The 114,521-nt window shown below is 74.2% G+C and carries 101 protein-coding genes and 1 pseudogene (2 of these 102 cut by a window edge); 50 read left to right on the top strand and 52 right to left on the bottom strand.

Annotated elements, in window-relative coordinates:
* Nucleotides 1-729: the 3' portion of an SDR family oxidoreductase gene (locus tag ICW24_RS03330; RefSeq protein ID WP_226344260.1), read on the top strand. Its footprint begins 144 nt before the window's first position; the window shows 729 of its 873 coding nt (coding positions 145-873); its start codon lies off the left edge, out of view; its stop codon occupies nt 727-729.
* Nucleotides 730-812: 83 nt separating this feature from the next.
* Complete coding sequence (locus ICW24_RS03325) at nt 813-1,265, top strand: hypothetical protein (protein ID WP_226344259.1); 453 nt, start codon at nt 813-815, stop codon at nt 1,263-1,265.
* A gap of 138 nt (nt 1,266-1,403) precedes the next feature.
* Here ICW24_RS03325 and ICW24_RS03320 read toward each other — a convergent pair whose 3' ends face one another.
* The gene (locus ICW24_RS03320; RefSeq protein WP_226344258.1) at nt 1,404-2,537 is read right to left on the bottom strand and encodes a glycoside hydrolase family 26 protein; all 1,134 of its coding nucleotides are present in this window, start codon (nt 2,535-2,537) and stop codon (nt 1,404-1,406) included.
* 274 nt (nt 2,538-2,811) lie between these two features.
* Between ICW24_RS03320 and ICW24_RS03315 the strand changes: the two genes are divergently transcribed.
* The 4 genes from ICW24_RS03315 to ICW24_RS03300 all read left to right on the top strand — a co-directional run bounded on the left by ICW24_RS03315 (nt 2,812) and on the right by ICW24_RS03300 (nt 6,188).
* The gene (locus tag ICW24_RS03315) at nt 2,812-3,267 is read left to right on the top strand and encodes an OsmC family protein (protein ID WP_226344257.1); all 456 of its coding nucleotides are present in this window, start codon (nt 2,812-2,814) and stop codon (nt 3,265-3,267) included.
* Nucleotides 3,268-3,442: 175 nt separating this feature from the next.
* Nucleotides 3,443-4,330: a hypothetical protein gene (locus ICW24_RS03310; protein ID WP_226344256.1), complete on the top strand. Its 888-nt coding sequence runs from the start codon at nt 3,443-3,445 to the stop codon at nt 4,328-4,330.
* Nucleotides 4,327-5,457, top strand: a complete 1,131-nt coding sequence (gene menC, locus ICW24_RS03305) for an o-succinylbenzoate synthase (RefSeq protein WP_226344255.1) — start codon at nt 4,327-4,329, stop codon at nt 5,455-5,457. Before ICW24_RS03310 ends, menC begins: the two co-directional genes overlap by 4 nt.
* 104 nt (nt 5,458-5,561) lie before the next feature.
* On the top strand, nt 5,562-6,188 hold the full coding sequence (locus tag ICW24_RS03300) for a hemerythrin domain-containing protein (RefSeq protein WP_226344254.1): 627 nt from the start codon (nt 5,562-5,564) through the stop codon (nt 6,186-6,188).
* A 90-nt stretch (nt 6,189-6,278) separates the two neighbouring features.
* On the opposite strand, the gene ICW24_RS03295 is transcribed toward ICW24_RS03300, so the two are convergent.
* Nucleotides 6,279-7,139 carry an aldo/keto reductase gene (locus ICW24_RS03295; protein ID WP_226344253.1) on the bottom strand — a complete coding sequence of 287 codons (861 nt, stop codon included), beginning with the start codon at nt 7,137-7,139 and terminating at the stop codon, nt 6,279-6,281.
* 74 nt (nt 7,140-7,213) lie between these two features.
* Between ICW24_RS03295 and ICW24_RS03290 the strand changes: the two genes are divergently transcribed.
* Nucleotides 7,214-7,621, top strand: coding sequence for a hypothetical protein (locus tag ICW24_RS03290; RefSeq protein ID WP_226344252.1), 408 nt, complete (start codon nt 7,214-7,216; stop codon nt 7,619-7,621).
* On the opposite strand, the gene ICW24_RS03285 is transcribed toward ICW24_RS03290, so the two are convergent.
* The 3 genes from ICW24_RS03285 to ICW24_RS03275 are packed head-to-tail and all read right to left on the bottom strand — an operon-like array spanning nt 7,602 to nt 9,474.
* A complete protein-coding gene (locus ICW24_RS03285; protein ID WP_226344251.1) occupies nt 7,602-8,255 on the bottom strand; it encodes an alpha-ketoglutarate-dependent dioxygenase AlkB family protein in 654 nt (217 codons plus the stop codon). The two genes, ICW24_RS03290 and ICW24_RS03285, sit on opposite strands and share 20 nt — an antisense overlap.
* Entirely contained in the window at nt 8,252-8,923 is a 672-nt protein-coding gene (locus tag ICW24_RS03280; RefSeq protein WP_226344250.1) for a methylated-DNA--[protein]-cysteine S-methyltransferase, read from the bottom strand. Before ICW24_RS03280 ends, ICW24_RS03285 begins: the two co-directional genes overlap by 4 nt.
* On the bottom strand, nt 8,923-9,474 hold the full coding sequence (locus ICW24_RS03275) for a methylated-DNA--[protein]-cysteine S-methyltransferase (RefSeq protein ID WP_226344249.1): 552 nt from the start codon (nt 9,472-9,474) through the stop codon (nt 8,923-8,925). Before ICW24_RS03275 ends, ICW24_RS03280 begins: the two co-directional genes overlap by 1 nt.
* Nucleotides 9,475-9,574: 100 nt before the next feature.
* Here ICW24_RS03275 and ICW24_RS03270 point away from each other — a divergent pair, with 100 nt between their 5' ends.
* Both ICW24_RS03270 and ICW24_RS19575 read left to right on the top strand, forming a co-directional pair.
* A complete protein-coding gene (locus ICW24_RS03270; RefSeq protein ID WP_226344248.1) occupies nt 9,575-10,969 on the top strand; it encodes an AI-2E family transporter in 1,395 nt (464 codons plus the stop codon).
* Nucleotides 10,966-11,733: a siderophore-interacting protein gene (locus tag ICW24_RS19575; RefSeq protein WP_226344247.1), complete on the top strand. Its 768-nt coding sequence runs from the start codon at nt 10,966-10,968 to the stop codon at nt 11,731-11,733. Before ICW24_RS03270 ends, ICW24_RS19575 begins: the two co-directional genes overlap by 4 nt.
* A gap of 308 nt (nt 11,734-12,041) precedes the next feature.
* Here the strand turns inward: ICW24_RS19575 and ICW24_RS03260 are convergent, their stop codons facing one another.
* On the bottom strand, nt 12,042-12,977 hold the full coding sequence (locus tag ICW24_RS03260; protein ID WP_226344246.1) for an Fpg/Nei family DNA glycosylase: 936 nt from the start codon (nt 12,975-12,977) through the stop codon (nt 12,042-12,044).
* Between the two features lie 676 nt (nt 12,978-13,653).
* On the opposite strand from ICW24_RS03260, the gene ICW24_RS03255 reads away from it, so the two are divergent.
* Together ICW24_RS03255 and ICW24_RS03250 are read left to right on the top strand one after the other, a co-directional pair.
* On the top strand, nt 13,654-15,807 hold the full coding sequence (locus tag ICW24_RS03255; RefSeq protein ID WP_226344245.1) for a phospho-sugar mutase: 2,154 nt from the start codon (nt 13,654-13,656) through the stop codon (nt 15,805-15,807).
* Between the two features lie 444 nt (nt 15,808-16,251).
* Nucleotides 16,252-16,950 (top strand): class I SAM-dependent methyltransferase, encoded by a 699-nt coding sequence (locus ICW24_RS03250; RefSeq protein WP_226344244.1) that lies wholly within the window; start codon nt 16,252-16,254, stop codon nt 16,948-16,950.
* Nucleotides 16,951-17,098: 148 nt separating this feature from the next.
* On the opposite strand, the gene deoC is transcribed toward ICW24_RS03250, so the two are convergent.
* The 7 genes from deoC to ICW24_RS03215 form a co-directional block, all read right to left on the bottom strand.
* Complete coding sequence (deoC, locus tag ICW24_RS03245) at nt 17,099-17,824, bottom strand: deoxyribose-phosphate aldolase (RefSeq protein WP_226344243.1); 726 nt, start codon at nt 17,822-17,824, stop codon at nt 17,099-17,101.
* Nucleotides 17,825-17,911: 87 nt separating this feature from the next.
* On the bottom strand, nt 17,912-19,225 hold the full coding sequence (locus ICW24_RS03240; protein ID WP_226344242.1) for a thymidine phosphorylase: 1,314 nt from the start codon (nt 19,223-19,225) through the stop codon (nt 17,912-17,914).
* A 172-nt stretch (nt 19,226-19,397) separates the two neighbouring features.
* Nucleotides 19,398-20,024, bottom strand: a complete 627-nt coding sequence (locus ICW24_RS03235; protein ID WP_226344241.1) for a response regulator transcription factor — start codon at nt 20,022-20,024, stop codon at nt 19,398-19,400.
* Complete coding sequence (locus ICW24_RS03230; protein WP_226344240.1) at nt 20,021-21,313, bottom strand: sensor histidine kinase; 1,293 nt, start codon at nt 21,311-21,313, stop codon at nt 20,021-20,023. Before ICW24_RS03230 ends, ICW24_RS03235 begins: the two co-directional genes overlap by 4 nt.
* A 53-nt stretch (nt 21,314-21,366) precedes the next feature.
* On the bottom strand, nt 21,367-22,206 hold the full coding sequence (locus ICW24_RS03225) for an ABC transporter permease (RefSeq protein WP_226344239.1): 840 nt from the start codon (nt 22,204-22,206) through the stop codon (nt 21,367-21,369).
* 75 nt (nt 22,207-22,281) lie between these two features.
* Nucleotides 22,282-23,319, bottom strand: coding sequence for an ABC transporter ATP-binding protein (locus ICW24_RS03220; protein WP_226344238.1), 1,038 nt, complete (start codon nt 23,317-23,319; stop codon nt 22,282-22,284).
* Nucleotides 23,320-23,432: 113 nt separating this feature from the next.
* Nucleotides 23,433-23,978 carry a Uma2 family endonuclease gene (locus tag ICW24_RS03215; RefSeq protein WP_226344237.1) on the bottom strand — a complete coding sequence of 182 codons (546 nt, stop codon included), beginning with the start codon at nt 23,976-23,978 and terminating at the stop codon, nt 23,433-23,435.
* A gap of 177 nt (nt 23,979-24,155) precedes the next feature.
* On the opposite strand from ICW24_RS03215, the gene ICW24_RS03210 reads away from it, so the two are divergent.
* From ICW24_RS03210 to ICW24_RS03150, 13 genes are all read left to right on the top strand, one after another.
* Complete coding sequence (locus ICW24_RS03210) at nt 24,156-24,605, top strand: cytidine deaminase (protein ID WP_226344236.1); 450 nt, start codon at nt 24,156-24,158, stop codon at nt 24,603-24,605.
* A 12-nt stretch (nt 24,606-24,617) separates the two neighbouring features.
* On the top strand, nt 24,618-25,835 hold the full coding sequence (locus tag ICW24_RS03205) for a NupC/NupG family nucleoside CNT transporter (RefSeq protein ID WP_226344235.1): 1,218 nt from the start codon (nt 24,618-24,620) through the stop codon (nt 25,833-25,835).
* A gap of 47 nt (nt 25,836-25,882) precedes the next feature.
* Nucleotides 25,883-26,509, top strand: coding sequence for an NYN domain-containing protein (locus ICW24_RS03200; RefSeq protein WP_226344234.1), 627 nt, complete (start codon nt 25,883-25,885; stop codon nt 26,507-26,509).
* A 164-nt stretch (nt 26,510-26,673) separates the two neighbouring features.
* The gene (locus ICW24_RS03195) at nt 26,674-29,631 is read left to right on the top strand and encodes a DUF4040 family protein (RefSeq protein ID WP_226344233.1); all 2,958 of its coding nucleotides are present in this window, start codon (nt 26,674-26,676) and stop codon (nt 29,629-29,631) included.
* The gene (locus tag ICW24_RS03190) at nt 29,628-29,960 is read left to right on the top strand and encodes a sodium:proton antiporter (RefSeq protein ID WP_226344232.1); all 333 of its coding nucleotides are present in this window, start codon (nt 29,628-29,630) and stop codon (nt 29,958-29,960) included. The genes ICW24_RS03195 and ICW24_RS03190 overlap by 4 nt, the downstream gene beginning before the upstream one ends.
* Nucleotides 29,957-31,477: a proton-conducting transporter transmembrane domain-containing protein gene (locus tag ICW24_RS03185; RefSeq protein ID WP_226344231.1), complete on the top strand. Its 1,521-nt coding sequence runs from the start codon at nt 29,957-29,959 to the stop codon at nt 31,475-31,477. Before ICW24_RS03190 ends, ICW24_RS03185 begins: the two co-directional genes overlap by 4 nt.
* Nucleotides 31,474-31,854 (top strand): Na+/H+ antiporter subunit E, encoded by a 381-nt coding sequence (locus ICW24_RS03180; protein WP_226344230.1) that lies wholly within the window; start codon nt 31,474-31,476, stop codon nt 31,852-31,854. The genes ICW24_RS03185 and ICW24_RS03180 overlap by 4 nt, the downstream gene beginning before the upstream one ends.
* Nucleotides 31,851-32,111 (top strand): monovalent cation/H+ antiporter complex subunit F, encoded by a 261-nt coding sequence (locus tag ICW24_RS03175; protein ID WP_226344229.1) that lies wholly within the window; start codon nt 31,851-31,853, stop codon nt 32,109-32,111. Before ICW24_RS03180 ends, ICW24_RS03175 begins: the two co-directional genes overlap by 4 nt.
* Nucleotides 32,111-32,494, top strand: a complete 384-nt coding sequence (locus ICW24_RS03170; RefSeq protein WP_226344228.1) for a monovalent cation/H(+) antiporter subunit G — start codon at nt 32,111-32,113, stop codon at nt 32,492-32,494. The genes ICW24_RS03175 and ICW24_RS03170 overlap by 1 nt, the downstream gene beginning before the upstream one ends.
* Nucleotides 32,495-32,567: 73 nt before the next feature.
* On the top strand, nt 32,568-33,536 hold the full coding sequence (ligD, locus tag ICW24_RS03165; RefSeq protein WP_226344227.1) for a non-homologous end-joining DNA ligase: 969 nt from the start codon (nt 32,568-32,570) through the stop codon (nt 33,534-33,536).
* On the top strand, nt 33,529-34,122 hold the full coding sequence (locus tag ICW24_RS03160; protein ID WP_226344226.1) for a hypothetical protein: 594 nt from the start codon (nt 33,529-33,531) through the stop codon (nt 34,120-34,122). Before ligD ends, ICW24_RS03160 begins: the two co-directional genes overlap by 8 nt.
* Before the next feature lie 160 nt (nt 34,123-34,282).
* Nucleotides 34,283-35,410, top strand: coding sequence for a hypothetical protein (locus tag ICW24_RS03155; RefSeq protein ID WP_226344225.1), 1,128 nt, complete (start codon nt 34,283-34,285; stop codon nt 35,408-35,410).
* Between the two features lie 525 nt (nt 35,411-35,935).
* The gene (locus ICW24_RS03150; protein WP_226344224.1) at nt 35,936-36,574 is read left to right on the top strand and encodes a hypothetical protein; all 639 of its coding nucleotides are present in this window, start codon (nt 35,936-35,938) and stop codon (nt 36,572-36,574) included.
* Between the two features lie 111 nt (nt 36,575-36,685).
* Here the strand turns inward: ICW24_RS03150 and ICW24_RS03145 are convergent, their stop codons facing one another.
* The 4 genes from ICW24_RS03145 to ICW24_RS03130 form a co-directional block, all read right to left on the bottom strand.
* Nucleotides 36,686-37,591: a hypothetical protein gene (locus ICW24_RS03145; RefSeq protein ID WP_226344223.1), complete on the bottom strand. Its 906-nt coding sequence runs from the start codon at nt 37,589-37,591 to the stop codon at nt 36,686-36,688.
* Nucleotides 37,592-38,054: 463 nt separating this feature from the next.
* Nucleotides 38,055-38,984 (bottom strand): alpha/beta hydrolase-fold protein, encoded by a 930-nt coding sequence (locus ICW24_RS03140; protein ID WP_226344222.1) that lies wholly within the window; start codon nt 38,982-38,984, stop codon nt 38,055-38,057.
* A 77-nt stretch (nt 38,985-39,061) separates the two neighbouring features.
* Nucleotides 39,062-39,865 carry an ABC transporter permease gene (locus ICW24_RS03135; RefSeq protein WP_226344221.1) on the bottom strand — a complete coding sequence of 268 codons (804 nt, stop codon included), beginning with the start codon at nt 39,863-39,865 and terminating at the stop codon, nt 39,062-39,064.
* Nucleotides 39,862-40,827: an ABC transporter ATP-binding protein gene (locus ICW24_RS03130; protein WP_226344220.1), complete on the bottom strand. Its 966-nt coding sequence runs from the start codon at nt 40,825-40,827 to the stop codon at nt 39,862-39,864. The genes ICW24_RS03135 and ICW24_RS03130 overlap by 4 nt, the downstream gene beginning before the upstream one ends.
* A gap of 115 nt (nt 40,828-40,942) precedes the next feature.
* On the opposite strand from ICW24_RS03130, the gene ICW24_RS03125 reads away from it, so the two are divergent.
* The 11 genes from ICW24_RS03125 to ICW24_RS03070 all read left to right on the top strand — a co-directional run bounded on the left by ICW24_RS03125 (nt 40,943) and on the right by ICW24_RS03070 (nt 55,679).
* A complete protein-coding gene (locus tag ICW24_RS03125; RefSeq protein ID WP_226344219.1) occupies nt 40,943-41,779 on the top strand; it encodes a TetR/AcrR family transcriptional regulator in 837 nt (278 codons plus the stop codon).
* 93 nt (nt 41,780-41,872) lie between these two features.
* Nucleotides 41,873-43,720, top strand: a complete 1,848-nt coding sequence (locus ICW24_RS19570) for an aminotransferase class I/II-fold pyridoxal phosphate-dependent enzyme (protein ID WP_307781283.1) — start codon at nt 41,873-41,875, stop codon at nt 43,718-43,720.
* A 135-nt stretch (nt 43,721-43,855) separates the two neighbouring features.
* Entirely contained in the window at nt 43,856-44,794 is a 939-nt protein-coding gene (gene metA / locus ICW24_RS03110) for a homoserine O-acetyltransferase MetA (protein WP_226344218.1), read from the top strand.
* Between the two features lie 246 nt (nt 44,795-45,040).
* Nucleotides 45,041-47,539, top strand: a complete 2,499-nt coding sequence (locus ICW24_RS03105; RefSeq protein ID WP_226344217.1) for a phosphoketolase family protein — start codon at nt 45,041-45,043, stop codon at nt 47,537-47,539.
* Between the two features lie 164 nt (nt 47,540-47,703).
* Nucleotides 47,704-48,063 carry an ArsR/SmtB family transcription factor gene (locus ICW24_RS03100; RefSeq protein WP_226344216.1) on the top strand — a complete coding sequence of 120 codons (360 nt, stop codon included), beginning with the start codon at nt 47,704-47,706 and terminating at the stop codon, nt 48,061-48,063.
* Complete coding sequence (locus ICW24_RS03095; RefSeq protein ID WP_264176053.1) at nt 48,060-49,193, top strand: cation diffusion facilitator family transporter; 1,134 nt, start codon at nt 48,060-48,062, stop codon at nt 49,191-49,193. The genes ICW24_RS03100 and ICW24_RS03095 overlap by 4 nt, the downstream gene beginning before the upstream one ends.
* A 151-nt stretch (nt 49,194-49,344) precedes the next feature.
* Nucleotides 49,345-50,901 carry a hemolysin family protein gene (locus ICW24_RS03090; RefSeq protein WP_226344215.1) on the top strand — a complete coding sequence of 519 codons (1,557 nt, stop codon included), beginning with the start codon at nt 49,345-49,347 and terminating at the stop codon, nt 50,899-50,901.
* Nucleotides 50,898-51,944 carry a CNNM domain-containing protein gene (locus ICW24_RS03085; RefSeq protein WP_226344214.1) on the top strand — a complete coding sequence of 349 codons (1,047 nt, stop codon included), beginning with the start codon at nt 50,898-50,900 and terminating at the stop codon, nt 51,942-51,944. Before ICW24_RS03090 ends, ICW24_RS03085 begins: the two co-directional genes overlap by 4 nt.
* 33 nt (nt 51,945-51,977) lie before the next feature.
* A complete protein-coding gene (locus ICW24_RS03080; RefSeq protein WP_226344213.1) occupies nt 51,978-53,162 on the top strand; it encodes an acetate/propionate family kinase in 1,185 nt (394 codons plus the stop codon).
* A 28-nt stretch (nt 53,163-53,190) separates the two neighbouring features.
* Entirely contained in the window at nt 53,191-53,751 is a 561-nt protein-coding gene (locus ICW24_RS03075) for an NUDIX hydrolase (protein ID WP_226344212.1), read from the top strand.
* 122 nt (nt 53,752-53,873) lie between these two features.
* Nucleotides 53,874-55,679, top strand: a complete 1,806-nt coding sequence (locus tag ICW24_RS03070; RefSeq protein WP_226344211.1) for an alpha/beta fold hydrolase — start codon at nt 53,874-53,876, stop codon at nt 55,677-55,679.
* A 126-nt stretch (nt 55,680-55,805) separates the two neighbouring features.
* Here ICW24_RS03070 and ICW24_RS03065 read toward each other — a convergent pair whose 3' ends face one another.
* The 4 genes from ICW24_RS03065 to ICW24_RS03050 form a co-directional block, all read right to left on the bottom strand.
* Nucleotides 55,806-56,162: a VOC family protein gene (locus ICW24_RS03065; RefSeq protein WP_226344210.1), complete on the bottom strand. Its 357-nt coding sequence runs from the start codon at nt 56,160-56,162 to the stop codon at nt 55,806-55,808.
* Between the two features lie 9 nt (nt 56,163-56,171).
* Nucleotides 56,172-56,588 carry a VOC family protein gene (locus ICW24_RS03060; protein WP_226344209.1) on the bottom strand — a complete coding sequence of 139 codons (417 nt, stop codon included), beginning with the start codon at nt 56,586-56,588 and terminating at the stop codon, nt 56,172-56,174.
* A 138-nt stretch (nt 56,589-56,726) separates the two neighbouring features.
* The gene (locus tag ICW24_RS03055) at nt 56,727-58,091 is read right to left on the bottom strand and encodes a class I SAM-dependent methyltransferase (RefSeq protein ID WP_226344208.1); all 1,365 of its coding nucleotides are present in this window, start codon (nt 58,089-58,091) and stop codon (nt 56,727-56,729) included.
* Entirely contained in the window at nt 58,088-59,548 is a 1,461-nt protein-coding gene (locus ICW24_RS03050; RefSeq protein WP_226344207.1) for an FAD-binding oxidoreductase, read from the bottom strand. Before ICW24_RS03050 ends, ICW24_RS03055 begins: the two co-directional genes overlap by 4 nt.
* A gap of 292 nt (nt 59,549-59,840) precedes the next feature.
* Here ICW24_RS03050 and ICW24_RS03045 point away from each other — a divergent pair, with 292 nt between their 5' ends.
* From ICW24_RS03045 to ICW24_RS03030, 4 genes are all read left to right on the top strand, one after another.
* The gene (locus ICW24_RS03045) at nt 59,841-60,029 is read left to right on the top strand and encodes a DUF5302 domain-containing protein (RefSeq protein WP_226344206.1); all 189 of its coding nucleotides are present in this window, start codon (nt 59,841-59,843) and stop codon (nt 60,027-60,029) included.
* Between the two features lie 208 nt (nt 60,030-60,237).
* Nucleotides 60,238-60,948, top strand: coding sequence for an HAD family hydrolase (locus ICW24_RS03040; protein WP_226344205.1), 711 nt, complete (start codon nt 60,238-60,240; stop codon nt 60,946-60,948).
* Complete coding sequence (locus ICW24_RS03035) at nt 60,945-63,461, top strand: glycoside hydrolase family 65 protein (protein WP_226344204.1); 2,517 nt, start codon at nt 60,945-60,947, stop codon at nt 63,459-63,461. The genes ICW24_RS03040 and ICW24_RS03035 overlap by 4 nt, the downstream gene beginning before the upstream one ends.
* A gap of 151 nt (nt 63,462-63,612) precedes the next feature.
* Nucleotides 63,613-65,670 (top strand): PhoX family protein, encoded by a 2,058-nt coding sequence (locus ICW24_RS03030; protein WP_226344203.1) that lies wholly within the window; start codon nt 63,613-63,615, stop codon nt 65,668-65,670.
* Between the two features lie 10 nt (nt 65,671-65,680).
* Here ICW24_RS03030 and ICW24_RS03025 read toward each other — a convergent pair whose 3' ends face one another.
* Nucleotides 65,681-67,153 carry a phytoene desaturase family protein gene (locus ICW24_RS03025; protein ID WP_226344202.1) on the bottom strand — a complete coding sequence of 491 codons (1,473 nt, stop codon included), beginning with the start codon at nt 67,151-67,153 and terminating at the stop codon, nt 65,681-65,683.
* A gap of 215 nt (nt 67,154-67,368) precedes the next feature.
* Here ICW24_RS03025 and ICW24_RS03020 point away from each other — a divergent pair, with 215 nt between their 5' ends.
* Nucleotides 67,369-67,566, top strand: a complete 198-nt coding sequence (locus ICW24_RS03020) for a hypothetical protein (RefSeq protein WP_226344201.1) — start codon at nt 67,369-67,371, stop codon at nt 67,564-67,566.
* A gap of 30 nt (nt 67,567-67,596) precedes the next feature.
* Here the strand turns inward: ICW24_RS03020 and ICW24_RS03015 are convergent, their stop codons facing one another.
* Together ICW24_RS03015 and ICW24_RS03010 are read right to left on the bottom strand one after the other, a co-directional pair.
* Nucleotides 67,597-68,271, bottom strand: coding sequence for an MBL fold metallo-hydrolase (locus ICW24_RS03015; protein WP_226344200.1), 675 nt, complete (start codon nt 68,269-68,271; stop codon nt 67,597-67,599).
* 71 nt (nt 68,272-68,342) lie between these two features.
* Nucleotides 68,343-71,729, bottom strand: coding sequence for a TM0106 family RecB-like putative nuclease (locus ICW24_RS03010; protein ID WP_226344346.1), 3,387 nt, complete (start codon nt 71,727-71,729; stop codon nt 68,343-68,345).
* A gap of 313 nt (nt 71,730-72,042) precedes the next feature.
* On the opposite strand from ICW24_RS03010, the gene ICW24_RS03005 reads away from it, so the two are divergent.
* The 3 genes from ICW24_RS03005 (at nt 72,043) to ICW24_RS02995 (ending at nt 76,044) form a co-directional block, all read left to right on the top strand.
* Nucleotides 72,043-74,640 carry an AMP-binding protein gene (locus ICW24_RS03005; RefSeq protein WP_226344199.1) on the top strand — a complete coding sequence of 866 codons (2,598 nt, stop codon included), beginning with the start codon at nt 72,043-72,045 and terminating at the stop codon, nt 74,638-74,640.
* A gap of 74 nt (nt 74,641-74,714) precedes the next feature.
* Nucleotides 74,715-75,065, top strand: coding sequence for a cytochrome b5 domain-containing protein (locus tag ICW24_RS19565; RefSeq protein WP_226344198.1), 351 nt, complete (start codon nt 74,715-74,717; stop codon nt 75,063-75,065).
* A gap of 37 nt (nt 75,066-75,102) precedes the next feature.
* Entirely contained in the window at nt 75,103-76,044 is a 942-nt protein-coding gene (locus tag ICW24_RS02995; protein WP_226344197.1) for a pirin family protein, read from the top strand.
* Between the two features lie 31 nt (nt 76,045-76,075).
* Here ICW24_RS02995 and ICW24_RS02990 read toward each other — a convergent pair whose 3' ends face one another.
* Both ICW24_RS02990 and ICW24_RS02985 read right to left on the bottom strand, forming a co-directional pair.
* On the bottom strand, nt 76,076-77,314 hold the full coding sequence (locus ICW24_RS02990) for an Nramp family divalent metal transporter (protein WP_226344345.1): 1,239 nt from the start codon (nt 77,312-77,314) through the stop codon (nt 76,076-76,078).
* Between the two features lie 164 nt (nt 77,315-77,478).
* The gene (locus ICW24_RS02985; protein ID WP_226344196.1) at nt 77,479-77,802 is read right to left on the bottom strand and encodes a hypothetical protein; all 324 of its coding nucleotides are present in this window, start codon (nt 77,800-77,802) and stop codon (nt 77,479-77,481) included.
* Nucleotides 77,803-78,290: 488 nt separating this feature from the next.
* Here ICW24_RS02985 and ICW24_RS02980 point away from each other — a divergent pair, with 488 nt between their 5' ends.
* Nucleotides 78,291-78,959: a M20/M25/M40 family metallo-hydrolase gene (locus ICW24_RS02980; protein WP_307781282.1), complete on the top strand. Its 669-nt coding sequence runs from the start codon at nt 78,291-78,293 to the stop codon at nt 78,957-78,959.
* Nucleotides 78,956-80,314, top strand: a complete 1,359-nt coding sequence (locus ICW24_RS02975) for a formimidoylglutamate deiminase (protein WP_226344195.1) — start codon at nt 78,956-78,958, stop codon at nt 80,312-80,314. The genes ICW24_RS02980 and ICW24_RS02975 overlap by 4 nt, the downstream gene beginning before the upstream one ends.
* Nucleotides 80,315-80,417: 103 nt before the next feature.
* Here ICW24_RS02975 and ICW24_RS02970 read toward each other — a convergent pair whose 3' ends face one another.
* The 3 genes from ICW24_RS02970 to ICW24_RS02960 are packed head-to-tail and all read right to left on the bottom strand — an operon-like array spanning nt 80,418 to nt 83,772.
* Complete coding sequence (locus ICW24_RS02970) at nt 80,418-81,374, bottom strand: Clp protease N-terminal domain-containing protein (RefSeq protein WP_226344194.1); 957 nt, start codon at nt 81,372-81,374, stop codon at nt 80,418-80,420.
* Nucleotides 81,375-81,376: 2 nt separating this feature from the next.
* The gene (locus ICW24_RS02965) at nt 81,377-82,612 is read right to left on the bottom strand and encodes a glycosyltransferase family 4 protein (protein WP_226344344.1); all 1,236 of its coding nucleotides are present in this window, start codon (nt 82,610-82,612) and stop codon (nt 81,377-81,379) included.
* Between the two features lie 8 nt (nt 82,613-82,620).
* The gene (locus ICW24_RS02960; protein ID WP_307781281.1) at nt 82,621-83,772 is read right to left on the bottom strand and encodes an alpha/beta fold hydrolase; all 1,152 of its coding nucleotides are present in this window, start codon (nt 83,770-83,772) and stop codon (nt 82,621-82,623) included.
* Between the two features lie 209 nt (nt 83,773-83,981).
* Here ICW24_RS02960 and ICW24_RS02955 point away from each other — a divergent pair, with 209 nt between their 5' ends.
* Both ICW24_RS02955 and ICW24_RS02950 read left to right on the top strand, forming a co-directional pair.
* Nucleotides 83,982-85,106 (top strand): N-acetylmuramoyl-L-alanine amidase, encoded by a 1,125-nt coding sequence (locus tag ICW24_RS02955; protein ID WP_226344193.1) that lies wholly within the window; start codon nt 83,982-83,984, stop codon nt 85,104-85,106.
* A 67-nt stretch (nt 85,107-85,173) separates the two neighbouring features.
* Complete coding sequence (locus ICW24_RS02950) at nt 85,174-85,692, top strand: gamma carbonic anhydrase family protein (protein WP_226344192.1); 519 nt, start codon at nt 85,174-85,176, stop codon at nt 85,690-85,692.
* Between the two features lie 40 nt (nt 85,693-85,732).
* On the opposite strand, the gene ICW24_RS02945 is transcribed toward ICW24_RS02950, so the two are convergent.
* From ICW24_RS02945 to ICW24_RS02905, 9 genes are all read right to left on the bottom strand, one after another.
* Nucleotides 85,733-85,987: a hypothetical protein gene (locus tag ICW24_RS02945; RefSeq protein ID WP_226344191.1), complete on the bottom strand. Its 255-nt coding sequence runs from the start codon at nt 85,985-85,987 to the stop codon at nt 85,733-85,735.
* 158 nt (nt 85,988-86,145) lie between these two features.
* The gene (locus tag ICW24_RS02940; protein WP_226344190.1) at nt 86,146-86,847 is read right to left on the bottom strand and encodes an HAD family hydrolase; all 702 of its coding nucleotides are present in this window, start codon (nt 86,845-86,847) and stop codon (nt 86,146-86,148) included.
* 132 nt (nt 86,848-86,979) lie between these two features.
* Complete coding sequence (locus ICW24_RS02935) at nt 86,980-87,783, bottom strand: hydroxymethylpyrimidine/phosphomethylpyrimidine kinase (RefSeq protein ID WP_226344189.1); 804 nt, start codon at nt 87,781-87,783, stop codon at nt 86,980-86,982.
* A 7-nt stretch (nt 87,784-87,790) separates the two neighbouring features.
* Entirely contained in the window at nt 87,791-88,315 is a 525-nt protein-coding gene (locus ICW24_RS02930; RefSeq protein ID WP_307781280.1) for a Fur family transcriptional regulator, read from the bottom strand.
* A 27-nt stretch (nt 88,316-88,342) separates the two neighbouring features.
* Nucleotides 88,343-89,353 carry a metal ABC transporter permease gene (locus ICW24_RS02925; RefSeq protein WP_226344188.1) on the bottom strand — a complete coding sequence of 337 codons (1,011 nt, stop codon included), beginning with the start codon at nt 89,351-89,353 and terminating at the stop codon, nt 88,343-88,345.
* Nucleotides 89,346-90,278 carry a metal ABC transporter ATP-binding protein gene (locus tag ICW24_RS02920; protein WP_226344187.1) on the bottom strand — a complete coding sequence of 311 codons (933 nt, stop codon included), beginning with the start codon at nt 90,276-90,278 and terminating at the stop codon, nt 89,346-89,348. The genes ICW24_RS02925 and ICW24_RS02920 overlap by 8 nt, the downstream gene beginning before the upstream one ends.
* A complete protein-coding gene (locus ICW24_RS02915) occupies nt 90,275-91,273 on the bottom strand; it encodes a metal ABC transporter substrate-binding protein (protein WP_226344186.1) in 999 nt (332 codons plus the stop codon). Before ICW24_RS02915 ends, ICW24_RS02920 begins: the two co-directional genes overlap by 4 nt.
* Nucleotides 91,274-91,316: 43 nt before the next feature.
* On the bottom strand, nt 91,317-93,305 hold the full coding sequence (locus tag ICW24_RS02910) for an ABC transporter ATP-binding protein (RefSeq protein ID WP_226344185.1): 1,989 nt from the start codon (nt 93,303-93,305) through the stop codon (nt 91,317-91,319).
* Nucleotides 93,302-95,182 carry an ABC transporter transmembrane domain-containing protein gene (locus ICW24_RS02905; RefSeq protein WP_226344184.1) on the bottom strand — a complete coding sequence of 627 codons (1,881 nt, stop codon included), beginning with the start codon at nt 95,180-95,182 and terminating at the stop codon, nt 93,302-93,304. Before ICW24_RS02905 ends, ICW24_RS02910 begins: the two co-directional genes overlap by 4 nt.
* 106 nt (nt 95,183-95,288) lie before the next feature.
* Between ICW24_RS02905 and ICW24_RS02900 the strand changes: the two genes are divergently transcribed.
* Genes ICW24_RS02900 through ICW24_RS02890 form a run of 3 tightly spaced genes read left to right on the top strand, consistent with a single transcriptional unit; the run spans nt 95,289 to nt 97,743 of the window.
* A complete protein-coding gene (locus ICW24_RS02900; protein ID WP_226344183.1) occupies nt 95,289-95,981 on the top strand; it encodes an LON peptidase substrate-binding domain-containing protein in 693 nt (230 codons plus the stop codon).
* Nucleotides 95,982-95,987: 6 nt separating this feature from the next.
* Complete coding sequence (locus ICW24_RS02895) at nt 95,988-96,686, top strand: cyclase family protein (RefSeq protein ID WP_226344182.1); 699 nt, start codon at nt 95,988-95,990, stop codon at nt 96,684-96,686.
* Between the two features lie 13 nt (nt 96,687-96,699).
* The gene (locus tag ICW24_RS02890) at nt 96,700-97,743 is read left to right on the top strand and encodes a Glu/Leu/Phe/Val dehydrogenase dimerization domain-containing protein (protein ID WP_226344181.1); all 1,044 of its coding nucleotides are present in this window, start codon (nt 96,700-96,702) and stop codon (nt 97,741-97,743) included.
* 111 nt (nt 97,744-97,854) lie between these two features.
* Here ICW24_RS02890 and ICW24_RS02885 read toward each other — a convergent pair whose 3' ends face one another.
* From ICW24_RS02885 to benC, 14 genes and pseudogenes are all read right to left on the bottom strand, one after another.
* A complete protein-coding gene (locus ICW24_RS02885) occupies nt 97,855-97,956 on the bottom strand; it encodes a methionine/alanine import family NSS transporter small subunit (RefSeq protein WP_226344180.1) in 102 nt (33 codons plus the stop codon).
* The gene (locus tag ICW24_RS02880) at nt 97,953-99,521 is read right to left on the bottom strand and encodes a sodium-dependent transporter (protein ID WP_226344179.1); all 1,569 of its coding nucleotides are present in this window, start codon (nt 99,519-99,521) and stop codon (nt 97,953-97,955) included. Before ICW24_RS02880 ends, ICW24_RS02885 begins: the two co-directional genes overlap by 4 nt.
* A 229-nt stretch (nt 99,522-99,750) precedes the next feature.
* Nucleotides 99,751-102,423, bottom strand: coding sequence for a helix-turn-helix transcriptional regulator (locus ICW24_RS02875; protein ID WP_226344178.1), 2,673 nt, complete (start codon nt 102,421-102,423; stop codon nt 99,751-99,753).
* A gap of 72 nt (nt 102,424-102,495) precedes the next feature.
* Nucleotides 102,496-102,921: an alternative ribosome rescue aminoacyl-tRNA hydrolase ArfB gene (gene arfB, locus ICW24_RS02870; protein WP_226344177.1), complete on the bottom strand. Its 426-nt coding sequence runs from the start codon at nt 102,919-102,921 to the stop codon at nt 102,496-102,498.
* Between the two features lie 114 nt (nt 102,922-103,035).
* A pseudogene (locus tag ICW24_RS02865) lies at nt 103,036-104,411 on the bottom strand (MFS transporter).
* Between the two features lie 182 nt (nt 104,412-104,593).
* Nucleotides 104,594-105,361 (bottom strand): SDR family NAD(P)-dependent oxidoreductase, encoded by a 768-nt coding sequence (locus ICW24_RS02860; RefSeq protein ID WP_226344176.1) that lies wholly within the window; start codon nt 105,359-105,361, stop codon nt 104,594-104,596.
* Nucleotides 105,362-105,372: 11 nt separating this feature from the next.
* The gene (locus ICW24_RS02855) at nt 105,373-106,335 is read right to left on the bottom strand and encodes a 3-hydroxyacyl-CoA dehydrogenase family protein (protein WP_372360480.1); all 963 of its coding nucleotides are present in this window, start codon (nt 106,333-106,335) and stop codon (nt 105,373-105,375) included.
* A gap of 13 nt (nt 106,336-106,348) precedes the next feature.
* Nucleotides 106,349-107,284 (bottom strand): sugar phosphate isomerase/epimerase family protein, encoded by a 936-nt coding sequence (locus ICW24_RS02850; protein ID WP_226344174.1) that lies wholly within the window; start codon nt 107,282-107,284, stop codon nt 106,349-106,351.
* A 183-nt stretch (nt 107,285-107,467) separates the two neighbouring features.
* On the bottom strand, nt 107,468-108,160 hold the full coding sequence (locus tag ICW24_RS02845; RefSeq protein WP_226344173.1) for a GntR family transcriptional regulator: 693 nt from the start codon (nt 108,158-108,160) through the stop codon (nt 107,468-107,470).
* Between the two features lie 5 nt (nt 108,161-108,165).
* On the bottom strand, nt 108,166-108,945 hold the full coding sequence (locus ICW24_RS02840; RefSeq protein WP_226344172.1) for a triose-phosphate isomerase family protein: 780 nt from the start codon (nt 108,943-108,945) through the stop codon (nt 108,166-108,168).
* Nucleotides 108,942-110,687 (bottom strand): dihydroxyacetone kinase family protein, encoded by a 1,746-nt coding sequence (locus ICW24_RS02835; protein WP_226344171.1) that lies wholly within the window; start codon nt 110,685-110,687, stop codon nt 108,942-108,944. Before ICW24_RS02835 ends, ICW24_RS02840 begins: the two co-directional genes overlap by 4 nt.
* 82 nt (nt 110,688-110,769) lie before the next feature.
* On the bottom strand, nt 110,770-112,026 hold the full coding sequence (locus ICW24_RS02830) for a benzoate/H(+) symporter BenE family transporter (protein ID WP_226344170.1): 1,257 nt from the start codon (nt 112,024-112,026) through the stop codon (nt 110,770-110,772).
* Nucleotides 112,023-113,414 (bottom strand): MFS transporter, encoded by a 1,392-nt coding sequence (locus ICW24_RS02825; RefSeq protein ID WP_226344169.1) that lies wholly within the window; start codon nt 113,412-113,414, stop codon nt 112,023-112,025. The genes ICW24_RS02830 and ICW24_RS02825 overlap by 4 nt, the downstream gene beginning before the upstream one ends.
* Nucleotides 113,415-113,612: 198 nt before the next feature.
* Nucleotides 113,613-114,521 carry the end of a benzoate 1,2-dioxygenase electron transfer component BenC gene (benC, locus tag ICW24_RS02820; protein ID WP_226344342.1) on the bottom strand. The gene runs 1,917 nt beyond the window's last position, so the window shows 909 of its 2,826 coding nt (coding positions 1,918-2,826); its start codon lies beyond the right edge, outside the window; the stop codon is at nt 113,613-113,615.

The following is a 114,521-nucleotide window of genomic DNA, read 5'->3' as shown; positions in this document are numbered from 1 at the left end:
GCGCTCGTCACCGGCGCCGACTCGGGCATCGGCCGCGCCGTGGCCGTCGCCTTCGCGAAGGAGGGTGCGTCGGTCGTCATCGCGCACCTGCCGGAGGAGGCCGCCGACGCCGCCGAGACGATCGCGGCGATCGAGGCCGCCGGCGGGACCGTGCACGCGGTGCCCGGTGACCTGCGCACGCACGCCGCGAACGTCGAGCTGGCGACCAAGGCGGTCGAGTTCCTCGGCGGCCTCGACGTCCTCGTGTGCAACGCGGCGTACCAGATGACCTACGACGGGCTCGAGAACTTCCCGCCCGAGCAGATCGAGCGCACGTTCGCGACCAACGTGTTCTCGCCGTTCTGGCTCACGCAGGCGCTCGTCGACGAACTCTCCGGCAACGGGTCGGTCATCGTCACGACGTCGGTGCAGGCGTACAGCCCGAGCGAGAACCTCCTCGACTACGCCGCGACCAAGGCCGCGCTCAACAACCTCGTCGTCAACCTCGCCAGCGACCTGGGCGACAAGGGCATCCGCGTCAACGCCGTGGCGCCCGGCCCGATCTGGACGCCGCTCATCCCGGCGACCATGCCCGACGCGAAGGTCGAGGGCTTCGGTTCCGACACCCCGCTCGGCCGCGCCGGCCACCCCATCGAGGTGGCGTCGGCGTACGTCTACCTCGCCTCCGACGAGGCGAGCTACGTCTCGGGCACCGTCCTCGGCGTCACGGGCGGCAAGCCGGTCTTCTGATCGGCACCGGGCCCGGCGTCGGGGTTCGCCCCCGGCGTCGGGCCCTCGCGTCGCCGGCGGCATCGGCAGGAGAGGATGGTCCGATGGGCAGACGACGCAAGGGCGGGGGCCGGCCGGAGGCGCGTCCCGCCGGCGCGAGCGTCGGGGGCTCCGGGGGTTCCGGCCCGGGCGCGGCGCAGGGCTGCGCGCTGACGGTCTGCCACGGATGCTGCTGCGCGCGAACCCCCGACGGGCGCCGGGACCCCGCCGCCCGGGCCCGCCTAGCTGAGCTTTCGCGCGAGACGACGGTCACGGTCGCCGACTGCCTCGGGCCCTGCGACGACCGGGACGTGGTCGTCGTGCGTCCGTCGGCGCGGGGGCGCAGCGAAGGCGCCCGCCCGGTCTGGCTGGCGTGGACCGGCGACGAGGACACGCACGCCGAGGTGCTCGGCTGGGTGCGCGCCGGCGGACCGGGCGTGGCCGACCTGCCCCCGGCGCTCGAGGCGCACGTGTTCACCCCCGCCCGGCACTACCGGGAGGACGCCCGCGCGACGTGACCCGCGCTTCGGGCCCGCGGCTTCGCCTGCCGCCGCCGGCCGGACCATGCCGTCGAGGCGGCGTTGTTCGGCGCGACCGGCCCGGGCCCCGGGGCGGACGCGCGGCGGCGCCGGGCGACCCTCACCGCGGCGCGCGGCTCACCAGAGGGCGCGGTAGACCGCGGCCGACCTCGGGTTGAGGGGCGCCTCGGGCCACAGCGAGCTCGCGGTGTCCGTCTTCTCGGCGACGTTGAAGTAGCTCTCGAGCACGAGGATGTCGGCGTTCGCGGTGAAGAACTGCTTCATCTTGCGGATGTAGAAGGGGTTGTCGCCGTGCCCGTCGCGGTGACGGCCGGCGAGCCCCCACTCGGAGATCGCGAGGCCCTTGCGCTTGGCCCGCGCGAACGCGGCGACGTCGCCGAGGCCGACGCCCTTGCCCGGCTTGAGCGCGCGGCGCCAGCCTGCCTCGGTCGTCGCGCCGAGGACGTCCCAGTCGTACGCGGAGCACCCGACCATGTCGACGACGTCGCTGCCCGGGTAGAGCCGGTTGAGGCTGTCGAGGCGGTTGCGCTGGCCCTTGAGCGTCGTCCCGCAGTTGACGTCGAAGCTGAACAGCAGCCCCGGCGCCTGCTTCTCCATCACCTTCGCCACGCGGCGGAACGCGGCGCGGTAGGTCGCGGCGGTGCCGGCGGTCACGCTGTACGGCATCCACGTGCCGTTGGCCTCCCAGCCGATGCGGACCACGGTCTTGCCGCGGCCGCGGGCGCGCAGGTCCCGGGCGACCTTCGCGAACGTCGCGTCGTGCTTGCCGGCGGCGACGGCGCGCAATTGCGCCGGCTTCGCCGTCTTCGGCAGCAGCGGGAGGCCGTAGACGAGGGTGCCGCGGAATCCCTTGAACGTGTCGATGTGCCAGGTGGACCGCTGGATGTCGGCCCAGGTCCGGCTCTCGGGGAAGGTGAGGGTGACGTCGCTGGGTGTGCCCCGCCAGGTCCCCCAGCGGGTGGCCCGGGTGGCGCTCATCCACCCGCCGACCCAGGCTCCCGAGTGCCACGCGAGCGAGGACCGCGAGGCGCCGAGGTACTTGCGGGCGTACGCGCCGGCCGGGCCGCGGGCGGCGACGGGGACGCCGGCGTACGCGCCGTTCGTCGCGGCCGCAGCGGGCGCGGCCGGGGCGGCCGCAACGGCCGGTGTCGGTGCCGCCGCGGCGGGGGCGGCGGAGGCCACCGGTGCGAGCACACCGGCGGCGGCGCACAGCGCGACGGAGGCGGCGACGGACGAGCGAGGCGAGAGCACGAGGTTCCTTTCGACGACGGGGCAGGGCCCGCGCCGCACTCGTGGACCAGACCCCCGTCCAACCCCCGTGCGGGTCGTCCCCCGAAGACCCGTATGTGAAGCCCCTACCTTAGTTCAGGACCAGGTCGGACGTCCGTATGTGGGTGCGGCGCCCCCTGCCCCCCGAGGCGGCGGGGCGCGGCGATTTCGCCCGCCCGCGCATGGCTTCGCGTCCGGACAACGCCTCTCGCACCCGGCCGCCCCGCCCCACGCGCCCGGCTGCGATGATCCGGGCATGACCGACGCTCACGAGTTCGCCGCGTCCGCGGTCTGGCAGGGCACCACCGGGGCCGGGTACGAGGCCTACGACCGGGGCCACGAGGTGCGGGTGGGGCCAAACACGCTGCGCGTGAGCTCGGACCGCGCGTTCCGGGGGGACCCGGGCCTGCTCAACCCCGAGCAGCTCCTCGTCGTGGCCGCGAGCTCCTGCCAACTCTTGTCGTTCCTCGCCGTCGCGGCCCGGGCCCGCGTCGACGTCGTCTCCTACCGCGACGACGCGCGGGGGTTCATGCCGCACGAGGGGCGCCCGATGTGGGTGTCGCGGATCGAGCTGCGCCCGCACGTGGTCGTCGCCTCGGACGTCACCGACGAGCGTCTCGCGCACCTCGTCGAGGTGGCCCACCGCGAGTGCTTCGTCGCCGCGAGCCTGCGCAGCGAGATCGAGCTGACCCCGACGTTCGAACGGGTCTGAGCAGCCGACCCCCGACGTCCGGGCCCCGAGATGTCACGACGGACCGCCGGCCCTCGCGCGGGCCCGGGCCCTCGTGACATCTCACGATGCGGATCCCGGGCCGCTGTCGCGGACGGGGAGGGGAAGAGTTGGCATTATCGGGCGCATGCCCGATGTCGCGCCCGCGCCTCCACCCTTGTCAGACGCACTCGTCGCGGACGCCTCGGCCGCGGCCGACGCGGCCGCCCGGCGCGCCGGCGTCCACGTGCGCGAGCTGCACGACATCGCCGACCTGCGCGCGGCGTCGTCGCTCTTCGAGACCGTGTGGGGGAGCGGGCCGGAGGGCGTGCCCATCCACAGCGAGGTCATGCTCGGCCTCGTGCACGCGGGTGGGGCCGTCACGGCCGCGTACGACGGCGACCACCTCGTCGGTGCCGCCGTGCTCGGCGCCGCCCGACCCGCCGGCTCGACGTACGGGTTCATCGCCGCCGCACTGCCCGGCCGCGCCGACCGCGGGATCGGTCGCACCCTCAAGCTCGCCCAGCGAGCCTGGGCCCTGCGCCGGGGGCTGACGCGGATGACGTGGACCTTCGACCCGCTCGTGGCGCGCAACGGGCGGTTCAACCTCGCCCGCCTCGGGGCCACCGCGCCGGGGTACGAGGTCGCGTTCTACGGCCGGATGGCCGACGGGGTCAACGGCGCCGACGAGGCCGACCGACTCGTCGCCCGGTGGTGCATGGACGCGCCGTCCGTCGCCGACCGCGCCGCCGATCATGCCGGGCACCGGGACGGGCAGGCGCCGGCCGAGCCCGAACCCGCCCGCGACGCGGTCCCACTCGCCGACGGCCCCGACGCCCGCCCCATGCTCCTCGAGGACGGGAACGGCCTGTGGTGTCGCGTCCCCGCCGACGTGGTGGCCCTGCGCCGGCACGACCCGGCCCAGGCGTCGGCGTGGCGCTCCGCGACCCGGGAGGTGTTCGTGCCCGCCTTCGCCGACGGGCGCGTGGCCACGCACGTCACCCGCGACGGCTGGTACCTGCTGGAACGGACCGACGACACCGACGACCCCCGGAGCGCGACGTGAGGATCGAACACCTCGAGGTGCGGTACCTCCAGATTCCCCTCGTCACGCCGTTCCGCACGTCGTTCGGCACGGCGTACGACAAGGACACGTTCGTCGTGCGCGTCGTGGCCGACGGGGTCGAGGGGTGGGCCGAGTGCGGGGCGGAGGCCGACCCGCTCTACAGCTCGGAGTTCCTCCGCGGCGCCGAGATGGTCCTGCGCGAGCAGCTCGTGCCCCGGGTCCTCGCGCTGGGGGGCGATGTCGCCGCGCACCGGGTCGCGTCCGCGACGGCGCCGGTCAAGGGTCACCACATGGCCAAGCACGTGCTCGAGACCGCCCTGCTCGACGCGGAGCTGAAGCTGCACGACGTGTCGTTCGGCACCTACCTCGGGGCCGAGCGCGACCGGGTCCCCGCGGGGGTGTCCGTGGGGATCATGGACTCGGTGCCCGCGCTGCTCGACGCCGTCGACGGCTACCTCGAGCAGGGGTACGTGCGCATCAAGCTCAAGATCGAGCCGGGCTGGGACGTCGAGCCCGTCCGCGCGGTGCGGGAGCGGTACGGCGACGACCTGCTGCTCCAGGTGGACGCCAACACGGCCTATACCCTCGCCGACGCCCGCCACCTGGCCCGTCTCGACCCCTTCGACCTCCTGCTCGTCGAGCAGCCACTGCCCGAGGACGACCTGCGTGGCCACGCCGAGCTCGCTCGGCGGATCGCGACCCCCGTGTGCCTCGACGAGTCGATCACGTCGGCGAGCGACGCGGCCACGGCGATCGCCCTGGGGGCGTGCAGCATCATCAACGTCAAGCCTTCCCGGGTCGGCGGCTACCTGGAGGCGCGGCGCATCCACGACGTCGCCCGCGCGAACGGGGTGCCGGTCTGGTGCGGCGGGATGCTCGAGTGCGGTATCGGGCGGGCCCCGAACCTCGCCCTTGCCGCGCTGCCCGGGTTTACGCTGCCGGGGGACACCTCGGCCTCCGACCGGTACTTCGCCACCGACGTCACGCCGGCCTTCGAGCTCGACGACGACGGGTGCGTGCCCGTGCCCACCGGCCCGGGCATCGGTGTGGACGTCCTGCCCGACGTGCTCGAGGAGTTCACCGTCTCCGTCGAATCCCTCACCCTGCGAGGGGGACCGCGAGGTTAGGGCGTCCTGGGGCGGACCCTGTCGGACCCGTGGCCTACGTTGAGGCCACGAGGTGCCCGCGGATCACCGGCCCGCAGAGCACCGGCCATCGAGGAGGGCTCGCCATGGACATCACCGAGATCATCCAGCACCAGCACGACGAGCAGCGGCGGCAGTTCGCCGTCCTCGAGGAGTGGTCGCGCGACGACACCGAGGGCCTGGCCGCCCTGTGGGGCCGCCTGGCGATCTTCCTCGAGCTGCACGCCGAGGCGGAGGAGCGCTACTTCTACCCCGAGCTCGTGAAGATCGGCTCCGGCGGGGCCGACGCCGAGTCGGTCGGCGAGGAGGTCGAGGACGCGATCCACGACCACAACGAGATCCGTGACGCCGTCGGTCGCGCGAACGCCGCGAAGACGGGGTCCGACGAGTGGTGGACGGCCGTGGTCGACGCCAACGTCCACAACAGCAACCACATGGGCGAGGAGGAGCGGCAGGACCTCGGCGACTTCCGCCAGCGGGCGAGCCTGCAGCTCCGGCACGACATCGCCGTCGCCTTCCTGCGCTACATGGCCCAGCACGCGGCCGACGGCATCACCCCGAAGGACAAGGACCCGGAGAAGTACGTCGAGGCCAAGGAGGAGGCGCCGCCCACGGCCCTCGCGAAGAAGGCTGCCCGCCAGGACGGCGGGGTCCCCGACGAGCCGGCCGACGACGCCCCGAGCAAGAAGTCCTCGCCCGACCTGCAGGAGTAGCCACGCGTCGCGGACGGCACCCGCACGAGCGTGGAGTCGATGTCGTGCTCCGGGACGGTGGCGAGGAGCGGCCGGGGCGCCGCCGGTGGGTCACATCTCCTCGTGCGTCTCCGGGTCGCCGTCGAAGAGGCGCCCGTCGGGCCGGCCCAGCGCCGCGATGGCCTCCATCTCGGCGCGGGAGAGCTCGAAACCGGCGAGGTCGAGGTTCTGCCGTTGACGCTCCGGCGTCGCCGACTTCGGCAGCGGCATGACGCCGAGCTGGAGGTGCCAGCGGAGGATGACCTGGCCGGGCGTGACGTCGTGCGCCTGCGCGGCCTCGCGCACGGCGTCGGAACCGAACGGGCCGTCGGCGTCGGCGCGTCCGAGCGGGCTCCAGGCCTGGGTGAGGATGCCGCGGCGGGCGTCGTCACCGCGCTGCGCGTCCTGGCAGAAGGCCGGGTGCAGCTCGATCTGGTTGACGGCGGGGGTCACTCCCGTCTCGGCGACGATCCGGTCGAGGTGCCCGGGCGTGAAGTTGCTGACGCCGATCGAGCGCACGAGGCCCCGCTGCTGGACGTCGACGAGCGCCTGCCACGCCTGGGTGTAGAGGCCCTGGCCGGGGTTGGGCCAGTGGATGAGGCACACGTCGAGGTGGTCGAGGCCCAGCCGGGTCAACGAGTCCTCGACGCTGCGCGCGGCGAGGTCGTGGGCGTGGAAGCGGCCGGGGATCTTGGTCGCGACCTGGACCTCGTCGCGGGGGAGCCCGCTGCGCCGGATCGCCTCGCCGACCTCCGACTCGTTCTCGTAGTTCACGGCGGTGTCGAGGTAGCGGTAGCCGACCTCGAGGGCGCTGGTGATCGCGTCGATGCCGTCGTCGCCGCGCAGCGGGTAGGTGCCGAAGCCGACGCGCGGCACGCGCACGCCGTCGCTCAGGGTGAACGTGCCGAGGTCGGCGGGGGTGGGGTCGGACACGGAGTCTCCTTCGTCGCGGGGCAGGATCGGGTGCGGCCCACGCTAGCCGGGCCGGTCGAGGTGAGGAGGGTGGGATGACGCTCGTCGGGGCGGCGCGATTCGTCGCCGTGGCCGTGCTCGTGTGGTGCGCGCAGGCGGTGCCGGGAGCGCTGTACGTCCTGTTCGGGCTCAACACGACGGCGCCCGAGGCGCCGGGGTACGTGCTCACCTCGGTGCCGTGGATCATCGCGTGCCTCGCGTTCGCCGGCGTGTGGGCCGGCGTTCCGGCCGGCACGCCACCAGCTCTCCGGGCGCTGGGCGCGCCGGCCGCCTACGCCGTGGTCGGGACGGGGCTCGTCCTGCTCGTGTGGGGCGGGGGGTGGAGCGACGTGCTCTTCGAGCTGCGGTGGGGGGTGTACCCGTCGGGGCACCTGCTCGCGGTCGCCGCGGTCGCCGCGTTCCTCGGGCTACGGGGGTGGACGCTCAGCCGGAGAGGCCGGTGACGCGCAGGGTGAGGTTGAGCCGCCCCGTCGCGAGCCCGCAGCCCGGGTCGGCGGTGCCGGGGAAGGTGCGCATGACGCCGTGGAAGGCGAACCGGGACGGACCGCCGAAGACGAACAGGTCGCCGGAGGCAAGCTCGACGTCGGTGTAGGGCCGGGTGCGCGTCCGCGTGTTCCCGAACCGGAAGCGGCACGTGTCGCCGATGCTCAGCGACACGACGGGGGCGTCGCTGCGCTCGTCCTTGTCCTGGTGCAGGCCCATCTTCGCGGTGCCGTCGTAGTGGTTGACGAGCACGGCGTCCGGGTCGTAGCCGACCGCCTGCTCGGGTGAGAACGCGTCGGCCACCGCGGCCCGGCCGAGGTCGGCGAGCCAACCGGGGACCGGCGGGACGCGCTCGCCGTTGACGTCGTCGGCCGTGCGGGAGTAGCGGTAGGGCAGCCAGTGCCATCCGAGGCACAGGGTGGCCACCGACATCGGATGGCCGCGGATCGTCGTGTGGTGCAGGGGCACCGGACCGCGGGCCCAGTCGCGGGCGGCCTCGACGATCCGCCGCTGCGCGGGCACGTCGAGCCACCCCGGGACGTGCACGGCCCCCGGGGCGATCTCGCGCCGGGGCGCGGGCAGCAGGGCGCTCACCGCGCCTCCAACGCGAGCAGGGCCGCCTTCGCGGCCTCGCCGCCCCGGTACCGGCCCGCGGTGCCGTCGGAACGGACCACGCGGTGGCACGGGACGAACAGCGGCACGGGGTTGAGCGCGCACGCGCTGCCCACCGCGCGGACGGCTCGCGGCGACCCCGCCGCGGTCGCGAGCTCCGCGTACGTGGCCGTGGCGCCGTAGCCGACGTCCCGGAGGCGGTCGAGCACGGTGCGGCGGAACCCGCCCGCCAACCGCAGGTCGACCGGGACGTCGAAGCGGCGCCGCGTCCCGGCGAAGTACTCCTCCAGCTCGCGGGCCGCGGGGTCGAGCGGGGCGGCCGCCCGCAGCACCCGCGCCCCGACCCGCCGCGCGAGGTCGGCGAGCACGGCGTCGCCGTCCTCGCCGGCAAAGGCGACGCGGACGATGCCCGCCGGGCTCGCCGCGAGGCGCAGCGGCCCGATCGGGGAGTCGAGGTCGCGGTAGGCGACGTCGAGGTCACCCGCGGCGGACGCCCGCCGCGCGAGACCCTCCCGCAGCCGGGCCAGGGCGCGCGCGTCCTCGCCGTCGTCGTCGCCGTCGCCCCGCCCGTCGGTGGCGCCGGGCGATCCCAGCGGGGCGAGGAGGTCGTCGACCCCGAGCTCGGGAGGGGCCTGCTCCGCAGCCCGCATCAGAAGAGCCGGTCCGGGTCGGGGCGGGACTGCTCGAGCGCGAGGAGTCGCGCCTTCACCTCGACGCCGCCGGCGTACCCGGTCAGCGCGCCGTCGGCCCCGACCACCCGGTGGCACGGGATGACGATCGAGACGGGGTTGGCGCCGTTCGCCGCGCCGACCGCCTGGGCGGCGCCGGGCGCGCCGAGCCGCCGGGCGAGGTCCCCGTACGTGCACGTCCGGCCGTAGGGGATCTCGCGCAGCAGCGCCCACACGCGCTGCGCGAACGGTCCGCCGTTCGGGGCCACGTCGACGTCGAACGCGGTGCGCGCACCGACGAAGTACTCCTCGAGCTGCGTGCGGACGGCCGCGAACGGCCCGGGGTCGGCGCGTCCGAGGTCGAACCCGGCGGGCCGACGGTGCCGTTCCATCCACAGCCCGGTGAGCGTCGTGCCCGTCGCGGCGAGAGTGAGGTCGCCGACCGGGGAGGTGAGCACGGTGTGGGCGGCCGGGCCGGTCGGTGTCGACGAGATCGGGGGACGGCCGGGGGAGATCGGGGTGGAAAGGCTCATACCTGGTAGACGCCGCCCGAGGCCCGGATGTGAGGTGCGGGCCGCGGGCGTTTCGTGCCGCCTGTTCGGCGGACGCGCGCCGAGGGAGTACACATGAGACGTGAGCGATACCACCGCGGCCCCCGCGCCGTCCACGTCCGGGCCCGCGGCCCGATCCGACCAGTCGGCGGGATCGGGCGTCCCACGCCTCGTCGTCGTCCTCGCGACCCTCGCGCTCGCGTGGCTCGCGATCTCGGGGGTGCAGGCGCTCAAGGACATCGTCGCGCCCCTGCTCCTGACGCTCAACCTGTTCATCGTCGCCTACCCGGTGCAGACGCGGCTGACGCGCATCGGTCTGCCGCGCTGGATCGGCGCGATCGTCTCGGGACTGATCGTCTTCGCGATCCTCATCGTCTTCTTCGGGTCCCTGACCTGGGCGTTGACGGAGATGATCACGCAGATCCCGCAGTACCAGTCGTCGTTCTCGCGGCTCTACGGCCAGCTCGTGCAGCTCCTGCACGGGTTCGGGATCAACGAGGGCCAGGTCTTGCAGCAGGCGCAGCAGCAGTTCAACCCGTCCTCGATCACCGGCGTCCTCACCGGGGCGCTCAGCGGGGTCGGCGGGATGCTCTCGCTCATCGCCGTGGTCGTCACCATCATCTTCATGGCGATGATCGACTCGATCAGCTTCCCGCAGCGACTCCAGGTGGCCGCCCGCACGCAGCCCCGCGTCGTGGACGCGCTCACGCAGTTCAGCGGCGGTGTGCGGCGCTACTGGATCGTCAGCAGCATCTTCGGGCTCATCGTCGCGGCGCTCGACGTGGGCGTGTTGCTCTACCTCGGCGTGCCGCTGGCCCTCGTGTGGGGCCTGCTCGCGTTTCTCACGAACTACATCCCCAACATCGGCTTCCTGCTCGGGATCGTGCCGCCGGCGCTCATGGCGCTGCTCGCCAACGACCCCCGGACGGCGCTCATCGTGATCGTCGCCTACTGCGTCATCAACTTCATCGTCCAGTCGGTCATCCAGCCGAAGTTCAACGGCGACGCAGTGGGCGTCACCGCCACGTTGTCGCTGTTGTCGCTGCTGTTCTGGGCGTGGGTCCTCGGCCCGCTCGGCGCCCTCCTGGCGCTGCCGGCCACGCTGCTGTGCAAGAACCTGCTCATCGACATCGACCCGCGGACGCAGTGGCTCAACGCGTTCCTCGCCAGCGACCCGGAGACCGGCGACCCGCAGATCGACCCCGCCACCGGCGACCGCTGGGACGAAAAGGACGGGGCTGACGGCGCCGCCGAGAACGGCACCGACGGCGCGACCGCGTTCGTCCCGGGCGGGCCGAGCGACGGCAAGGCGCACGACCCGGCGGAAGAGGCCGACCGCGGCGGTGAGCACTCCGGCGACCGCGACGGCGACCACGCCGGCGACCGCGGCGACCGGGCCGACCGACGCGGGGACGCTCGCCCCACCTCCGACGGCGCTCGCTCGATCGGCGGCGAACGTCGCGGGGATCGCGCGTGAGCATCACCCCACCGCCCCGCCCTCCGCAGCGTCGACCGGCCGGGAACGCCCCGAAGCGGGCGGTCGTGCAGGAGGTCGCCGACCTCACGCCCCGGATGCGGCGCGTCACGCTGCGCAGCGACGAACTGGTCGGCGTCGACCCCGTCTCGCCCGACCAGCGCGTCAAGCTCGTCTTCCCGGAGGGGCGGGTCTTCGGCGACGACCCGACCGAGATGGGGCGCGCCCGCCGGCGACGCCGCACCTACACCCTGCTCGATCTCGACGCGGTCACCGGAACCGCCGCCGTCGACTTCGTCCTCCACGGCACGGGACTCGCCGGCGAGTGGGCCGCCGGGGTGCGGCCGGGCGACGAGGTCGGGATCGTCGGGCCCGTCGGCCGCTACGAGGTCGACCCGGACGCCGACCTGCTCGTCGTCACCGACGAGACCGGCCTGCCCGCGGCCCGGGCCGTGCTCGCGGAGTTGCCCGCCGGTCGGTGGGCCCGGGTCCACGTCGAGGTCGCCGACGACGCCGAGCGGCAGGAGCTCGCCTCCGCCGCGGACGTGGAGCTCACGTGGTGGCCGCGCGGGGACGCGGGCCCGGGCGAGCCGATGGCGCGCGTCGTCGACCACCTCGGTGACGTGGGCCCCGACACGAAGGCCTGGGTCGCCGGCGAGGCCGCGGCGGTGCTGGCCGTCCGCGCGCACCTGCTCGGGACGGTGGGACTGCCCCGCGCGCAGGTCGACGCGGTCGCCTACTGGACCCTCGGGCGCACGGAGGCCTGAGCCCGCCACGGCCGCGGGCGCGCGCCCGACAGGGATGGCTGCGACCACGCACAGCGCGCCGAGGTGGTTCTTGCCGCGCTCGACCCGTGTGCCGCACACCGGCCCTGCGTGAGCGGCCCGGCTCGATGCCGGCGGCGACGACCTCACCGACTCCGTCTCGGCCCGGATGCGCTGGAGGGTGGCGCTCTTCGCCACCCGCCGCTCGACCCCGGCCGGCGTGTCGGCGGCGCCGCCGCTCTGCGACCACCGCCTCGAGGAGCAGAAGTGCGGGTCGGGGCCTGCCCGGGCCGCTCCTGGCCGGCGCGTCGTCACCCGCCCGCGAGCCGCGCGGCTCGCGCCTTCTCGCGGGCCAGACGGCGGGCGGCCACCGCGCCGGCCCGGCGCGAGAGGGGCTGGCAGGTCGGGCACCAGAACAGGTTGCGGTTCGCGAGTTCTTGGGTGCGGACGGCCGTGCCGCACACGTGGCAGGGCGCCCCGGCCCGCCGGTAGACGTACACCTCGCCGCCGTGGCGGTCGACGCGCGGCGCGCGGCCCGTCGCGACCGGATCGTGCTCGGGGCGGACGGTGTCGATGCGGCCGTGCTCGACGGCGTACTCCATGAGGCCCACGAGGTCGTCCCAGAGCGCCTCGAACTCTCGTCGCGTCACCGCGGTGCCCGGCAGCATCGGATCCATCCGCGCCCGGTACAGGACCTCGGCCCGGAAGATGTTGCCGACGCCGGCCGTCACCTTCTGGTCCATGAGCAGGACCGCGATCGGCAGCGACGACCGGCGCACCCGGGCCCAGGCCGCCTCGACGTCCGCCTCGGGGCTCAGCGGGTCGGCGCCGAGGCGGGCGACGACGGCGTCGCGGTCCTCGTCGGTGACGAGGGCGCAGATCGCGGGGCCGCGCAGGTCGCACCAGGCGTCCTCGGTCTCGAGCCTCCAGCGGATGGCGCCGGTGATCGGCCGGCCGCCGTCGGCGTCGACGCGCGTGGCGACCTCCTCGCCGACATCGTCGACGAGTCCGTCCTGGCGGTGCAGGCTGGTCTTCCCGGCCATGCCGAGGTGCACCTGCACGACGTGCTCCCCGAAGTGGCAGAACAGGTGCTTGCCCACGGCCTCCGCGTGGTCGAGCACGAGCCCGTCGATGATCCCGGCCTCCTCGGCGAACCGCCCCTGCGGGCTGGAGCTGTGGGTGACCCGCCCGGCGAAGGCCTCCTCGTAGGCGCGCGCGAGCCGGTGGATGACGTGACCCTCAGGCACGACGACCACCCTGGAGGTGGGACCGACCGGCGGGCGCGACGCGGGGCGGGCGGGGCAGCAGGCGGTCGGGGTGGCGGCTCACGGTCGTCATCGTAGGAGCCGCCACCGACAGGGACGCGCCCACGGCACCGGCCGACGACGCCGACCCTCCGCGAGCCGGGCTCCGGGAGGACTCCGCTGCGTCGGGGAGGCAGCAGCCTCCCCCGGCGCCCACGGGTCGTCGCATAGGGCCAGGCCCCGGCGACGGCGGGCACGGGCCCGCGATGACTGGTCCGGCTCGGGTGAGACGCCCGCGACCCGCCCGGGCGCGGGAGACACGCGACCCCGTTCACCCCCCCGGCGACGGCGGGCACGGGCCCGCGATGACTGGTCCGGTTCGGGTGAGTCGCCCGCGACCCGCCCGGGCAGGAGAGAGGCGTGACCCTGTTCGCCCCCGCCAAGTACCTGGCGACGACGTCGACGACAGCCTCCTCGAGCAGGCGGTCGAGCTCGCCCGGCGGAGGGTGGCCGGCAGGCGTGGTGGTGCCCCTACCGCCCGGCTGCGGGTCCGGGCTGGGCACGGCCACGCACTGCGGCGGCGCGCCACCGACCGCGACTCGCCTCGCGAGGCGAGCGCCGAGGACCAGAGCTGCCCGGGCGCTGGTCGGGTGTCGGTACCCGTCGCTACCGTGGGCGGGTGACCGACGACCTCCTCGCCCGCGCGGCCGACTGGGCCCGACACGACGTCGATCCGGCCGACCGCGCCACGCTGACCAGCCTCGTCGACCGGGCCGACCGCGGCGACGCCGCCGCCCTCACCGAGCTGGCGTCCGCGTTCGCAGGGCCCTTGACGTTCGGGACCGCGGGGCTGCGCGGCGTCGTCGGGGCGGGCGAGACGCGGATGAACCGGTCCGTCGTCGTGCGCGCGACCGCGGGCCTCGTGGCCTACCTCGCCGGGGCCGCGGGGGAGCGGCCGCGTCTCGTCGTCGGGCTCGACGCGCGGCGCGGGTCCGCGGCCTTCGCGCGCGACGTCGCCGCGGTGGCCGTCGCGGCCGGCTGCGAGGTCGACCTGCTGCCCGGCCCGCTCCCCACGCCGGTGCTCGCGTTCGCCGTGCGGCGACTCGACGCCGACGCCGGAGTCATGGTCACTGCCTCGCACAACCCCGCGGCCGACAACGGCTACAAGGTCTACCTCGGTGGCCGGGCCGCCGATGGGCCCGGCCGGGGCGTCCAGATCGTGCCGCCGGCCGACGAGCTCATCGCCGCGCGCATCACCACCGCCCCGCCCGCCGACGAGGTGCCTCGCGCCGAGTCGGGGTGGCGGATCGTCGGCGACGACCTCGTCGACGCCTACGTCGAGCGGGCCGCGTCGCTGCGAGGCGGCCCCGAGAGCCCCGAAGCATCCGAGACCTCCGCGGCCACGGAGAGCACTGCGGCCACCGAGAGCACCGAGAGCGGTGTGAGGTCCGAGGCCGCCGGGGTGCGGATCGTGCTCACCCCCATGCACGGCGTGGGCGGCGCCGTCGCCGCCCGGGTCCTCGCCGCGGCCGGCTTCGACGACGTGGCCGTCGTGCCCCAGCAGGCCGACCCCGACCCCGACTTCCCGACCGTGCCGTTCCCCAACCCCGAGGAGGCCGGCGCACTCGACCTCGCGCTCGCCCTCGCGGCCGAGCGCGCCGCCGACGTCGTCATCGCCCTCGACCCCGACGCCGACCGATGCGCCGTCGCGGTGCCCGGGCCCGACGGGTGGCGGCAGCTCAGCGGCGACGAGCTGGGTGGCCTGCTCGGCGAGCAGGCCGCACGCCGCGTCGCCGATGCCGGGCGCAGCGCCGACCCCGCCGGCGCCGGGCGGACCCTCGACGATGCCGATGCCGATGCCGATGCCGAGCGCAGCGCCGACCCGGCCGGCGCCGGGCGGACCCTCGACGCTGCCGATGCCGGGCGCAGCGCCGATACGGTCGGCGCCGGGTGGACCGTCGACCCTGCCGATGCCGGGCGGAGGGCCGATACGGTCGGCGCCGGGCGGACCGTCGACCCTGCCGATGCCGGGCGGAGGGCCGATACGGTCGGCGCCGGGCGGACCCTCGACCCTGCCGATGCCGGGCGGAGGGCCCACACGGTCGGCGCCGGGCGGACCCTCGACCCTGCCGATACCACGCGCAGCGCCGACGCGGCCGACACGGGCCCGAGAGGACAGGCCGGTGGGTCGGCGCGGCCCGCGCTCGCGAACTCGGTCGTCTCGAGCCGCCTGCTGGGCCGGATCGCCGCCGCCCACGGGCTCGCGCACGCGGTGACGCTCACGGGCTTCAAGTGGATCGCGCGCGTCGACGGGCTCGTCTTCGGCTACGAGGAGGCCATCGGCTACTGCACCGACCCCGAGGCGGTGCGCGACAAGGACGGTATCGGGACGGCGGTGCGCGTCGCGACGCTGGTCGCCGGCCTGCGCCGCGAGGGATTCGGCGTGCAGGACGCCCTCGACGACCTCGCCCGCGCGCACGGCCTGCACGCGACCGCCCCGCTCACGTTCCGCGTCGACGACGTCGCCACCATCGGTGCGGCCATGACCGCGCTGCGCGCGGACCCGCCGACGCACCTGGCCGGATCCCCCGTGACCAGCACCGTGGATCTCGCCGACGGGGTGCCCGACCTCGACCTGCCGCCGACCGACGGCGTCCTGCTGCGGACCGAGGCCGACGACCGGGTCGTCGTGCGCCCGTCCGGGACCGAGCCCAAGCTCAAGTGCTACCTCGAGGTCGTCCTGCCCTGCGAGGGGCGGGACGTCCCGCGCGCCGCGGCCGCCGACCGCCTCGCGCGCCTGTCCGCCGACACCGCCGCCGCCCTGTCTCTGTGAGGCCGCGCCGAGCCGCGCGCCGCCGCCACCCCGGCCCATCGAACACATCGTGAGATCTCACGAGTGACCGGAGAGGTGCGGACGCGCACGGCCCCACGTGACATCTCACGACCTGGGCGCGCCGACGCGGGCGGGTGAGGCCGTCGCGCCAGGGTGACCCGGCGGGGAGTTTTCACGCGAACGACACTGCCAATGAGGCAGTCGGGAAACGGCCGGGCCTCTGACCAGCGTCGACGTGAGAGCGTCGAGCATTGGCAGTGTCGTTGTCGTGAAAACTCCCTACCGTCACAGCCCTGACCGCCCCTGACCGCCCTGCACGCCGTGATCCGCGGTGCGGTCGAGGGTCGCGGAGGTGCCGGCTCGGCCGGTGGCCGAAGCGGCGCGGCGGATCGAGACTGGAGATCAGAGACGAAGCCCCGACGATCAGCAGATCCGGGAGGTGGCATGACCGACGATCCGGCGGTCCCGACACGGTCGCCGCGCGAGCAGGCGCGGGCCCGCCGGTTCGCCGAGGGCTACGACCGGATGCTCGCCGGCCTCGAGCGCCGGGTGCTCGCGGACGTGCGCCGACGCCTCCTCGCCGACGTGCGCGGCCACGTCGTGGAGATCGGTGCCGGCACGGGAGCCAACGTCGAGCACTACGCCGCCGCAACGCCGGTCGACCTCGTCGAACCCCTCCCCGCCATGCGCGAGCAGGCCTTGCGTCGCGTGGCGGGTCGGGCGGCCGGAGCTGCCTCGATGCGGGTCCTCGCCGGGCGGGCCGAAGCGCTCCCCGTCCCCGACGGCGTCGCGGACGCGGTCGTGTCGACCCTGGTCCTCTGCTCCGTCGACGACGTCGGCGCCGCGCTCGCCGAGGTGGCCCGGGTGTTGCGGCCGGGTGGGGCGTTCCTGTTCCTCGAGCACGAACGAGGTCGCGGTGCCCGAGGGTGGGTCCAATCCGCTCTGACCCCGCTCTCGGTGCGCTACGCCGCGAACTGCCACCTCGACCGCGACCTCGGGGCCGGCCTGGACCGCGCCGGGTTCGAGATCGTCGACCCCCTCGTCGTCGACGCCCCCCTCGCGGTCCGACTGTTGCCGGACTGGCCCCTCCGGGCCGGGCGAGCCCGCCTCGCGGCGACGGCCTGCGGCGCCGCGAGCGCGTGACCTGCTGGGGCCGGCCATTGTCGGGGCGGGCCGGGGGCCGGCGGCGTGACGACCGCATGACCTGCCGGGGCCGGCCCGTTGCGCGACCGGCGGCGCCGCGACCACGTGGCCGGGCCCGCCGCCGCACGGGGTCGGCTCGAGCGTGGGCTCAGTAGTCGGCGGTGTCGGAGTGACCGGCCCCCAGCGTTCCCTCGTCGGCGGGGTCGGCGGAGGCAGCGGACCCGTCGAGCCCGTCGAGCACCGCCCGCGTCCCCGACAGGCCGAGGCGGGTGGCGCCCGCGTCGATCATCGCGAGGGCCGCCTCGGCGGTCCGGATGCCGCCGGAGGCCTTGACGCCCAGCCGGCCGCCGACGGTCCTCGCCATGAGGGCCACCGCCTCGACGCTTGCGCCCCCGGCGGGGTGGAAGCCCGTCGAGGTCTTGACGAAGTCGGCGCCGGCGCGTTCGGCGGCCTCGCAGCACGCGACGATCTCGTCGTCGGTCAGGGCGGCGGACTCGATGATGACCTTGAGCACGACCGGCGCCGGGCACGCGTCGCGGACGGCGCGGATGTCCGCCTCGACCTCCGCCCAGCGGCCGGTCTTCACGAGGGCGAGATCGACGACCATGTCGACCTCGTCGGCGCCGTCGCGCACCGACCGGGCGGCCTCGGCGGCCTTGACCTCGCTCTGGTGGGCGCCGGAGGGGAAGCCGCACACCGTGGCGACCTTGACCCCACCCGGCACGGTCACGGGCAGCTGGTTGGGTGACACGCAGATCGAGTAGACCCCCAGCTCGGCGCCCTCGGCCGCGAGCTCGGCGACCTGCGCGGGCGTCGACTCGGGCTTGAGCAGGGTGTGGTCCACCATCTGCGCGACCTCGGAACGGGTGGGCATGGGGTCTCCTTCGTGCTGTCGCTCGGTGCGGGTCGCAGACTCGCGACCCGCTGTTGCCGCGATCGGACTCGCTCGAGCTTCGGGGGCTCAGGCGGGGGCAGGGTCGGCGGCGGTGACGCGGTCGAGGACGACGCTCTCACGCCGCCCGGTCCCGTCCGCGGCCGTGGGGTCGACGTCGTAGCCGCCGTCGAGGGACGAGAGGGCCCGCTCGACGCGCTCCGGGGTGTCGGTGTGCAGGGTGAAGAGGCGCTGACCGGCGGTGACGCGGTCACCCTGCACCGCGTGCAGCTCGATCCCGGCACCGGCCTGGACCGGGTCCTCCTTGCGGGCCCGGCCGGCGCCGAGACGCCAGCTCGCGACGCCGACGGCGAGCGCGTCGAGGCGGGTGAGCACGCCGTCGTGCTCGGCGAGCACGTCGTGGGTGTGGGTCGCGACGGGCAGCGGCGCGTCGGGGTCGCCGCCCTGCGCGGCGATCATGGCCCGCCACACGTCCATGGCTCGGCCGTCGGCGAGCGCGGCCTCGACGTCGTCGCCGTCCCGCCCGGCGGCGGTGAGCATCTCGCGGGCGAGCACGCACGTCAGCTCGACGACGTCGGCGGGCCCGCCCCCGGCGAGCACCTCGACCGACTCGCGCACCTCCAGCGCGTTGCCGACGGTCCGCCCCAGCGGGGTCGACATGTCGGTCAGCAGCGCGGACGTGCGGACGCCCGCGTCGGTGCCGAGGTCGACCATCGTGCGGGCGAGCTCGCGGGCCGAGTCGAGGTCGGTCATGAACGCGCCCGACCCGACCTTGACGTCGAGGGTGAGCGCGCCCGTTCCCTCGGCGATCTTCTTGCTCATGATCGAGCTCGCGATGAGGGGGATCGAGTCGACGGTCGCCGTGATGTCGCGCAGCGCGTAGAGGAGCTTGTCCGCGGGGGCCAGCCCGGAGCCGGCGGCGCAGATCACCGCGCCCACGTCGTCGAGGATCTCCATGAGCCGCGCGTTCGAGACCTCGGCGCGCCAGCCGGGGATCGACTCGAGCTTGTCGAGGGTGCCGCCGGTGTGCCCGAGGCCCCGCCCCGAGAGCTGCGGCACCGCCACTCCGAACGCCGCGACGAGCGGCGCGAGGGGCAGCGTGATCTTGTCGCCCACGCCGCCCGTCGAGTGCTTGTCGCTCGTCGGCCGGGACAGGTCCGCGAAGCTCATCGTCTGCCCGGAGTCGATCATCGCCTGCGTCCACGCGACGATCTCCGCGCGCGTCATGCCCCGCAGGAAGATCGCCATGGCGAGCGCGGCCATCTGCTCGTCGCCCACCTCCCGAGCCGTGTACGCCGAGACGACCCAGGCGATCTCCTCGGGGCTCAGGGCCTGCCCGTCACGCTTGTGGCGGATGACATCGACGGCGTCGAACGTGGTCATGGGTCTCCTCGCCCTCTGCTCGGTGCTGACCGGGCGCGCCATGCGCACCGCCGAGGGACGGCGGCGGCATCGGCGAGCGTCGTCCTCACCCTGCCACGGCCCTCGGCGCGGGGGCGAGCCCTCTCGCCGTCGGTGCGGCTCGCGAGCTCGCCTCCGTTCGCGGACCGGGGCCTCAGATCCACCCCTGGGCCCGCGCCAACCGCACGGCCTCGTGCCGGTTCGCGGCGCCCACCTTGGCCGTCGCCGCCGACAGGTAGTTGCGGACCGTGCCCGGCGAGAGGCTCGCTCGCCGGGCGATGTCCTCGACCGGGGCGCCGTCGGCCGCGAGCTCGAGGACGTCCGCCTCCCGCGCCGACAGCGGGCTCGCGCCGGCGGCGATGGCGTCCGCGGCCAGCTCCGGGTCGACGTACCGACCCCCCGCGTGGACGGTCCGCACGGCCCCCGCGAGAGTCGCGGCCGACGCCGTCTTCGGCAGGAACCCCCGCACCCCGGCCTCGAGCGCCCGCTTGAGGTACCCGGGGCGGCCGTGGCTCGTGACGATCATCGTCGCGAGGCCGGGCTGCTGGGCGCGCAGCCGCCCGGCGACGGCGATGCCGTCCTCACCGGGCATCTGCAGGTCGAGCAGGGCCACGTCCGGCGTCGTCGCCGCGGCCATCGCCACCGCCTCCGGGCCCGACGCGGCCTGCGCGACGACCTCGAGGTCGTCCTGGAGCCCGAGCAGCATCGCGAGGGCGTCCCGGAAGAGGTTCTCGTCGTCGGCGAGCAGGAGGCGGATCGGCGTGGGGGTGGGGTCGCTCACGGCAGGGTCCCTTGGTCGTGGGCGTCGGCGTGGGCGGCGGCCGCGCCTTCCGCGGCGTCCTGACGATCCGAGGGCGCGTCCGCGTCGGGCCCCGGCACAACCCGGGAGCACAGCGGCAGGGTGGCGACGAGGGTGAAGCGACCCTCGCCGGAGGAGGTGCTCAGGGCCCCGCCGACCTCCCGCAGCCGCTCGGACAGGCCGAGCAGACCCGTCCCCGAGCCGGGCCGGTCCGCGCCGCGTGGATCGGCCCCGTCGTTGACGATGCTGAGCTCGACCCGGTCGCCCACGATGCGGGCCGAGACGTGCACGCTGCTCGCGGCGCTGTGGCGCAGGACGTTCGTCGACGCCTCCCGCAGGACCCAGGCGGCGGCCGTCCGCCCCCGGTCGTCGAGCCGGGCCAGTGCGTCGTCGACGCCGGTCTCGGTCAGCCGCGCCCCCGCCGACCGCAGCACGGAGCGGGACCCGGCGAGCTCCGTGGCCGGGTCGATGTCGCGGTAGCCGGCGACGAGCCGGCGGGCGTCGACGAGGGAGGACTGCGCGAGGTCCCGCACGGCCGTCATCTCCCCGACGGCCCGCTCGTCGCCGCGGCGGGCGAGCTCGGCGGCCAGCTCGCTCTTCAGCGCGATCGCCGATAGCGTCCGGCCGTACACGTCGTGCAGGTCGCGCGAGAAGCGAAGGCGTTCCTCGGCGACGGCGAGCCGGGCGTGGGTCGTGCGGGAGCGGGCGAGGGTGCGCACGACGTCGAGCATCCACCACGTCAGCGGGCCCAGCGGGGCGAGGAGCACGAGGATCAGGACCGCGAGGACGACGAGGCCGAGAACCGCGGCGACGCCGACCCCGCGGGCGAGGAACGCGGCCGCCAGCACCGCGACGGCGACGGCGCCGGCGGTCACCAGGTGCCGCCAGCGCAGCGTCAGCCCGAGGGTCGCGAGCCCGGCGCCGAGCACGAGCGCGATCGGCGAGTACGCGCCGGCCCCCGTCTCCCGCCACGCCTCCGGGTCGGCCACCGCGGCGAGCAGACCGGTGACGACGAGCGTGAACACCCCGTACGCGGTCTCGGTCCTGCGCGACCGGGGCGCCTCCGCCAGGGCCCGCGTGCTGTGGACGATCGAGGCCACGAGATGCGCCCCCAGGCCGAGGAGGGCCGCCACGTGGAGGGCGTCGGTCCGCCAGGTGGGCGCCAGCGTGAGGGCGGCGGCGCCGTGCGTGGCGAGGAAGACGAAGAGGAAGGACGCCCGCGTGTAGGTCTCGAAGCGTCGCAGGTCGGTGCCGTCGGCCCGGTGGCCCATCGCGCTCCCTCCTCCCGTCCGCTCGGTCCTGCCGTCCCGTCCAGTCTCCCAGCTCAGGACCGGGCCTCCCAGCGCATCGTCCGCTTCGCGACCCACGTGCCGACCAGCGCCCAGGCCACGAGGACGAGCAGCGGCCGGATCGCGGCGAGCAGGACCTGAGCCCCGCCGAGGGCCCGTCCGTCGAGGTCGGTGCCCGCGAACGCGAGGGTCGACAGTTCGGTGACCGGGGTGAGCGGGGTGAGCTGCGCGACCGTGCGCAGCGGCTCGGGCATGACGGCCAGCGGGATCGACAGGCCCGAGAGGAGGAGCGGCACCATGATCACCGGCAGCGTCGTGATCTGCGCGTGCTCGACCGACTTCGTCATCGGGGTGGAGGCGATGGCGAGCATGACCCAGGTGACGCACGCGGCAAGGGCGCCGAGGAGGAACAGGAGCATCCGCGGGTGCAGGGGCAGGTCGAACAGGACGGTCGCCGCGGCGGCCGCGAGCACCGCCTGGCCGAGGGTGACGGCGACGAACGGGGCGCTCAGCCCGGCGAGGATGACCCCGTCGGAGGCCTCTCCGGCGCGAAGCCGCTTGAGCAGCAACGACTCCCGGCGGGCCACGAGGGCCGTGACGAGCGTGTAGTAAACGACGAACAGCAGGGCGGTGCCGAGGACGATCGTCGGCACGAGGACCCCGAGACCGAGCGCATCGGGCGCGACGCCGAGGAAGAACACGGCGCACACGAGCGGCAGCGCAAAACAGTTGATCGCCGCGACCTTGTTGCGCAGCAGCAGCGTCCACTCGGCGCGGGCCAACGCGCCGATCTGGCGCAGCGCCGGGGCGGGGGTGGGCGCGGGATCGGGGGTGGTCGGGGTCGGGGTGGGGTCGGTCCGGTCGAGGGTGGTCACGGTGGTCTCCTTCGGTGGGGTGAGGCGAGGGCCCGAGGCGGGGCCGCGTCGAGGCGGGGTCGGCCCGGGGGAGGCTCAGGCCGCCGCGGAGGCGTTGGCGGAGTCGGAGTCGACCGAGTCGCTGCGCCCGGCGACGTCGAGGAACACCTGCTCGAGGGAGGCGGTGCTCGCGCGCAGGCCCGGCAGGGTCGTGGGCCCGGCCCACGCGAGCACCTCGCCGAGCGTGGCCTGCAGGTCCGGTGTGCGCAGCACGACGCGATCGCCGTCGCGGCCCACGTCGACCCCGGCGAAGGCCGGCACCGGGCCGAGGCCCGCGGGCGGAACGAACTCGACGCGGGACGGCTGCCCGGCGACGACCTCGGCGAGCGTCCCGTGCCGCACGATGCGGCCCTCGTGCATGATCGCGAGGTGGTCGGCGAGGCGTTCGGCCTCCTCGAGGTAGTGGGTCGTCAGGACGATGCACGTGCCCTGGTCGAGGAGGTGGCGCAGCAGATCCCACACGCCGGCGCGGCTCTCGGGGTCGAGCCCGGTCGTCGGCTCGTCGAGGAAGAGCACCTCCGGGCGGCCCATGATCGCGAGGGCGAGGTCGAGGCGGCGGCGCTCCCCGCCCGAGAGGTTCTGCACGGCGACGCCGGCGCGGTGGCCGAGATCGACCAGGCCCAGGGCCTCGGCGACCGGGCGCGGCGCGGCCATCGTGCCCGCCCACATGCGCCCGGCCTCGGTGACCGTCATGTCGGAGGGGAACCCCGCCTCCTGCAGCATGATCCCGATGCGGGGACGCACCGTGCGCCGCCGGGTGTACGGGTCCTCGCTGCACACGCGGACCCGGCCGCCGCTCGGCCGCGCGAGGCCCTCGAGCACCTCGAGGGTCGACGTCTTCCCGGCGCCGTTCGTGCCGAGCAGGCCGAACAGCTCGCCGCGGCGCGCGGCGAGGTCGACCCCGCGCACCGCCTCGAAGCGCGTCGCGCCCTTGCCGTACGTGCGGCGCAGTCCCGTGGCGGCCACGAGCGCGTCACCGGGGACCGTGGTCGTGTGCTCGTCGTGCGCCACGGGGGCGATGGTGGCGGCGGAGGCGTGGTCCCGCCGGTTCGCGGGCTGCAGGTGGATGTCCATGTCTCCACCCTGGGCCCGGTTCTGAGCCCCGGCCCGTGCCTGGAGTCACCGGTCCGGGTGAGGCCCGCACCCCCGCGGGATGACGTTTGTCATGTCCGCCCTCGCCACGGTGATCAGCGGCGCCACGCCGCCGGAGTGAGCGTGACCGCGACAGGGGCGTCGACCGTGGACGAATCGTCGCCGTCCACCGTCGCCGTTCTTCGGTAGGTGCCCTCGCTCAGCTCGAAGACGTCGATCGACGGACCGGCGGGGTCGACGATCCAGTACGAGGGCACCTTCGCGCGCTGATAGCGCTCGAACTTCAGGAGGGCGTCGATCCCCCGGCTGCCCGGGGAGAGGACCTCGACCGCGAGCAGCGGCGGCCCGGGCAGGCCACGGTCGTCGAACGCCGCACGCCGCGCGACGAGCAGATCCGGCTGGAGCACGGTGTCCGGCGCGAGGGTGACGTCGAGCGGGGCGAAGAGCACGGCGAGGTCGTCGCCGGCGTGACGCCCGCACGCCAGGCGGAGGACGGCGTAGAGCTCGGCGAGGACCGACTGATGCGCCGGCGACGGCGCGGCACTCACCAGCAGAACCCCGTCGAGCAGCTCACGCCGGAACCCGTCGTCCGGGAGGGCGTCGCGGGCCTCCCGCGTCCACCCCTGCGTAAGTGTCGTCATGATCGTCATCGTGCCCCCTTCGGCTCATGAGGGCCAGAGTCGTCGGCCTCACCTGGGGGAGAAGCCGCCCGTCCACCGCATCGACACCCGCGACGACCGTCCGTGCGAGCCGCGACCCGCCGTGGACAAGACCCACCCTGTTGCCCGCCTCGCAGGGCCCTGGCAGGCTCGCGGGCCATGGACACCCCCACCGCGTCGAACCCCGCGCCGAACCGCGCGACGCCCCCGACCGACGAGGAGCTCCTCGACCTCGCGCGGGAGGCCGCCGCTCACGCGTACGTGCCGTACAGCTCGTTCCCCGTGGGGGCGGCCCTGCTCCTCGCCTCGGGGCGGGTCGTCCAGGGGTGCAACGTCGAGAACGCCTCGTACGGCCTGACGATCTGCGCGGAACGCACCGGTGCGACGCGCATGGTGGCGGAGGCCGACGACGACGCGGACCGGCGTATCGTCGCGGCGGCGGTGATCGGCCTCGAGGCGTCGCCGTGCTTCCCCTGCGGGGCGTGCCGGCAGGTGCTCCACGAGTTCGGCTGCGAGCGCGTCGTCGTCGAGGAGGTCGGCGCCCCGCGGTCCTACCCGTTCGAGCAGATCCTGCCCCACGGGTTCGGCCCCGCCGACCTGACGAACTAGGAGGAGACCGCGATGGAGCGTTTCCAGGGACTGATCGGCATCGCCGTCATCCTCGGCCTGGCGATCGGGCTCTCGAAGCACCGGTCGCGCATCAAGTGGCGCACGCTGGGCGTGGGCCTCGCGCTGCAGGTCGCCTTCGCCCTCCTCGTCATCAAGTGGGAGCCCGGCTTCGCCGCCCTCAAGTGGGTGGCGGAACGGTTCACCCAGGCCATCGGCTACACGTCCAAGGGCACGGAGTTCGTCTTCGGGTCGCTGCTGCCGGCCGAGGGCAAGGGCTTCGTCTTCGCGCTCAACGTGCTGCCGGTCATCATCTTCCTCGGCGCGATCATCGGGGCCCTGTACTACCTGCGGGTCATCCAGTTCGTCGTCGACATCATCGGCACCGGCCTGCAGAAACTGCTGGGCACGAGCAAGATCGAGGGGGTCTGGGCCTCGACGGTCATCTTCCTCGGCCAGTCCGAGGCCCCCCTGATGATCGCCCCCTACATCCGCACGCTGACGACGGCCGAGCTGTTCACGTGCATGACCGGCGGGTTCGCGGCCGTGGCCGGGTCGACGCTCATCGGCTACTCGCTCCTCGGCGCGCCGCTGCCGTACCTGCTCGCGGCCGCCGTCATGAACGCGCCGGGCTCGCTGCTCATCGCGAAGGCGATGTGGCCCGAGACCGAGACCCCGACGAACGACGCAAGCGTCCGCGACGTCCGCGACACCGAGTCGCGCAACCTCATCGACGCCCTCGGCCGCGGAGCGATGAGCGGCGGTCAGATCGCCGTCATCGTCGGCTGCCTGCTCATCGCGTTCGTCGCGCTCATCGCCTTCCTCTCGGCGATCCTCGGCGGCATCGGCGGGTGGTTCGGGCAGGACAACTGGTCGCTGGAGGGGTTGTTCGGGCTCGTGTTCGCCCCCGTGGCGTGGGTCCTCGGCACCCCGTGGGCCGAGGCCACGACGGTCGGCAACTTCATCGGCCAAAAGACCGTGCTCAACGAGTTCGTCGGCTACACGGCGTTCAGCCAGCAGGTCGACTCGCTCTCGCCGAAGGCCCTGATGATCTCGACGTTCGCGCTCGCCGGCTTCGCGAACTTCTCCTCCATCGCGATCCAGATCGGCGCGTTCGGCGGACTGTGTCCCGAGCGGCGCGGTGACGTCGCCCGGCTCGGCCTGTTCGCGCTGCTCGCCGGCACCATGACGAACCTGCTCAACGCCGCCATCGTCGGGGTGGTGGCGCTGTGACGCCGGGGAGCAGACGCGTCGTGGCCGCGGCCCGTACCGTGACGGACATGGAGCCACGCACCGACAGCCGCGTCGAGGACCCGACCGAGCGGACGCAGACCCCCGGCGAGAGCGCCGCGGAGGCCGCCCGCCGCACGTACGTCCTCGTCGACGGCGAGAACGTCGACGCGACGCTCGGCTCGTCGATCCTCGGGCGCCGGCCGCGGCCCGACGAGCGGCCCCGGTGGGAGCGGCTCATCCGGTTCGCGGAGTCCCGCTGGGACCAGCCGGTCACGGGGCTGTTCTTCCTCGCCGTGAACGGCGAGCTGCCGATGAGCTTCGTCCAGGCCCTCCTCGCCATCGGGTACCGCCCCGTCCCGCTCATGGGGGCACCCGACGAGAAGGTCGTCGACATCGCGATCCAGCGCACCCTGGCCGCGCTGGCCGAGCGCGAGGCCGACGTCATGCTCGTCAGCCACGACGGCGACTTCCTGCCCCAGATGGAGCCGCTGCTCGACGGGCGGCGCGTGGGCGTCGTCGGCTTCGGCGAGTTCCGCAACGGCGGGTTCGCCGAGCTCACGCACCGCGGCCTCGAGACCTTCGACCTCGAGTACGACGTGGGCGCCTTCAACACCCGCCTCTCGCGGGTCCGGATCATCCCGATCGCGGAGTTCGACCCCGCCGACTACCTGTAGGCCGCCGACGCCGCGGGGGCGCGGTTGCACATCCCGGTGGCGAGCGGGCGGGTCGGGCTGTCGGTCGTCGTTGATACGTTGTCGGTCATGACGACGCCCGCTCTCGCCGTAGCGCCGGGGCAGGACCCCGCGTCCGGCCTGTCGCACGGCGTGCCGGTCGTCCCGTGCTGACGACCCCCGCGGGTGCCGTCCCGCTCACCCTGGCGCTGCTCGTGCTCGCCGTCGTGGTCTCGGCGCCGCTCGTGCGCGTGGCCGGGCGCAACGCGGGGTGGCCCCTCGCGGCGCTCTACCTCCTCGCGGCGGGCGCCTTCACGCCGGCGGCCGCCGACGCCGTCGCGGGCGGGCACGCGCGCTGGTCGATGGAGTGGGTGCCGGCGCTCGGGGTCGAACTCGCGTTCCGCGTCGACGGCATCGGTGTCCTCTTCACGTACATCGCCACGCTCATCGGGGCCGTCGTCTTCGCGTACTCGACGCGGTACCTCAAGCGGGACGGTGCGAACCTCAGCTTCTACCTCGTCATGACGACGTTCACGGCGGCGATGACCGCGCTCGTCCTCACCGACGACCTCGTCGTGCTCTTCGTGTGCTGGGAGCTGACGTCGATCGCGTCGTTCCTGCTCATCGCGCGGTCCGGCCGCGGCGCCGAGGCGCCCTCGTTCCAGGCGCTGCTGGTCACGTTCGTCGGCGGTCTCGCGATGCTCGTCGCGGTGGGCGCGATCGTCGCCCGGACGGGCACGACCGTGCTCAGCGAGGCCCTGCGCAGCGACGTGTGGGGGGCCGACCCGTCGTTCGCGACGGCCGTCGCGCTGCTCGTGATCATCGCGGCGTTCACGAAGTCGGCGCAGTTCCCGTTCCACGTGTGGCTGCCCGCGGCGATGGCCGCCGACACCCCCGTCAGCGCCTATCTGCACGCCGCCGCCGTGGTCAAGGCCGGCATCTTCCTGCTCATGCGCTTCGGCCCCGCCTTCGCCGACGTCGCGGTCTGGCACGTGCTGCTCATCGGGGTCGGGCTGCTCACCAACTGCCTCGGCGCGTGGTTCGCCCTCGCCCAGACCGACCTCAAGAAGCTCATGGCGTACTCGACGGTGAGCCAGCTCGGGCTCATCGTCGCCGCGATCGGGGTCGGCTCGCCGGTCGGCCTCACGGCGGCGGTCGTCCACACGATCGCCCACGCGTTGTTCAAGTCCGGCCTGTTCATGCTGGTCGGGGTCGTCGACCACGCCGCGCACACGCGCGACCTGCGCCGCCTGCCGCAGCTCTACCGCGCGATGCCGTGGACGTTCGCCGTCGCCCTCGTCGGCTGCGCGTCGATGGCCGGCCTGCCGCCGCTGCTCGGGTTCGTCAGCAAGGAGTCGATCCTCACCGCGATGCGCGACGCCCCCGCCGGCGCGCTCGCCCTCGCCGTGGCCGCGTTCGGGTCGGTGCTGACCTTCTCGTACTGCGCGAAGATCCTGCTCGGGGGGTTCGTCGACGGCCGCGAGGAGCGTGAGATCCACCCCGTCGAGGCCTCGTTGTGGTGGCCCACCGCGCTGCCGATCCTCCTCGGGGTCCCCCTCGCGTTCGCGCTCGGCCTGCTCGAGCCGCCCGTCGCCGCGGCCGTGGAGGCGGGGCTGCCGGCTGGGGCCGCGGGCGAGCATCCCCACCTCTCGCTCTGGCACGGTCTCACCCTCGAGCTCTGGGTCACGGCGCTCGTCGTCCTCGCGGGCGTCCTCGTCGCCCTGCGCCGGGCGCGCGTGTTCCCCGCGCTGCAGCGCGACTGGTTCGGCTTCGACGGCGCCCGCGTCGTCGACCTGCTCACACGCGCGCTGGCGTCGGCCGGCCGGGTCGTCGACCGCCCCGTGGCCGTCGACCATCCGTCCCGGCACCTCGTCTTCATCCTCGGCTCGTTCGCCGCGCTGCTCGCCGGCGGGGCCGCGGTGCTCGCCTCCGGGGGGCACCTGCCGGCGCCGCAGCCGGGGCTCTCGGCGCCCATCGACGCCGTCGTCCTCGTGCTCGTCACCGTCGGCGCCGGCGTGGTCGCGTTGTCGCACAACCGGATCGCCGCCACCGTGTCGCTCTCGGCGGTCGGGGTCCTCGTCGTCATCCAGATCATCGCCCTCGGCGCCCCCGACGTGGCCCTCACCCAGATGCTCGTCGAGGCACTGACGATCGTCGTCATCATGCTCGTGCTGCAGAAGCTGCCGACGACCTTCCCGCGCTCGTCCCGCGGTTCCCGGGCGCGGGCGCTCGGCTTCGCCGCGCTCGTGGGGGTCGGGGCCGCGGCCGGCACATGGGCCCTGACCGGGCGCCGCGGCACCTCCGGCGTCGCGCAGCACTACATCGAGGACGCGCCCGTCATCAGCGGTGGCGCGAACATCGTCAACGTCATCCTCGTGGAGTTCCGCGCCCTCGACACCCTCGGCGAGCTGACGGTGCTCGGCATGGCGGGCATCGCGATCGTGGCGCTCGTCTCGACGGTCCGCAACGACCACCTGGACCCGCCCGGCGACCAGGAGATCCCCGAGATCGACCTCCGCGCCGACGGCAGCGCCGCCGAGCGCGCGATCCGGGCGGCGTGGGCCAACGTGCTGCCGCTGCAGCTCCTGCTGCGGGTCGTCAACCCGATCCTCGCGCTCGTGTCGGCGATCCTCTTCCTGCGCGGGCACAACGAGCCGGGCGGCGGGTTCATCGCCGCGCTCGTCGGGTCGGCGATCGTCGGGCTCACCTACCTGTCGACCTCGCGCGACCGGCAGATCGGCCCGCCCCGGCTGCCCGTCTTCCTCGTCGGCGGCGGGGTGATCACCGCGGTGCTCACCGGCCTCGCGGGGCTCGTGGGCGCGACGTCGTTCCTCGAGCCGCTGCACGGCCACATCGGCGCCTGGCACTTCTCGAGCTCACTCGTCTTCGACCTCGGCGTCTACCTCGCGGTGCTCGGTCTCGTCATGATCGCGTTCAACCTGCTCGGCACGAGCGCCGCCACCCGGACCGCGGGCGAGGAGGGCACCCGCGAGCGCGCCGACGAGGCCGTCGAGGGCGAGCTCTCCGGCCCGCTCGACACGGTCCGCGGTGAGTCGCCGGGGCGGGTCGGCCGCACGACGTCCTTCATCAGCAGCGGAACCCGACCGAAGGAGCCGGGCCGATGATCCTGCCCCTGACGATCGGCGTCCTCGTCACCGCGGGCGTCTACCTGCTCACCCGCCGCAGCATGGTGCGGGCCGTCTTCGGGATCGGCCTGCTCAGCCACGCCGCGAACCTGCTCATCCTCACGGCCGGCGTGACGTCGTTCCGCGAGGAGCCCATCGCCGGCCGCGTCGACCCCGCTCTCGCCGCCGATCCGCTGCCGCAGGCGTTCGTCCTCACCGCCATCGTCATCACGCTCGCCGTCATGGTCCTCATGCTGACCATGGCGGTGATCGGGCACGACGACGACCTGCGCCGCGCGCCCGAGGTCGGGGAGACGCCCGACTCATGAGCCCCGCCGCCCTCCTCCCGCTCCTCGTGGCGGTGCCCCTGCTCGCCGCCGGCGTGACCGTCGTCGTGCGCGTGGCCGCCGTGCAGCGCGCGCTGCTCGTCGGTGTGCCGGCGGCCACGGCGGTCGCCGGGCTCGCCCTGCTGCGCGCGCACGCGGCGACCCCGGTCCTCGCCGACGCGGTCGGCGCCTTCGAGCCCGGCATCGCCATCCCGTTCGTCTCCGACACGCTCACCGCGGTCATGCTCGTCGTCACCGGCGCGACGACGGCCGTGTGCGCGTGGTTCCTGTGCCTCACCGGGGAGGACCGCTACCGCTTCGTCCCGCCCCTGGCGCTCATGCTCACGGGCGGCGTCAACGGCGCCCTGCTCACCGGCGACCTCTTCAACCTCTTCGTCTTCGTCGAGGTCATGCTCCTGCCGTCGTACGCGCTCATCGCCGTCACCGGGTCGTGGCGGCGCCTCGGCATCGGGCGCATGTTCGTCCTCGTCAACCTCGTGACCAGCACGTTCCTGCTCATGGGCGCCGCGCTCGTGTACGGCGCGGCCGGGACCGTCAACCTCGCCGCGCTCGCCGGTGCCGCCGCCGACGACCCGCAGGTCGGACTCGCGGTGTCCGTCGTGCTCCTCGCGCTGCTCGTCAAGGGCGGGATCGTGCCGGTGCACGGGTGGCTGCCGAGGGCCTACCCCGCGACGTCGGCCGGGATCATGGCGTTGTTCGCCGGCCTGCACACGAAGGTCGGGCTGTACGCCGTGTACCGGATCGTGGCCGTCGCCTACGGCGGGCAGATCCCGTGGGCGGGCCTGTTCGGCGCGGCCGTCGTGCTGACCATCCTCGTGGGGGCCCTCGGCACGAACGCCGAGCGGCGGATGCGCGGCGGGATCGCCTACCAGATGGTCTCGGGCGTCGGCCACATCCTCGTCGGCGTCGCGCTGTTCACGCCGGCCGCGCTCGCCGCGGGCGTCTTCTACCTCGTCCACCACATCGTCACCGTCGGCGCCCTCGTCCTCGCGGTGGGCGCCGTCGAGCACACGTACGGCACGGGCCGCCTCGACCGGCTCTCCGGGCTCATGCGCCGGGAGCGGTGGGCCTCGGCGATCGTCGGGCTCGGACTCTTCTCGCTGGTGGGGCTGCCACCGACGTCGGGCCTGTGGGGCAAGGTCGGCCTCGTGCTCGCGTCCGCGGCCGCGCCGTCGGCCTGGGGCGTCGTCTTCATCGTCGCGATGATGATCGCCTCGGTCATCTCCCTCCTCGCCCTCCAGCGGTGGTGGGTGGCCGCGTTCGGGGGCCCGCCGCTGCAGACCTACCGGCCCGACGACCCGGAGCACGGCCGCGGGGTCGCCGTGCCGCTGCCGGACGACGTCCGCATCCCGGGGCGTCTCCTCGCGCCGGCCACGGTCCTCATCGCCGTGTCGGTCGTGATGTTCGCCGGCGCCGGCGTGCTCTTCCCGGTGGCCCAGGACGCCGCGGGCGGTCTGCTCGACGTCGGCCCCTACGTCGAGGCGGTGCTCGGACGATGAGCGCCCTGACGCACCCGATCGCGACGATCGCCTACGCGGCGTTCATCTTCCGCGAGGTCGTCCTCGGCTCGGCGCGGGTCGCCCGCACCGCGTTCTCGTCCGCGCACCCCCTCACGCCGGCGATCGTCGAGTTCCCGCTGCGCTGTTCGACCGACGCCGAGGTGACGGTCATGGCCAGCTCCATCACCATCACGCCGGGCACCCTCGTCGTCGGCATCGCCTCGGCGACCGAGACCGAACCCCCGACCCTCTTCGTGCACAGCGTGTTCGACGACGATCGCGACTCGATCCTCGCCGGGCTGCACGACATGGAGACCCGCCTGTTGACGATGACGCGCGGCCGGGCCGCCGCCCGCGCGGCGGGAGGGACGCCGTGACCGTCGTCTTCTGGATCGGCGTGGCCGTCCTCGCCGTCAGCGTCGCCGTGGGCTTCGCGCGCATCGCCACCGCGGAGGACTCGGGCAGCCGGGCCGTCGTCGGCGACCTCATCTACTTCTCGACGATCGGCATTCTTGTGCTCATCGGCATGGTCAAGCGCAGCGCGGTCATCGCCGACCTCGTGATGATCGGCTCGATCCTCGGCGTCCTCGCGACGATCGCCCTGTCGCGGATCCTCACCCGCGGGAGGCGTTGATGGACATGCTGCACCTCGTCGTCGACGTCGTCGTGGCCGTGCTCGTTCTCGTGGGCGTCGTGCTCGTGTTCGTCACCGCGGTCGCCATGTTCCGGGCCCACGACGCGCTCGGGCGGGTCAACGTGCTCGGCCCCGCGACCGCCCTCGGCGTGCCCTGCCTCGTCGTCGCGCACTGGCTGCACGGGCTCACCGTCGAGGGGTTCTCGTGGTGGGGGCTCGCGCGGCTCGTCATCACCGTGGGCGCGCTGCTCGTCGTCTCCTCCGTCGCGAGCAACACCCTCGCCCGCGCCACCTACCTGTCCGGCAGCCCCGTCCATTCCTCGACCCACCCGCAGGACCTGGCGCGCCGCCCGGAGCGGGGCCGCGAGACCGGCCGAGACTGACGCCGGACCGACCCGGGACCGACGCCCGAGCGGTCCCGGCGCCGGGTCGCCGCCGTCGGCGTACCCTGCCGATGTGGCGGGTTCCGGGGCGGGAGAGGCGATCGAGGTCGAGGTCGGTGGGCGCACCGTCCGGTTGACCAGTCCGGACCGCGTGTACTTCCCTGACCTCGGCCTCACCAAGCGCGACATCTTCGACTACTACCTGTCCGTCGGCGACGGGATCGTGCGCGCGCTGTACGAGCGGCCGTGCATGCTGCACCGCTTCCCCAAGGGCATCGGCGAGAAGAAGGTCCACCAGAAGCGGGTCCCCGCCGGGGCGCCCGATTGGGTCGAGACCGTGCGCGTGCACTTCCCCCGCTACGACCGCGACGCCGACGAACTGTGTGTCACGGAGCTCGCGCAGGTCGCGTGGGCGGTGCAGATGTCGACCGTCGAGTTCCACCCGTGGAACAGCCGGCGCGCCGACGTCGAACGCCCCGACGAGTGGCGCATCGACCTCGACCCCGGCGACGCCTGCGACTGGGCCCGCGTCCAGCGGGTGGCCCCGATCGTGCGCGAGGTGCTCGACGAGCTCGGCGCGACGGGGTGGCCCAAGACGTCCGGCGGTCACGGCCTGCACGTCTACGTCCGCATCGCACCGGACCACTCGTTCACCGACCTGCGCCGCGCCGCCCTCGCGTTCGCCCGCGAGGTCGAGCGGCGGGCCCCTTCGGAGGTGACGACGACGTGGTGGCGCAAGGACCGGGACCCCGCCCACGTGTTCCTCGACTTCAACCAGAACACCCGCGACCACACCATCGCCGCCGCGTACTCGGTCCGCGGCACGCCGCGGGCGACCGTCTCGGCCCCGGTGACCTGGGACGAGATCGACGGGTGCGAGCCCGACGACTTCACGGTGGCCACGATGCCGGCGAGGTTCGCCGAGCTGGGCGACCTGCACGCCGGCATCGACGAGGCGGTGTTCGACATCGCACCCCTGCTCGCGTGGTCCGACCGCGACGCCCGGGCCGGGCTGCCCGTCGTGGAGTCCGCCGATGACTGACGGACGCCCGGGCGGAACGGCGACGCCGGGGTCCGGAGGGGCCGATGGGGCCGGTGGGTCCACCGAATCGCACGGATCCGCTGCGCCCATCCGGGCGGGCGCGCGGGCCGGCGGGCCCAAGGCCGTGCTGGGGGCCTCGGGCGACGGCATCCGGGCGCTGCTCACGTCCACCCTGCGGACCCGCATGCGGGCCCGGGACCGCGACACCGTCGCCGTCCTGCGCACCGCCCTCGCCGCCATCGACAACGCCGAGGCGGTGCCGTCGCCGTCGCCCACCCGCCCGGACGCCGGGTCGGGGGAGCCCGCGGCGGACGATCCGGGTCGCTCCGGCGACGTCGGGGACGTCGCCCCGTTCACCGGCGGCTCGGCCCACGTCGCGACCCCGCACCTCGGCGTGGGGGCCGCCGAGGTCGCCCGCCGCGATCTGACCGAGGAGCAGATGCGGGCCCTGGTCGCCGTCGAGGCCGACGAACGGGCCGCCCTCTCGAGGCGCCTGGGGGAGCTCGGTTCCGCCGACGCGGCCCGGACCGCCGCCGAGCAGGCGGCGGTCCTGCGGGCGCTGCTCGACGCCGCGTCCCGCGCCTGATCCGGGGCGCCCCCGGGATCGGTCGTCCCCGTGGGCCTGCTCCACTCGGGTCGGTCTGTGCGTCAACGGGATCCGCGCGTCGGGGTCGACCCGGGCAGGGGCAGCGTCCGCCCCTGTGGGCCCGGTGACAGCAGCGCCGGAGGTGGTGAGGATGTGCGGCATGAACAGGCCAGACGCGTCCGTCGCCGGCGCAGGCTCGACCCCCCGGCGAACCCTTCGAACCCACGCTCGCCCCGGCCGCGGACCCGCCTCGCGTCGACGCCGCGGCCTCGGACTGCTCACCGTCCTCACCCTCGCCGCGTCGGGGCTCGCCGCGGCACCGGCCCAGGCCGCCCCGGCGGCCGGCGCGGCCCCCTCCGCCGCGGCACCGTCGTCCTCGCAGCCCGCCTCGCAGCCCGTCTCGGCGCCGGCGGCGCGGGTCGACCGGTCCTCGACCGTGTACGCGGCCGTGGCCTCCTCGGGCACCCGGCGCACCCTGCAGCTCGTGTCCCGCCGGACCGGCAAGGTCGTCAAGGTCCTCGCGAGCGGCCGGGCGAGCGACTGGCAGGAACCGTTCCGGGACGTCGACGTGGCCTCCGACGGCAGCGTCTGGGCCGTGGTCGCCGACCGGCGCCTGCCGGGGCAGTACGGCACGGTCCTCGTCCGCTACGACGCCGCCGGCGCCCACCGGGTCCTGCCGTACGCCACGAGCGTGCGCGTCTCGCCGTCGGCGCGCACGGTCGCGGTCACGGTCCTCTCGCCCGACGGGGACGGCGACGGCCGGGGCCTCGAGGCGGTCCGGGTGATCCGGCGCGACGGTCGGCTCGTCAAGACCCTCATGGCGCAGCCGTTCCCGGTGGGGTCGGACGGTTCGCCACAGGCCGAGGTGGGCGGCATGAACGTCGCCGGCTGGGTGTCCGAGGCCCAGCTCGCGGTCGGCTCGGGCTGCTGCGACTCCGGCGGTGTGTCCATCGTCTCGGCGACCGCGCCGACCCGGCGCCCCGTCACCTTCTGGGGCAACGGTGGCACCCGCGCCATCGGCGTCCGCGGCTCTGCCGTGCTCGTCCAGCGCCCGCGGGAGGCGGGGAACGGCACCACCGTGCCGTACCACCTGGTCGCCCTCGACGGGTACTGGGTCAGCCGGGCCCGCCCGGCCGGGGTGCGCGTCATCGCCATTCCCGGCGAGGACCTCGACCCCTCGCGCTACGTGGACGCGATGAACCGGCGCGCCGGTGCGACGCCGTGGGTCGTGGGGGCGAAGCGCTTCCCCTACCGGGGAACCGGCCGGATCGTCGCCGCGTACGTCTGAACCCGCGCCGACGCGGGTCGGCCGCGGGGGTGCCGCCGGGCGACCGGGGGTCGCGCAGACCTGCTCCCGGCCGCCGCGGGGCAGGTGGGGACTGGACGCGGTGCGGACGGCAGTCGCCCGGTCGCCCCGGGCAGGAGGGGGCCCGGGGCGACCGGACGCACCACGAGGCAGGTGAGACGGCAGCTCGGTGGGAGCCACGGCCCCACCGAGCTGCCGTCTCGTCGTCACGTCGGCTGCGGGTGGGCTCACACGTCGAGCGGCCGCGGCTCGGTGGGAGCCACGGCCCCACCGGGCTGCCGTCTCGTCGTCATGTCGGCTGCGGGTGGGCTCACGCGTCGAGCGGCCGCGGCTCGGTGGGAGCCACGGCCCCACCGGGCTGCCGTCTCGTCGTCACGTCGGCTGCGGGTGGGCTCACGCGTCGAGCGGCCGCGGCTCGGTGGGAGCCACGGCCCCCACCGGGCTGCCGTCTCGTCGTCGGTCGGCTGAGTGGGCCGGCGTCGGCGGCGTCGGTGGAAGAGTGGGGACGTGAGCGATCAGCACCCCGACCTCGCCCGCCTGGCGGCGCGGGTGCCGTCGCGGTGGGCCGATCGCGTCTCGGCCGTCCTCGACCCGCTCGTGATCGTGCCGTTCGCCCTCCTCGTCGTGGCGGTGCGGGCAACGATCCGCGACGGGGCCGGCATCCTGCCGGGCGTGGGCTGGGCGGTCGTCGCGATCGTCTTCTGCGCCGGCGCGCCCGAGGCGGCCCTCGCCTGGACGGTGCGCCGCGGCCGGGCGAGCGACCGGACCCTCGTCGTCCGCGAGCAGCGGCACGCCCCCCTGCTCGTCGCGATCGCGTCCGTGGCCGTCGGGGTCGGGGTCCTCCTCGTCGCCGGGGCGCCCGGGCCGGTCACGGCCTTCGTCGTGGCGATCCTCGCCGGGGTCGCCGTCATGACCGCGCTCACCCGGGTCGTCAAGGCGTCCTTCCACGTCGGGGTGCTCGCGGCCGTCCTCGTGGTGCTCGCGCTCGACGGGGTGCCGGCCCTCGTCTGCCTCGCCCTGACTCCGCTCGTCCCGGCCCTCGGGTGGGCGCGGGTGCGCGCGGGCCGCCACACGCTCGGGCAGGTCGTCCTCGGGGCGGTCGTGTCCGCTCTGGTCGTCGGCGGGGTCTTCGCGCTGGCGCGCTGACGTTCGTCTCGACGAGGCGGGGCGGACCGTGTCCGGGATTCCCGCCACCCCCGGCGCGCGCGACGGGCCGACGGGGCGGCCTCGACAGGGCGGGCCGCCCGTCGGCGGTGCTCAGGCCGGGTCGGGGGGCGCGGCGACGCGCTCGCGTTCGCGGCGGGCGCGTTCGCGCAGCACGTCCTCGCGGGTGACGCGGCGCAGGCCGACGAGGAGCTCGGCCACGGGCACGTAGTGCGGGCGCCCCGCGGTCGTCGTCTCGGGGTGGTGGCGCAGGGCGTCGGTGTAGAAGTCGCACAGCTTGTCGACGTACCGCCGGGCCTGCCGCTTCGACACGTCGAGCCGGGCGGCGATCTCGTCGTACGTGGCGGGTGGGTCACCGGCGAGCACCATGGGGGCGCACAGTTCTACGGCGACCGGGCGCAGGGCGGGCGGCAGCAGCGCCATCGCGAGGGTGCTCGGCCCGGTCATCGCCTCGGCCTCGGGCTCGCCCCCCGCGTCGCCCGGCCCGTCGAGGTCGGGCTCGACCTGGCGCGCGAGGATGACCCACTCCCCGGTGCTCGGGGCGCTGATCTCGGCCGAACGGCCGGGAACCGTGCAGGCCCAGCCTCGCTCGTCGGGCCGGCGCGGCGGCAGCGTCTGCGGGCGGCCCACCGACCCCACCACCGTGAGTTCGTGATTGGTGGAGACGTTGCGCACCCACAGCTCGCCCTGCGCGCACCACAGCTCGCCCGCGACCCGGGACAGCGACGTGCCCCGGACCTGCTCCCACACGGGGATCTGGCAGCGCAGGTCGTCGCGACCGAAGCGCCCCCACGAGCCGTCGCGGAAGGGGTACTCCTCGTCGGCGTAGGCGACGACGAACGTGGTGCCCGGCGGGAGGGGGCCGGGCCGGCGCATGCGCACCGGACGCCCCGGCGCGGGGGGCGGCAGCGGGCCGCCGTGGGCTCGCGCCGGCGCCTTGGGGTCCGCGCTCGGCGGGGGCGTGGGCTGCGGGCCGGAGGACGGGTCCGGTGTCGACATGCCCCTCATCTTCCCCTGTGATCCAAGGTCGCGGCGACGTCACGGCTCGGTCAGTGCCTCACCGGGCGGTGGCGCCCACATCGTGGGATGTCACGAACGGCCGGACGTCTTCGGCCTGCTCCGGTCTGTCGTGGCGTCTCACGCCTCGGACCGTGCGGGCCGTGTCGAGCTGCCCGCTCGGGGCAGGGTCTGCCGTGTCGCCCGGGGTGGTTGCTCGTCAGACTTGGGCCCGAGACCGCTCGACCAGGACCTGAGCACCACGTCCGGCGCGGCGGTCCTGGCAGGTGGGGGGACTCGGCGGCCGCGGAATTCAGGGGCCGCGGCCGCCGTGGCCACCGCCGCACGAGGGGTCGCACGAGGGGAACGACCGCCCTCGGATGCGCCCTGCCGGCCCCTCCCGAGCGCGGCGCGCCGTTCATGCGCCGCGTCCCCCGCATTTCGTTTCGCGACCGCGGACCGAGGGTCACGCCCGTTCGGCGAGCCACTCCATCTGTCCCAGCCAGTGGGCCTTGCAGTAGTCCGTGGTGTGGCCGCCGACGTCGAACGTCGACTCGGCGTGGGGCAGCACCCGGGCGAGAGCCTCGTTGCCCCGGATGAACCGGTCGGACCGCCCGCAGCACAAGGAGATCGGGATGGTGCGCAGGAGGTCGGTGCGGGCGAAGATCGAGTGGGCCTCGAAGTCGGCCTCGTCGTCGAACGCGCCGGCGGAGGTGTCGCCGTACCGCCAGCGCAGGGCCGCGCTCATCGTCGCCACCCCCGTGACCCGCTCGGGGCCGAGCGCGCTCGCGAGGTACAGCGCGCCGTAGCCGCCCATCGAGACGCCCGTGAGGCCGATGCGGTCGGTGGGCAGCTTCCGGTCCGCGAGCAGGGGCAGGAACTCGTCGGTGATCATCGTCGTCGCGTCGGAGTCGCGGCGCGGGTGCCAGTACGACTTGAGGCCGTCGATCGCGGCGACCGCGAGGCCGGTGCGCCGCGCGATCCGCGCCGCGTCGAGCACGTCGAACCACACGTTGGACGTGCCGCCCTTGCCGTGGAACGCAAGGACGAGCCCCGTGGGCCGCGAGGGGACCGCGACGCGCCACTCCAGCGGCCGGCCGGGGAGGAACCGGCTGCGCAGCCGGCCCCGTTCGAGGCGGACCTTGCGCGACACGGTCTGCTCGATCGCGACACTGCCGACCCCGATCGAGCCGAGCAGCACGGCGGCGCGCAGGAAGGCGCGCCGGTCGGGGCCGGCCGGCTCCTCGAGGCCCAGCCCGGCGTGGAGGCCCGCGCGCAGCGAGACGTGTGGGTGCGCGACGACGGGCGCCGCGACGTGGGGTATTGCCCCCTCGCCGGCGCCGCCGTCCCCGGTCTCGCCGCGGGCCGTTCCCGCGGCGATGCGATCCGCCTGCATGTCCTCACTATCGGCGAGCGAACCCGCCCACAGTCCACTTCGTGTCCGAATCTTGGCCGAGCTTGTCGTTCGTGTGCTCAGAAGGCCCCGGTCCGGATCGCGCGGATGCCGACGGCGAGCCCGACGGCGCAGGTCAGCGCCGCGGCGACGGCGCCGCCCACGACGGTGCCGTCGACCGAGCCGGCGAACAGCACGCGCTCGGCGTCGACGACGTAGGTGAGCGGGTTGAACCGCGCGGCGATCCGCATCCACTCCGGGCCCGTGTCGAGCGGCAGCATCATGCCCGAGAGGATGAGGAGCGGGAAGAGGAGCGTCTGCTGCACGGCCCAGAAGATCCACTCCGACTTGCGGGCCGCGATGGCGAGGGCGTACGACAGCGCGCCGATGCCGACGCCGAAGACGCCGAGGATGACCAGGCCCACCGCGATGTGGGCGGGGTGGAGCCGGAACCCGAACGGCCACGCGACGAGCACGACGACGATCGCCTGCACGAGCAGCGGCGTGAGCTCCTTGAGGGCGCGCCCGACGAGCAGCGACGACCGCGACAGCGGGGTCGCGAGGATGCGTTCGAACGCGCCGGTCATGATCTCGAACTGGAGGTTCGAGCCGGTCATCGACGTGCCGAACATGGTGATCATGACGACGACGCCCGGCAGGAACCATTGCAGCGTCGCACCCGACCCGGCGCCGGAGACGCCCGCGAGCAGCGGCGCGAACAGGCCGAGGAACACGAGCGGTTGGAGCAGCGAGAAGATCAGGGAGAACGGGTCTCGCAGGATCGTCAGCGTCTCGCGCTGCCAGACCGCGGCGATGTCGGCGAGGCCGTTCTGGCGGTGCGCCAGGGGGGTCGGGGTCTCTCGGGTGGTGGTCAGGGTGCTCATGCGGCATCGGCTCCTTCGCGCAGGCTGCGGCCGGTCAGGGTGAGGAAGACGTCGTCGAGGGTGGGCTGCCGCAGGGTGGCGGCGCGCACCTCGATGCCGTCGGCGGCGAGGCGGGCGAGGAGGCCGGGCAGCACGCTCGGGCCCTGGCGCACGCGCACGCCGAGGCGCGCGGCGTCGCCGCTGCGCTCGGGGGTGACGTCGGTGCCGACCCGCTCGAGGACCCCGCGGGTGGCGGTCGAGTCGTCGGCGGCGACGGTGACGGTGATGTGGTCGCCGGCGAGCTCGTCCTTGAGGGCGGCGGGGGTGTCGTCGGCGATGATGCGGCCGTGGTCGATGACGACGACCCGCTCGGCCATCGCGTCGGCCTCCTCGAGGTAGTGGGTCGTCAGCACGATGGTCGTGCCCCACTCCTGCCGCAGGCGGGCGATGTGCTCCCACAGGTGGGCCCGGTTCTGCGGGTCCATGCCGGTCGACGGCTCGTCGAGGAACAGCAGGCCGGGCGCGTGGATGAGGCCGAGCGCGATGTCGAGCCGGCGTTTCTGGCCGCCCGAGAGGGTGCTGACCTTGCGCATCTCCAGCCCGGCGAGGTCGAGCGTGGTCATGAGCTCGTCGCAGCGCGCGCGGGTGGTGGCCTTGTCGAGGCCGTAGGAGCGCCCCTGCATCCGCAGCTCGTCGAGGACGCGGTAGTTGTGGCCCGCGCCGTCCTTCTGCCCGATGTAACCGATGCGCGAGCGCACGCCGGCCGGGTCGGTCGTCACGTCGAGACCCGCCACGGTGGCCCGGCCCGACGTCGGCGGCATGAGGCTCGTCAGCATCCGCAGGGTTGTCGACTTGCCCGCCCCGTTGGGCCCGAGGAACGCGACGAGCTCGCCCGCGCCGACCTCCAGGTCGATGCCGCGGACGGCCTCCACGGTCTCTTTTCCGCTGGTGAAGTGCTTGGTCAGGGATTCGGCTCTGATCACGGTATTTCCTCTCCGTACGCCGTACAAGCTTATGTCGATGACCATACCGTACGTCGTACGGAGTGCACAAGCCGTACGCTGTACCGAAATCCGACCGGATATCCGAGGAGACGAGATGGCGAAGTCCGACGCGCACCAGGCCACCTCTGACGCGGGCGCCGAGCCGAGCACCCAGGACCCCGTCGGGGGGACCCCGGAGGGCCGTCGCGTCATCGACCTGCTGTGGAGCCCGCCCGGGCCGGCGGGTCGGGGGCCGCGCCAGAAGATGACCCTCGACCAGGTCGTCGAGGCCGCCGTGGGACTCGCCGACGCGGACGGATTCGAGGCGCTCTCGATGCGCGGGCTGGCCCGGCACCTCGGCGTCGGCGCGATGTCGCTGTACACGTACGTGCCCGGCAGGGACGAGCTGTTCGAGCTCATGGTCGACCGCGCCTACGGCGACCGCGCGCGCCCCGACGTGTCCCTGCCATGGCGGGAGCGGTACGCCGGGCACGCCCGGGAGGCGCTCGCGATGTACCGGCGTCACCCGTGGCTCATCCACGCCAACCTGTGGCGGCTGCCCCTGGGGCCGAATGTTCTCGACGTGAGCGAGGACCAGCTCGCGATCGGGCACGTCGCCGGGTTGCCGTACGCGAGGGCGGTCCGGGTGTCGTCGCTGCTCGAGTCGACGGTCTTCGGGCTGGCCCGCGGCGAGGTCGCCGACCGGGTCGAGGCCGCGCGGACCGGCGTCTCGTACGACGGCTATTGGGAGGCGCGCTCCGGCTTCTGGACGAGCCACTTCGACGCGCAACGGTTCCCGATGATGTTCGCGACGTGGGAGGCGGGGGCCTACGACGTCGAGGAGAGCCCGGACGACGGGCTCGAGTTCGCGCTCGGCCTCCTGCTGGACAGCGTCGAACGGCTCGCCGCAGCCGGCGACCCCGTACCGCCGGCGGCTTCCGCCCGTCCATGAGTGTGGGCGCCGAGAGTGAGACCGAGCGGTGCGCACGGGCACTAGTGGAAACATTTCCTTCCATGCGGAAGGAATACCTGCCAAACTGAGGTCATGGATCTGTCGCACCCGTTGAGCAGCATCTCCCCCTCCCTCGAGGCCGAAGCGCTGACGGTGCTGGCCCGAACCGAGTCCGCGCTCACGGGGCGTCAGGTCGCCCGGCTCGCTCGCCGCGGCAGCCACGTGGCCATTGCGACGGCGCTGGAACGCCTGGCGCGCCAAGGGATCGTGCACGTTCATCCGGCGGGCAGCGCCAACCTGTACCGCTTGAACCGAGATCACCTCCTCGTGCCGGGAATCCTCGAGCTCATCGACGGAACCGGCGTCCTGCGTGCCAGGCTCGCCTGCCGCATGGAGGAGTGGCGCATCCCCTGTCGCCACGCCTCGCTCTTCGGGTCGGCGGCCCGTGGTGAGGCGGGCCCCGAATCCGATATCGATGTTCTCGTCGTGCGCCCGCCCCACCTCGACGACGAGGAATCCGTCGTCTGGACCACGCAGCTGGCGGATCTGGAGACCGCTGTCTGGTCGTGGACCGGAAATTCGCTGTCGTGGTTCGAGACGACGGAGGACGATCTGCGGCGAACCGCTGCGGCGGGGGAGCCCCTCTTCGAGTCCTGGCGGTCCGACGGCCTCCTGCTCTGCGGCGACCCCCTGGAGTCACTCCTCCGCCGGCTCGACGTCAGGCGTCCGGGCTCGAGGTGGATGCGAGAACATGAGCACATGTCTGCCGCCGATGTCGCCTCCCGCCTGGACGCCCTGACCGTCGACTCCGTCCGCTCCGCCGGGTCGCTCAAGTGGGTCGCCGACCCCGAGGTGATCGGGGCGTGGATCGCCGAGATGGACTTCGGGGTGGCCGAGCCCATCACGGCGGCGCTGCACGAGGTGGTCGACGGGGCCCGGTTCGGGTACACGCCCGCCCCCGTCGAGGCCGACCTCGGCCGGGCGTTCGCCGGGTTCATGTCGCGCCGGTTCGGCTGGGAGGTCGACCCGGGAACGGTGCGTCCGGTCGCCGACGTGCTCGCCGGGATGGCCGCGGTCATCGACTCCTACACGACGCCCGGCTCGGCCGTCATCGTCCCGACCCCCGCCTACATGCCCTTCCTCCTCCTGCCCGACTGGCACGGGCGTCGCATCATCCAGGTGCCGATGGCCCGGGAGGGCGGCGAGCAGGGGCGTTACGTCTACGACCTCGACGCGCTCGCGGCGGCGTTCGACGACGGCGGCGAGCTGCTCGTCCTGTGCAACCCCCACAACCCCATCGGGCGGGTGCTCACGCGCGAGGAGCTGCTCGCGGTGGCGGACGTCGTCGAGGCCAAGGGCGGCAGGGTCTTCGCCGACGAGATCCACGCCCCGCTCGTCTACTCCGGGCACACCCACATCCCCTACGCGTCGCTCGACGAGCGGACCGCCGCCCACACGATCACCGGCACGAGCGCGTCGAAGACGTTCAACCTGCCCGGCCTGAAGTGCGCCCAGCTCGTGTTCACCAACCCCGACGACCTCGCGCGCTGGCCGCGGGAGGGCCGCTGGGTCGGGCAGGGCGCCTCCCTGCCGGGGCTCGTCGCCAACACCGTCGCCTTCGACGCCGGGGAGCCGTGGCTCGACGACATCCTCGGCTACCTGGACCGGAACCGCCGCGCCCTCACCGAGCTGCTCGCGCGGCACGCCCCGGGCGTGGGCTACCGCGAGCCGGAGGGCACCTACCTCGCCCTCCTCGACTTCCGGGACACCCCCCTGCGCGACGACCCCGCCGCCGCCCTGCGCCGCAACGCCCGGATCGCGCTCACGCCCGGGCAGGCGTGCGGCGACGCCGGCCGGGGCTTCGCGCGCCTCAACTTCGCGACCCCGCGGCCGATCCTCGAACAGATCGTCGAGCGGATCGGGACCGCGCTGGCCCGCTGACCCGCGGGCCGGGCCGACCCGCGAGAATGGTCGGTGCGCAGCCCGCCCCCGCGCCGAGCCGCAGGACGTCGTGCCGGGACACGGACTCCGGACGGGCCGCGACGACGCCGCGCCGACAGCTGGAAGGACGGATCGATGCCGGTCAACATCCCCCGGGAGCTGCCCGCCCGCAGCGTGCTGCAGGACGAGAACGTCTTCGTCATGTCCCGCGACCGGGCGCAGCACCAGGACATCCGCCCCCTGCGCATCGCGATCCTCAACCTCATGCCGACGAAGATCGCGACGGAGACGCACCTGCTGCGCCTGCTCGGCAACTCGCCGATCCAGGTCGAGATCACGCTCCTGCGGATGGGGACCCACGAGTCGCGCAACACCCCGCCGGAGCACCTCGAGAGCTTCTACACGACGTTCGACGCGGTGCGCTCACAGCGCTTCGACGGCCTCGTCATCACCGGCGCCCCCGTCGAACTCCTGCCGTTCGAGGACGTCGACTACTGGGGTGAGCTCGTCGAGATCCTCGACTGGAGCCGCGAGCACGTGTGGTCGACGATGCACGTGTGCTGGGGCGCGCAGGCGGGCCTCTACCACCACCACGGCGTGCCGAAGTACGAGCTGCCGGCCAAGATGTTCGGGATCTTCGCGCACCAGGTGCTCGACCCGCGGGCACCGATCCTGTCGGGGTTCGACGAGGTCTTCCCCGCCCCGCATTCGCGCCACACCGAGGTGCGGGCGGAGGACGTCGAGGCGGTGCCCGGCGTGCGGGTCCTCGCCACCTCTCCCGACGCCGGGGTGTATCTCGCTGCCACCGACGACGGCCGCCAGATCTACGTCACCGGGCACCCCGAGTACGAGCGCGACACCCTGCGGGCCGAGTACGATCGCGACGTCGCCCGCGGCCTGCGGATCCAGGTGCCGCACAACTACTTCCCCGGCGACGACCCCGCCGGCAACCCCCTCGTCACGTGGCGCTCCCACGCGTTCCTGCTCTACTCCAACTGGCTCAACCACTGCGTCTACCAGGGCACGCCGTTCGACCTCGACACCGGCGGCGACGGGTCCTGGGTGCAGATCTGACCCGCGTCGCGCGGTGCCCTTCGCCGACGCCTGGTGGTCGGTGCGTGCTGGTCGCCGCGTGATGTCCTCGGCGCCGCGGCCGGGCGCGGGACCTTGTGCCCGAGCCGGGCGGCGCGGGCGGGCCCTAGCGTGGTGCCCGCCGCCGTGTGTCCTCCGACGACGTGGGTACGCGAGTGGTGAGGCGGGCAGCGTCGCCCGCCGGTGCACTTCGGTAACGGCAACGTCATGCCCCACGAGAGGACAGCGATGACCACGGACACCGGCACGACCTGGCCCGCCCGCTCCGAGCGCGGCGCCCCCGCCCTCGACGACGACGCGCTCGCGCGCATCCACAAATGGTGGCGGGCCGCGAACTACCTGTCCGTCGGGCAGATCTACCTCCTCGACAACCCGCTGCTGCGCCGTCCGCTGCAGCGCGAGCACGTCAAGCCGCGCCTGCTCGGGCACTGGGGCACGACGCCGGGGTTGAACTTCCTGTACGCGCACCTCAACCGGGCCGTCGCGGAGCGCTCGCAGCCCACGCTGTACGTCACGGGCCCCGGTCACGGCGGCCCCGGTCTCGTGGCGAACACCTACCTCGAGGGCACGTACAGCGAGACCTACCACGACGTCTCGCAGGACGAGGCGGGCCTGCAGAAGCTGTTCAAGCAGTTCAGCTTCCCCGGCGGGATCCCCAGCCACGTCGCCCCCGAGACGCCCGGCTCCATCCACGAGGGCGGCGAGCTCGGCTACGCCCTCAGCCACGCGTACGGTGCGGCGCTCGACAACCCCGACCTGCTCGTATTCGCCGTCGTCGGCGACGGCGAGGCCGAGACCGGGCCGCTGGCGACGAGCTGGCACAGCAACAAGTTCATGAACCCCGCCACGGACGGCGTCGTGCTGCCGGTGCTGCACCTCAACGGCTACAAGATCGCGAACCCGACCGTCCTCGCCCGCATCGGCGACGACGAGCTCGGGGCGCTCATGACGGGCTACGGGCACAAGCCGTTCTTCTTCGAGGCCGGTTTCGACGACGAGGAGCCGGAGTCCTACCACCGCCGCTTCGCGGAGCTGCTCGACGAGGTGCTCGACGAGATCGCCGCCATCAAGGCCGACGCCGCGCAGCGCGGGCCGCAGGACGTGGAGCGCCCGCGCTGGCCGATGATCGTCTTCAAGCACCCCAAGGGCTGGACCGGGCCGAAGGAGATCGACGGAAAGGTCACCGAGGGGCACTGGCGCTCCCACCAGGTGCCGCTCGCGAGCGCCCGCGACACCGAGGAGCACCTGAAGAACCTCGACGACTGGCTGCGGTCCTACCGCGCCGACGAGCTGTTCGACGAGGACGGCCGGCTGCTCGCCGACATCGCCTCCCTCGCGCCGAGCGGCGACCTGCGGATGGGCGCGGTGCCGCAGTCCAACGGCGGCATCCTGCGCAACCCGCTGCGCCTGCCCGACTACCGCGAGTTCGCCGTCGAGGTGAAGAAGCCGGGCGACACCATCGCCGAGGCGACGCGCGTGCTCGGCAACTGGCTCGCGGAGGTCATGCGGGCCAACCCCGAGAACTTCCGGATCTTCGGCCCCGACGAGACGGCGTCCAACCGGCTCGGCGGCGTGTACGAGGTGACCGACAAGCAGTGGGTCGCCCAGTACGAGGACGCCGACAAGGGCGACCCGATGAGTCGGGTCGGCAAGGTCATGGAGATGCTCTCGGAGCACCAGTGTCAGGGCTGGCTCGAGGGGTACCTGCTCACCGGTCGCCACGGCCTCATGAGCAGCTACGAGGCGTTCATCCACATCGTCGACTCGATGGTCAACCAGCACGCCAAGTGGCTCAAGGTGACCAACCACATCGAGTGGCGGCGCCCGATCTCCTCGCTCAACTACCTGCTCTCGAGTCACGTGTGGCGCCAGGACCACAACGGGTTCAGCCACCAGGACCCGGGGTTCATCGACCACATCGTCAACAAGAAGGCCGACATCGTCCGCGTCTACCTGCCGCCGGACGCGAACACGCTGCTGTCGACGTACGACCACATCCTCCGGACGACGCAGTACATCAACGTCGTCGTCGCCGGCAAGCAGCCGGGGCCGACGTGGCTGTCGATGGACGACGCGATCAGGCACTGCACGCGCGGCCTCGGCATCTGGGAGTGGGCCGGCACCGAGTCCGACGGCGAGTCGGAGGACTGCGACGTCGTCCTCGCCTGCGCGGGCGACATCCCGACGATCGAGGTGCTCGCGGCCGCGAAGATCCTGCGCGAGGAGCTCCCCGAGCTGCGGACGCGCGTGGTCAACGTCGTCGATCTCATGCGGCTGCAGGACGAGAAGGAGCACCCGCACGGACTGAGCAACCGCGACTTCGACACGATCTTCACCGCCGACAAGCCGGTGATCTTCGCCTACCACGGCTATCCCTGGCTCATCCACCGGCTCACCTACCGGCGCCACGGGCACGGGAACATCCACGTGCGCGGGTACAAGGAGGAGGGCACGACGACGACGCCGTTCGACATGGTCATGCTCAACGACCTCGACCGGTACCACCTCGTCATCGACGTCATCGACCGCACGCCCGGCCTCGGCTCCCGCGCGGCCCTGCTGCGCCAGCGCATGCAGGACAAGCGGCTCGAGGCGCGCATGTACGCCCGCGAGCACGGTGAGGACATCCCCGAGGTGAGCGGATGGGTGTGGTCCGACGTCGGCGACACCGGCACGTCCGTCGGCGGGCCGCAGGCGTCCGCGGTCACCGGCGGCGACAACGAGTGAGCTGAGTCCTGCCCGATCGGGGGCCGTCGGCATGACGCCGGCGGCCCTCGGCCGTGCCGCGACGCTCGGGCGCGCCGACCGCGATCAGGACGTGGGTGGGGACGTCCCCTCCCACGCCTGCCGCGACGAGCGGAGCCGCACGGCTCCTCGTGTATTATTTGCGCATGCATGCAAGTAAGCAAGCGAGTCCGGTGTGGCCGGACGACGTCGTCACGCTGGCCGTGGAGGTGCTGCGGATGCTCGCCGACCCCACCCGCCTCCAGCTCGCCGGCCTCCTGCTGGACGACGAGCGAGCGGTCTCCGAGCTCGCGACGGCGCTCGGCAAGCCCGTCCCCGCCGTGTCCCAGCACCTCGCGAAGATGCGGATGGCCCGGCTCGTGACCGCGCGCAAGCAGGGCACCTCCGTGCTCTACCGCGTCGAGAACGGTCACGTCCGTCAGCTCGTCGTCGACACCATCGGGCACGTCGAGCACCTCCTCGACGACGTCCCGGCCCACCACCGCACGACCGAGGGGACGTCATGACGCACCGGACGGGCACGACGGGCGGTCCGGGGCAGCCGCAGGGCCGTCACCCCGGCGATGACGAGGCGTCCGACCACGGGCATGGGCACGACCACGACCACGGCCACGACCACACGCACGGCCACACCCACGGGCCCGGGCACGACCACGCGCAGACCGGCTGGTGGGGGCGGGTGCGGCACGCGGCGTCGGACCTCGTCGGTGGACACTCCCACGACACCGCCGACCAGGTCGACGAGGCGCTCGAGGCCGACGAACGGGGGAGGCGCGCGCTGTGGATCAGCCTGGCCGCGCTCGGCGTCACCGCGCTCCTGCAGGCGGCGGTGGTCGCCCTGACGGGGTCGGTCGCGCTCCTCGGCGACACGCTGCACAACGTCGCCGACGCGCTGACCGCCGTGCCGCTGCTCATCGCCTTCCGGCTGGCGCGACGACCCCGCGACGACCGGTTCACCTACGGATACGGACGCGCGGAGGACCTCGCAGGGGCGTTCGTCGTGCTCATGATCGCCCTGTCCAGCGCGATGGCGGCCTGGCAGGCCGTCGACCGGCTCCTGCACCCGCAGGACGTGTCGTACCTCTGGGCGGTGGCCGGGGCAGGGGTGATCGGGTTCGTCGGGAACGAGCTCGTCGCCCGCTTCCGCATCCGGGTGGGCCGCCGGATCGGGTCGGCGGCCCTCGTCGCGGACGGGCTGCACGCGCGCACCGACGGGTTCACCTCCCTCGCCGTCGTCCTCGGCGCGGGCGCGGTCGCGCTCGGGTGGGGTTGGGCGGATCCCGTCGTCGGGCTCGCCATCGCGGTCGCGATCCTCGGCGTCCTCCGGTCGGCCGCGGTCCAGGTGGGCAGCCGACTGCTCGACGCGGTCGACCCCCGCCTCGTGCGCGAGGGCCGGGCGGCCGTCGGGAGCGTCGACGGCGTCGTCGAGGTCCGCGACCTGCGGCTGCGGTGCATCGGGCACACGATGCACGGGGAGGTCGACGTCACCGTCGCGGACGACCTCTCGCTCGCGCAGGGCCACGAGATCGCCCACCACGCCGAGGCGCACCTGCTCGAGGCCCTGCCCCGGCTGACCGACGCCGTCGTCCACGTCGGCCCCACGAGCGCGCACCCGCGGAGTGGTCGGGGACAATGAGTGGGACGCACCCGGCCGCGCGCGAGCCGGGAACCCGGCGCGACGGCCGGGCGTCGAACCCCCGTACCCACGACAAGGAGCACGCCCGCCCCATGACGGACCCATCCGACCATCCCGGCCCCGCTGACGCCAGCCGGGGAGGTGTCAGCGCGTGAGCGCACTGCTCTCGATCCTGCTGGGCGTGCTCATCGTCGTCGTCATCACGGCCTTCACCGGCTACTTCGTGGCCCAGGAGTTCGCCTACATGGCGGTCGACCGGTCGCGGCTCGCGAGCCGGGCCGCCCAGGGCGACGACGCTGCGGAACGCACCCTCACCATCACGAGGCGGACCTCGTTCATGCTCTCGGGCGCCCAGCTCGGCATCACGGTGACGGGCCTGCTCGTCGGCTACGTGGCCGAGCCCCTCATCGGCGTCGCCGTCGCCGACCTGCTCGGCGGGTCGTCGACGGGGTGGGCCGTCGCGTTCGGCGGCGCCATCGCGCTCATCTTCTCGACGATCGTGCAGATGCTGTTCGGCGAGCTGTTCCCGAAGAACTACTCGATCGCGCGGGCCGACACCGTCGCGCCGTGGCTGTCGCGGTCCACGAAGATCTACCTCACCGTCTTCGGCCCGGTCATCTGGGTCTTCGACAAGGCGGCCGAGGGCTTCCTGCGGCTGCTGCGCATCGAGCCGGTCCACGACGTGGAGCACGCCGCCTCGGCGCGCGACCTCGAGCACGTCGTCGAGGCCTCCCGCGACAGCGGCACGATGTCGCCCGAGCTGTCGGAGATGCTCGACCGGATCATCGACTTCCCGCGCCGCGACGTCGAGCACGCGATGATCCCGCGCGCCCGCGTCAGCGTCGTCCGCGGTGACGACACGGTCGCGGAGGTGCGTCACCTCATGAGCGGCGGCCACACCCGCTACCCGGTGCTCGACGACGACGACCGGATCCTCGGCGTCACCAACCTCATCGACCTCCTGCGCCTGCCCGCCGACTGCACCGACCCCGTGTCGACCCACGTCCGCGACGCGCTCGTCTTCTCCCCGTACATGGCGCTGCCCGACGCCCTCGCGCAGCTGCGCGAGAGCCGCAAGGAGCTCGCCTGCGTCGTCGACGAGTACGGCGGCTTCGACGGCATCGTCACCATCGAGGACCTCGCCGAGGAGATCGTCGGCGAGATCACCGACGAGCACGACCCCGACGACGCCGACGAGGAGCCCGTCTACGACGACGGCGTGTGGCTCACGGCCGGCGAGGTCCACCTCGACGAGGTCGAGCGCGCCCTGCGGGTCGACCTGCCGCGGGCCGAGTACGAGACGATCGCCGGCCTCGTCATGGCCACGCACGGCGCCCTGCCCGAGCCGGGGGCGGTCGTTGACATCCCGCTGCCGGTGGACCCCGACGACCTGCTGACCGACGACGAGCCGGAGGTGCGCCGCCTGCGCGCCGAGGTGCTCGAGGTCGACAACTACGTGCCGTCGCGGCTGCGGCTGACGCTGCCCGACTCCGAACCCCGGCCGTTCGAGGATGCCTCCGATGCGGAGTCGGAGTCCCATTCGCCGTCGGAGGCAGAGGCAGAGGCAGAGGCGGAGCCGGCGTCGGACGGCTCCGCGGGCTCGATCGAAGCGGACGGCCCGGACGGCTCGCACGCCGGGCGCCCGGCCCCGGAGGGCGGAGCCACGGTCGTGGCCCGCCCCGTCGACAGCGAGGAGAAGGACCGATGAGCGGCCTGCTCACCACGTTCGTGACGATCGCGATCATCGCGTTGTCCGCGTTCTTCGTCGCCGTCGAGTTCTCGCTCATGGCGGCCAAGAAGCACCGTTTCGAGGACGCCGCCCCGCGGTCCCGGGCCGCCCGCGCGGCGCTGCGCAACTCGGCCGACCTCACGCTGCTCCTCGCGGGCAGCCAGCTCGGCATCACCGTCTGCACCCTCGCCCTGGGTGCGATCACGAAGCCGGCCGTGCACCACGCGCTCACGCCCCTCATGACCGACCTGGGCCTGCCGCTCGGTGCCGCGGACGTCGTCGCGTTCGTCCTCGCCCTCGTGCTCGTGACGTTCCTGCACCTCGTCGTCGGCGAGATGATGCCGAAGTCGTGGTCGATCGCGCACCCGGAGAAGTCGGCCATGATGCTCGCGCTGCCGATGCGGGCCTTCATGACCGTGACCCGCCCGCTGCTCGTCGCGCTCAACGGCGCCGCGAACTGGCTGGTCCGCAAGGCCGGGGTCGAGCCCGTGGACGAGCTGTCCGCCGGCCACGACGCCGACGAGCTGCGCCAGCTCGTCGAGCACTCCGCGGACCAGGGCACCCTCGACGCGAGCTACCAGGCCGCGATCGAGAGCGCCCTCGAGCTGCGCGAGCTCACGCTCGGCGACCTGCTGCGGCCGGACCGGAGCGCCTCGTCGGTGCCGGAGAGCGCGACCGCGAAGGACGTGCAGGAGGTCACGCTGGCCAGCGGGCACATGCGCGTCCTCGTCCGACGGGGGCGGCGCGTCGTCGGCGTCGTGCACGTCCGCGACACCGTCGACCTCGCTCCGTCGGCCCGGATCACGCCCATCGTGCGGGAGCCGTTCGTCCTCGACGCGGCGCAGCCGCTGCACGAGGCCCTGGCCTCGATGCGGGAGTCGCGCCACCACCTCGCCGTCGTCACCCGGCGCGGGTTGCCCGCGGGGGTCGTCTCGATGAGCGACATCCTCGTCCGGCTCTTCCCGCAGGAGCCGCGGGCGTCGGTCGGGACGCCGGCGGCGACGAGCCCGGGCGGTAGCTGACCACGTGGGGGCCGCAGCGGCGAGGATGGTGCCATGAGCACCGTCCTCGTCGTCAACGCCGGCTCCTCGTCGATCAAGTACCAGCTCCTCGACCCCGACACGCGGGAGGTGTCCGCCAAGGGGTTGCTCGAGCGCATCGGCCAGGCCGGTGGTGAGCTGACCCACCGCGTGGGAGAGGAGACGACGACGCGCCGGGGCGAGTACGACGATCACGGCGAGGGGCTCCAGGCCGTGCTCGACGTCTTCGAGGAGGTCGGCCCGTCGCTGTCGGAGGCGGGCATCGTCGCCGTCGGGCACCGGGTCGTCCAGGGCGGGAAGGCGATCGACGGGCCCCGGCTCGTCGACGACGCCCTCGAGACCGAGATCGACCGCCTCGCCTCCCTCGCGCCGCTGCACAACCCGCCGAACCTCGCGGCCATCCGGGTCGCCCGCGAGCTCATGCCGCAGGTGCCGCACGTCGCCGTCTTCGATACCGCCTTCTTCCACGACCTGCCCGACCACTCCGCGACGTACGCGATCGACGCGGCGACGGCGGAGCAGTACGCCATCCGCCGCTACGGGTTCCACGGGACGTCGCACAAGTACGTCTCCGCGCAGGTCGCGGAGCGGCTGGGACGGGACGACCTGCGCACGATCGTGCTGCACCTCGGCAACGGGGCGTCGGCCTCGGCCGTCGTGGGCGGGGTCCCGGTCGACACGTCGATGGGCATGACCCCACTCGAGGGGCTCGTCATGGGCACCCGCTCCGGCGACCTGGATCCGGCGATCCTCTTCCACCTGCACCGCGTCGCGGGCCTCGACGTCGACGCCCTCGACACGCTGCTCAACAAGAAGTCGGGGCTGCTCGGGATGTGCGGCTCCAACGACATGCGCGACGTGACGAAGGCGGCCGACGCCGGCGAGGCCGACGCGGCGCTCGCGCTCGCGGTCTACACCTATCGCCTGCGCCGGTACGTGGGCGCGTACGCGGCGGCGATGGGCGGCCTCGACGCCGTCGCGTTCACCGCGGGCGTGGGTGAGAACTCCCCGCGCGTCCGGTGGGACTCCCTGGCCGGGCTCGAGTTCCTCGGCATCCGACTCGACGAGGCGCGCAACGCCGCCGGCGACGGGGTCATCTCCGCGGACGACTCCGCCGTCACGGTCCTCGTCGTGCCCACCGACGAGGAACTCGAGATCGCCCGCCAGGCCGCCGGGTTCGCCCGCCCCTCCGGCGGCTGACCGCAGGCCTCTCGGTACCGTGCTGTGCATGTCTGCCGACGAGATCGTCGACCTCTACGACGAGCACGGGAGGGTGATCGGGACCGCGCCGCGGTCGCGGGTGCGGGCCGAGAATCTGCGCCACGGGGGTACCGGGGTCATCGTGCGGGACTCCGCGGGGCGGGTGTTCGTGCACCGGCGCACCGTGACCAAGGACGTCTATCCCGGCCTGTACGACTTCTGCGCCGGCGGGGTGCTGCAGGCCGGGGAACACCCCGACGTCGCCGCCGCCCGCGAGGTCGAGGAAGAGCTCGGGGTCTCGGGGGTGCTGCTGCGGCGCCTCGGCGTCGCCGAGTACGCCGACGCGCACACGACGTACGTCGCGTTCCTCTACGACGCGACGTACGACGGTCCGCTCGACCTGCAGCCCGAGGAGGTCGAGTCGGGGGAGTGGCTGACGCTCGACGAGCTGCGCGCGCGCCTGTCGGACCCGGCCTGGGAGTTCGTCCCCGACAGCGTCGCGCTCGTGGGTCCACACCTCGATTCGCTCGCCGGCGCCGACGGCGGGTCGGCCACGGAGCCGGGCGGCCGAGCGGCCCGATCCCACTGAGCCTCACCAGCATCCGAGTCGCGGCCCCGCTCGGGATGCCGGGGGCGTGCAGTCGAACTTCCTAGACTCACGCCCATGCGCCTGCCCGACCCCCGCGTCCGCCGTCGACCCGCCCTCGCGGCGTGAGGGCCCGGCTCCGGGCCCGGGCGGCGGCGCTGCTGGCGGGCGGACTCCTGCTCGCCGGTGGCCTCGCGGCCGCCGCGGCGCAACCCCAGGACGACGTGACGCGGACCGACCTGCGCGTCCGGGTCGGCCCCGAACCGGACGGCACGGCGGTCGCCCTCGACGCGACCGTGCGCTCGCCCGGGGGCGGGGCGCGGCACCCGGCGGTCGTCATCGGGCACGGCTTCGGGGGATCCAAGGACGACCGGCAGGCGGAGGCCGACGCGCTCGCCGCATCCGGCTACGTGGTCCTCACGTTCACGGCCCGCGGGTTCGGCGCGTCGGGCGGCGACATCCACCTGGACGACCCGGCCTACGAGATCGCCGACGCCCGCAGAATCCTCGACCTGCTCGCCGCACGCCCCGACGTGACGCTCGATGCGGCGGGCGACCCGCGGGTGGGCATGATCGGCGTCTCGTACGGCGGGGCGCTCGCGCTCATGACGGCCGGCGCGGACCGGAGGGTCGACGCGATCGTCCCCTCCCTCACGTGGCACGACCTCGCCGACGCCTTGTTCCCGCAGTCGGCCGTCGGCTCGGCCCCTACGACGGGGCCGTTCGCGCAGGTCTGGGGGTCGCGGTTCTTCGCGGGGGCGGATGCGGGCGGCACGTCCGCGGGCACGGATCTCGACGCGTCGAGGTGCGGCCGCTTCGCCCCGGCCGTCTGCTGCGTCTTCCTGCCCGCCGCGAACGCGGGCCGGGCGACACCCGGCCTGCTCGCCCTGCTGCGTTCCCACAGCCCGGCGCCGACCAACGCGCGGATCACCGCGCCCACCCTGCTCATCCAGGGCGAGGCCGACTCGCTGTTCCCCCTCCACCACGCCGACGCGACCTACCGGCAGCTCGCCGCGGCCGGGACGCCGGTGGCGGTGCGCTGGACCGACGGCGGCCACGACGCCCTGAGCACGACGGCCGCGGCGGATCAGGAGGCCACGCGCGCCTGGCTGGCGCGGTACCTGACCGACGAGGGCCGTGCCCGCGACGGACTGCCCGTGCCGGCGTTCACGTACGCGGGGCCCACCACGCGCGACGGCGACTCGGCGCCCCTGCACAGCGTCGCCGCCTACCCGGGGCTCGCGTCCACCCCGACGACGTGGACGTTCACGTCGCCCGGATCTCGCCGGCTCGCGTCCCCACCCGGCGCGGCGCCCGCCTCGACCGTCGCCCAGCCCGGCCTCGGCCAGGACGCGGGCCGGCTCGGGGCCGTCGCCTACCGGCTCGCCGCCCTGCCCGGCGCGTCGGCGGCCTGGGACACGAACCCCGTCCCGGCCGCCACGCGCGTCGTCGGATCGCCCCGCCTGCGGCTCTCGGCGACGTCGACCGCCTCGTCGGCGACCCTGTACGTCTCGCTGTGGCAGCTCACCGGCGCGAACCCGAGCCTCCCGGTGCGGCTGTCGGCGCCCGTGCAGGTGCGCACCTCACCCGGCCGACCCACCGACGTCACCGTCGACCTGCCCGCCGGCGTCTACACCGCCGAGGCCGGCAGCCGGTGGCGCGTGCTCGTGACGAGCACCGACAGCGCCTACGCCTCGCCGCGGGACGCCCGCGGCTACGATCTGCGCCCCGTCGGCGGCCTCGTCGTGCCGACGATGCCCGCCGCGGACGTCGCCCCCGCCGCCGCCGAGGCCGACCCCGCGGCCGCCGCCGAGACCGGCCGAGACACCGGGGGTCTCCTGTTCGGCGTCGGGGTCATGCTCGCCGCGATCGCGCTGATCGCCCTCGTCGCGCGCCGGGCCGGAAGTCGCGCCATGCGCGCCGGACGATGAGACCGCGTACGGGATCGGCGACACGGATCTTCTGGGAGCGGCGCCTGGGCGGGTAGGAGTGGCGCGTGCGTCACAGCGTGCCGGACGAAAGCAGCCCGGACGACTCCCCGGCCGGGTCTCGCCTCGTCAGGCCAGGCAGAGGCAGAACGGGTGGCCGGCGGGGTCGAGGAACACCCGGAACGAGGTGCCCGGCTGGTGCTCGTGTCGCGTCGCGCCGAGCTCGAGGACCGCGGCCTCGCCCTCGTCGAGGTCGTCCACGTCCACGTCGATGTGCATCTGCTGCGGGGTCTCCTGGCCGGGCCAACGCGGCGGCCGGTAGTCCTCCACCCGCTGGAAGGCGAGCACGCCGCCGTCCTCGGAGCGGATCGACCACCACTCGTCGCCCGGGGCCACCTCCCAGCCGAGCAACGCGGCGTAGAACTCGGCGAGGACCTTCGGGTCGGGGCAGTCGAGCATGACGACGGGGGAGCGGGCGATGGCCATGGCCGCACCCTAGGGTCTGCGCGCCGTCCGGGCCAGGGGGGACGACCGCTCGCAGGTCACCCGGCCGCGCGAGAGGTCGACGACGCAGAAGCGGTTGCCCTCCGTGTCGGCGAGCACGACGAAGTCGGGGTCGGGGGGATAGAGCGGCCAGTGGACGCGGGCGCCGCCGAGCCGTTCCGCCGTCTGCGCGAGCGCCGCCTGCTCCGCGGCGTCGTCCGCGGCGAGGTCGAGATGCACGCGCGGGAAGTCCTGGCACTCCGCGGTGCTGCGCTGGAGACCGAGGCGCGTCGAGCCGTCGTGCGAGGTCAACGTCGTCCACCACGGCCCGGCCTCCCCCTCGGCCCGCAGCCCGAGGAGGCCGGACCAGAACGCGACGGCGCGGCTCATGTCGTCCACCCCGAGCACCACCTGCAGCACTCTCACCATTCGCGAGATGCTATGGCGCCCAGCGCGGCCCGGATCGTGCGACGCGCCGGGCGAGGGCGCGGGCGGCCCGGCGTGGGCTACCCACGGGCGCCGGGGCAACCGGCCCCCTCTCGCGGGAGGTGTCGCGCAGGCGACGGGTCAGACGTTCGCGTCCCAGTCGGGTCGCAGCGGGAACAGGGGGGCGCCGTCGGGGCCGGGCTTGCTGAAGAGGAACTGGTGCAGCTGCAGCCAGTTGACCTCGAACGCCATTCGCGACCCGGCCATGTAGAGGCCCCACACGCGCGCCGTCCGCTCGCCGACCTCGGCGACGCACGCGTCCCAGTTCTCGACGAGGTCGGCGCACCAGTCGCGCAGCGTGTACGCGTAGCTCATCCGCAGGTTCTCCTCGTGCTGGAGCTCGAACCCGGCGTTGTGGCCGCGCCGCGCGAGGAGGCCCGGCGCGGCGAGTTCGCCGTCGGGGAACACGTAGCGGTCGGTGAACGCCTGCGGCTTCGCGCTCGCGCGGTCGTCGGTGCGGGTGATCGTGTGGTTGAGCAGCCGACCCCCGGGCCGGAGCCGGTCGAAGAGGTCCGAGAAGTACTGCGGGTAGTGGCGGACCCCGATGTGCTCGGTCAGGCCGATCGAGCTGATCGCGTCGAACGCCTCGAGGGGGGCGTCGCGGTAGTCCATGTATCGCACCTCCGCCAGGTGCGAGAGCCCGTCGCGCTCGATGGCGGCCTGGGCCCAGTCGGCCTGCTGCTTCGAGAGCGTCACCCCGAGCGCGCGCACCCCGTGGTGCTTCGCCGCGTGGCGGACCATGCTGCCCCACCCGCAACCGACGTCGAGCAGCCGCATGCCGGGCTGCAGCGCCAGCTTGGTGGCGACGAGCTCGAACTTGCGCTCCTGCGCCGTCTCGAGGGACTCCTGCGGGGAGGCGAACACCGCGCACGTGTACGCCATCGACGGCCCGAGCACGAGCTCGTAGAACGCGTTGCTCACGTCGTAGTGGTGGCTGATCGCGGCCGCCCGGCGGGTGGAGCTCTCGCGCAGGCTCTCGGCGTGGCGGCGCCAGCGCGGGAGCGTCTCGATCTGCGGCGGCGGGGGCGGCGTGAACGACCGCCAGCCCAGCCCCCGGGCGAGGCGGGCGAGCTCCGCCGCCGAGGGACGCCGCAGCGGCGTCTCGAGCTTGATGCGGCGGAAGATCTCGTAGGGGTCGCCGGGGTGCACGCCCGAGAGCGTGAGGTCGTCCTGCAGGTAGGCGCGGGCGACCCCCAGGTCGCCGGGGGCGGTGAGCACGTAGCGCAGCGCCCGCTCGTTCTCGAAGCGCATGGTGATGTCGGCGTCCGCGGGGCCCACGTCGGAGCCGTCGTACGCGGTCACGCGGAACGGCAGATCCCCGTCGGTGAGTGTGGTGATGATGTCGCCGACCGTGATGCGACCCGGTGCGGACGCTCGGCCGGGGCGGGGCTCGGCGGGGGCGGAGGATCCGGGGCGGACGCGGCTCGGCGGGCGCAGGGCGGTCATCGTGCGGTCACCTTCGTATACAGGTCGGTCAGGCGGTGGTCGGGATCGTAGCGACCCTTCAGGTCGGCGTAGGCGACGCCGTCGTAGAGGCGGTCGAACGCCGGGCGGTCGTAGTAGACGTCGGAGTAGAGGGACTTGTGGCCGCCGAGGTCGCCTACGCGCGCCTCGATGAGGCGGTTGACGTCGCCGTCGACGCGGCCGGGCTCGATCGGCACCGTCCCCCAGAACCCGACGTTGACGTACGTGTGCCCGGCCCGCAGCGGGTAGAGCGGCCACTCCCGGGCCGAGCCGGGCCCGGCCGGCTCGCGCAGGCGCAGCGGGCACAGCCACACCGGGGTCATGCCGACGTCCCGCGCGAACCAGCGCAGGAACTCGGCGGTCCTCTCGAGGGGGATCTCGACGTCCTGCACGACGCGTTCGCGGTCGGGCAGGCCGCGGGCCCGGTCGAGGCGGGCGGCCACGTGGTAGCGGTTCTCGAGCCCGACGATGCGGTGGTAGACGTCGCTGCGGCGGTAGCGCTGCGGCCACAGGCGGCGGATCGTCGGGTTCTGCGCGCCGAATGCGCTCGAGCACCAGAACCAGTCCGTGTCCCAGCGCCACAGGTAGTCGTGGGCGGTGAGGCGGTCCGCGTCGAACCGCGGCAGGGAGCGGTAGTAGACGTCCTGGCCGGTGTAGTCGCTGCCGGGGGCGGCGACGTCCTCGAAGAAGGCGACGACGAGGTAGGCCTGCTCGGGCGAGAAGACGACGCCGTCGAGCCCGTCGACGCGGGCGCCCTCGAACTCCCCCGACTCGACGATCCGCCCGATCGCGGCGCACAGCTCGTCGAGGTCGTCGAAGCGGACATTACGGGTGCGGACCGTGCGGCCCACGGGCTGCAGCTCGATGCGCAGCCGCGTCGAGTACCCCAGGGAGCCGTACGAGTTGGCCATGCCGGCCCACAGGTCGGCGTGCTCGCCGTCGGGGCGGGCGGTGACGATGCGCCCGTCGCCGGTGAACACGTCCATCTCGAGGACGGACTCGTGGGGCAGGCCGTGGCGGAACGACGTCGACTCGATCCCGAGGCCGGTCACCGCGCCGCCGAGCGTGATCGTCCGCAGCTGGGGCACGACGAGCGGCATGAGGCCGTGCGGCAGGGTCGCGGCGACGAGCGTCTCGTACGTGCACATGCCCTGGACGTCGGCGGTGCGCGCGTCGGGGTCGATCGAGACGACCCCGGTGAGGCCGGAGACGTCGAGCCCGGACAGCCCGGTCGGGCTCGCGTCGCGCGGGCGGAAGAGGTTGGACGTGCGCTTGGCGAGCCGCACCGGCGCGCCCGGCGGGATGGCCTCGGCTGAGCGGACGAGCCGCGCCACCCCGGCCTCGTGGGCGGCGGTGCCGACGGGCTCGGCGCCCAGCGCCGGGGCGACGGCGGGCCGGGACGGTGCGGACGAGCGGAGGAACGGGCGGTGGGTCGGCATGCCGGCCTCTCGGGGAGACGCTGGAATGGTGGTGGTCGAGGCGACCGCCGCCAGCCTAGACCCGTGGGTCCGCGCCCCATGGAGACCCCGGGAAGCTCGACCCCGTCCACGTCGTGGACCGTGCCGGACCGGCTCACCTGGTCCGCGATGTCGGCTGGGTGAGCCCGGACGGGATAGGTGAGCGGGGGCACGTGTCGCGGGGAAATCCCTGGTGACCCGCGCGCGGGCCTGGGACAGTGGGGGCACCAGAATCGATGCCCGGGCCGGTCACGGCCCGGGGGAGGAGGACGAGATGACCGCCGCCGGCACGACACCAGGTCCCGACGAGGAGACGAAGCGGAAGTTTCGCGAGGCCCTCGACAAGAAGAAATCGCACGGGGGGACGGACGTGTCCGATCACAGCGACCACTCGAAGGTGCACGGCACGCACGGCGCCGAGGCCACCTCCACGCAGCAGATGTTCCAGCGCAAGACGGGCTGAGGCCCCACCCCGCCGGCGCGGGCGTCGACCCCCGGCGGGGACGGCTCCCGCGCTCGCGTGTCCCCCCGCGTCGCGCGCGGCGGACGCGGCGGCTGCCCGGGCCCGGCTCCGGATGCGCGGGGCGTCGGGCACGGCGAAATCACCCCGCGCCTCGCGGGCGGACCCGTGGGTGCGGGCCCCCCGGGCCGCGGGTTCGTACGCTGGGCAGGTGGACTGGATCCGATACGACGCCGCGCTCTTCGACCTCGACGGCGTGCTCACCCCGACCGCGCTCGTGCACATGGCCGCCTGGGCGGAGACGTTCGACGCGTTCCTCGCCGGGCGCGGGCAGCCCGCGTACACCGAGCAGGACTACTACGACCACGTCGACGGGCGCCCCCGCTACGAGGGGGTGGCCACCTTCCTCGCCTCGCGCGGCATCGAGCTGCCGTACGGCGACCCCTCCGACCCCCCGGAGGCGGACACCGTCTGCGGGATCGGCAACCGCAAGAACGTCGCCGTCAACGAGGTGCTCGACCGGGACGGCGTCGACCCCTACCCCGGGTCGCTGCGGCTGCTCGACCACCTCGGCGACGCCGGGATCCGGATGGCGGTCGTCTCCTCGAGCGCCAACGCCCCCCACGTCCTCAAGGTCTCGGGCATCGCCGACCGGTTCGAGGTCGTCGTCGACGGCGCGGTCGCCGCGCGCGACGGCTTGCCCGGCAAGCCCGAACCCGACACGTTCCTCGCCGCGGCGGACCGGCTCGGCGTCGCGGCGGACCGGGCCGTCGTCCTCGAGGACGCGACGTCGGGGGTCCGGGCCGGGAAGGCGGGTGGCTTCGGCCTCGTCGTCGGCGTCGACCGCGGTGCCGGGCCCCAGGCCCTCAGCGCCGCCGGCGCGGACGTCGTCGTCGCCGACCTGGCGGAGCTGCTCCCGTGAGGCTCGACGTCGATGTCGAGGATCCGCTCGACCGGCGCCGCTTCCCCGTCGACCCGTGGCGCCTCGTCGAGACCGGGCCCGACTCCGCGAAGCTCGGCCTCACCGAAACCCTGTTCGCGGTCGGCAACGGCTACCTCGGGATGCGCGCCAACCCGCCCGAGGGCCGCGACGCGCACGTGCACGGCACGTATATCAACGGCTTCCACGAGACGTGGGAGATCCACCACGCGGAGGCCGCGTTCGCGTTCGCGAAGACCGGCCAGACGATGGTCGACGTCCCGGACAGCAAGCTCATGAAGCTCTACGTCGACGACGAGCCGATGCTGCTCTCGGTCGCCGACATCGAGTCCTACGACCGGCACATCGACTTCCGCGAGGGGGTGCTGCGGCGCACGATCGTGTGGCGCACCCCCGCCGGCAAGCGGGTCCGCATCGCGACGACGCGCATGGTCTCGTTCGTGCAGCGACACCTCGCGATCATGACGATCGAGGTGACGATGCTCGACGGCGACGCGCCCGTCGTCGTGTCGAGCCAGATCATGAACCGCCAGGACGGCGTCGACGAGTACTTCGTCCGGGATGCGGCGATGGGCGAGGGCCTGGACCCCCGGCAGACCAAGCAATTCGCCCACCGAGTGCTGCGCCCGCAGGGCGACTGGCACAGCGAGCGGCGGATGCTGCTCGGGTACCGCTGCGCGAACTCCGGCATGACCCTCGGCATCGGTGCGGACCACACGATCGAGACCGACAACGTCTTCGAGGAGCTCATCGACACCGAGCCCGACCTCGGCAAGAAGGTGTACCGCGTCGCGGCGAAGCAGGGCCGGCCGATCTACATCACCAAGGCCGTCGCTTACCACACCTCCCGCGGGGTGCCGGTGCGCGAACTGTTCGACCGCTGCCGGCGCACCCTCGACCGGGTCCGCAACGACGGCGTCCAGAGCTACCACGTGGCGCAGGCCGCGTGGCTCGCCGACTTCTGGGAGCACGCCGACGTCGAGATCGAGAACCAACCGGCGCTGCAGCAGGCGGTGCGGTGGAACCTCTTCCAGCTCGCGCAGGCCACCGCCCGCGCCGACCAGCAGGGCGTCCCGGCCAAGGGCCTGACGGGGTCGGGCTACGAGGGCCATTACTTCTGGGACACCGAGGTCTACGTCATTCCGTTCCTCGCCTACACGATGCCGTCGCTGGCCCGGAACGCCCTGCGGTTCCGCGTCAACCTGCTCGACGCCGCGCGCCGCCGCGCCGAGGAGATGTCGCAGCGTGGGGCGCTGTTCCCGTGGCGCACGATCAACGGCGAGGAGGCATCCGCCTACTACGCGGCGGGCACCGCCCAGTACCACATCGACGCCGACATCGCGTTCGCCATCGCCCGCTACGTCGACATCTCCGGCGACACGGCCTTCATGATCAGCCAGGGCGTCGACATCCTCGTCGAGACGGCACGCATGTGGGCCGACCTCGGCTTCTGGCACAGCAACGGCGCCCGCACGTTCAACATCCACGGCGTCACGGGGCCCGACGAGTACACGACGGTCGTCAACAACAACCTCTTCACGAACGTCATGGCTCGGTTCAATCTCGAGAGGGCGGCGTCCGCGGTCCGCGAGATGGCCCGCGCCGACCCGCGCGCCCACGACGCGATGGTCGCGCGCCTCGACCTCGCCGACGACGAGGTCGCCGAGTGGGAGGAATGCGCGGCCCACATGCGCATCCCCTTCGACGAGACCCTCGGCATCCACCCGCAGGATCAGCACTTCCTCGACCGGGAGCTATGGGACCTGGCGCGTACCCCACCGGAGAAGCGGCCCCTGCTGCTGCACTACCACCCGCTCGTCATCTACCGGTTCCAGGTGCTCAAACAGGCCGACGTCGTGCTCGCGATGTTCCTGCAGGCCGACCGGTTCACCGACGAGGAGAAGCGCGCGAACTTCGAGTACTACGACCCGATCACGACGGGCGACTCGACCCTGTCGGCGGTCGTGCAGTCGATCATCGCCGCCCGCGTGGGCCACGACAAGACCGCCCTCGACTACTTCCGCAAGGGCCTGTTCGTCGACCTCGCCGACCTGCACTCGAACACGACGGACGGGGTGCACGTCGCCTCGGCCGGCGGCGTGTGGAACTGTCTCGTGCACGGGTTCGGCGGTCTGTGGACGTCGGAGGGCACGGTCGGCCTCGACCCGCGCCTGCCCGCCGCGTGGACCGGGCTGACGTTCCGGATCACCAACCGCGGGGTCCGCCTCCGCGTGAGCCTGCGCCAGGAGTCGGTGACGCTCGCGCTGGAGGAGGGCGAGGAGCTGGACGTCCTGGTGCGCGGCGTCGCGCACCGCGTCACCGCCGCCGCCCCGGTCGAGGTCGCGCTCGACGGGCAGGGTCCGCGGCTGACCGACAAGGTCCGCACCCATCCGCTCGAGGGGGCGCACCGCACCGACGGCACCCTCATCACCTCCGGCGTGCCCACCGAGGCATACCACGACGAGGAACCGGCGAGCGGACCCGAGGACGCCTGAGCAGCGTCCGAGCGACGCGGACACGCGGCGGGAGCGCGCGGGCGACGGCGGGCACACCTGCGCGCCACCGGGTGTTCACTCCGGGATCGGTCGCCGGACACCGGCGCTGCCTAGGGTCGGCGGCACCCGTCCGCCCCCGAAAGGCCCCGTCATGCCCCCCTCGCGACACCTGACGCTGACGCCGCTCTCGCCCGCCCGGTCCCACCCCGGCGGTCGTGCGGCGATGACGTGTCACTACAAGTGCGGCGACGCCTGCTCGCAGCCGCTCGCCAACGAGAGCGACAACGACTACTTCGGCGACGTCGTCGCCGCGTCGATCTCGCGACGCACCGTCTTGCGGGCCGGGGCCGCCGGCGCCGCGCTCGTCGGCCTCGTGGGCTCCGGCGCCGGTGCCGACCGGGCCGCCGCGGCGGCCCCGGCCGCGACCGCGGTCGACCCCGTCGCGACGGGCGCCGGCGCGGCGCACCCCGGCGGCCGTCTGTGGCCGATGGGGTTCCGCGGCATCGACCCCGTCCCCTCGAGCACCGACCGCCTCGTCGTCCCGAAGGGCTGGACGTGGCGTCCGGTCATCCGCTGGGGCGACCCGCTGTTCGACGACGCCCCCGAGTTCGACGCCGGCCGCCAGAGCGCCACCGCGCAGTCCCGGCAGTTCGGCTACAACAACGACTACACGGTCCTCATCCCCCGCCGCCGCAACAAGGCGACGCTCGTGTGCAACCACGAGTACACGAACGACGAGTTCATGTTCCCGGGGATCGAGGAGAACTCGGACCTCAGCGACGAGCAGCTCCGCACGATCCTCGCGGCGCACGGCATGAGCGTCGTCGAGCTGCGCCGTCGCGGGCCCGGCCACCCGTGGTCCTACGTCCGGGGCGGTCGCCGGAACCGCCGCATCACCTCCTCGACGCCGTTCCGCTTCACCGGCCCCGCGGCCGGCAGCCCCCTCCTGCGGACCTCGGCCGACCCCACCGGCCGCGTCGCGCTCGGCACCCTCAACAACTGCGCCGGTGGCCTCACCCCCTGGGGGACGGTGCTCTCCGGCGAAGAGAACGTCGAGTACTTCAGGGGCGACACCGTCTCGCCCACCGCGGCGAACGCCAAGCGGCTCAAGCGCTACGGCCTCACGAGCAAGGGCCGCGGCTGGGACCGCGTCGAGTCGCGCTTCGACATCTCCAAGGAGCCCAACGAGCCGCACCGCTTCAACTGGGTCGTCGAGATCGACCCTGACGACCCGGACTCGACCCCGCGCAAGCACACCGCCCTCGGGCGCGTGAAGCACGAGGGCGCGAACGTCGTCGTCGACCCCGACGGGCGGGTCGTCGTCTACACCGGGGACGACTCGAAGTTCGAGTACCTCTACAAGTTCGTCTCGGCGCGCCGGTTCGACCGCGGATCCTCGGAGCACGCCCGCCGCCACAACATGCGCCTCCTCGAGGCCGGCGACCTCTACGTCGCCCGGTTCACCGGCGACGGCGCCGCCGACGGCGTGCACGACGGCACCGGCCGTTGGCTCCCCCTGACCAAGGACGGCAGGTCGATGGTGCCGGGCATGAGCATCGAGGAGGTGCTCGTGTTCACGCGGGAGGCCGCCGACACCGTCGGCGCGACGAAGATGGACCGGCCCGAGGACGTCGAGTGGAACCCCCACAACAACAAGGTCTACATGGCCTGCACGAACAACTCGGACCGTAAGCCCGGCCAGATCGACGAGGCCAACCCGCGCGCCGCGAACAAGCACGGGCAGGTCGTCGAGTTCGGCCCGACGAACGGCCACCACGCGAGCACCGAGTTCGTCTGGGATCTCGTGCTCGTCTGCGGTGACCCGAAGGACCCCGCGACGTACTACGCGGGCTTCGACAAGTCCAAGGTCACGCCGATCAGCTGCCCCGACAACGTGACCTTCGACAGCCGCGGCAACCTGTGGATCGCCACCGACGGGCAGCCGGGGTCGCTCAAGCACTGCGACGGGCTGTTCATGATGCCGTTGGAGGGCCCCGAGCGAGGCCACCTCGTGCAGTTCCTGTCGGTGCCCGTCGGGGCCGAGACGTGCGGTCCGGTCGTCTCCTTCGACGAGCGGACCGTCATGGTCGCCATCCAGCACCCCGGCGAGGTCGACGGGGCGACGTTCGCGACACCCGCCTCGCGGTTCCCCTACGACGGCGGCTTCCGCGGGCCGCGGCCGTCGGTCGTGCAGGTCTTCCGGCGCTGAGCGCCTCGACTCACCGGAGGCCCTGCGGCGCGCGCCGCAGGGCCTCCGGCGCGAGGTCGGGCAGCTCGGTCATCCCGTACAGGTCCGACAGGGCGGTGCGCGCCGCGTGCATCCCGCACAGGCCGTGGACGGCCGGCCCGGGTGAGGTGGACGCGGACGCGAGATAGACCCCGCGCAGCGGGGTCCGCCACGGTGTCGGCGACAGCGTCGGTCGGGCGATGATCTGCCGCATCGTCAGCGCACCGCCCATGATCTCGCCGCCGTGGGCGTTGGGGTTCTCGGCGGCGAGGTCGGCCGCGGTGCGCGAGTGGGCGCCCAGGACGAGGTCGCGGACGCCCGGCGCCTCCGCCTCGATGACGTCGAGGATCGCCTCGGTCATGTCGCGCTCCGCGCCGTGCGGGACGTGCGTGTACGCCCACACGACGTGCCCTCCGGCGGGGGCGCGGGTGGCGTCGAGCAGGCTCGGCTGGCACAGCAGGACGTAAGGCTTCGTGGGATGGCGGCCCGCCTGCACCGCCCGCTCGGCGGCGTGGATGTCGCGCCACGACCCGCCGAGGTGGACCGTGGGCGAGGCGCCGATCTCGGGCGAGCGCCAGGGGATCGGGCCGGAGAGGGCGAGGTCGAGCTTCGCCGTGCCGTGTCCGGAGGTGTACGTGCGCAGGGCGCGGGCGTAGCGCGGGGGGAGCCGGTCGCCGGCGAGGTCGAGCAGCCCGCGAGCCGAGACGTCGAGCACCCGCAGGGGCGAGTCGATCTCGTCCAGGGACGTCACCCGGGTGCCGGTCGTGAACCGGGCGCCGTGGTCGCGCAGGTCGTCGAGCATCGCGTCGACGATGGCCTGCGAGCCGCCGATCGGCAGCGGCCAGCCGTCGACGTGGGCCTCGGTCGCGAGCTTGATCCCCGCGCCGGCGGCGGCGAGGCTCGCCGGCTCGGCGACGGCGTGGGCCAGGCACCCCGCGAGCAGCGCCGGAGGCACGTCGGTGGAGAACCGCGCGGTGCGCCACGGGCCGGCGAGCTCGCCGACGCGCGCCCCGAACCAGGCGGAGCCGAGCAGGTCGTGGGGTAGCCGCAGGAGCGAGCCGCCGGTGAGGTCGGCGATGCCGGCGGCGTGCGCGATGAGGGGCCGCATGAACGCGAGCCACGCCGGCCCGTCGGGGCCGAGCGCCGCGGCGGTCGCCTCGACGTCGCGGTGGGCGAGCCCGACGCGGCCGCCCGGCAGCGGATGGGCGTAGGAGACGTCGGGGACGACGAACTCGACGCGCCGCGTCAGCTCGAACCGGGTGAAGAACTCCGACGTCATCGCCGACGGGTGGACCGCCGAGCACGCGTCGTGGAGGAACCCCGGCAGCGTGAGGGGGAGGGTGCGCGCGCCCCCGCCGAGGCCGGCCTGGCCCTCGATCACGTGGACCGACAGGCCCGCCCGGGCGAGGACGACGGCCGCCGCGAGCCCGTTCGGGCCCGAGCCCACGACCGTCGCGTCGGTCATGCCGTCACCGCCGTCCCCGGCGCCGAGAGGCGTCGGATGTCGTTGTCCCCCGGTCGTGTCCGGTGCCGGGGTGCATTGGGTTCACGTGGGCCACGGGAGGGCGATCGGCGAACGAACAATCGGTGAAGACGGCTCGGCAGGGGTGCGCTCCCGCACTGGACCACGGTAAGTCTGACGGCATCGCACGGCTCGCGAACCACGGAAGGGCCTCCCTCATGACCATCGACCCCACCCCTCGCCGCGGAGTCTCCGGAATGCACGCGTCCGTCGGGCTCGTCGTCCTCGTCCTGGCCTCGGTCGTCATCCTCGCGATCAAGCAGTGGGACGTCTTCGCCGCGCTGCCGTGGATCCTGCTCGTGTTCTTCCTCGGCGCCGGGACCCTGTGGGGCGTGAGCCGCGGCGCCAAGCGCTGACGGCCGGCCCGGCCGCGCGCCGGCCGACGCTCACCACCCCCGCTCGCGCCACTCCGCCAGGTGGGGGCGCTCGGCACCGATGGTGGTGGCCGCGCCGTGGCCGGGGTGGACGACCGTGTCGTCGGGCAGGGCGTCGAACAGCCGCTCCTCGACGTCGTCGAGCAGGGACCGGAAGTCGGCGGGGCTGTTCGTCTTGCCCACACCGCCGGGGAACAGCGAGTCGCCCGAGAAGAGGTGGTCCGGGCCGTCGGGCGTCCGCAGCAGGAACGCGATGGAGCCGGGCGTGTGGCCGCGCAGGTGGATCGCCTCCAGGCACACCCGCCCGACCTCGACGACGTCGCCGTGGTGCAGGGGCCGCCGCGTCGGGTGCTCGATGTCGCCGGCGTCGTCGGCCCCCGCCATCGTGGTCGCCCCCGTCGTCGCCGCGACCTGCGGCAGGGCCCGCACGTGGTCCCAGTGGGAGTGCGTCGTGCAGATCGCGTGGAGCGCCGGGGCCCCGTCGGCCTCGCCGCCCCCGCCGGCGTCGGACGCCGACTCGTGGAGTGACTCCTGGAGGAGCGCCGCGATCGCCTCGGGATCGTCGGCCGCGTCGATCAGCACGCGGACGCCGGTGGCCCTCGCGGTGAGGAGGTAGACGTTGTTGTCCATGTCGGACACGGAGATCCGGCGGATGATGACGTCAGGGGTGTCGATGCGCTCGCTCATGCCCCGAGCGTAGGACGGTGGCGGACCGGGGCAGGGTGCGCGCGGTCCAGGGTTCGTCGTCGCCGGCGGCCTCACCCCACCGGGGTCGCCCGCTCGACGAATCGGCACATCGCGTTGATCTGACGCACCTGCTGCGGGGAGCGGGCGGGCGCGTCGAGCAGGGCGGGGGAGCCGACGAGCACCGCGAGCGCCTTGGCGCGGGAGACGGCGACGTTGAGCCGGTGCAGGTCGAACAGGAAGCCCACGCCGCGGGGGGCGAGGTCGGCGTCGGAGCTGCCCATCGCGTAGACGACGACGGGAGCCTCCTGGCCCTGGAACCGGTCGACGGTGCCGACCCGCGCACCCTCGGGCAGCGCCGCCGCGAGCCGGGCGACGTGGGCGTTGAACGGGGCGACGACGAGGACGTCGTCGAGGGTGAGCGGCCGGGTGAGCGGCTGCCCCTCGGGGTCGAGCCCGACGAACTCGCCCCCGACGAGCCCGGAGACGAGGTCGGCCACGACGCGGGCCTCCTCCGGGGAGTCGGCGACGTTGCCCGCGTGCTCGACGGGCAGCCAGGCCAAGCCGGCGCCGGGCAGTCGCGCGGCGGGGCCGCGCGCCCCGGGAGCGGGGGTGACCCGCTGCACCTCGCGGCCCGGCGTGGGACGCAGCCGCCCCTCGTACGACAGCTCCGAGACGAACGAGGCGAGCTCGGGGTGCATGCGCCACGTGCGGTCGAGGAAGACCCCGACGTCGGCGGGGATCGTGTCGTGCTCGCCGATGAGGTGCTGCAGCGCGGAGACGTCGCCGCCGTCGGGGTGCGTCGCACGGGTGGGCTGCGTGAGCTGCTGCGGGTCGCCGAGCAGGACCACCGATCGCGCGCAGCCGGCCGCGGCGATCGCGTTGGCGAGCGAGAACTGCCCCGCCTCGTCGACGACGAGGACGTCGACCGCCTCGGCCAACTCGGGGCGGGACCACAGCCAGGCCGTTCCGCCGACGAGCCGGGCGCGCCCGTCGGCGAGGTCCGCGACGATGCGGCCGGTGTCGCCGGTCTCCTCGACCTCGCCGCGGACCCGGCCGGCCTTGCTTCCCGTCTTCTGCAGCGCGGGCCGCCCCACCGCATCGAGGAGGTTGCCGATGACGGCGTGCGACAGGGCCGTGACCCCGACGGTCCGGCCGTCGTCGAGCAGCGCCCGGATCAGGGCCGACGCGGCCGTCGTCTTGCCCGTTCCCGGCGGCCCCTGGACCGCGAGCACCTGCCCGTGCAGGCCCCGTCCGACCCGGACGACGACGTCGGCGGCCGACTCGCCCTCTCGCGGGGCGAGGTCGGCGGCGTCGGGGACGTCGCCGCGCAGCAGCGCCCCGCCGGCGCTGCCCCGGCTCCCCGCCAGCAGGTCGCGGCCCGTGCGTCGCAGGGCCGCCCGCATCGCCGAGTCGTCGATCGGGCCCGGGAGCCCGGCGGCCCGGGCGGGCACCGGGTCGGCCTTCGCGCCCCGGCTAAACTCCGCCCAGCCCGCCACCGGATCGAACGCGACGAGCGTGCCCATCCCGACGTGCGTGTCGACGCACGGCAGGGCCGCGCCCACGGCGCCCGCGTACTCCTGTGGCGGCATCGCGTACCGCCACACCTTGGAGGTCACCCGCCGGCCCTTCGCGTCGAGGACGTCCCGCACGTGCTCGGGCGCCTCGAGGCCGCCGAGGGTCTTCGGATCGGCGACGAGGTCCTCGGTCGAGAGGTCGCCGTAGCGGAAGTACTCCCACCACTGCGGCCGCGCCTCCCGGCGGTGCCAGCCGACGCACGCCGCCATGAGGGGGTCGCCGGCCGCGCGCAGGGCGTCGGCCACCTCGTTCTCGTCGGCCTCCTCGGCGGACAGGCCGGCCCGCCTGGCCTCCGCCTTCTCGGCGGCGGCGCGGTCGAGAGAGGCGGCCCGCTCCTCGGGTCGGGTGAGGTCGTCGCCGCGCCCGGCCGCCTCCGCCCGCCGCTGCTCGAGCCACTCGTGCAGCGCCAGGGTCGAGAGGCAGTCCTGCTCGTTGTACCGGGCAATGGCCTCGAGGGTCCCGGGCCGCCCGTGCTGCAGCCACTTCTCGTACTCGACGACCGAGCTGAGGGCGTCGGCGACCTCGCCCTCGGCCGCCGTGCGGGTGTGCGCCCAGTAGAACGCCTCGAGCTTCTTGATCGAGTACGAGCTCTTGCTGATCCGCAGCGACTGCCGCACGACGGCGAACAGGTCGACGAGGACCCCGTCGCGCAGGAGGTCGTCGACCGCGGACTCGCGCGTCCCGTACCGTCCGGCGAGGCGCGTGAGGGCCGTCCGCTCGTACGGGGCGTAGTGGTAGACGTGCATCCCGGGGGAGGCGGCCACCCGCGCGGTGAGGTCGTCGACGAGCCGCTCGAGCAGGAGCTTCTCCTGCGCCGGGTCGTGGGCCCACCACGTGTGGAAGCCGCCCCGGCGGTCGGAGAGCCCCGCGAGGTACTCGAGGCCGGCGCCCCCGTTCGCCCAGGGGTCGCCCTCGAAGTCGAGGTAGACGTCGTCGGGATGCGGCGCCGGCAACTGGTCGAGGCCGAGGCCGCGCTGGTGGGGGAGCAGCTCGTAGGCGGGGGAACCCGTCCGGCGCTCGGCGAGCTGCAGCCCGGCCTGCCGGTGCAGCTTGCGACCCGCGGGCCCCCCGATCGCCGCGGTCACGTCGGCGACGTCGGCCTCGGCCAGCGCCTGGAGGGTCTCGATGCCCGCCGCCCGCAGCGCCTCGCGCGCACTGCTGCGCATTCCGGCGACGAGCGCGAGGTCGTCGGCGTCCTCCCACTGCTGCGCGCAGTGCCGCGACCACCGGCACTGCTTGCAGTGCGGCACCGGCACGGGCCGGGTGTCGGGCCCGAGCAGCCCCGTCCGGGCCACCGCGCTCTCGAGCCGGGCCGACGCGCGGCGGGCGTAGGCGCGGACGTCGGCCCACGCCCACCGGTGCTCCTGCCCGTCGCCCGCGACGACGACGAGGTCGGCCGGGGGGACGTCCTGCAGGTGGGCCAGCCGCTCGGCGTACGAGGCCATCTGCAGCAGCGCCGGCACCTCCAGGCGCCGGGCCAGCTTGGTGTCGGCGAGGTCGTAGCGCCACGGCCCGAACCGGCTCGGCTCGTCGGGGCACTCGCGGCGCAGGAGGAAGTCGGCCGTCCCGGTCCACCCGCGCTCGTCGAGTACCCCCTGGTAGACGACGTCCGCGCCGACGGCCATCGCCGCCAGGGTCTGCTCGGCGGCCGCGGGGCCCGACCCGCCGATGTGCACGACCTGACGGCCCGCCGCATCGAGGCGCGCGAGGTAGGCCTCCTCGTGGTCGATGCCCTTGGCGAACACGAGGTCGAGGGCGTCGTCGGGGCCCGCGGGGACCGGGGGATCGGGCTCGTCGAGCTCGGCCAGGTCGAGCGTCGTCACGTGCGCACACGTCAGGTGTTTCGTCAGGTCGGTCGCGCTCAGGACCAACCGCCCGCCCACTCGCCGCACGAGCGCCTCCCCTCTTCGATGTCCGTGCACGTCATGACAGTTCACGACATTTCCCGCCGGTCACACGGCCCGCCGGCCCGGTTCGCGTCGCCACGTCGACTCGTCCCTGCATCCTGGCAGCCGCCACCGACAAGGTCGTCGGAGGCGGTCCCCGATGTTTACGAGGGGTGACCACACCGGGGAGAGCGGCTCCTACGCTGGACGTGCTCGACGCCCCCTCCGTGTCGCGTCGCGCCGGTCTCGCGGGCGGACCGGCGAGCCCCCCGATCTCGGGCGGCCGGTGAGGGCCCAGGAAGGGACACACATGAACGGCACGAGCGGACGTCGAGACCTCATCCCCCTGTCGGACGCCGACGCTGCGGGCGGGGTCGTCGCGCGGTTCCGGACCGTCGTCGGTGCGATCCCCGACGCGGTGGCCGTCACCGACTCCGAGGGCGCCCTCACGTACGCCGACCTCGCGGCGCAGGCCGCCGCGGTCCGCGCCGGCGTCGATCGCCGGACCCCGGCGGACGCCCCGGTCGCCGTCCTCTTCGGACACACCACCGCCGCCGTCGCGGCCATCCTCGGCGTCATCGCCTCCGGTCGTCCGCTGCTCGTCCTCGACGCCCGCACCCCCGGCCCGCGCCTCGCCCAGTTCGTCGAGCGCGCCGGTGCGCGCCTCGTCCTCGCCGCCGACGACCTCACCGAGCTCGCCGGCGAGCTCGGCGCCCCGACCCAGCCGTGGTCCGGCCTGTCGCCCGCTCCCGCCGAGGCGCTGTGGGACGAGCCGGTCGACCCGGCCGGCCCGGCCGTCCTCGCCTTCACCTCCGGCTCGACCGGGGTGCCGAAGATCGTCGTCAACGACCAGCGGATGCTCGTGGCCGACGCGTGGGACAACTCCATCGCCACCGGCTGCTACGACGCCGACGACGTCATCGCCCACACCCTGCCGACGGCGTTCCACGCCGGTCTCATGGTCACCGTCGCCGGCCTCGTCGTCGGCAGCGAGATGCGCCTGTACGACAGCCGCGGGCGTGGCATCGGCGGTCTCGCGCCGTTCCTCGTCTCCTCGGGCGCGACGATCATGCACACGAGCCCCGCCATCCTGCGCGCCTTCGTCGCCGCCGGGCCGACGCCCGGGCAGCTCGCGGGCCTGCGGTCGGTGACGATCGCGGGCGAGGCCGCCCACGGCCGGGACGTCGAGGCGCTGCGGCCGCTCCTGCCAAGCACCTGCGTGCTGCGCAACCGCTACGGCTCCTCCGAGACGGGGCTCATCTGCGAGTACGTCGTCGACGCCGACCACCCGCGGCTCACCGGGCCGCTGCCCGTCGGCACCGCTGTCGGGCACACCCGCATCGAGGTCGTCGCCGACGACGTCGACGCGTGGACCGACGACGCGACGCCCACCAGCCGCGTCCCGGGTTCCGGGGTCGTCACCGTCACCCGCGACTTCGTGGCGTCCGGCTACTGGGGCAATGACGCCGCGACCGCCGCCGCGTTCACCGACCTGCCCGACGGTCGCCGCCGCTACCGCACGAGTGACGTCGGCGTCGTCGAGACCGAGGTGGGCTCGGGCCGGGAGCGGCTCACCCTTCTCGGCCGGCGCGACCACTCCGTCAAGGTGCGCGGCTACCTCGTCGAGCCCGGCGAGGTCGATGCCGCGCTGTTCACCCTCGACGACGTGGCCGAGGCCCTCACGGTCGGCGTGCCCCGCGGTGACACCGGTCAGTACCGGCTCGTCTCCTACGTCGTCTCGCGGGCCGAGCGTCCGAGTGGCGCCGCCACCAGGGCCGCCCTCCGGGGCCTGCTGCCCGGTCACCTCGTGCCCGAGGCGGTCGTCTTCCTCGCCGCCCTGCCGCGCACCGAACGCGGCAAGCTCGATCGCTCCGCCCTGCCCCCGGCCCCCACGATCGAGGTGGGCGAGCTGCCCATCACCGAGTGGGAGCGGCTCGTCGCGGCGGTCTGGGCCGACGTCCTCGACGTCGAGGAGGTGGGCCGCCACGGCGACTTCTTCGAGCTGGGCGGTGACTCCCTCGCCGCAGAGGAACTGACGGAGCGGGTCGTCACCGACCTCGGCGTGTCCGCCGAGGACGTGACCTCCTCCATGCTTGCGGCCACCCCGACGCTCGCCGAATACTCACGCAACCTCAAGCGCCGGCCGGATCGCGCGCGACAGACGATCACGGAGCTGCGCCCGGGCGGGTCGCTCCCGCCGCTGTTCCTCGTGGCCGGCGGCGGCGGGCTCGGTGTCGGCTTCGTGCCCATCGCGCGGCACCTGCCGGAGGACCAGCCGTGCTGGGCCCTGCACAGTCACGCGCTCGAGCGACGCGGCCTGCCCGACTGGTCGATCCCGGCGGCCGCCCGGCGCAACATCGCCTCGATCAAGGCGATCCAGCCCGCCGGGCCGTACTACCTCGCCGGCCACTCCTTCGGGGGCGTCGTGGCCCTCGAGATGGCGCAGCAGCTCCGCCGGGCGGGCGAGGAGGTGGGGCTGCTCATCGAGCTCGACTCCTTCCCGCCCGACCCCGACGTGCTCCCGCCGCTGCCGCCGCGCAGTCTGGTCCGCCGCGTGCGCGACGTCGTCGGGCTCGCCGTCACCGGCCTCGTGCCGACGCCCGGCCTCGGCCAGTTCTGGCGCTTCCACGCCCAGAGCCGGGCGCTCGCCCACCGCTACCGGACCACGCCGTACGAGGGCCGCGCCGTCGTCGTCGTCGCCGAGAGCGAGGACCAGGAGGCCCGCATGCAGTGGGGCCCCCACCTGGCCGGGCCGTGGACCCTGCACCACACCGGTGGCGACCACATGTCGATGCTGCGCGACCCGCACGCGAAGGACGTGGCCGCGATCATCACGGACGCGCTCGCGCAGGCCCGGGGCGGCCTCACGTCGCGGCTCACCGTGGTGCCCGACCGGCGCACGGCCTGAGGCGCCCGGGGGGCGTCCAGGCCCGTGGCGGACAATGGGGGTCCGCACCGCTCGTCCCGGGAAGGACCACCACCGTGAAGCGACCGCTCCCCCTGCTCGGCCTGGCCCTCGTGGCCGCCGCCGCGACCGCCTGCTCCAGCCCCTCCGACCAGAGCGCCACGCCGGCCTCCCCGACCGCCGCCGCCACCGGCAGCTACGCGATGAGCGAGGTGGCGCAGCACGCCTCCGACTCGTCGTGCTGGACCGCGATCGACGGCTCCGTCTACGACGTCACCTCGTGGATCGGGCAGCACCCCGGCGGCGAGGACCGCATTCGCGGCCTGTGCGGCAAGGACGGCACGTCCGCGTTCACCGGGCAGCACAGCGGCGACACCACGCCGCAGCAGCGGCTCTCCGGCTTCAAGATCGGCACGCTGTCCGGGTGATCGGGCCCCGGCCGGGCCGGGCTGCGAGGATCGAACGATGACGACCGTGCAGGTGCTGACCCCCCGGGAGGTCCCCCTCGGGGGGACCCGGGCGCTCGACGTCCGGCGCACGCTTCCGCACCGGGAGCGATCCTTCGTCGGGGCCTGGTGCTTCGCCGACCACTACGGCCCCTGCGACGTCGGCCCCGACTCCGGGATGGACGTGCCGCCGCACCCGCACACCGGCCTCGCCACGGTGTCCTGGCTCTTCGAGGGCGAGATCGAGCACCGCGATTCCGCCGGCGTCGTCGGCACGGTCCGTCCGGGCGAGGTCAATCTCATGACGGCCGGGCACGGCATCGCCCACTCCGAGGTCTCCACCGGGGCGAGCGCCGTGTTGCACGGCGTCCAGCTGTGGATCGCCCTGCCGGCCGACGCGGGAGAGTGCGCCCGAGGCTTCCAGCACCACGCGCCGCCGGTGATCGAGCGGGACGGGCTGCGGGCGCGGGTCTTCGTCGGGTCCCTGCTCGGTCGGGCGTCCCCGGTCCGCACGGCGACGGCGCTGCTCGGCGCTCAGCTCGACCTGGACCCCGGCGTCTCGGCCGCGGTCGACGTCGACCCGGCGTTCGAGCACGCCGTCCTGCTCGACACCGGCGAGGTCGCGGTCGAGGGGACCACCCTGGCGCCCGGCGAGCTCGGCGTGATCGACCCGGGTCCCTCCTCGCTCCGGCTGACCGCCGGGAGCGACGGCGCCCGACTCGTCCTCCTCGGCGGCGAGCCCTTCGAGGACGAGGTCGTCATGTGGTGGAACTTCATGGCGCCGGACCACGAGGGCATCGTGCGGGCCCGCGACCAGTGGGAGGCGGCGAGCGACCGGTTCGGGGAGGTGCCCGGGTATCCCGGTGGGCGGCTTCCCGCCCCGCCGCTGCCGCCCGTCCGACTGCGACCCCGTGGCCGGTCGGGGCGCCTCCTCGGTGCGGAGCCGCCGGCCGCGTCCTGACGTCGGGCGGCGGGCCCGGTCGGGCTCACGGTCAGAACAGCTTGGCGAGCTCGCTGATCGCGAGGGCGGCGAACGCGAGCGTGACGAGGGCGAGGACGACGTTCGTCGCCGGCTTGTTGCGCCAGGCCGCCGGGACGCGGTCGGTGTTGAGCAGCCACAGGAGCGTGATCGCGAGGAACGGCATGAAGAACGCGCCGAGCACGCCGTAGGCGAGGATGAGCGCGCCGGGGCGGCCGAGGAACATCATCGTCATCGGCGGGAACGTCAGCCAGAGGATGTACCACTTGTAGAAGCGGCCGCCCGAGAGGCGGTCGGGGTGGTCCGCGGGGCGGCGCAGGGCGTGGCCGAGGAAGTCGGCGAACATGAGCGAGACGCCGTTCCACACGCCCACGAGCGAACTCATCGCGGCGGCCCAGAAGCCGACGAGGAAGAGCTTCCCGGCCCACGTGCCGTACCGCTCCTCGAGGACGACCGACAGGTCGAGCAGGCCCCGGTCGCCCGTGCTCACCGCGATGCCGGCGGAGTACAGCAGCTCGGCTCCGACGATGAGCGTCGCGAGGACGAAGATGCCCGTGACGACGTAGGCCACGGTGTTGTCGATGCGCATCGCCTTCATGTGGCCGGGGGTGCTCCACCCCTTCTCGCGCAGCCAGTAGCCGTACGCGGCGAGGGTGATCGTGCCGCCGACCCCGCCGGCGAGGGCGAGGACGTTGACGAGGCCGCCGTCCGGGATCCACGGCGTGAGGCCCTTGAGCAGCTGCGGGAGGTTCGGCAGGGTGAGCAGGGCCGCGCCGACCATCGTCACGAACATGAGGCCGACGAGCGCCGCGCACACCTTCTCGAAGACCGCGTACCGGCCCCACCACACGAGGGCCAGCCCGACGAGCCCCGAGAGGATGCCCCACCACGTGACCGACAGGACCGGGAAGAGGGAGGCCAGCGGCAGCCCCGTCCCGGCCATCGCCGCGGCGCCGTAGACGAAGCCCCAGACGACGATGTACGGGCCGAAGTACACCGACGTCCACGTGCCGAGGGTCGCCCAGCCCTCGAAGATCGTGCGGCCGGTCGCGAGCGAGTACCGGCCGGCGCTCTCGACGAGGACGATCTTCATGACGCAGCCGACGACGACGCACCACAGCAGGCCGTACCCGAACTTGCTGCCGGCGATGAGGGTGGCCACGAGGTCCGCGGCGCCAACGCCGGTGGCGGCGACGACCAGGCCGGGCCCGATGAGGCGCCACGAGCGCGGCGCGGGGGTCGAGCCGGGCATGGCCACGGCGTCGGTGGGTCTTGAACGGGGGGTGTCCTCGCCGGTCATGTGCGGCCCTTTCGACGTCCGGACGGCCACGGCGCCGCCTGCGGGGGTGACCGCGTCATGGTGTCACGGATCCCGGCGGGGCCGGCAGAGCGTGGCCGGGCGACGTCGGGGTCGGGTCAGCCCAGGGTCGAGTGCCACTCCGGGCGGAAGTCGGGGTGACGCCCGTAGGCGATCTTGATGAGGGGGAGCTGCATCGCGTCAAGGTCGCGGCCCGCCTCGAGGCCGGCGATGAGCTCGTCGAGGACGGCCAGCCCCTCGCCGGTGCGGTCCCGGCGGCCCCCGTCCGCCGGGTCGATCGAGCGGCCGTCGGGGCCGACGGCGGCCTCGGCCCGCGCGGCGGCGGCCCGGGCCTCCTCGTCGCGACGCGCCCGCAGGAACCGGACGAACGCCGGGTCGGTGACCCGGGACGAGCGGGGGCCGGCGTAGTGGTTCTGCGTCATCGATCACCTCGGGCGACGGGTGCGGGGGCGGGGTCAGGCTACGACAGCCGGCCACCCGACGGGTGGGCGGAGATCGTCGGTCGGGCCGACGGCGAGCGCAACACGCCGGCGGGTCCGGCGCCGGGTGCACCGCGCCGATCACCCCGCTGACCAGGGCGAGCGGGCATGATCTTCACGGACCGCCCGCGCGGCGGCGGGATCCGGCGTCATGAAAGGCCACCATGCACAGCCTTCCCCCCTCCCACGGCGTGGCCGACGAGTTCGCGCAGATGTGGGCCGACCTGCCGCCCGTGGGCCGCACCGGCTCCGGCTACCGCCGCCTCGCGTCAGGACGCGGACCTGCGCGACTGGTTCGTCGGGGAGTGCGGCCGCCGCGGCCTCGACGTGAGCACCGACCGGATCGGCAACCAGTGGGCGTGGTGGGGCGACATCGACGGGTCGCTCGCCGCGGGCCGGCAGGGCGTGGTCATCGGCTCCACCTCGACTCGGTGCGCGACGGCGGCGTCTACGCCGGTGCCCTCGGGGTCGTGTCGGCGCTCGCGGCCGTGGACGAGCTGCGCGAGCGCGGGTTCACGCCGGAACGTCCGCTCGGGGTCGTCAACTTCGTCGAATCGGCCGGGGCGCGCTTCGGCGTCGCCTGCCTCGGCTCGCGGGTCGTCACCGGCGAGTACGACGCGGCGCGCGCCCTCGCCCTGCGCGACGCCGACGGGGTGAGCCTGGCGGAGGCGATGCGGGCCACCGGGCACGACGCCGACCTCGTCGGGCCCGACGAGGAGACGATGCGACGCGTCGGCACGTTCGTCGAGCTGCGCCTCGAGCCGGGCCCCCGGCTCGCGGAGCTGGGCGCCCCCGTGGGTGTCGGCGCGGGCACCCGGACGCGCGCCGGTGGTGGCCCCGACGCGGACGGATCCCCCTTCGACGACGCCCTCGTCGCGGGCATCGCCGAGGCGCTCGGCGCCCCCGTGCTCGACACGCCGGCGGAGTACGACGCGGGCGTCCTCGCCCGGGCCGGGGTCGACGTCGCAATGTTGTTCGTGCGCAACCCGACCGGCGTTTCTCAGGCCCCCGACGAGACGGCCGATTGGAGGGATTGCCTGAGCGGGGTGGCCGCGCTGACCGATGTGGTCGAACGCCTCGTGCACACGGGGGAACGATGACGTCGGAGCAGACCGCCCAGCCTCGCGAGCGGTGGTTCGCGCCCCACGCCCTGCTGCCCACCGGGTACGCGGCCGACGTGAGCCTCGAGGTGGCCGACGGTCGGTTCGCGGCCGTCACCCCGAACTCGACGCGTCCCACGGGTTCACGGTTGCTGCCCGGCCTCGCGTTGCCGGGCCTCGCCGACACCCACTCCCACGCCTTCCACCGCGCGCTGCGGGGGACCACGCACGTCGGGGACGCCGCCGGCAGCCGCCGCGAGGCGACGTGCGCCCTCGCCGGGCGGCTCGACCCCGAGAACTACTACGCCCTCGCGCGGGCCGTGTTCGCCGAGAAGCTCCTCGCGGGGATCACGACCGTCGGCGAGTTCCACTACGTGCACAACGACCCCGACGGGCGGCCGTACTCCTACCCGAACGCGATGGGGGCGGCGCTGCTGCGGGCCGCCGAGGACGCGGGCCTGCGCATGACCCTCCTCGACACGCTCTACCTCTCCGGCGGTCTGACGAAGGAGCGCCACGTGCGCCTCGCGCAGCAGGAGGTCCGCTTCGCCGACGGCAGCCTCGACGACTGGGCGCGGCGGGTCTCGCGCCGCCCCGAGACGGAGCGGACCCGCATCGGTCTGGGGATCCATTCGGTGCGGGCCGTGCCGCGCAACGCCCTGCTCGGCATCCGGGAGGTGGCCACGTCTTCGCGGCTCGCCCGGGCCCGCGGGGAGCAGCTCGTCGTCCACGCCCACGTCTCGGGGCAGCCCGACGAGAACGCGGCGTGCCAGGCGTACTACGGGTGCACCCCGATGGAGCTGCTGCGCGACGCCGGCCTCGTGAACCGGCACTTCACGGCCGTGCACGGCACGCACCTGAGCGGGTCGGACGTCGACCTGCTCGGCAAGGCGGGGGCGAGCGTCGCGTTCTGCCCGACGTCGCGTCACGACCTGCGCGAGGGCCTCGGGTCGGTCCGGGCGCTGCTCGACGCCGGGGCGCGCGTGTCCCTGGGCACCGACCACCACGTGGTCGTCGACCCCTTCGAGGAAGTGCGCGGCCTCGCGATGCACGAGCGGATGGCCGGGCGCGACCTCGGGCCGTCGGAGCTGGCCGCCGCGGTGACGGCGCACGCGAGCCTGGGGTGGAGCGACGTCGGAGCCCTGCGCCCCGGCCACCGGGCCGACGTCGTCGTCGTCGACACGGCGAGCCCGCGGACGGCGGGCACCGAACCGGCGCAGGTGTGGTGGGCCGCCACGAACGCCGACGTCGTCGACGTCGCGGTCGACGGCCGGTTCGTCGTCGAGGACCGCCGGCACGTCATGGGCGACGTCGGGGCCGCCCTAGGCTCGGCCGTCGCCGCGGTGCGAGGCTGACCGGCCGGCAACGGCCACGACACGCAGCCCTGCCGACGAGGCCGCCCGAGCGGAGTGGACACCGGTCCTCGGGGTGCCGCGCGCGGGCGAGGAGGGTCTGACGTCAGTAGCGCCGGGCCGAGGCGTAGGCGATGTCCTGGGCCATGGGGTTGAGGTTCGCGGCCGTGCTGCGGCGCGCGATGGGCATGAGGGCGCGGCCCAGCGCGCCGAACGTCCGCAGCCCGCGGGTGAGCCGGAGCGTGGAGGCGGGCCCGGTCGGGGTGAGCTGCAGGTCGTACCAGCCTCCGTGGTCGCCCCGCACCTTGTCGGAGAACTGCCGCTCCTGCCAGACGACGCGGGCGCCGAGCGGGCCCGGCTCCTCGACGAGGGTCGGGTCCAGGCGGATGTGGCCGCGGTGGCCGAGGCGTTCGAAGGTCGTCTCGACGCCCCCGGAGACGACGCGGCTCGTCTCGGGGGAACCGGCCCACAGGCAGACCAGCCCGGAGTCGACGAGCGAGGGCCACACGATGTCGACGGGCTGGGCGAGGGCGTGGTCGAGCGACACGGTCACGGCCGGATCGTCGTCGCTGAACGTGTGCTCGCCGATCTCGGTGCCGCCGTCGTCCCCGTCGTCGAGGGTGCTCTCGACCTCGGCCTGCACGGCGCCGGCCTCGGCGTCGCCCATCTCGATGATGCTCCAGACGACACCGCCCTCCTCGTCCATGAGGGTGAGCAGGAGCTCGAGGTCGGTCGTGCGGGCGGCCGGTGACGGCCACAGCTCGGTCGCGCGGGCCGTCCAGGGCAGCCCGCCGCTGACGTCGTCGCGCAGCGCGCCGACGGGGATGGACTGGGTGGTCGGGTCGTCCGCGTCCTCCGGTGCCCCGGCCCGGCGGCGGACGGAGACGGTCTCGCGGGTGCTCGCGAGCGTGAGGCCGTGCTCGGCCATGATCCTCGCCACCGGCCCGCCGGTGGCGAGGAGCGCGAGCAGGACGTGGTCGACGTCCACGATGTCGTGGCCGGAGCGGGCGCACTCGTAGGCCGCGGCGTTGCTCAACGGGAGCGTGCGGATGAGGTTCGCCATGCTCACCTCCTCGACGGCGACCGGAGGGGCCGCGACCTGATGCGTCGCCCGAGCGTCGGTCCGGGATCCCGGGGCGCCCTCGACTGTAGTCGGCCCGAGGGCGACCCGGCAGGGTCCTCGGCGGCGCTGCCGGCCTCGCGGGCGCGCACGATCCCGTCGGCGACGTCGAGGAGCGCGGCGGCCGAGGCGTCCCACGAGAAGGCGGCGGCCCGGGCGAGAGCCCGGTCCGACGCGTCCCGCCAGACCGCCGGATCCCCCAGGTCGCGCACCGCGCGGGCGCAGGCCACCGGGTCGTCCGCCGGGACGTACGTCGCCGCGTCCCCGGCCACCTCCCGGAAGATCGGGGTGTCCGCGGCGACGACCGGCACGCCGCGGCCCATCGCCTCCACGAGCGGGAGCCCGTACCCCTCGGCCCGGCTCAGGGTGAGCAGCGCGGTCGCGACGTCGAGCTCGGCCGCGTACTCCTCGTCGTTCACCCCGTCGACGAACGTCACGGCGGCCCCCGGGGCGACACGCGCGGCGAGCGCGGCGAGCTGGGCGCGGCGGCGGGGGTCGACGCGCGAGAGCAGGCGCAGCTCGTGGCCGGGCAGGTGCGCCATGGCGGCGACGAGCGTCTCGACGTTCTTGTACGCCGCGAAGGCGCCCATGTACACGAGACGACCGCCCGGGCGCGGCGCGAGCGGCGCGGGCACCGGGACGGCGTCGAAGGCGCCGGGGGTGGGCGCGTTGCCGACGACCGCGACGGGGCGCCGGGTGAGCCGGTGGCGCGCCATGAGCTCCCGGGTCGTCGCGCTGACCGTGGCCACGACGTCGGCGCGGTCGAGCAGGACGCGCTGCGGCCAGTACGCCCGGTGGAACAGCCGCCACGCGAGCCGCACCGGCGCCGGGAGGAACCCCGGCGGGGTGGGGTGGGCGTAGTAGATGAGGTCGTGGAGGGTGAGGACGAGCCCGTAGCGGCGCCCCCACGACCCCATGGTCTGCATCGGGCAGAAGACGACGTCGGGGGCGAGTCGCCGCAGGCGGAAGGCGACGAACGCCTCGGTGGGCCGCAGGGGCGAGGGGCCCATGACGTGCGGCACGTCCGGCAGGAGGGCGAGCTGGCGTTCGTCGCGGACGAGCATCGCCACCCGGACGCGGTCCGGCCGGCGGGCGAGGGCGCCCACGAGGCCGGCGGTGAACCGGCTGATCCCGTCGGGGTGGTCGAGGCGGGTGAAGCGCGCGTCGACGAGCAGGCGCAGCGGCCGGGTCATCGGGCGACCGTCCTCGTGGAACCGGAACCGGAACCGGAACCGGAGTCGGGACCGGGACCGGGACGGGAGTCGAGCTCGGGACCGGGACCGGGACCGGGACCGGGACCGGGAGCGGGAGCGTGGTCGGGGTCGGGGTCGGGGTCGGGTTCGGAGCCGGGCCGGCCGGCGTCGGCGCGCCGCGCGGCGAGGTCGGCCAGCAGGTCGGCCACGGCGTCGGCAGCGGCATCGGGGCGTTCGTAGTGCACGAGGTGTCCGACGCGCGGCAGGACCACGAGGCGGGCGCCGACCGCCGCCGCGAACGCGCGCTGGCCCGGCAGGGGGGCGATGTCGTCGGCGTCGCCCGCGACGACGAGGACGGGGAACGGGGCCGCCGCGAGTACGGCCTCGACGTCGCGCACCGTGTGGGTGATCGACACCTCGAACGCCTCGGCGACCACCCGGGCGTCGGAGAACGTGCTGAAGTGGCGCGCGTGCTGGTCGTGGATCCACGCCCGCAGCGCGGGGTCGCGGGTCGTGGCCATCGCCTCCGACATCGCGCGGACGACGGGCGGCCAGGCGAGGAACGCCCGGGCCGGCCCCGGCCCGGCGAGGCGCGCGAGGCCGCGCGCCAGGCCGTAGTAGCCGCGCGTCGCCCGCGAGGCCCACGCCCGCGGACCCGCGAGCGGGTCGGAGGTGATGGGGTTGACCAGGGCGAGGCCCGCCACGAGCTCCGGCCGGGCGGCCGCGAGGTGGGCCACGAGCACGCTCCCGAAGGAGTGGCCGACGAGCACCACCGGCCGGTCGGGGGTCGCGCCCTCGGCGGCGAGGAGGTCGGCGAGGACCCGCACGTAGGCGGCGAGGTCGTGGCGCCCCGGCAGGGGCGGGCCGGCCCCGAAGCCCGGCAGGTCCGGCGCGACGATCCTCTCGAGGCCGCCGGCCCCGGCGTCCTGGCCGGGACCCGACGCCCCGGCCGTCTCGGCGCGGCGCCGGCGGGTGAGGAACAGGGCGATCGTGTCGAGGCCGTGGTGGTCGCCCCGGAATCCGTGGACGAGCACGACCGGCGGCCCGGGGGAGCCTCGCGGGGTGTACCGGGCCACGCGCAGACGGATCCCGCCGGGCAGGTCGAGGTCCTCCCGGGCGACGGGGCCGGGGCGTCGGGGGCCACTCACCCCGTCACCGTAGGCGAGGCACGAGGCGCGCCGCGCCGCGCCGGTGCACGACGCTCCCGGCCGGGCGGCGGACGTGCTTTCCTCGAAGGGTGGCCCGGGCGCGCGTCTCGGCCGGCGGACATCCCCGACGACAGGGCGGCGGGGATCCTCGGACGGGCGCGTCCGGATCCGATGGGCAGGTACACGGGTGACGACGGGTGGGATGTGACATGGAGCAGGGTCCGCGCAGGAACGTCTCGACACTGACGACGACCACGGTGGCGGTCGGTGCCGTGCTGGCGGTGACCGTCGGCGGGCTCGTCGGCCTGACCGTCGACCGGGACGAACCGGCCTCGACCACCGCGGCGGCGCCCGCGGCTCCGGCCGAGCCCGCACAGACGGCCGCCCACGTCGTGGCGCAGTCCACGCCGCCCACGCAGAACACGCAGGCGCCGGCCGCGGACCCGGCGACCGAGGCACCAGAGGCGCCCGGGCCGCTCGCGACGCCCTCGAATGCCGGCGCGTCGAGCACGCCGGCTCCGGATCTCGCCCCGGCCCCGGTCGTCGCGCAGGTCGCCGGGGCCTCGAACGCGATGGTCGCCGGCGGGGGCGGGCTGTTCGACGGCGCCGTCTTCGCGGCCGGCGCGCGTTCGGCCCCGAGCCGCGGCGGCGTGCGGCTCTCGACGCCCGCCCGCGGCGCCCTCTCGGGCCGGACGATCGTCGTCGACGCGGGCCACAACGGCCGCTCGAACGCCCGGATCAACGGGCGAGCGGTGCCCGACGGCACCGGCGGCACCAAGGCCTGCAACACGACGGGCACGTCGACGAACGGCGGCTACTCCGAGCACGCGCACAACTGGGCCGTGGCCACGAAGCTCGCGGCGACGCTGCGCGCCCGGGGCGCCCGCGTGGTCCTCACCCGGCCGACCGACGGCGGCATCGGCCCCTGCGTCGACGAGCGCGCCGCCATCGGAAACCGGTACCGCGCCGACCTCGTGCTCTCGATCCACGCTGACGGAGCGGCCGCCTCGGCGCGCGGCTTCCACGTCATCCGCTCGACGCGGATGGCGGGGGGCGCTGGCGTCACGGCCCGGTCGGCCCGGGCGGCGGCCCTCGTCCGCGACGCGTTCGCCCAGGTCACCGGGCGCCCGCGGTCGACCTACCTCGGCGGCGGCACGGGCGTCACGCCGCGCCGCGACATCGCCGGCGTCAACCTCTCCCGCGTGCCCGCCGTCATGCTCGAGGCGGGCAACATGCGCAACCCGACCGAGGCCCGCTTGCTGTCGAGCCGCGCGTTCCAGCAGCGCGAGGCCGCGGCGCTCGCCCTCGCCGCGCAGCGTTTCCTCGCCCGCTGACGCCACCGTGCCCCGGGCCGGCCGCCGTAGGCTGGCGTCCCGCCCGCCCCATCACGAGGAGATCCCGATGCGCATCGAGCTCGACGGAGAGCGCCCGCAGGTCGACGAGAGCGCGTACGTCGCCGACAATGCCACCCTCGTCGGGCGCGTGAGCGTCGGCGCGCAGGCGAGCGTCTGGTTCTCGGCGACGGCGCGCGCGGACGGCGACGCCATCACGATCGGGGCGCGGTCCAACCTCCAGGACGGCGCGGTCATGCACGCGGACCCCGGGTTCCCCGCCACTCTCGGCGACGACGTCTCCGTCGGGCACGCCGCGGTCGTCCACGGGTGCACCATCGGCGACCGGGTCCTCGTGGGCATGAGCGCCACGGTCATGAACGGCGCGACGGTCGGGTCCGACACGGTCCTCGCCGCCGGGACCCTCGTCTCGGAGGGCGTCGAGATCCCCCCGCGCTCCCTCGTCGTCGGCGTCCCCGGAAAGGTGCACCGCGAGCTCACCGACGAGGAGGTGGCGTCCATCGCCGCCAACGCGGAGCGCTACGTCGAGCGGTGCGCGCAGTACCGCTCCGGCGCCCGCGCGCTCTGACGCCCCCGCGCGTCTCGCGACGGGCGAGGGCTCGGACGGGTCAGGCGCCGGCGGCGACGGCCCGGTCGAGGCGGTCGAGGCCGCGCAGCTCGGTGATGATCGCCGTTATCTCCCACGACTGGTCCCAGTCGACGTCCCCGGGCGTGCAGTGGGTGCACGGCCGGACGCAGCGGTCGTGGGCGACGTCCTGCGCGCAGTCGAGGCAGGCGAGGTCGTCGCAGGTGCGGCAGACGGGCTCGAGGCGGGCCAGCAGCGCGGCGTGCGCCCGTTCGATGGCGATGGCGATGGTGTGCATGATCGTGTCCCCCGTTGTGGTGCAAGCGTTTTCGGCTGCATCCGGCCCCCTGCCGGACACCTGCCTATCGTCCCGAGCCGGCCCGGCGAGAGCCTTTCCGCGAGATTCTTCGGTCGGGTGTCCAAGACGGCGGCCGAGACGCCGGGCCGGCCGCCCGGTCATGGCCGCAGCCCGTCCACGAGGGCCGGTGTCAGCTCGTCCAACGAGGTGAGCGTGGCGGCGGCGAGGGCTGCCGCGTCGGGCGCCGGGGGGTGGAAGGGCGTCGGGACCGCGACGACCGCGAACCCCGCCGCGTGCGCCGACCGGATGCCGTTGGTCGAGTCCTCCACCGCGATCCCGCGGGCCGGGTCGATGCCGGCGAGCTCACAGGCGCGCAGGTACCCGTCGGGCGCGGGCTTGCCGGCGGCGACCTCCTCGGTCGACACCGTCGCCGCGAAGAGGTCGGCGATCTCGAGCTGGTCGAGCACGACGTCGATGAGGCGCCGCGGCGAGGACGACGCGAGCGCGATCGTGCGCCCCTCGGCCATGCGCCGGACCGCCTCGACGGCGCCCGGCATGATCGGCAGGTGCTCGCGGTAGCGGTCGGCCATCGCGTCGATCGTCGCGGCGGCCGCGGCCCGGGGGTCGAGCCCGATGCGCACCGTCTCCGAGAGGTAGGCGCTCCACTCCGGGGTGCTCATGCCCATCATCGCGGGCGTGGCGTCGTCGGGCCACGGCACGCCGGCGTCGCGCGCGAGGCCGCGCCGGACGTCGTCCCACATGCTCTCAGTGTCGGTGAGGACGCCGTCCATGTCGAAGACGACCCCCGGCGGCCTCCCGCTCGAGCCGTCGTGGGCGCTCGTCGAATCCCCCCGGTTCACCCGATCATTGTCGTTGTCGCCGTGCGGCTTTCGCCAGGGATGCCCATCAGGTGGAACGACCGACCGGCACGCCGACGGGTCCCCGTCCGGGGAGGGGGATCGGAGGCTCGCTCAGGGGTGGTCGGGGTCGGCTCAGAGCTGGCGCAGCGCGTCGAACGGCGCGTTCGAGGGGACCCGGTTGCGGATGCCCTCGGTGACGAACGCCTTCGCGCTGCGGGCCGCCTCCAGCGGCGTCGCGCCCTTGGCGAGCTCGGCCGTCACCGCGGCCGCCAACGAGCAGCCGGCGCCGCTCACGGCGTGCTCACCGATCTTGGGCGTCGCGAGGATCTCGAGCGTGGTGCCGTCGTAGAAGACGTCGACGGCGTCGTCGCCCGCGAGGCGCACCCCGCCCTTGGCGAGGACCGTCGCCCCGCACGCGTCGTAGATGCGCTTCGCCGCCTCGGTGAGCGCCTCGACGTCCTCGATCGCGTCCATCCCCGACAGGGACATCGCCTCGAAGTGGTTGGGCGTGACGAACGTCGCGAGGGGGAGCACCTGCTCCTTGAGGGCGTTGTCGGTGTCGAGGGCGGCGCCGGGCTCCTGGCCCTTGCAGATGAGGACCGGGTCGAGGACGAGGTGCGGCAGGGTCTGCTCGCGGAGCGCGCCGGCGACCGTCTCGATGGTCGCGGGCGTGCCGAGCATGCCGATCTTCACGGCGTCCATGTCGTAGCACGCGAACTCGGCCTCGAGCTGGTCGGCGATGACCTGCGGCTCGATCGGCACGAAGCGGTGGCCCCAGCCGGCCTTCGGGTCGAAGGAGACGATGCAGGTCAGCGCGACGATGCCGTACGTGCCGAGGGCCTGGAACGTCTTGAGGTCGGCCTGGGCCCCGGCGCCTCCGGTGGCCTCGGAGCCGGCGATGGACAGGGTGAACGGCGGGCGGGACGTGTTCGACATGCCCCCATCATCGACCCGCGTGGCGAGCCTCGGCATCCCGGCCCCGGGCCGCCGCGGGCTCGCCCGCTCGGGGCTCCGCGCTCGGCACTGCGTCGGCCACTACGTCGGCCGTAGCGCCGGTCACGGCCGCGACCCCGGCGGCGGTGCACGACGCGCACCGCCCGAAGACCTCGAGGGTGTGGCTGACGGCGGTGAACCCGTGGGTGCTCGCGGTCCGCTCGGCCCACTCCTCGACGGCCGGGCCCTCGATCTCGACGGTGTGGCCGCAGTCGCGGCACACGAGGTGATGGTGGTGGTCGTCGGTCGAGCACAGCCGGTAGCGGGCCTCGCCCTCCTGCGTCCGCAGCACGTCGACGCGCTCGTCCTCGGCCAGGGTCGACAGGGTCCGGTAGACGGTCGCGAGGCCGATCGAGTCGCCCGCCCCCCGCAGGGTCGCGTGCAGGTCCTGCGCCGAGATGAAGTCGTCGGTGTGGCGCAGGACGTCCTCGACGGCGCGGCGCTGCCGGGTGTTACGGCGTTCGGTCTCGGCCATGTCTCCTCGCGGGGTGCTCGGGTCCCGTCACTGTACGGCCCGGCCGGCGGGCCGCTCGGGCGCGTCGGCGACGGACGCGTGGTCGGAGTGTTCGTCGTAGTGGTCGCCGTGGTGGGCGTGACGGTGCCCGTCGTGGACGTAGTCGAGGTGGTCGTCGTGGGGGACGGCGTCGTGGCCGCAGTCGGGGCCGTGCTCGTGGTCGTGCAGCTCGGCGGGTCGGTGGCGCGCTCCGAGGCGGCGGCGCAGGGCGTCGCCGACGGCGCACGCGACGAACATGCCGATGGCGAGCAGGACGATCGTGCCGCCGGAGGGGGTGGACAGGGCGTAGCTGGCCGCCACTCCGCCCAGGCTGCAGGCCACCCCGATCGCAGCGGCGAGCAGCATCATGCCGCGGAAGCTGCGGGCGAGGAGCTGGGCGGCGGCGTTGGGCACGATCATCAGGGCGCTGATGAGCAGCAGCCCGACGACCCGCATCGACACGACGACCGTGACGGCGGTGAGCACCGCGAGGGTGATGTTGAGGCCGAGTACCGGCAGGCCCGACGCGCGCGCGTACTCGGGGTCGTTCGCGACGGCGAACAGGCGCGGCCGCAGGACCCACGTCAGCGTGACGACGGCGACGGCGAGCACCGCGAAGGCGACGATGTCGGACTGCGTCGTCGTCGTGATGGCCCCGAACAGGTAGGAGGTGAGGGCGCCGCTGCCCGCCGTCGTGGCCGACAGGACGACGACGCCGAAGGCGATGCCGCCGTAGAACATGACGGCGAGGGCGACGTCGCCGCTCGTGCGGCCGCGGGCCCGGACGAGCTCGATGACCACCGCCGCCGCGACGGCCGCGAGCAGCGCGGTCCACACGGGTTGGGTCCCGGTGAGCACGCCGATGGCGACGCCCGCGAACGCGACGTGGCCGAGGCCGTCGCCGACGAGCGACAGGCCTCGCTGCACGAGGAACGCGCCGACGAGCGGTGCGGCGCAGCCGACGAGCAGCGCGGCGAGCAGGGCCCGCCGCATGAAGTCGTAGTCGAGGAGCTCAAGCATCGTGGGTCCTCCGATCCCGGGTGCCCGGATGGGTGAGGCCGAGGGAGGTGCTCGTTCCGGCGTCGTCGTGGCGGCCGTCGTCGTGGTGATGGCCGTCGTGGTGGGTCGTGTGCTCGGGGCCACCGCGCTGTCCGTGCCGGTGCGCGTGGCCGTCGTGCCCGCCCCGTGCGCCCGGGCCCACCCAGTCGCCGGTGACGTCGCCGGCGACGTCGAGGCGGCTCGCGGGCCCGTCGAACGTGATGCGCCCGCCCGACATCGTCACGACGCGCGTGAGGATCGAGCGCAGCGGCGCGACCTCGTGGGTGACGACGAGCATCGTCGTGCCGCGCTCGGCGAGACGGGCGAGGACGGCCTCGAGGGCGCGCTGGTTGCCGAGGTCGACGCCGGCGGTGGGCTCGTCCATGACGAGGACCTCGGGTCGGCCGGCGAGGGCGCGGGCGATGAGGACGCGGCGCTGCTGTCCGCCCGACAGCTCGGCGACGTCGTCGCGGGCCCGGTCGGCGAGGCCGACGAGCTCGAGGGACTCGCCGATGATGCGGCGGTCCTCCCGGGACGGGCGGGCGAGCAGCCCCTGGTGGGGGAGGCGTCCGGCGGCGACGATCTCGGTGACCGTCGCGGCCACCGTGCCCGACAGCGTGTGCCGCTGCGGGACGTACCCGAGCAGGGACCGGCGCCTGAACCGGCGCAGCGGGGTGCCGAACAGCTCGACCGACCCGCCGAGGTGGTCGTTGAGCCCGAGCAGGCCCTTGACGAGCGTGGACTTGCCGCTGCCGTTCGCGCCGAGGAGGGCGACGACCTCGCCGGGGTGCAGCGTGAGGTCGACGCCGGAGACGACCGTGCGGTCGGCGTACCCGAAGGACGCCGACCGCAGCGCGATGATCTCGTCGGGGCGGGCCTGTCGCCCCCCGGGATGCGGTGCGGTCACGAGCAGCCCTGGCCCTTCTTCAGCGCCGCCAGGTTGGCGCGCATGATCTCGAGGTACGTGGACCCCTGGCTGGAGTCGGTGAGGCCCTCGATCGGGTCGAGGACGGCCATCTTCGCACCGGTCTCGCCGGCGACGGTCTTCGCGACGGCCGGGGTGGCGAGGGTCTCGGTATAGATGGTGCCCACCTTGTTCGTGCGGACGAACCGCGAGATCTGCGCGAGGCGGGCCGGGTCGGGCTCGGCGTCGGGCTCGAGCCCCGCGATCGGCACCTGGTGCAGGCCGTACCGGTCGGCGAGGTAGGCGAACGCGGCGTGGCTCGTCACGAGGTCGTCGCTCGCGCACCGCGCCAGGCCGGCCGTGAACTCGGCGTCGAGGGCGCCGAGGTCGGCCACGAAGCGCTGGGCGTTGCGGTCGTACTCCGCCTTGTGGTCGGGGTCGACCTCGCCGAGCCGCGTCGCGATGGCCTGTGCCACCTTCTGGTACCGGATCGGGTCGAGCCAGAAGTGCGGGTCGGTGGCGCCCGCCTCGGTCCCGTGGTCGTGGCCCTCGTGACCGGCGCCCTCCGGCTCGGACAGGGACAGGTCGGCGGGCCCGGACACGTCGAAGGCCTGCTGGAGGCCCTGGTCGGAGATCGCCTTGTCGAGCGCGGGCTGCATGCCCTTCTCGTAGACGGCGAGCCTGGACTCGGTGACCGCGGCCACGTCCTTGGGGGTCATCTCGAGGTCGTGGGGTTCGGCGCCGGGCTTGGTGAGCCCGGTGACCCGCACCCGGTCGCCGCCGATCTCGCGCACGGCATGCTCGAGCGGGTAGAACGCGGCGACGACGCCGATCGCGTCGGCGCCGCCCCCTCCTGCGGCGCCCTCCGATCCCGGCGTCGACCCGCATCCTGCGGCCCCCGCGAGCGCGAGCGCCGCCGCCGCCAGGGCGACGCGCGGGCGGCGCGTGGTCCGGCGGACGGGGTGGGCGTGGCGGGCGCGCTGGGTTCGGCGGGGCATGGCCCCGAGCCTCCCACTTACGATAATCATTGTCAAAAAGGTGTCACGACGTCCACGCCCGCCACAGCGCCGCGTATTCACCGTCGCGCGCGAGCAGCTCGTCGTGCGTACCGAGCTCGGCGATCCGGCCGCCGATGACGACGGCGATGCGGTCCGCGTCGTGCGCGGTGTGCAGGCGGTGCGCGATGGCGACGACGGTGCGGCCGGTGAGCAGGGCGTTCATCGACCCCTCGACGTGGTGGGCGGTCCGCGGATCGATGAGCGAGGTCGCCTCGTCGAGCACGAGGGTGTGCGGGTCGGCGAGCACGAGCCGGGCGAGGGCCACCTGCTGGGCCTGCCCGGGCGTGAGGGCCTGGTGCCCCGGCCCGAGCGTCGTGTCGAGACCGCTCGGGAGGGCGGCGACCCAGTCCCACGCGTCGACCGCCCGGAGCGCGCGCTGCACCTCGGCGTCGGGCACGGGCACCTCGTCGTGCTCCCGGGCGAGCACCACGTTGTCGCGGACGGTGCCGATGAAGACGTGGTGTTCCTGGGTGACGAGCGCGACCTCGCGCCGCAGCGACGCCGTCGTCAGACGCGTGAGGTCGACCCCGCCGACCTGGGCGGTGCCCTCGCGGGGCGCGTGGATGCCCGCGAGGAGTCGACCGAGCGTCGACTTGCCCGACCCGCTCGGCCCGACGACCGCGAGCCGCTCTCCGGCGCGCAGGTCGAGGTCGATGCCGTGCAGGACGTCGTGACCCTCCCGGTAGGCGTAACGCAGGTTGCGGCCGCGCAGGTCGCCGTTCGCCGGTTCCTCGTCGCCGGCGACGCGGTCGGGCGGGATGCTCGCGATGCCGATGAGGCGGGTCGTCGACGCGATGCCCACCTGGAGGCGGTCGAGGTTGTGCACGAGCTGGTCGAACGGCTCCCCGATCGCCCCGATGTAGAGCATGGCGGTCGTGATCTGGCCCAGGCTCACCCAGCCGCGGGTGTGCGCGTAGGCGGCGACGCCGAGGGTGAGCACCCGCGGCATCCCGAACGCGATGTCCATGACGATGAACAGGAGGTTGCGCAGGCTCATCGTGTAGCGCTCGGCCTGACCGGTCACGTCGAGATCGGCCCGGCCCCGCGCCTCGCGGGGCCCGGCGAGGCCGAGGGCCTCGACCGTGCGGGCGCCCTCCACCGTCTCGCTGAGGGTCGAGTTGACCAGGGCGTACGTTCCCCCCTCGTAGAGGTAGCCGGCCGGGGCCCGGCGCATGTACCGGCGCACCTGCACGAGGGAGGCCCCGATGCAGACGAGCGTGGGGACCGCCAGCAGCGGGGAGTTGAGGACGAGCGCGACGAGGGTGAAGCTCACCATGACCACGCCGATGATCGACTCGGGCAACCCGAGGCGGACGGCGACGCTCATGGAGCTGACGTCGCGCGTCATGCGCGTCACGAGGTCGCCCGTGCCCGCCGACTCGACCCGCGACAGGGGCAGGCGCAGGATGGCGCCGACAACGTACTCGCGGGCGGAGGCGAGGACGTCCTGCCCGAGCACCGCCGACGTCGTCCGGGCCCCCCACGTGAGCAGGGCCTGGACGACGACGGTCACGGCGACGGCCAGCGTGAGCGCCGCGGTGAGCGACGCGACCTGCGCGCCCCGGCCGGCCGCGACGTGGGCGACCGTGTCGTCGACGAGCGCCCCGAGCAGCCGCGGGACGGTGAGCGTCGCCACCGCCGTCAGCGCGTTGACCGCGACGAGCAGCGCGAGCAGCCGGCGACGCGACCACAGCAGGTCGCGCAGGAAGGCCGTGACGTCGGCGCGGCTCGCGATGGGCAGCCCGACCTCGTCGCCGAACTGGCGCGCCGAGAACGCCTCCGCGAGGCGGGTGCGCAGGGTGTGCCGGTCCCGCCAGGCGGCGAGCCGGGCGAGAAGACCCGCGGCGCGGGGCCGGTCGAGGTGCAACGACTCCGGGATCGCCCCGTGGGGCCGCCCACCCTCGCGCCACGTGCGCTCCGAATGGGAGGCGAAGTCGGCGAGGTCGGCGACGCCGGTCTCGGGCGCGCTCATCGCGGGCCCCCCGCGTCGGCCGGCTGCTCGTCGCGGACGACGACCGCGCGGTAGTCGGGCGAGGTCGCCATGAGGTGGGCGTGGGTCCCGCGGGTCACGGCGCGTCCGTCGCGCACGAGGACGACGTCGTCGGCGTGGCGCAGGAGCAGGGGCGAGGTCGTCGCGACGACGGTGGTCCGGCCGGCCCGGGCGGCGGGCAGGCGCTCGCCGATCGCCGCCTCGGTGTGGGCGTCGACGGCGGACGTGGGTTCGACGAGGACGAGGACCGGCGCGTCGGCCGCGAGCGCCCGGGCGAGCACGAGGCGCTGCCGCTGGCCGCCGGACAGGCCGCGGGCGCGCTCGTCGAGCCGCCCGGCCCACCCGCCCGGCAGCGCGTCGTAGACGTCGAGGGCGGCCGCGGCCAGCAGCGCCGCCTCGGCCTGTGGTCGGGTCAGGCGCCCGTGCGGTTCCACGGCCTCCTGCAGGGTGCCCGCGAAGAGCTGGGCGGACGCGTCGCCCACGAGGATCGTCGCGCGGACGTCGGCCAGGTCGGCGGACGACAGGTCGATGCCGCCGAGGCTCACGCCCCAGGGCCGGGCGGCGCGCTCCGCGTCGCGACGCGCACGGCGGGCGCGTTCCGCCTCGGCCCGGGCGCGCTGGGCCCGGGCGGCGCGGCCGACCACGCCCTCGGTCACCTCGACCGACACGGCGTCGTCGCCGTCCGCGGGCAGGTAGCGCCCCAGCCGGTCGGCGAGGGCGGCCGCCTCGTCGGTCGAGCCGCACACGAGCATCGTCAACCGCCCGCCGCGAGCCGTGATCCCGCCCTCCTCGTCGACGAGGTCGCCGTCGACGGGGAGCACGCGCGCCCGCTCCGGGGCGCGCCACGGCTCTTCCTGACCCAGGACGGCGGTCGTCTTGCGGGCCGCCACCCGCGTGCGGGTCCACTTCTGCACGAGCTGGAAGAACGTCCGCATGGGCTGCACGAGGAACAGGCCGTACCCGAGGAACGCGACGAGCTGGCCGATCTCGAGCCGCCCGGCGCCGACCTCGGCCACCCCGAGGCGGACGATGCCGACGACGAGCAGCCCCGCGAGCAGCACACCGGTCGCCTCGACCGCCGCCTCCCACGCCCCCGCGCGGACCCCGGCGCGGCGCACCCGTTGCGACTGCGCCGCGTAGTTCGCCCCGAACGTCGACTCCCCGCCGATGCCGCGCAGGACCCGCAGACCCGCGACGATGTCGGTGGCCTGCGACGTCAGGTGCGAGGTGCGGCTGCGCTCGGCGCCCTGCCACTTCTCCATCGGGCGCAGGAACGGCCACGCTGAGGCGGCCAGCACAGGCGCCGCGAGCAACACGAGCAGGCCGAGCTCGAACGACGTCGACAGGACGATGGAGGCCACGACGACGTACGCCGCGAACTCGGCGGCCGCCCGGATCGCCACCTCCATGAACCCGCCGTACTCGTCGCCGTCGGCCCCCGCGATGGACAGGACCTCGCCGGTGGGCGTGCGCCGCGGGAGGACGTGCCCCAGGTGCAGGGTCTTGTTCGTCACGAGCGAGACGGTGTCGAAGATCGCCAGCACCCAGGACCGGACGATGAGCGTGTGGTTGGCCACGCCCGCGAGGGCGCCCACGACGGTGACGAGGGCGAGCCACCCCAGCCAGCGCCAGGTCTGCGCCGGGTCCCCCGGCACGATGCCGGTGTCGATGGCCTTGCCGAGCAGCCACGGGGTGAGGGTCGGCGGCACGACCCAGAGCAGCGCGAAGACGACCGAGAGGGGCCAGATCGTGATCTGGACGCGGAACAGCCAGCGCACGAACGCTCCCGGCGACCGGGTGTCGGGGGCCGGGGCGCCGGGATCGAGGTAGGCCCGCGTGGGGCTGGGGAAGTCGCGCATCGCGTCCCTTACCGTACGGCGCACCACCGACACCGTTCCCCCCGTTTTCCGCGGCCGTGGTCCCGTTCGGGGTCGGGCCCGCTCCGGCTCCGCCTAGCCTGGGGGAATGGCCACGCTGCCGCTGTTCCCGCTCGGCACGGTCCTCGTCCCGGGGGCGCGGCTTCCGCTGCGGATCTTCGAGCCGCGGTACGTCGAGATGCTCCGGTCCCTCTTGGAGGAGCGCGAGTCGCCGGAGTTCGGGGTCGTCGCCATCCGCGCCGGTCACGAGGTGGGCGCGGACAACGTCGGCGCCCTCTTCGGCGTCGGGTGCACCGCCCTGCTCACCCACGTCGAGCGCATGGCCGACGGGTCGTACACGGTGCTCGCCCGCGGGGCCCGGCGCTTCACGGTGGACGCCGTCGACACGCGCGCCCAGCCCTATCTCGTCGGCGAGGTCACGTGGATCCCCGAGGACGACGGCGACGTCGGCCGGTGCGTGGGCCTCGCCCGGGTCCTGCGGGCGCGCCTCGTGGCGTACTCGATGCTGTTCGAGGGCGGGTCCGACGCCGCGGCCGACGAGCACGGCGATCAGCGCGACCCCGTCTCCGGGTCGCGCCCCACCGACCTGCGGGCCCTGTCCTATCGGGTCGGGGAGCTCGTCGCGCTCGCGATCACGGATCGGCAGGCCCTGCTGGAGGCGCCGACGACCGAGGACCGGCTGGCCCTCGCCCGGCGTCTCGTGCGGCGCGAGATCGTCATCGTCGACCGCCTGGGCGCGTTGCCGCACACGGTCGCCCCCGACACGTTCTCGGCGAACTGATCCACCGTGCGGGTCCTGCGCCACGTCGACCTGACGCTCCCCCTCGGTCCCGACGCCGTCGTGTACCCGGGCGACCCGCGACCCCGCTTCACGCCGGCGAGCAGCCTGTCCGAGGACGGGTCCGTCGTCCACGAGGTGACCGTCGGCTCGCAGTCCGGCACGCACGTCGACGCCCCGTCCCACGTCGCCGCCGGCGGGGCGAGCGTCGACCGCCTCGAGGTGGGCCTGTTCGCCGGCCCCGGGGTGCTCGTCGACGCCACCGCCGCGGGCGCCGGGCAGCCCATCGGCTGGGACGTGTTCGAGCCGGTGGCGCCGCGCCTGGGCCCCGGCGTGCTCGTCCTGCTGCACACCGGCTGGGTGCGGCACTACGGCACCCCCGCGTGGTTCGCGCACCCGCACCTGGACCCCGACGCGTGCGCGCGGGTGCTCGCGACCGGGGTCCGCACCGTCCTGCTCGACGCCCCGAGCATCGACCCCCACGGCGACGACCCCCTGCCCTGCCATCACCTCGTCGCCGACGCGGGGGGCGTCATCGGCGAGAACCTCACCGGTCTGGACCGGGTGAGCTGGCCCGACCCGTTCGTCCTGGCCCTGCCCCTCCCGCTGGAGGGCCTGGACGGCGCCCGGTCCGCGCCGTCGCGTTCGAGCTCGCCGCCGACCCTCGCGACGGCTCCTGAACCGGGCGCCGACCCCGGCGCGTCGTGACACCATCGACGCCATGGACGAGAGCGTCTGGGACAGCGAGCAGGTCATCACGTGCCGGGACGAGCAGGTGGGGTTGCGTGCCGTCGTCGCGGTCGACGACACGACGCTCGGGCCCGGGTTCGGCGGCGTCCGGTTCCGCGCCTACCCCGACGCCGCGGCCGCCGTGCGGGAGGCGCAGCGGCTCGCACGGGCCATGACCTTCAAGCACGCGCTGGCCGAGCTGCCCTACGGCGGGGCGAAGTCCGTGATCATCGACGACGACCCGGGGCGCGGGGGCGACGCCCGGGCCCGGCTCGTGTCCCGCTTCGGCGAGTTCGTCGCGCGCCTGGGCGGCACGTACATCCCGGGCGTCGACATGGGCACGACGATGGCCGACATGGCCGTCCTCGCCGACCAGGGCGCCAAGGTGTACTGCGCCCGACACGACCCGGCGCCGTGGACGGCCCGCGGCGTGTTCGCGGCCCTCGACGCGGCCACCCGCCACACGCTCGGCGTCGCCGATCTCACCGGGGTCACCGTGTCGGTCCAGGGGGCGGGCAGCGTGGGTGGGGCGCTCGCGGAGCTGGCCGCCGGGGCGGGCGCCACGGTCCTGCTCTCCGACGTCGACCCTGCCCGGGCCGCGGCGGTGGCCGAGCGGATCGGGGCACAGGTGGTCGATCCGCGGAAGGCGCCCTTCGTCGACGCGGACGTGTTCGCGCCGTGCGCCGTCGCCCGCGTGATCGGCCGCTCCGACGTCCCCCGCCTGCGGGCGCGGGTCGTGGCGGGGGCCGCCAACGACGTCCTCGACACCCCTGACGTCGCCGCCGCACTCGTCGAGGCCGGCGTCACCTTCGTGCCGGACTTCGTGGCCAACGCGGGCGGCGTCATCCACGAGCACGCCCGCGCCATGGGCTGGGGCGAGGACCGCCTCGCCGCGGACGTCGACCGCATCGGCGAGCGCACCTCCGGCCTGCTCGAGGCGGCGCAGGCCACCGGTTCCGCCCCGGTGGACGTCGTCCTGGACCGCGGCCGCGCGGTCCTCGCCCGGGCCCGCGCCGCCCACCGCCACCGAGAGTGACGCGACGGGAGTGACGCGGAACGGCGCCTCCCCGGGCGGGGAGGCGCCGTTCTGTGCTGGATCGGCGGTCGACCGCGGCCGGTCGGCGACCGGGCCGCGGGTCGGGGCCGCCTACTCGTCCGGGTGCTTGCGCAGGTGCAGCAGCGCGAGGACGAGGCCGCCCCACACGATGCCGAGGTAGCAGATCATCATGACGATCGCGGTGGCGCTCATCGGGGGTCCTCCTGGAGGTCGGGGTGGTGGTCGTCCTCGCTGGACTCGTCGTCCATGTCGCGGGCGCGGGTGAGGGCGTTCTCGTTCCGCCAGGGCACGAGGGTGAGGGCGACGGCGAGGACGACGAGCCCGCCCGTGATGCCCCAGCCGAAGACGGCGATGAGTTCGCCGGGCAGGTCGTTGTAGCCGTTGGCGATGAGGTCGATGATGGTCTGCGAGCCGAAGAACAGCAGGATGGCCGGCGACACGATGCCGAGGCAGAGCCACCACCCCCGGCCGACGTTGAACGAGCTGACCGCGTTGAGGTGGCGCGCCAGGTTCGGCACGACGCGGGCGATCCACACGACGACGACGACCATGACGAAGGCGTTCATCACGAGGACGACGTTGTTGATCCAGTTGTCCGTGACGTCGAGGGTGTTCAGACCCGTCGTCGTCGGGAAGAGGAGCAGCGACACGACGGCGGCGGCGCCGCCGACGAGCAGCGTGGCCGTGCGGGTGGGGATGCCGAACTTTTCGGAAATGGCGTCCGAGGGCGGCTGGATGATCGAGACGAGCGACGTGATGCCCGCGAAGACGAGCGAGATGAAGAACGCCGCGCCGAAGATCTCGCCGAACGGCATCTCCCCGATGAGCGTCGGGAAGGCGACGAAGGCCAGGCCGGGGCCGCCGGCCGCGGCCTCGCTGACGGGCACGCCCGACTGGGTCGCGAGGAAGCCGAGAGCGGCGAACACGCCGATGCCGGCGAGCACCTCGAAGCTCGAGTTCGAGAACGCGACGACGAGACCGGAGCCGGTGAGGTTGGTGCGCCGCTTGAGGTGGGAGGAGTACGTGAGCATCGCGCCGAACGCGACCGACAGCGAGAAGAAGATCTGACCGTAGGCGGCGATCCACACCTGCGGATCGAGCAGGGCGCCCCACTGGGGCGTGAAGAACGCGTCGAGGCCGACCATCGCGCCCGGTAGGAACAGCGACCGCAGGACGAGCCCCACGAACAGGATGATGAGCGTGGGCAGCAGGATCCGGTTGGCGCTGCCGATGCCCTTCTCGATGCCGAGGGCGACGATGCCGATGGAGACGGCCCAGACGACCACGAGGGGGATCGCGACGCCCGGCACGAGACCGCCGAACATCGTCTGGTCACCCTGCTGGAGGAACGTCGAGGCGAAGAACCCCTCGGCGTCGTCGCCCCAGGCGATGGTCAGGGAGAAGAAGGCGTAGCAGCTCGCCCACGCGATGACGCACGAGTAGAACGTCGCGATGACGAAGCACATGAGGACCTGCATCCACCCGATCGGCTCGGCCCACCGCATGACGCGCCGGAAGGCGAGCGGCGGGGACGCCCGGTACTTGTGGCCGAGGGCGTAGTCGAGGAAGAGCAGGGGGATGCCGGCGGTGAGGAGGGCGACGAGGTAGGGGACGATGAACGCGCCGCCGCCGGACTGGAAGGCGACGTAGGGGTAGCGCCAGATGTTGCCGAGACCGACGGCCGAACCGATCGCCGCGAGGATGAACACGCTGCGGGACGAGAAGGCCTCTCTCGAGGCGGGGCGGGGGGAGGACATGGGGGCCTTTCGTGAGGGGGGTGCGGCCCCAGCCTGACGGAATCCGGCCTCTCGCGCGCCGTCCGGACCCCGCTCGGCCGCCCCGGCGGCCGCTTCGTTGTCGTTTCGTGACCCGAATCCGCCGCGCCGGCCACCTCGGGCCGCTACGCGCGACGCATCGCCCCGAACACATCGTGAGATGTCACGAGGAACCGGCCGGTCGCGGCCGGCTCCGGTCCGTCGTGACGTCTCACGGTTCGGACCGCGGTCCGTACCGGGCGGCGAGCTCGGAGCGGGAGCGGACGCCGAGCTTCGCGTACACGCGCGTCAGGTGGTACTGCACGGTCTTGACCGAGACGTACAGCTCCTCGGCGGCCTCCCGGTTCGTGTCGCCGCGCGCGACGAGTTCGACGACGGCCGCCTCCTGCGGGGTGAGGTCGCCCCCGGCGAGGGTGCGGGTGCGTTCGAGGCCGGACGCCTTGAGCTCCCGGTCGCAGCGCGTGACGACGCTGACGGCGCCGAGCCCGGCGTAGACCTCCCGGGCCGAGCGCATCACCTCGTCGGCCTCGCGGCGGCGGCCGGCGCGGCGCAGCGTCTGGCTGGCGGCGAAGCGGAGTCGGGCGAGGTGGAGGGGCAGGGGGAGGCTCGCCAGCTCCCGCTCCGCCCGGTCGAAGGCGGCCGACGCGGCGTCGATGTCGCCGCGGGCGCCGTGGACGCGTCCGAGGGTGGCCTCGGCCGGCGCGACGCCGGAGCGATGGCCGCGAGCGCGGGCGGCGAGCAGGTGGGGGCGCACGAGGTCGTCCGCCTCGTCGACCCGGCCGAGGTGGACGAGCGCGTCACCGTAGACGTCGATCCACGGCCAGAACAGGGGGTCCCGCGCCGGGTCGCGCAGGAGGTCCATGACCGCGTCGAGGGCGCGCAGCACACCCGAGTGGTCGGCCCGGGCCTCGGCGACCTGGGCCTGGGCCAGCGCCGCCGGGAGCCGCATGATCGGGTACGCGTGGCCGTGGGCCGCGCCGGCGTGCAGCCGGCGCTCCGCCCCCTCCACGTCGCCGCGGAGGGCGAGGATCTGCGCGGCCGGCCAGTGGACGAGGGGGCGCAGCAGTTCGTGGCCCGTCGACCCGACCGCGGCGGCGGCCCGGTCGGCGACCTCGAGGCTCTCGTCCCACTCGCCGAGGACCAGCAGCGTGCGGGCGAGCCAGGCCTGCGCCCACAGCGAGATGCGGACCGAGCCGAGCGTCACCTCGGTCGGGACCGCGCTCTCGAGGCGGGCGCGGGCCGAGAGGGGCTCGTCGGCGAGCAGCTCGTACCAGCCGCGGCCCATCGACACCCGCTGCTCCTGGGCGGTCGCGGGCACGATCGCCGACAGGTCGGCGTAGTGGGCGTCGGCCGCGGCCCACTCGCCGGTCGAGGCGAGACCCAGGCCGCGGATGGCCCTCGCCTCGAGGGCGATCGGGAGATGGCCGCCGCGCTCGATCGCGCGGTCGGCCCACGTGACGACGTCGGTGCCCACGCATCGGGCCAGCGAGTGCAGCACGAGTCGGGCGCAGACGAGCGCCGCGAGGTCGGGGGGCGCGTCGTCGCACCTCGCCCAGGCGCGCCGCAGCAACGCGTCGGCCTCGTCGGGCCGCCCGCGCAGGATCGCGAGGTAGCCGAGGGTGGCGTCGATGCGCGCGGTGCGCGGCAGGCCGGTCACGTCCGCGACGAGGTCCTCGGCGTCGGCCAGGCGCCCGGCGCCGGCGAGGGCGTCGACGGCGCCCACGAGGTGCTCCGCGCGGTCCCGGGGGTCGGCGCTCATGCGGCCCGCGTCGACGAGCGCGCGGGCGCAGGAGGCCCAGGCGCCCCGCGCCGCCTGCTCCCGCGCGTGGGTCACGAGCCGGGCGGCGAGATCCGCCCGGGGGCGGGGGGCGGCGGCGACGAGGTGCCGCAGCTCGTCGCCCACGTCGCCGCGCCGCCCGCTGCGCCGCGCCGCCGCCTCGTGCACCTCGCGGACGCGGTGCGGCCCGCAGGCGTCCCGCACGGCGGCCGCGTCCATCGGGTGCGTGAAGGACAGTCGCGGGCCGTCGTGATGCTGCCGCGCGAGGAGGAGGTCGGACGGGGCGGCCGCGACGGCGTCCGCGCCCACCCCGGCCAGGGCCGCCACCTCGTCGAGGGGGTACTCGGTGTTCGCCGACCCGTCGACGAGCACGGCCAGCGCCTCGAGCAAGGACCACGTGCGGTCGGGCACCCGGGCCCGGGCCCGCTGCACCGCCGCGCGGTGCCGGCGGGTGGCGCCGAACGCGGGGCGACGCGTGTCCCAGTCGCCGGGCGGCGCCTCGCGGGCGAGATCGAGGACGTCGACGGGTCGCCCGGCGGTGAGGTCGCGGACGGCGCGGGCGACGCGCGGCCCGACGTGGTGCCCGGCCCGGCGGAGCAGCTCGCGGACCTCGTCGACCTCGAGGCCGTCGAGGGGGATGCGGTGCGCGTCGGGCAGCTCGAGCGGGGGCGGGCGGTGCGCGAGGAGCAGCAGGGTGGTGTGGTCGGCTGCGCGCACGAGGGCGGCGTGCAGCGCCCGCAGCGACGCCGGATCGGCGTCGTGGGCGTGATCCACGAGCAGCACGAGCCGACCCCGCTCCGCCAGGGCGGGTGCGTCGAGCAGCCGCCGCCCGACGGCGACGGGGTGCTCGCCCGGGTCCGCCGTCAGGCCCACCTGTTCGAGGAGGGCGTAGGGCACGTCGGTCTCCCACGCGCTCGCGACGAGCCGCACGACCGGCTCGGGGGCGACGCCGGGGCGTGCCAGCACGTCCTCGACGAGCGCCGAGACACCGACCCCCGGCGGCCCCTCGACGAGCACCGTGCGGGGCCGTGTCGGGTCGGTGAGGACGGCCGCGAGGTCCTCGGCCTCCCGCGCTCGACCGACGATCGGCTCGCCCGGGCGGCTCATCCCGCCACCGTAGCTCGGGGCCGGGCCCTCGAGGGGTCGACGCCCGGCCCTCGTCCCTTCACCGGACGAGCGTCACTCGGCGGGACGCGACCGGCCGCGCTTGACCTGGGACCGGCGCTTCTTCGACTCCAGGCGCCGCGCCTTCGACCCGCGGGTGGGCCGGGTGGCCCGGCGTCCCGGCGGGGGAGGGGCGGCGGCCTCGCGCAGCAGCTGGGCCAACCGGGCCCGCGCCGTCCGGCGATTGGCGAGCTGGCCGCGGTGCTCGGCGGCGACGACGGTGACGCGGCCGCCGACGAGGCGCCGACCCAACCGGGCGGCGATCCGCGCCCGCAGGTCGGCGGGCACGGAGGCGGACCGTTCAACGTCGAACGTGAGCTCCACGCGGGAGTCGCTCGTGTTGACGCCCTGCCCGCCCGGCCCGGAGGCGTGGGAGTAGCGCTCGCTCAGCTCACCCGGCGGGATGCGGAACCGCGAGGTCACCACGAGATCGCCGTCCATGCGCCCATCGTCCCATCGGGGCCGGCGGCCGGGCGCCGGGCGGCGCCGGTCCCACCATCGACGCGACGCGGGCCCCGACATCGTGTCGGGGCCCGCGTCGTCGATCGAGACCGGTCAGTGACCGACGGCCGCCGAGTCCTCGGCCTCCTTCGCGAGGAGCGCGTCGGACTTCGCGTGGAAGAACCGCGTGGCCCATATCATCACGGCGGCGAGGAAGGCGAAGACGCCGAGGGACATGACGCCCCACACCCCCGAGTCCGTCGGAACCGCCTCGTTGATGCTGGTGCGCATGATCGGCGCGACGAAGCCGCCGAGGTTGCCGAGGGAGTTGATGAGGCCGATGCCGCCGGCCGCCGCGGCTCCCGTGAGGAACGCCGTCGGGAACGACCACGTGATCGGACCGACCGACAGGAAGCTCGCGACCGCGAACGTGATGCACAGGATGCCGGGAACGGGTGACCGTTGGCCCCCGCCCAGCCGGACCCGAGGATGAACACGCCGGTAAGGACGTAGAAGATCGCGCCCCAGTTGCGTCGGCGCCGGACGGTGGTCGCCGAGCGGCCGAAGAAGTAGCAGGCGAAGAGCCCGACGAACCACGGGATGGCGGCCACCAGGCCCACCTGCCACCCGACCTTCGTGCCGAGCAGGCCGGCCACCTGCTGGGGCAGGTAGAAGGTCGTGCCGTAGACGGCGATCTGGAGGCAGAAGTAGATGACCGTGAAGTACCAGACCTTCCAGTTGCCCAGGGACCGCCACAGGCCGGCGGGCCCGTCGTCGGCGCGGACGCCGTCCTCGACGGCCATGACGTCGATGAGGGCCTTCTTCTCCTCGTCGTTCAGCCATGTCGCCTTCTGCGGGCTGTCGGTGAGCAGGAAGAACGCAGCGATACCGGCGACGACGGCGAGCATGCCCTCGGCGAAGAACATCACCTGCCAGCCGTGCCACGGGGTGACCTGGTCGCCGAAGGAGATGAGCCCGCCCGAGAGCGGGGCGCCGATCATCTGCGAGAACGGCTGCGCGAGGTAGAACAGCGCGAACATGCCGACGCGCACCTTGTTCGGGAACCATTCCGACAGGAACATGATCACGCCCGGGAACAGACCGGCCTCGGTGACGCCGAGCAGGAATCGCAGGATGATGAACATCGTGTCGTTCGTCGTGAAGGCGAAGAGCGACGCGACGATGCCCCACGTGATGGCGATGCGGGCGAGCCAGAAGCGGGCGCCGAACTTTGTCAGCAGCACGTTCGAGGGCACCTCGAACAGGGCGTACCCGATGAAGAAGATCCCGGCGCCGAGGGCGAACGCGCCGGCGGAGATGCCGCGGTCGGCCTTGAGGGCCGCCTCGGCGAAGCCGACGTTCGTGCGATCGAGGAACGCGACGAAGTAGAGGATGATCAGCATCGGCATCAGATGCTGGGCCGCCTTCTTGACGGCGGAATCCAGGGCGGGATTGCCGAGCGAGATCGAGCTCGCTGATGAGTTGCTCACCGAATGCGCTCCTTTGCGTGCGGTGTCGAGCGGGAGTCCCTCGGCGCAGGTGCCGAGGAACCAGGTGTCTACGAGAAGACGGAAGGCCAGATCATCCAGGCGCCCATGACGACGAGGACGATGCCGATGAGAAGAAAGAGGATGCGAGAGGTCGACCAGGGACCGCGCATGGGCCGCCCTTCCTAGTGCATGTAGAGGCCGCCGTCGACGTTCAGGGTCTGACCCGTCACGAATCCGGAGTCCTCGCTGATGAGGTACGAGATGGCGGCGGCGATGTCGCGCGGGGTGCCGATGCGCGGCAGGACGCCGTCGGCCGCCATCGCCGTCTTGCGCTCGTCGGTGAGCGTGCCGCCCATGATGTCGGTGTCGATGGGCCCGGGCGAGATGGCGTTGACCGTGATGCCCCGCGGACCGAGCTCGCGGGCGACGGAGCGGGTGAAGCCGATGACGCCGGCCTTGGCCGCGGAGTAGACCGTCTTGGAGAAGGTGCCGCCGCCGCGCTGGGCCGAGACCGACGACAGGTTGACGACCCGCCCGACCCCGTTGGTCACCATCGACTCGACCGCGCGTCGCGTCGCGTAGTGGACGCCGTTCATGTTGATGCCCATGACGCGGTTCCACTCCTCCGGCGTCACCTCGAGGTAGGACACGGGCGAGGAGACGCCGGCGAGGTTGACGAGCGCGACGAGCTGCGGAAGCGCGGCCTCGAGCTCGTCGAAGGCGGCACGCACCTGCGCCTCGTCGGCGACGTTCGCGCCGGCGCCCGCCGCCTGCACGCCGTGCTGCTCGGCGATCTCGGCGGCGACGGCCTTGGCCGCCGCGTCGTCGAGGTCGATGATGCCGATGTTCCAGCCCTGCTCGGCGAGGTAGTGGGCCGAGGCGCGGCCGATGCCGCGCGGCGAGGCGGCGCCGGTGAGGACGACGGTGCGGGATGCCGGGAAGGTGGTCATGTGCTGCTCCTTCACGCTTCGGGGTGGATGGGGGCCGGGCCGAGCTCGTCCTTGAGCTTCGCCATGGCGACGTAGGCGCGGTTGCGGTAGGCGACGAGGTCGTCGGCGCGCTCGGCGGGCACGTCGAGGTAGCCGGCGCCCGACTTCGTGCCGAACTTGCCCGCGTCGACGAGCTCGGCGAGCGAGGCCGGCGTCGCGAACCGCTCGGGCCAGCGGGTCTGCAGCGACTCGTAGCAGAAGGAGTAGACGTCGAGCCCGGCCATGTCGGCGATGGCGAACGGGCCGAAGAACGGCAGCCGGAACCCGAACGTCGTGCGCACGACCGTGTCGATGTCGTCGGCCGTGGCGACGCCCTCCTCGACGAGCTGGGTCGCCTCGTGGAACAGCGCGTACTGCAGCCGGTTGAGCACGAACCCGGTCGAGTCCTTGATGCGCGCGGTCTCCTTGCCGCTCGAGGCGACGATCTCCTCGACGACCGGCAGGATCGCCTCGTCGGTGCCCGCGTGCGGGATGAGTTCGACGCCGGGGATGAACGGCGCCGGGTTGGAGTAGTGCACGCCGAGGAAGCGTTCGGGCCGCTCGACGGCCTCCGCGAGCCTGCCGATGAGGATCGTCGAGGTGTTCGAGCCGATGATCGCGTCGGGGCGGGCGGCGGCGCTGATGCGGCGCAGGGTCTCGTGCTTGATCTCGATCTTCTCGGGCACGGCCTCCTCGACGAAGTCGGCGCCGGCGACGGCGTCCTCGATCGAGTCCGCGGCGGTGACGCGCGCCTCGATCCGTTCGACGGCGTCGGACGGGAACAGCCCGTCGGCGACGAAGGTAGCGGCCTCGGTGAGGAGGCGCTCGCGGTTCGCGGCGGCCACCTGCGCCGAGACGTCGGCGAGGCGCACGTCGTGGCCGCCGAGCGCGAGCACCTGGGCGATGCCGCCGCCCATGTAGCCGGACCCGACGACGGCGATGACCTTGGGGTCCATCGTGGGCATGGCGTCAGTCCTTCGGGAGCAGGGTGCGGATGTAGGTCTGGTTGACCGCGCACATGCCGAGGCTGTCGCCCCCGTAGTGCTCGGCGAGGATGATCCCGTCGAAGCCGAGGGCGATCGCGTCGCGGAAGACCTGGCGGTAGTTGATGAGGCCCGACTCCATCGAGGAGGGCACGCTCGTGGCCCACGACCCGTCGGCGGCCTCGTCGCGCGTGTAGTTCTTCACGTGCCAGTAGTTCGCGTAGGGCAGCGTCTTCGCGTACAGCTCGCGCCAGTCCTCGACCGGGCGGTGCAGGCGGATGAGGTTGGCGACGTCGGGGTTGAGGCCGACGTTGTCGAGACCCACGTCCTGCACGAACCGGACGGCGCTGTCGGCAGTGCCCAGGTAGGTGTCCTCGTAGAGCTCGAGCGAGAGCGGCAGGCCCACGTCGGCGGCGTGCTTGCCGAGCTCGCGGATGCGCGAGACGGCGAGCTTCCACATCTCCGGGTCGTCGGGGTCCTTCGGTCCTTCGGCCGTCCAGAACCACAGCGCCTTGCGCTGGGCCTCGCTGAACGGCTGGTGCAGACCGGTCGAGAAGACCTTCATGCCCCACTCCGCGGCGGCGTCGATCGTGCGGTGGGCGTAGGCGAGGTTCTGCTCCTCGTGCCCCGGCATGATGACGCTCTGGCGCTGCAGGTGCACCGAGGGGATCTCGATGCCGTGCGAGCGCGCGATCGCCAGCAGCTCGTCGCGGCGGGAGGGCTCGAGGTCGGCCGGGCGGATGTGACTGTCGGCGAGCTCGACGAGGGAGAACCCCACGTCCTCGACCTGCGCGAACATGTCGTCCCACACCTCGGGGGCGGCGTCGTGCAGGGCGACGCCGTCGGGGCCGACCGGCGGGATGCCGTGCAGGCACGTGGCGATCGGCCAGGTGGACGCGGTGTACGGGGTGGTGCGTGGCATCGCTGCTCCGTTGCATCGAGGGTGTGCATCGAGGGTGCTGGGCCGCTGCGGGCAGGTCGTCGGCCGCCCGGCAGCGTAGATCAAAGATCCTATAGGAAACGTAGTGGCCACGGTCGAGCGTGGCAACCCTCCGCATGGGCGTCGCCGAACGCGACGCTACGCCGACGGTCTCCGGGGCCCCGGTCAGAGGCCGCCGAGGGAGCGGGCGCGGACGTTGGCGATGTGGCGGCGCATGGCCGCGACGGGGGCCGCGGGGTCGCCGGACTCGAAGGCCTCGACGACGGCGCGGTGTTCTGCGCCGGCCTCCTTGACGTCGGTGAGGCCGCGCAGCGCCACCTGGCGCAGGCGGTGCGTCACGGCGCCGAGGTCGTCGTACATGTCGATGAGGTAGCGGTTCTGCGAGGCCGCGAAGATCGCCTGGTGGAACGCGCCGTCGGCGGCGAAGTAGGCCTGCATCGCCTCGAGCGGCACGCGCTCGGCGCCCCCGAGCAGGGCGATGACGTGCTCGCCCTCCTGCTCGTGCCGGGCCTGCAGCCGGCGCAGGGTGGGCACGAGGGTGTCGGCGCGCGCCGCGGCCAGCCGGGCGGCGCCCGTCTCGAGCACGACGCGGGCGTCGAACAGCTCCGCGAGCTGGGCCGCATCGAGCGGCGGGGCGACGCGATAACCCTTGAGCGCCTCCCGGGTGACGAGCCCCGTGCGCTCGAGGTGCACGAGCGCCTCGCGCACTGGCGTCGGCGAGACGCCGAGATCACGGGCGAGGGTGTCGATGCCGAGCCGCGAGCCGGGCGGCAGGTCGCCGGTGAGGAGCATCTCGAAGACGAGGTCGTAGACGCGGTCGCGCAGTCCCCTGCGATCGAGGTCGCGTCGTGCTCCCACCGTCGTCAGCTCTCCTTCTCGCAGGTGATGGCCTCGTCGAGAATCGTACGGAACGCCTCGGGGTCGTGCGCGAACCGCCCGAGGAACATGCCGTCGACGGCGTCGGCGATGCGCGGGAGGAGCCCCGGGCCGGCGCTGCCGCCGTAGATGACGCGCCCGTCGGCCACCGGCGCGACCCCGGCCAGGTGCTCGCGCAGGGCACCGCACACCTCCCGGATGTGCTCGACGCCGGCGGGCTCGGGTGCGCCGATGGCCCACACCGGCTCGTAGGCGAGCACGAGGTCGCCGCCGCGGCCCGCCTCGACCGCTGCGCGCAGGGATGCCTCGAGCTGGGCGACGCACTCGGCGACCGCCTCCTGCGCGCCCCCGCGCTCCACCTCGCCTAGGCACAGCACCGGGACGAGGCCGTGCCGCCAGGCCGCGTCGACCTTGCGGGCGACGCTCTCGTCGGTCTCGCCGAAGAGGGCGCGGCGCTCGGCGTGCCCGATCTCGACGAGGCGCACCCCGTGGTCGACGAGCTCGCCGGGGGACACCTCGCCGGTGAAGGCGCCCGCGTCCTCCCAGTACATGTCCTGCGCCCCGACGAGCACGCCCGCGTCGGCGACGAGGCCGTGGACGTCGTCGATCGCGACGAGGCTCGGGATGACGAACGGTTGCACGACACCGCCGGTGGTCGCGGGGTGCGAGCGGCAGATGTCGGCGACCTCGGCGGCCCAGTGCGCCATCCGTTCGCGGCCGAAGTACATCTTCAGGCTGGACCCGATGAGGAAGCGCGCCACGGTCATTCGCCCTGCGCCGAGGGGGACGACGAGGCGGCGAGCACCCGGTCGTGGACGCCGCGGACGATGAGCGCGAACGAGACGGCGCCGGGGTCGGGGGTCCCGATCGACCTCTCGCCGTGCGACTTGGCCCGGCCGAGCGTCGCGCGCAGGTCGGCGGTCGCCTGCGCGGCGTCGTGCGCGGCACCCGCCGCGGCGTCCCAGGCGGAGGCGAGCTCCTCGCCGGCGCCGACCCGCTCCGCCAGGGTGTCGGCGAACGGCACGATCGCGTCGATCATCGTCTTGTCGCCCACCGCGGCCTTGCCGAACGCCATGACCGCGTCGCTCGCCGACCGCACCCCGCGGGCGACCTCCTCGCGGCCGACGCGCGCCTCGTCGCCGAGCTGCGCGCCCACGGCCTGCAGGATCGTCGCCCAGATCGCCCCGGAGGTGCCGCCGGCCCGGTCGCTCCACGCGACGGCGCCGCGGTCGAGGGCCGTCTTCGCGCCGGCTCCGCCCTCGAGCGCCGCGCGGGCCGCGTCGCGCCCGGCGTGGGCACCGCGCGTCATCCCGATGCCGTGGTCGCCGTCGCCGGCCACCTGGTCCAGGCGGCCGAGTTCGTCCGCCGCGTCGTCGACGACGGCGACGATCGCGTCGAACGCATCGGCGATCGTCGCCGCGGCCCGCCGCGATGCCTCGCTCGCCGCGCCAATCTCCTGCTCGGTGTGCTCGAGCACGACCGCGGCCGCACGCTGCTGGGCGCCGACGCTGCCCTTGCGGAACCCGCTCGAGTCGGCCGGGGCGCTCCACAACTCCTCCAGCTCGTCGTCGAGCCAGAGGAGGGTGAGCGAGCAGCCGGCCATGTCGAAACTCGTGCACAGCTCGCCGACCTCGGGGTCGACGACGGTGACGCCGCGGTCGGCGAGCAGGCGCGCGACCGTGCGGTAGACGACGAAGAGTTCCTCGTACTTCACGCTGCCGAGCCCGTTGAGCAGCGGCACGACCCGTGCCCCCGGTGCCTCGACGCCGGCCGGCACCTCCTCCAGGAGCTTCTCGACGAACAGCCGCGCGAGCTCGTCGGCGGTCGGCACCGCCACCTCGTCGATGCCCGGCTCGCCGTGGATGCCGAGGCCCACGGCCATCCGGCCCTGCGGCACGTCGAAGAGCGGGGCGTCGGCGCCCGGCAGGGTGCAGCCGGAGAAGGCGACCCCGAACGAGCGGGTGCGGTCGTTGGCGTGCCGGGCGACCCGCTCGACGCCGTCGAGGTCGTACCCCGCCTCGGCCGCGGCGCCGGCGACCTTGAAGACGCACAGGTCCCCGGCGATGCCGCGGCGCTCCTCGATCCGGTCCGGCGGGGCGCTCCAGATGTCGTCGGTGACGAGGACCGTGCGCACGTCGTGGCCCTCGGCGCGCAGCCGGTCCTGGGCCTGGGTGAAGTGCAGGACGTCGCCCGCGTAGTTGCCGTAGCTGAGCAGCACCCCGCGGCCGGTGTCGCAGGCGGTGGCGATCGAGTGGACCTGCTGGGCCGAGGGCGAGGCGAAGAGGTTGCCCATCGCGGCGCCGTGCGCGAGGCCCGGCCCCACGAGCCCGCCGAAGGCCGGGTAGTGCCCGCTGCCCCCGCCGACGACGAGGGCGACGGTGTCCGTCCCCGACGTCGTCGACCGCACCACCCCGCCCGGCGCCGCCTGCACCCACCGCGCCGCCGCCGCGGCGAACCCCTCGATCATCTCGTCGGCGAAGGCGGCCGGATCGTTGAAGAGGCGCGTCATGGGGATCTCCTGGATCGATCGAGGACTCGTCGTCGAGTTCCCGGGATCCTATAGGATTTTGGGCCGGTTCGGGCGGCCCGGCTCAGCCGCCCGTCGCCGCCAACAGGTCGGCGGGCTCGAGCAGCCGCGTGACGAGATAGCCGGCGACGACGCCCCAGAACGCCCCGCCGATGCCGAGGACCGTGAGGTCCGCGACCGTGACGAGGAAGGCGACGAGCGCGCCGAACGCGCAGCCCCCGGAGAACGCGGTGCAGAACGCCGTCTGCAGGGCCTTGAGCATGGCGACCCCGCCGAGCACGGCGATCCACGCCGGCGGCATGGCGAGCATGAACGACACGAGCGTCGGGGCGAGGACGCCGACGACCATGGCCAGCGCGCCGCACGCGACCGCGGCGGTGTACTGCCGGCGCCGTTCACCGGACGCGACGAGCAGCGCGTTCGTCGGACCGGTGAGGCACGTCGACACCGCGCCGAGGGCGGCCGCGGGCAGCGACCAGAGCCCGCAGAGCACGGTCGCGACGTTGACGGGTGGGCGATGGCCGGCCGCGGTGAGCACGGCGGCCCCCTGGCCGTTCTGGACGACGATGACGGTGATGGCGAGGGACACGACGAGTTCGGCGAGGGCCGGCGCCGAGAAGGTCGGCGCCTGCAGGAGCGGACCGGCCAGGCCGAGCTCGATCGGGCTCCGCAGCCCGTCCGTCGCGAGGACCGCGACGACCCCGACGAGCAGCGACCCGAGCACCGGGGGCAGGAGCCGGGTGAACCGGCTCGGCACGCTGAGCAGGACGAAGACGACCACCATGGGCACCGCCACCCACGGGCTGCGCTGGATCGAGGAGACGAGGTCGAGCCCGAAGCGCAGGAAGACCCCGGCGACCATCGCCATGACGATGGGCATCGGCAGCAGGCGCATGGCGCGGCCGACGAGGCCGGACAGCCCGAGCGCGAGCACGAGCAGCGCCGTGACGAGGAACGCGCCGAGCACGTCGCTCCACGGCAGGTGGCCCAGGGACTTCCCGACGAGGACGGTCCCGGGGATGGTCCAGAAGAACCCGAGCGGCTGCCGGTAGACGAGGCTCGCACCGACCGTCAGCGCGCCGTTGAGGAAGAAGACGGCGAAGATCCACGAGCTCAGTTGCGCCGGGCTCAGGTCGCCTGCCGCGCCGCTCGCGAGGATGACCGCCAGGGGCCCGGTCGCCGAGAAGACGAGCCCGATGACGGCGTTGGCGACATACGTCGGACCGATGTCTCGGCGCGGGTCACCCGGGCCCGCCGGAGGGCGCTCGGGCCGTTCGAACCGGCCCGGCGCCCCCCGGAGCTGCGTGGACGTCCCGGTCACGCCCGCACGCCGGCCGGCGCGTCGACCCGCCCGGTCGGCTCCGACCCGCTCGGGTCGACCACGACCGCCTGCTCCGCGGGCTTCGCCGCCCGCGGCAGGGCCGTCACGACGGCGCCGACGAGCGCCGCCACGGCGAAGAGCTGGAAGGCGCGGTCGATGCTGATCCCGGCCCCGATGAGGACGCCGCCGACGAGCGGTCCGACGATGCCGCCGAGGCGTCCGAAGCCGGCGCACCACGCCACTCCGGCGCCGCGGGCGCGGGACTCGTAGAAGTTCGAGACGAACCCGTAGACGAGCACCTGGGTGCCGATCGTGCCGATGCCGGCGACGGCGACGAGGGCGAGCAGCGCCGCGACCGGCAGGCCGAAGGGCAGCAGCACCAGCGCGGCGGCCGCCATGACGAAGGTGGCGGCGATGACGCGCTGCGGGCCGACCTTCTCGGCGAAGCGGGAGGCGGTGAGGGCGCCGACGATGGCACCGAGGTTGAGGACGAGCAGGAACACGAGCGAGTAGCTCTTGCCGAACCCGTGCTGGCCCATGATGTGCGGCAGCCACGTGTTGAGGCCGTAGGTGAGCAGCAGCCCCGAGAAGCTCATGAGCCCGAGGAAGACGGTCGGCACGAAGTACTGCCGGCTCACGAGGGCCGCGAAGCCGGCGCGTTCCGTGGTGGGTCGGGCGGTGACGCCCGCCTGGGCGTGCTCCACGAGCGGCACGCCGGTGGCCCGCGAGGCGGCGACCGCCTCCTGCGTGCGGCCGCGGGACTGCAGCCACAGCGGCGACTCGGGCAGCTTGGCCCAGGCGAGCGGCAGGAGGAACAGGATCGGGGTCGCGCCCACGAGGAAGAGCGCGTGCCAGCCGAGGGAGTCGCGGATCGCGAGCGCGAACAGCGACGCCATGACGCCGCCGGCGGGGACGCCGCAGTAGACGATCGCGTTGTAGACGTGCCGGCGTCCGGCCGGGGCGAACTCGGCGACGATGGCGCCCGCCGTCGCGACGAGGGCGCCGACGCCGATGCCGGTGAACAACCGCATCGCGCCGAACATCGCGGCGTTGCCCACCAGCGCGGTGAGGGCCATGCCGACGGAGAACCAGGCGATGTTGACGAGCATGAGCTTGCGGCGGCCGATGATGTCGGAGAGCGCGCCGGCACCGAGCGCGCCGATGAGGACGCCGACGAGGGCGTAGCTGCCGAGCTGGCCGGCGAGCTCGGGCGAGATCGCCCCGAGCTGGCTCGGGTCGGCGAGCAGGATCGGCACGATCGTGCCGTACACGACGAGGTCGTAGCCGTCGAAGATCAACGCGATCGTGCAGATCGCGACGACCCAGGCGACGGTGCGGGACCGGGCGCGGGAGTCCTGGGCGTCGTCGACCAGGGGGAGTGCGGGCATGGCGGAACTCGCTTCTGTGGCAGGAGTGGTCGCCCGGGCGCGCACGATGGTGCGGGCGCCCGGGACGTGACCGGGTATGTCGGGATGTGGCGGGGCTGTAGGGGCCGGCCGGGTGGGCCGGGCCGGCCGGGTGGGCTGTGTGCGCCCTGGTGCGCCCCGCGGGGCCGGTGCACAGCGGGGCGCACCAGGGGACTCGACTCAGCCCAGGTCGCCGCCGGCGACGGGCAGCACGGTGCCGGTGATGTACGACGCCTCGGCGGAGGCGAGGAAGCAGAGCGCCGCGGCCTGCTCGTCGAGCGTGCCGTACCGCTTGAGCAGGGAGCTCTCGACGGTCTGGTCGACGATGGCCTGGTACCAGGCCTTCTCGGTGTCGGACTCCGGCGCCGGTCCGCGCGGGACGCGCCGCGCCGGGGCGTCGGTGCCCCCGGGAGCCGTCGCGACGACCCGGATGCCGTACGGCGCGAGCTCGAGCGCGAGCGACGCCGTGATCGCGTTGACGCCGCCCTTCGCGGCCGCGTACGGCACGCGGTGGACGCCGCGGGTCGCGACCGACGAGACGTTGACGATCGTCCCGCCGCCCTGGCCGACCATCTGCTCGGCGGCCGCCCGGCACCCCCACAGGGTGGGGAAGAGGGACCGGTTGATCTCGGCGGAGATCTGGTCGGCCGGGTACTCGTGGAACGGCTTGGCCCAGATCGTGCCGCCGACGGTGTGGATCGCGACGTCGAGGCGGCCGAACCGCTCGACGGCGCGCCGCACGACGGCCCGGGCCCCCTCCCACGTCTCGAGGTCGGCGACGACGGCCTCGGCGGGCCGCGCCGTGCTGCCGAGCTCCTCGGCGAGCGTGTCGACGAGCTCGCTGCGGTCGGCGAGGACGACCGTGCCGCCCTCGGCGCTGATCCGGCGGGCCGTGCGCTCGCCGATGCCCTGGGCCGCCCCGGTCACGAGGACGACCAGGCCGTCGAACCGCCCCGGCGTGATGAACGCCGGGAGCGCCCGCTTCGCCGCGTCGCCCATCGCGCGCCGCATCGTCTCCTTCGAGCGGTCGGCGTGCTCCGAGACGAGCCGGCGCACCACGTCGCGGTCGCCGGCGGCGAACGCCTCGAC

It is taken from the genome of Agilicoccus flavus (assembly GCF_014857905.1).
Taxonomy (GTDB): Bacteria; Actinomycetota; Actinomycetes; order Actinomycetales; family Dermatophilaceae; genus Agilicoccus; species Agilicoccus flavus.
Note: the sequence above shows the minus strand (reverse complement) of the source record. Positions and strands in the feature narration are given on the sequence as shown.

Coding starts and splice junctions, on each gene's coding strand:
- ICW24_RS03325 (WP_226344259.1), top strand. CDS start 813: ATGGGCAGACGACGCAAGGGCGGGGGCCGGCCGGAGGCGCGTCCCGCC.
- ICW24_RS03315 (WP_226344257.1), top strand. CDS start 2,812: ATGACCGACGCTCACGAGTTCGCCGCGTCCGCGGTCTGGCAGGGCACC.
- ICW24_RS03300 (WP_226344254.1), top strand. CDS start 5,562: ATGGACATCACCGAGATCATCCAGCACCAGCACGACGAGCAGCGGCGG.
- ICW24_RS03290 (WP_226344252.1), top strand. CDS start 7,214: ATGACGCTCGTCGGGGCGGCGCGATTCGTCGCCGTGGCCGTGCTCGTG.
- ICW24_RS03280 (WP_226344250.1), bottom strand. CDS start 8,923: ATGCGGGCTGCGGAGCAGGCCCCTCCCGAGCTCGGGGTCGACGACCTC.
- ICW24_RS03275 (WP_226344249.1), bottom strand. CDS start 9,474: ATGAGCCTTTCCACCCCGATCTCCCCCGGCCGTCCCCCGATCTCGTCG.
- ICW24_RS03250 (WP_226344244.1), top strand. CDS start 16,252: ATGACCGACGATCCGGCGGTCCCGACACGGTCGCCGCGCGAGCAGGCG.
- deoC (WP_226344243.1), bottom strand. CDS start 17,824: ATGCCCACCCGTTCCGAGGTCGCGCAGATGGTGGACCACACCCTGCTC.
- ICW24_RS03240 (WP_226344242.1), bottom strand. CDS start 19,225: ATGACCACGTTCGACGCCGTCGATGTCATCCGCCACAAGCGTGACGGG.
- ICW24_RS03230 (WP_226344240.1), bottom strand. CDS start 21,313: ATGGGCCACCGGGCCGACGGCACCGACCTGCGACGCTTCGAGACCTAC.
- ICW24_RS03220 (WP_226344238.1), bottom strand. CDS start 23,319: ATGGACATCCACCTGCAGCCCGCGAACCGGCGGGACCACGCCTCCGCC.
- ICW24_RS03215 (WP_226344237.1), bottom strand. CDS start 23,978: ATGACGACACTTACGCAGGGGTGGACGCGGGAGGCCCGCGACGCCCTC.
- ICW24_RS03210 (WP_226344236.1), top strand. CDS start 24,156: ATGGACACCCCCACCGCGTCGAACCCCGCGCCGAACCGCGCGACGCCC.
- ICW24_RS03205 (WP_226344235.1), top strand. CDS start 24,618: ATGGAGCGTTTCCAGGGACTGATCGGCATCGCCGTCATCCTCGGCCTG.
- ICW24_RS03200 (WP_226344234.1), top strand. CDS start 25,883: ATGGAGCCACGCACCGACAGCCGCGTCGAGGACCCGACCGAGCGGACG.
- ICW24_RS03190 (WP_226344232.1), top strand. CDS start 29,628: ATGATCCTGCCCCTGACGATCGGCGTCCTCGTCACCGCGGGCGTCTAC.
- ICW24_RS03185 (WP_226344231.1), top strand. CDS start 29,957: ATGAGCCCCGCCGCCCTCCTCCCGCTCCTCGTGGCGGTGCCCCTGCTC.
- ICW24_RS03180 (WP_226344230.1), top strand. CDS start 31,474: ATGAGCGCCCTGACGCACCCGATCGCGACGATCGCCTACGCGGCGTTC.
- ICW24_RS03170 (WP_226344228.1), top strand. CDS start 32,111: ATGGACATGCTGCACCTCGTCGTCGACGTCGTCGTGGCCGTGCTCGTT.
- ICW24_RS03160 (WP_226344226.1), top strand. CDS start 33,529: ATGACTGACGGACGCCCGGGCGGAACGGCGACGCCGGGGTCCGGAGGG.
- ICW24_RS03155 (WP_226344225.1), top strand. CDS start 34,283: ATGAACAGGCCAGACGCGTCCGTCGCCGGCGCAGGCTCGACCCCCCGG.
- ICW24_RS03145 (WP_226344223.1), bottom strand. CDS start 37,591: ATGTCGACACCGGACCCGTCCTCCGGCCCGCAGCCCACGCCCCCGCCG.
- ICW24_RS03140 (WP_226344222.1), bottom strand. CDS start 38,984: ATGCAGGCGGATCGCATCGCCGCGGGAACGGCCCGCGGCGAGACCGGG.
- ICW24_RS03135 (WP_226344221.1), bottom strand. CDS start 39,865: ATGAGCACCCTGACCACCACCCGAGAGACCCCGACCCCCCTGGCGCAC.
- ICW24_RS03125 (WP_226344219.1), top strand. CDS start 40,943: ATGGCGAAGTCCGACGCGCACCAGGCCACCTCTGACGCGGGCGCCGAG.
- ICW24_RS19570 (WP_307781283.1), top strand. CDS start 41,873: ATGGATCTGTCGCACCCGTTGAGCAGCATCTCCCCCTCCCTCGAGGCC.
- metA (WP_226344218.1), top strand. CDS start 43,856: ATGCCGGTCAACATCCCCCGGGAGCTGCCCGCCCGCAGCGTGCTGCAG.
- ICW24_RS03105 (WP_226344217.1), top strand. CDS start 45,041: ATGACCACGGACACCGGCACGACCTGGCCCGCCCGCTCCGAGCGCGGC.
- ICW24_RS03100 (WP_226344216.1), top strand. CDS start 47,704: ATGCATGCAAGTAAGCAAGCGAGTCCGGTGTGGCCGGACGACGTCGTC.
- ICW24_RS03095 (WP_264176053.1), top strand. CDS start 48,060: ATGACGCACCGGACGGGCACGACGGGCGGTCCGGGGCAGCCGCAGGGC.
- ICW24_RS03085 (WP_226344214.1), top strand. CDS start 50,898: ATGAGCGGCCTGCTCACCACGTTCGTGACGATCGCGATCATCGCGTTG.
- ICW24_RS03080 (WP_226344213.1), top strand. CDS start 51,978: ATGAGCACCGTCCTCGTCGTCAACGCCGGCTCCTCGTCGATCAAGTAC.
- ICW24_RS03075 (WP_226344212.1), top strand. CDS start 53,191: ATGTCTGCCGACGAGATCGTCGACCTCTACGACGAGCACGGGAGGGTG.
- ICW24_RS03065 (WP_226344210.1), bottom strand. CDS start 56,162: ATGGCCATCGCCCGCTCCCCCGTCGTCATGCTCGACTGCCCCGACCCG.
- ICW24_RS03060 (WP_226344209.1), bottom strand. CDS start 56,588: ATGGTGAGAGTGCTGCAGGTGGTGCTCGGGGTGGACGACATGAGCCGC.
- ICW24_RS03055 (WP_226344208.1), bottom strand. CDS start 58,091: ATGACCGCCCTGCGCCCGCCGAGCCGCGTCCGCCCCGGATCCTCCGCC.
- ICW24_RS03050 (WP_226344207.1), bottom strand. CDS start 59,548: ATGCCGACCCACCGCCCGTTCCTCCGCTCGTCCGCACCGTCCCGGCCC.
- ICW24_RS03045 (WP_226344206.1), top strand. CDS start 59,841: ATGACCGCCGCCGGCACGACACCAGGTCCCGACGAGGAGACGAAGCGG.
- ICW24_RS03030 (WP_226344203.1), top strand. CDS start 63,613: ATGCCCCCCTCGCGACACCTGACGCTGACGCCGCTCTCGCCCGCCCGG.
- ICW24_RS03025 (WP_226344202.1), bottom strand. CDS start 67,153: ATGACCGACGCGACGGTCGTGGGCTCGGGCCCGAACGGGCTCGCGGCG.
- ICW24_RS03020 (WP_226344201.1), top strand. CDS start 67,369: ATGACCATCGACCCCACCCCTCGCCGCGGAGTCTCCGGAATGCACGCG.
- ICW24_RS03015 (WP_226344200.1), bottom strand. CDS start 68,271: ATGAGCGAGCGCATCGACACCCCTGACGTCATCATCCGCCGGATCTCC.
- ICW24_RS03005 (WP_226344199.1), top strand. CDS start 72,043: ATGAACGGCACGAGCGGACGTCGAGACCTCATCCCCCTGTCGGACGCC.
- ICW24_RS02995 (WP_226344197.1), top strand. CDS start 75,103: ATGACGACCGTGCAGGTGCTGACCCCCCGGGAGGTCCCCCTCGGGGGG.
- ICW24_RS02990 (WP_226344345.1), bottom strand. CDS start 77,314: ATGCCCGGCTCGACCCCCGCGCCGCGCTCGTGGCGCCTCATCGGGCCC.
- ICW24_RS02985 (WP_226344196.1), bottom strand. CDS start 77,802: ATGACGCAGAACCACTACGCCGGCCCCCGCTCGTCCCGGGTCACCGAC.
- ICW24_RS02975 (WP_226344195.1), top strand. CDS start 78,956: ATGACGTCGGAGCAGACCGCCCAGCCTCGCGAGCGGTGGTTCGCGCCC.
- ICW24_RS02970 (WP_226344194.1), bottom strand. CDS start 81,374: ATGGCGAACCTCATCCGCACGCTCCCGTTGAGCAACGCCGCGGCCTAC.
- ICW24_RS02955 (WP_226344193.1), top strand. CDS start 83,982: ATGGAGCAGGGTCCGCGCAGGAACGTCTCGACACTGACGACGACCACG.
- ICW24_RS02950 (WP_226344192.1), top strand. CDS start 85,174: ATGCGCATCGAGCTCGACGGAGAGCGCCCGCAGGTCGACGAGAGCGCG.
- ICW24_RS02945 (WP_226344191.1), bottom strand. CDS start 85,987: ATGCACACCATCGCCATCGCCATCGAACGGGCGCACGCCGCGCTGCTG.
- ICW24_RS02935 (WP_226344189.1), bottom strand. CDS start 87,783: ATGTCGAACACGTCCCGCCCGCCGTTCACCCTGTCCATCGCCGGCTCC.
- ICW24_RS02930 (WP_307781280.1), bottom strand. CDS start 88,315: ATGGCCGAGACCGAACGCCGTAACACCCGGCAGCGCCGCGCCGTCGAG.
- ICW24_RS02925 (WP_226344188.1), bottom strand. CDS start 89,353: ATGCTTGAGCTCCTCGACTACGACTTCATGCGGCGGGCCCTGCTCGCC.
- ICW24_RS02915 (WP_226344186.1), bottom strand. CDS start 91,273: ATGCCCCGCCGAACCCAGCGCGCCCGCCACGCCCACCCCGTCCGCCGG.
- ICW24_RS02910 (WP_226344185.1), bottom strand. CDS start 93,305: ATGAGCGCGCCCGAGACCGGCGTCGCCGACCTCGCCGACTTCGCCTCC.
- ICW24_RS02905 (WP_226344184.1), bottom strand. CDS start 95,182: ATGCGCGACTTCCCCAGCCCCACGCGGGCCTACCTCGATCCCGGCGCC.
- ICW24_RS02900 (WP_226344183.1), top strand. CDS start 95,289: ATGGCCACGCTGCCGCTGTTCCCGCTCGGCACGGTCCTCGTCCCGGGG.
- ICW24_RS02890 (WP_226344181.1), top strand. CDS start 96,700: ATGGACGAGAGCGTCTGGGACAGCGAGCAGGTCATCACGTGCCGGGAC.
- ICW24_RS02885 (WP_226344180.1), bottom strand. CDS start 97,956: ATGAGCGCCACCGCGATCGTCATGATGATCTGCTACCTCGGCATCGTG.
- ICW24_RS02880 (WP_226344179.1), bottom strand. CDS start 99,521: ATGTCCTCCCCCCGCCCCGCCTCGAGAGAGGCCTTCTCGTCCCGCAGC.
- ICW24_RS02875 (WP_226344178.1), bottom strand. CDS start 102,423: ATGAGCCGCCCGGGCGAGCCGATCGTCGGTCGAGCGCGGGAGGCCGAG.
- arfB (WP_226344177.1), bottom strand. CDS start 102,921: ATGGACGGCGATCTCGTGGTGACCTCGCGGTTCCGCATCCCGCCGGGT.
- ICW24_RS02860 (WP_226344176.1), bottom strand. CDS start 105,361: ATGACCACCTTCCCGGCATCCCGCACCGTCGTCCTCACCGGCGCCGCC.
- ICW24_RS02855 (WP_372360480.1), bottom strand. CDS start 106,335: ATGGACCCCAAGGTCATCGCCGTCGTCGGGTCCGGCTACATGGGCGGC.
- ICW24_RS02850 (WP_226344174.1), bottom strand. CDS start 107,284: ATGCCACGCACCACCCCGTACACCGCGTCCACCTGGCCGATCGCCACG.
- ICW24_RS02840 (WP_226344172.1), bottom strand. CDS start 108,945: ATGACCGTGGCGCGCTTCCTCATCGGGTCCAGCCTGAAGATGTACTTC.
- ICW24_RS02835 (WP_226344171.1), bottom strand. CDS start 110,687: ATGACGCGCCTCTTCAACGATCCGGCCGCCTTCGCCGACGAGATGATC.
- ICW24_RS02825 (WP_226344169.1), bottom strand. CDS start 113,414: ATGCCCGCACTCCCCCTGGTCGACGACGCCCAGGACTCCCGCGCCCGG.